Raw genomic sequence first — 115,343 nt, 5'->3', positions numbered from 1 at the left:
TGGTCATTATCCATACCCGCGTGCAGCATCGTTAGATGCGTTGAAGCACGTACAACGCCGTAATGGTTGGGTGGATGATGCGCAAATGAATGCCATTGCACAGCTATTAAGCATGAGTGTTGCGGACTTAGAAGGTGTTGCAACGTTCTATAACCGTATTTACCGTCAGCCTGTTGGTCGCCACGTTATTTTGCTGTGTGACTCAATTGCCTGCTTCTTAATGGGTGCAGAAACTTTGGCGGAAGCATTCCAACGCGAGCTTGGTATTGCCTTTGGACAAACCACTGCTGATGGTCGCTTTACTTTGCTGCCAATTTGCTGCTTAGGTAATTGCGACAAAGGCCCAACTTTGATGATTGATGAAGACACACATGGTTTAGTTGATGTGACTTCAGTCAAACAGTTATTGGAGAAGTATCTATGAATACCGAACCAAAACCAATTTATGGCGACGGCAACCCCGACACGCATCCACTCACTTGGCGTTTAAGCAAACAAGAACATGTGCGTAATGCAGATGATTTTGAAGCTTTAGAAGGCTATGCTGGCTTTAAAAAAGCATTAAGCATGCCACCGAAAGATGTGCTTGAAGTGATTAAAGCCGCAACGGTAAAAGGTCGTGGTGGTGCAGGTTTCCCAGCAGGGATTAAATGGTCACTTATGGCACCGAATGATGGCGGTCCACGCTATCTCATCTGTAATGCAGATGAAATGGAGCCGGGTACATTTAAAGACCGCTTGTTGATGGAAAAATTGCCGCATCAGCTAATCGAAGGGATGTTGATTGCAGGTTATACGCTTGAAGCAACCCAAGGCTACATTTTTATTCGCGGTGAATATATTGAAGCTGCGCAATATTTAAATGAAGCCTTAGATCAAATTCGTGCCAAAGGTTACTTGGGTGAAAACATCCTTGGAACAGGCTGGAACTTTGAAATGCATGTGCATACGGGCGCAGGGCGTTATATTTGCGGTGAAGAAACTGCATTGATTAACTCGCTTGAAGGTCGCCGTGCCAATCCACGGACTAAACCGCCATTCCCGCAAGTTGCAGGGGCATGGGGTCGTCCAACCATTGTCAACAACGTTGAAACCTATAACAACTTGCCAGCGATTATGCTTCGTGGGCCTGAGTGGTATATTGGCTTATCTGCGGGTAAATCGAAAGATCCAGGTACCAAAATTTATGGTGCATCGGGCAAGGTGAAATTCCCGGGTCTTTGGGAATTGCCATTTGGTACCACAGCACGTGAAGTGATTGAAGACCATGCAGGTGGTATGCGTGACGGTTTAACCTTAAAAGCATGGTTACCGGGCGGCGCATCGACCGACTTCTTGGCAGCAGAACACATCGATTTGCCAATGGATTCTGAAACCATTATGAAAGCAGGTTCACGTTTAGGAACATGTTTGCTCATGGTGGTGGATGAAACCCAATGTATGGTGTCTGCAACGCGTAATTTAGAAGAATTCTTTGCGCGCGAGTCTTGTGGTTTCTGTACGCCATGCCGTGATGGTTTACCATGGGCAGTAAAAGCTTTAAAAACGCTTGAAAATGGTCAAGGGAAGATGGAAGACATTCAGCATCTGACCGAGCTTACCCGTAAGTTATGGATTGGTAAGACCTTCTGTGCGCACGCACCGGGTGCGATGGAACCATTAATGGGCGCATTAAAATATTTCCGTCACGAGTTTGAAGCAAAGGTTAAAACCCATGCTGCAACTGTTGACGTAGAACAAGCTTAAGGAATTCGACTATGGCTACCATTCATGTCGATGGAAAATCTTACGAAGTCAATGGCTCTGAAAACTTGCTACAAGCGTGTTTAAGCCTTGGCATCGACATTCCATATTTTTGTTGGCATCCGTCCTTAGGTTCTGTCGGTTCTTGCCGTCAATGTGCTGTGACTCAATACGCGAATCCTGAAGATACGCGTGGTCGTTTGGTCATGTCATGTATGACACCGGCATCTGACAATACCTATATTTCGGTTGAAGACAAAGAAGCGACCGATTTTCGTGCTTCGATTGTTGAATTTTTAATGACCAACCACCCACACGACTGCCCAGTCTGTGAAGAAGGTGGACATTGTCATTTACAAGATATGACTGTAATGACTGGTCACGACCGTCGTCGTTATCGCTTTACCAAACGTACCCATCATAACCAAGAACTCGGTTCGTTCATTGCACATGAAATGAACCGCTGTATCGCGTGTTACCGTTGTGTGCGTTATTACAAAGACTACGCAGGCGGCACTGACTTTGGTGTTTATGCCAGTGCTTCGCGAGTGTACTTTGGTCGACCTGAGTCGGGCACGTTAGAGTCTGAATTTTCAGGTAACTTAACCGAAGTTTGCCCAACAGGTGTATTTACCGATAAAACCCACTCGGCACGTTATAACCGTAAATGGGACATGCAGTATGCGCCAAGTGTCTGCCAAGGCTGTTCTTCAGGTTGTAATATTTCTCCGGGTGAGCGTTATGGCGAATTACGCCGTATCGAAAACCGTTTTAATGGTTCAGTAAACCAATACTTCCTTTGCGATAAAGGTCGTTTTGGCGGTGGTTATGTCAACCGTGAAGATCGTCCACGTCAGCCACAATTCCGTCAAGGTCAAACGGTTACCACCGTTTCAGTCGATCAAGCACTTGACCGTGTAATTGCCAATATCCAAGGGCAAAAAGTACTTGGGATTGGTTCACCACGTGCAAGTTTAGAATCGAACTTTGCCTTACGTGAATTGGTTGGACAAGAACATTATTCAACAGGGATGACGCAAAAAGAGCAGTCATTGGTTGAATTGGCCGCTTCAATTTTACAAACAGACGGAATTTATAACCCAACGTTACGTGAAGTTGAAAGTTACGATGCTGTGCTGATTTTAGGTGAAGACTTAACCCAAACTGCGCCACGTATGGCGTTGTCGGTTCGTCAAGCATCTAAAAACAAAGCCAAACAAATGGCGGCAGATCGTCGTACCCCAGATTGGTTGGCTGAACCTGTACAACGTATTGGTCAAGATGAAAAATCACCGATTTACATTTTGGCAGCCACGCAAACCCGCCTTGCCGATGTCGCAACAGGTGAAGTGGTTGCATCGCCAAACGACATTGCACGTTTAGGTTTTGCGGTTGCAGCAGCGGTTAAAGGCGAAGTCATGCTAGGTTTAGCAGACGAGGCCAAAGCCTTTGCACAAACCATTGCAGACACCTTAAAAGCTGCGAAAAAACCGCTAATTATTGCAGGGACAAGCTTGCAATATGCGGCAATTATGGAAGCGGCGGCAGAGCTTACCCAAAGCTTAGGTGCTAATGCGGGTTTAACTTTGGTTGTACCTGAAGTGAACTCGATGGGTCTAGCCTTGTTTGGTGGTTTAAGCCTAGAACAAGCATTTGCTCAAGACTACGACACCTTGGTTGTGGTAGAAAACGATTTGTTCCGCCGGTTACCTGCAGTACAAGTGCAAGCGGCGTTAGACAAAGCTAAAAATGTGATTGTGTTAGATCACAGCGAAACTGAAACCGTGAAAAAAGCCGACGTGGTGTTATCTGCGGCAAGTTTTGCAGAAGGTGACGGTACGGTGGTCAGCCAAGAAGGACGCGCACAGCGTTTTTATCAGGTTTACGACCCAAGCTATTACAAACCAGACTATGCCATTAAAGAATCTTGGCGCTGGTTACACGCGCTTGAAACAGGGCTGAATGGCAAAGCAATTCAGTGGACTGTACTTGACGATGTGATTGAGTCGGTGGTGAAAAATGTACCTGTGCTTGAAGCAATTCAAGATGTTGCACCTGATGCAGGCTACCGCGTACACGGCTTAAAAATTGCTCGTGAACCGCGCCGTTATTCAGGTCGTACTGCACAGCGCGCACAAATTTCAGTACACGAACCAAAACAACCTGTCGATGTTGACTCTGCATTAACGTTCTCGATGGAAGGTTATGTTGGGCCGCAAAAATCGGCGTCATTGGTTCCATTTGCATGGGCACCGGGTTGGAACTCGCCGCAATCTTGGAACAAATACCAAGACGAAGTAGGCGGTCACTTAAAAGGTGGTGATGCAGGTATTCGCTTGTTCGATCGTTTGGCAAAACGTCCTGCGCGTAGTTATGTTGCACCATCGGTTGTGGTTGCCAATACCGACAGCTTCCGTTTAGTGCCAATGCATCACATTTTTGCATCGGGTGAATTTACCGTGAAAACGCCAGCCATGGAATCGCGTATTCCTGAAGCGGTGTTTGCTGTGGGTGAAACGGATGCTTCGCGTTTGAACTTGCAAGATGGTCAAACAATTACAGTAACCGCAGGCGACACGCAAGTGCGTTTACCTGTGCAAGTAATTGAATATTTACCTACAGGTTATATTGGTTATCCAATTGGTTTAGCACCAACGGTATCGTTGGCTGAACCTGTCGCTGTTTCGGTGGGAGTGTAATCATGACTGAACATTTACGCGCACTACCGACTTGGGCAACCGATTGGCCAATCGCTTATAGCGTGGTGCAAGCGATTGTCATCATGTTAGTGGTGGTGATCTTTGCTGCTTTAATGTCGTTTATTGAACGCCGTTTATTGGGCTTATGGCAAGACCGTTACGGTCCGAACCGTGTAGGTCCGGGTGGTATTTTCCAGATTGTTGCCGACATGCTTAAAATCATGTTTAAAGAAGACTGGACACCAACATTTGCCGACAAATTAACTTTCCGTTTAGCACCAGCAGTTGCCATGGCAACTGCGGTACTGTCGTACATGGTCATTCCTGTGAGCCCGTACTTAGGTGCAGCAGACATGAACATTGGCCTGTTGTTCTTTATGGCAATGGCCGGCATTGCAGTCTACGCGGTGTTATTTGGTGGTTGGTCATCAAATAACAAATATGCCTTACTTGGTGCGCTACGTTCATCTGCACAGACCATTTCTTATGAAGTGTTCTTGGGTATCTCTTTAATGGGCGTTGTCGCGATTGCAGGTTCTTTTAGCTTGCGTGATATCGTTGAATCACAACGTGATATTTGGAACATTGTGCCGCAGTTCATTGGCTTTATGGTTTTTGTGGTGGCAGGTGTTGCGGTCACGCATCGTCATCCATTTGACCAACCAGAAGCTGAGCAAGAATTGTCTGAAGGTTACCATGTCGAATATGGCGGCATGAAATGGGGAATGTTCTTTGTTGCCGAATACGTCAACATCGTCTTAATTTCATCACTCATTGTGACGCTGTTTTTTGGCGGCTGGCTTGCACCATTTAACTTAGAAGTGTCATTTATTCCACCTGCATTTTGGTTCATTACCAAAACAGCATTCTTTGTAATGATGTTTATTTTGGCGCGTGGTGCACTCATGCGCCCTCGTTATGACCAAGTCATGAATTTTGGTTGGAAAGTGTGCTTACCGTTGGCGTTGGTTAACCTGTTGGTGACCGGTGCTGTCATTTTAATTAAGCATTCGGTTTAAGGCAGCAGGGAGAATAAAATGATTAAAATTCTAGCTGGTGTCGGGTCTGTTGTACGAACTTTGTGGATGGTTTTTTCACATGCCACACGTAAACGTGACACGATTTTATATCCAGAAGTACCTGCCGAGCAGATTGTGCCACCACGTTACCGTGGACGTATTGTCTTAACGCGTGACCCAGATGGCGAAGAGCGTTGTGTTGCATGTAACCTTTGTGCTGTTGCTTGTCCTGTCGGTTGTATTTCGCTGCAAAAAGCAGAAAAAGAAGATGGACGTTGGTATCCTGAATTTTTCCGTATCAACTTCTCACGCTGCATTTTCTGCGGCATGTGTGAAGAAGCGTGTCCAACCACAGCCATTCAGTTAACACCTGATTTCGAATTAGGTGAATACGTGCGCCAAGACTTGGTTTATGAAAAAGAAAACTTACTGATTTCAGGTCCAGGTAAATACCCAGATTACAACTTCTACCGTGTAACGGGTATGGCAGTTAGCGGTAAAGAAAAAGGGCAAGCGCAAAAAGAAAGCGCACCTGTCGATGTACGGAGCTTATTACCATGATGTGGCCATTTTATTTAATGGCTCTCGTGGCCATTGTATCGACAGTCCGCGTTGTGACTAACGCCAATCCTGTTCATGCTTTACTTAACTTAATTGTGTCTTTACTGGCAGTTGCAGGTATTTTCATGATGGTAGGCGCGCCGTTTGCAGGTGCGCTTGAAGTCATCGTTTATGCTGGCGCAATTATGGTGTTGTTTGTGTTTGTGGTGATGATGCTGAACCTAGGTCAGCATACCGTTGCACAAGAACGCCAATGGTTGACGTCTGATGCATGGGCTGTGCCTGCGTTAATGAGCTTTTTGCTTGGTTTAACGTTGGTGTGGATGTTGGGCAGTGATTACACCCCAACCCAAGCTGCTTTAGGTCATACCGTCATTGAGCCAAAAGCAGTGGGTGAAGCCTTATTTACCCAATATGTATTACTGGTTGAAATTGCAGGGATGCTATTGCTTGCCGCATTGGTTGCAGCGTTCCATTTAGGTAAAAGAGAACCAAGCGAGGAGCAAGACTAATGGGGAATATTCCTTTAGAACACGGCTTGATCGTTGCATCTGTTCTGTTCGCACTCGGTTTTTACGGTGTGATGGTGCGTCGCAATTTTCTATTTATTCTGATGAGCCTTGAAATCATGATGAACGCTGCTGCATTGGCCTTTGTGCTAGCAGGCAGCGTTTGGGGACAGGCTGATGGTCAGATTATGTTTATCTTTGTATTGACCTTGGCTGCTGCTGAAGCATGTATTGGTTTAGCAATCGTTCTTCAGTTTTATCATCGCTTCCATCATTTGGATGTGGATGCTGCAAGTGAGATGCGCGGATGAGTTATTTATTTCTAACCATATTATTTCCGCTAATTGGGTTTTTAATCTTAGCGGCAGGGCAAGACAAGCTTTCTGAAAACGTTGCAGCCATTGTAGGTGTCGGTTCAGTTGGTTTATCTGCTTTATTTGCATTCATTGCAGGCTCGACTTTTTTAGCAAGCGGTGAACATGTATATGTTCAACATTTGTGGACATGGTTTAACGTGGCGGGTTTTGCACCTGAGTTTAGCTTACATTTAGATGGCTTATCGTTGCTGATGTTAGGCATGATCACAGGCGTTGGCTTCTTAATTCATATCTTCGCTTCGTGGTATATGCGCGGTGAAGACGGTTATGCACGTTTCTTCTCTTACTTTAACCTGTTCGTTGCGAGCATGGTGATTTTGGTATTAGGCGATAACCTTGCAGTACTGTTCTTGGGTTGGGAAGGCGTAGGTCTATGTTCTTACCTGTTAATTGGCTTCTACTATTCAAACCCAGACAACGGTTGGGCTGCAATTAAAGCTTTTACCGTAACCCGTATTGGTGACGTCTTCTTACTGATTGCATTGTTCTTAATTTACCAACAGTTTGGTACTTTGCACATTGCAACGATTGTCGACAATGCACACACGGTATTGGCACAAAACCATAGCTTAACCATTTGGACAGCGTTAATGTTGTTCTTAGGTGCAGCAGGTAAGTCAGCGCAAATTCCACTACAAACGTGGTTGGCAGATGCAATGGCAGGTCCAACGCCAGTTTCTGCGTTAATTCACGCGGCAACCATGGTGACCGCGGGCGTGTATTTAACATGCCGTACCCATACTGTGTTTGAAATGGCACCTGAAGTGATGCAGTTTATTTCTGTAACAGGTGCAATCACATTATTGGTGGCAGGTTTTGCAGCCTTGGTACAAACCGACATCAAACGTGTCTTGGCTTACTCAACCATGAGTCAGTTAGGATATATGTTTATGGCGGTGGGTGCAGAAGCGTATCAAGCGGGTTTATTCCACATGCTTGCCCACGCATTCTTCAAAGCCTTATTGTTCTTGTCGTCTGGTGCAGTAATTTTGGCGTGTCATCACGAACAAAATATTATGAAGATGGGCGGACTTTGGAAAAAAATTCCATTCGTTTTTGCATGTTTTGTGGTCGGTGGCGGTGCGCTTGCAGCGATTCCATTCTTAACCGTGGGCTTCTTCTCTAAAGATGCAATTTTAGGTGAAGTTTACGCACATGGCGTGTTGGCAAATCTTCCATTGTACAACTGCTTATATTGGGCAGGGGTAGCAGGGGCATTCTTAACCTCAATTTATACCTTCCGTTTAATTTGGTTGGTATTCTTTGGTGAAGAAAAAACCCATGCACACGAAATTAAAGGTGTGACTTATTGGGGGCCACTTTCAATTTTACTTGTCCTCTCAACAGCAGTCGGTGCATTGCTAAAAGCACCTGTTACAAACTTGCTTACAGCAGCAAAAATTCCTGCTTTTGACATTCCTGAAAACTTAGAAGCAATGGTACACGGTGCAGAACATACGGCTGTGGGCATTGCCTTGGTTGGTTTGGCGATTGGCGTGGTGTTATTTGCCTTTGCTTATGGTGCAGTGAAAGCATTTGCTCAAACTTCATTCGGTGCAGGTGTTGCCAATATTTGGCGCAATGCATTTGGTTTTGATGCCTTATATAACCTCATTTTTGTACAACCTTATTTACTAATTGCGAAAATTTTAGGTCGTGATCCAATTGATGGCATGTGGCTGGTATTACCTGCGCTCGTAAAAGGCGGTAACAGTTTTACAAGTTCACGCCAAACAGGTTTATTACGTGAATATGCATCAAGCATGTCACTTGGCATTGTGGTATTGCTGATGATCTTGATTGTGATGCAGGTCGTGGGGAAATAAAATGGAAAACAATTTAATTCTACCCGCGTTGATCCTTGTTCCGTTCATTGCAGGTTTCTTATGCTGGTTGGTCGATAAAGTCGATCAACACCTTCCACGTTGGATTGCCTTGATTGGCATGGTCGTAACATTGGCTTTAAGCTTAGTGCTTTGGAGCCATGGTAACTACCAATTTGAACTGGGCGCACAAGCACCGACTTTTGCCAGTGAATTTTATTTGCCGTGGATTGATTCTTTAGGCATTAGCATTCATTTAGCAGTCGATGGTTTATCTTTAATGATGGTGGCTTTGACCGCATTATTAGGTATTTTAGCGGTTGGCTGTTCTTGGGGTGAAATCCAAAAGAATGTTGGCTTCTTCCACTTAAACTTACTTTGGAGTTTAGGTGGGGTGATTGGGGTGTTTTTATCAATCGATTTGTTCTTGTTCTTCTTCTTCTGGGAGATGATGCTGGTTCCAATCTATTTCTTAATTGCGCTTTGGGGTCACAAAGGCTCGAATGGCCGCTCACGCGTTTACGCTGCTACTAAATTCTTTATCTACACTCAAGTTTCAGGCTTGATCATGTTGATCGGGATTTTAGGACTAGTGGTGTGGGGTTACTTACTGACCAATCGTACCGTATTAAGTTTTGACTACAACTTCTTAATGCAAGTGGCGCATCACATTCCACCACAATTTGCCTATGCCTTCATGGTCTGTATGTTTATTGGTTTTGCAGTGAAACTTCCTGTATTTCCATTGCATGGTTGGTTGCCTGATGCGCATGCACAAGCACCAACAGCAGGTTCGGTCGACTTAGCTGGTATTTTGATTAAAACAGCGGCTTACGGTTTGCTTCGTTTTGTCATTCCATTCTTCCCACAAGCTTCAGCGCAATTTGCTGATATTGCAATTGTGCTTGGTTTAATTGGCATTTTCTATGGCGCATGGTGTGCATTCCATCAAACCGATATGAAGCGTTTGTTGGCTTATACTTCAATTTCGCACATGGGCTTTATTTTACTTGCCATTTATGCAGGTAACATTTTGACGTATCAAGGTTTAATGATCATGATGTTGGCACACGGCTTATCGTCTGCTGCACTGTTCATTATGTGTGGTCAGATTTATGAGCGTACCCATACTCGTGATTTACGTTTGATGGGTGGTATGCGTGGTCAATTCCGTTATTTACCAATTTTTCTGATGTTCTTTGTTGCAGCCTTGGTCGGTTTACCAGGTTTGGGTAACTTTGTGGGTGAATTCCTCATTTTAATGGGCTCATTTGGCAAATATCCAACCTTTACCATTCTTGCAGCAGTGAGCTTAGTGTTTGCAGGCTTATACGGATTAATCTTGATTCACCGTACTTTGTTTGGTGAACCCAACAAAGAACAACAGCAACATTATGCACAACCGTTGAAAGATTTATCGGCACGTGAAATTATGCTACTGATGATTTGTGTGATTGGTTTAGTGTGGCTAGGTGTTTATCCACAAACCTTCCTTGATATTTCAAATTCAAGCATGCATTGGTTAGCGAATAGTTATATCCCTGTTCAAAATGGTGCAGATTTGATGCAACATGCTATCAGCCAACTTGATAATGTGGAGATGCAATAACATGAACTTCACACTCCATTTTTCAGATTTATTGCCATTAGCACCGACTATTATTGTGTCGTTAACAGTCGTTGTACTGCTAATTTTAACCGCAATTAAACGTAACCATGCTGTCATTGCGACAGCATCGGTGGTTGGACTGAATTTAGCGGCATTTTATATTCTGCTAGAAATGTTTGCGGGAAATTCTCAGCCTGCAAGTATTATGGGTATGTTCGTCATTGACCCATTTACCATGCTCTATCAGCTCATGATTTTGATTGCAGCATTGGCATGTTGTACCTTGTCACATGCGTATATCGAAAACTATAAAGACAACCGTGAAGAACTTTATATCTTAATGCTGCTCTCGACTGCGGGTGCATTATTAATGGTAGCAAGTACGCACTATGCATCGTTCTTTATTAGCTTAGAACTCATGTCTGTACCAATGTATGGCTTATTGGCCTATACCCATGAACGTGGTAAGTCGCTAGAAGCGGGTATGAAATACTTGGTGTTGTCTGCAACAGCATCGGCAATGTTACTGATGGGTATTGCATATGTTTATGCCTATACAGGATCATTGTCATTCTATACAGGCTTTATGCCATTGTTAGAAGCAATCAAAGCAGGCAATCCAATGGTGGTATTGGGGCTTGGTCTGATTATTTTTGCGATGGCATTTAAATTGTCACTTGCACCATTCCACAAATGGACACCTGACGTTTACCAAGGTGCGCCTGCACCAATTGCAACCTTCTTAGCAACTGCTGCAAAAGTGGCAACAATTGGTTTGTTTGTACGTTATGTATTGGCTGCGGGTACGCTGATTCCATCGATTAGTGTGGTGCTAAGTATTATTGCAGTCTTGTCAATTTTGGCAGGTAACTTACTTGCAGTACGTCAAGTCAATTTAAAACGTGTTTTGGCATATTCATCGATTGCACATTTTGGTTATTTGCTCATTGCTTTAGTCAGCAAAAACTATTTCAGTTTAGACAGCGTTAACCTATACATGGTGGTGTATGTCTTAACGACAATTGGTGCATTTGGTGTGGTGACATTAATGTCAAGTCCATATCAAAATAGTGATGAAGCAGAAAGCGTAGCTGATTACCGTGGTTTGTTTTGGCGTCGTCCTGTTTTAACGGCAACTCTTACAGTGATGTTATTGTCGTTGGCTGGTATTCCGTTAACGGCAGGCTTTATTGGTAAGTTCATGATTGTGAAAGCGACAATTGAAACAGGTCATTGGTTCTTAGCCGCGATGATTATTGTGGGTAGTGGTATTGGTTTGTATTACTATTTGCGTGTGATGATTGTAATGTATATGACACCACCTGAAACCCCACGTATTGATGCCGAAAAGCATTGGGGGCAAAAAGCAGGCGGGGTTATGGTACTTGCTGTAACGGTATTGGTGATTTTCTTCGGTGTGTATCCAGACCTACTGATTAAAGTTGCAACCGCAGCACAATTGCTTGCACCAATTCAAAATTTACTTTTTGGTCACTAAGTTCACCACTTAATCCAAATAAAAAGCCCTCATGATGAGGGCTTTTTTATTTTTTGTTAAAAAAGCGATATACTAGGCAGAATATTTATTATTAGGTCATTCTCCCGTGTCTATTCAAGAAATACGTCATCCGTTAATCCGTCATAAATTAGGCTTATTACGCCGTGCCGACATTAGCACGAAAAACTTCCGTGAACTTTCACAAGAAGTAACGATGTTGTTGACCTATGAAGCGACCAAAGATTTACCTGTAGTTGACCATGAAATTGATGGTTGGGCAGGCGAGGTGACCACACAGCGTATTGCGGGTAAAAAAATTACTGTTGTGCCAATTTTACGTGCAGGTATTGGCATGTTAGATGGCGTACTTAATTTAATTCCGAGTGCAAAAGTGAGTGTACTTGGTCTTGAACGTGACGAAGAAACCCTTGAAGTACGGACTTACTATAAAAAATTAGTACCTGATGTTGCAAACCGTATTGCCATGATTATTGATCCAATGCTTGCAACAGGTAATTCACTGATTGCTGCAATTGATGTGTTAAAAGCCAGTGGTTGTAAAGACATTCGCGTGATGGTTTTGGTTGCTGCCCCTGAAGGCGTTGCCAAAGTTGAAGCCTTGCATCCTGATGTGCGTATCTTCACTGCATCGGTTGATGATGGTTTAAATGAGCAAGGTTATATTGTGCCGGGTCTGGGCGATGCGGGCGATAAAATTTTTGGTAGCGTGCAAAAAGACTAAGCAGATTAAATCCGTGAAAAAGCGTGCCTTCTATCCGATAAATGATTTATTGTAAAAGTGCGCTTTTTCTTTTGATCGCCTGTTAGGGCGGTATTCACCGTATAGAGTATCTGTTATGAAGCAAGAGTTTTATCACGGCAAAGTGAAACAATATAATCCCGATAAAGGATTTGGTTTTATTGGCACCAGTGAAGGTGACGTGTTTTTTCATATTTCAGAATATCCTGCTGAGTATGAACCGAAGCGCAATGAAAAAGTAAAATTTTTGGTGCAAGAAAATGGTGGAAAATTTAAAGCCATCAAAATTGAACGGATTGATCCAAATCCTGCTAAAACCAAGAAAAATAAAATTATGGATCACAACAAATCCATTACCAATGCACTACTCAATAATTTTCGTAGCGAATAAAAGCTCAAATAAAAACCCATCTATCATTGATGGGTTTTTATTTGAATGAGTTACTTCTTGCTTAACTGTAATGGTGGTCACGATGCTTTTTTTGTACCACATTTTGGGCAAAACAGCATACTCTCACTAAGTTGATAACCACAGCCAGTACAAAACATAGGTACTTGTGCTTCAGATGTACCTGTATTTGTTGTCGTTGGATTGAGATTGAAGGTAGCTTCAGCCATCGTAATTCCAATTTCTGCCGCATTTGCAGCCTGAGTTGGATGTTGCATGGCATGGTTAATTTGGTTAATGCTCGCGATACGGCTTAAATCGGTGTTGGCCGTTGGCGCAACAATCATGCTTTGGTCTTGAATAAAAGTCGCCAAATGCTCCTTAAGTTCAAGTGCTGCATCTTTACGTGCCACCATATTTAAAATGCTGCGCTGCTGATACTTACCAAAAGTTGTGGTACTAATTTCGGCATACCATACGCGCAAAGTCATGGTTTCAACATTAATCACATTTTTTTGCGTTTTAATGGTGTCTTCTAAATAGCGTCCAAAATCTACGCGCGATAACTGATAATTGCCTTTAACTTCGACCCAAATTAAAGTTGAAACAAAGTCGAAACGGCTCCATAAATAATTGCCGTGATCGAAACAAAATTTGCCTAGAATCCACATCGACAAGCCAAAAAAGCCCAAGCCAAAATAAGAAAAATCGACAAAACGACCATTGTAAAGGCTTGTTGCAAATAGCCCGAGCAGTACCACCGCAACCAAGAAGCACAGTATCCCAAAGCTATTTAATACACCTAACCAGCGGTATTGAGCTTCTTTAAAACACGATGATAAGGTCATGTCTTTACGTGTATTGACAGGAACAGGTTGAGTTTCTTCTAAAATTTCGCCCTCAAAGCTACCACGTTCTTGATTAAGTTCTAAATTAGGAAGTAAACGTGAGTAGATGCGATTCGGAATGGCACTGACCCATTGATTTTGTAAATGGCGTTCTAACTCATCAAACAGTTGTGCTGGTTGGCAGTTCATACTCAAACTGTCTTGTACCATGCCTGTACTGGCTTGAGGCGGTTTTTTTACAATTTGGGCAAGCACAGCCAAGAAAAATAATCCAATTGCAATTAATGCTGCAATTAAGGTGAAAATGGCTTTATCCATCCCTGGTAACCATGTGGGAGCAACTGCATTTTGGGTGAAAAATGGCAAGACAACAGGCCCTAAAATTGCAATCACCACCAAAATAATAACCTTAGACACTCCTAAATCTTGGCTCACATTTTTGGGGCTTGCCATTGGTCGAAGTAATATAGCTAAAGCGAGTATGTTATAAAAAATGCCTAACCATTCCGCTACATTGGGTGCTGCGCCTAATTTTGCGACTAAAGCGCTCAGTAGCGTAATAATAAAAACAATCGCATTTTGAAATTGAACTTCAGCTGCATGGCGAATGAACAGCGGAGAGAAAATCAGATGAGGAAATATGCTATATAAGATTCCATTGACTGAACCATGTGGCTCTTTATAGCTTAGGGCGTTTTGCCTTAGCATTTCCTTAATACTTTGTGCACCTTGGGTGCTACCTAATTGTTGAGCAGAAAATTCTTGTGCTAAGCCAATAGGTTGATTGCGACCAAAATAAAATTTTAAGTTGGCGAGTCCTTTTGCAAGGAGTAAGCCACCATAGCCTAGCATACCTATGCCAAGGAGTAATGGAATGGCGGCTGCCAACAAATTGTTATGTAAGACAGATTTGGCATGAAACAATAACCACATACCTGCCATCATAAAGATGACAGCACCTAAAATTTTAAAGAAGTTTTCTATTTTATATGGGTTTGGAAACTCAAAGCGTTGATCTTGTGAGTTGTATTCATACGCCATATTGTGTGCTCCTGATAGCGTGTGATGTGCGCGTTTTGTCGTAAATTTTAGCAAAAGATATAAAAAAATTTTTCATAAATTGTTTCGTATTTTCAATTTTACTCTTCAAAGAAGTATCAATTTTGTCGCTTTTTTTTGAGAAATATAGCAAATTAACTCATTGATGCGTCCCATGATGGGTTAAGAAAATCAGAAAATATCTGAATATTTTTACTACGTTTAATTCTGTTTTGCTTTGTTACAGGATCTACGGTTTGCAAATTTTAAAAAAAGCTTCTCATGTTAAGAAGCTTTTTGGGGATAGAATTTTATATTTAAGTGATGAGCTTTTAAGTTTCACAAAATTGCATAAAGGCTTTGAGTCCAGGCCCTTGGTATTTATGACGGTGTACTAACATATAAAGTGGACGTTTAAGCTCCCAAAAAGGGGTATTCAAAATGACTAATTTCCCTTTTTCAAGCAATGGTTCAATTGCAAGCCGAGAAATACAAGACATGCCTAAACCACCTGCGACAATTTTTAAAATAGCCTCATTGTGTCCGAGCGTTAAACGGATATTGGCATCTGGAACATCTTTTAAAATGGCATTATCAAAGACTTCACGCGTGCCTGAGCCTTCTTCACGTAAAATCCATTCAACCTCCAAGAAATCTTGCGCGGTGAGTGGACGATCTAATTGTGCAAGTGGATGACTGGGTGCACAGCAAACAGCAAGTTCATCATTACGCCAATGAATACACTGTAATTGTGGCAGATGGCATGAACCTTCAATTAACGCTAAATCAAGCTGAAACTGATTGACGGCTTCAATCATTTGACGGGTATTACCCACCTGTAGTTGTAAATGTGCTTGAGGTTGTTGCTGTAGGAAGTTAGCCATTAAGTCTGGCATTAAATAGTCACTAATGGTGAGTGTTGCACCTAAGCGTAAATCGATACTTTGCAACTCTCCCTTGGCAATTTGCTCAAAGCTTTCACAGCGACCTAAAATTTCTAAGGCTTGTGGCAGTAAAAAACGTCCTAATTCGTTGAGCTGTAAGCGTTTACCTAAACGGTCAAATAACGGAGCGCCTAAGCCATCTTCAAGGTCTGCTAAGGCCATACTTGCGGCACTTTGGGTGAGTCGGACAGCATCGCTGGCTTTGGTGACCGTTCCTTCTTGGGCTACGGCAACAAATACAGCCAATTGTCGTAAAGTCATGCGCATAATAAAAGCCTTAACTGAGGGAAATATCAATATTTGTTGTGTCATGCTAACATGAGCCGACAATTTCTTGCACCTTGAAATCATGACATCTGAAAAATTTACTGTAGAAAAAGTATTGTCGATTCAACGTTGGACAGACAATTTATTCAGTTTTACCATGACTCGACCTGCACATTTTAAATTTAGCGCAGGTCAGTTTGCTCGTATTGGGATAATGGTCGATGGCGAGCTGATTGTACGTGCATATTCGTTGGTGTCATCGCCTTATGATGAAGTGCTTGAGTTTTTCTCAATTGTAGTACCCGATGGGGCATTTACTTCACGTTTACAGCACTTAAAAGTAGATGATGAACTATATTTAGAAAAAATTCCGTATGGTTTTTTAACCCTTGCACGTTTTCAGCAACCTGCACCACAAGATTTATGGTTATTGGCCACAGGCACAGGACTTGCGCCATTTTTATCGATGTTGCAAGATTTTGATACATGGAAGAATTATCAACAAATCTTCTTGGTTTATAGTGTAAGAACTGCTGCGGAATTGGCTTATGTCGATAAAATTCAAGACATTCATGCAAGCTTTGGAGAAAACACTCCTGATTTTCACTTTATCCCTGTAATTACGCGTGATTCAAATGCAATTTTACATGAGCGATTACCAGTATTGATTCAAAATGGCCAACTTGAAAAAATTGCAGGGCATGCTTTTAATCTAGAAACAACGCATATTATGTTATGTGGTAATCCACAAATGGTAGATGACACCAAAGAAGCCTTAAAACAACGTGGTTTAGTGATGAATCGCCGTGGGGTAGGCAATATTGCGGTCGAAAATTATTGGTGATGAGCCATGATAACGCTAAGTAATTAGAATTAAACGAACATAGACTGACATGGTATAAACATACAATAACAAGGGTAGGCGTATGTCTGTGCGTGAATAAAATATTAATGCACAAACATATCCATAAAATCACGAATTTCGCTAATTGCACTAGACAAGTCTGTGGTTAACCATGTCGGTTCAAAAATACCAATGTAATAATCCAAACGCTCTTGTGGCACTACAATCCGAATCGGACATTCTTCTTCAATTAAGCGCCATGGCAGAATAGGCGTTTCTTGATCTAAAAAGACTTGAACATCCCGAATATCAATAATCATGGCATTAATACAGTCAGGTAAAGGAATGACTGACAGTTCCTCAGTTCTACGACGGAAATATTCTAAATCTGCCCATTTCAACACATGACTTGATTTTTGAAATGCAATAATCCCGATCAAGTGTTGATCTCGGGTGTGATGAAGTGAACATTGATGACGAACATCGGTTTCTAAATCGAGTGTTACGTGCTGACATTGATATGACATAAGTATCATGGTTGATAAAGGCGGCGCACAGTATAGCTTATTTTTTAGCATGAAAATGGATAAACAAACGATACGATGTTGTGGTGTTTTTTCACACAATTTTACAATAAATCATGTTAGATTGAAATTTAGCCAATAACGGTGTGGTGTGGGAGACTCAGATGATGGCAACTTCTTCTAAGCAAGCGCTACGCATTCGTGAGCAACAAGAAAAAACGCGCATTGTACGCTTTATTTTTTTACTTGTTGTTCTATTTATGGTCTCTGTTAGCCTATATATGTTACGTCACAGTCAAGCCATTTAGAATTTAAGCTAGACCTTTCGGTCTAGCTTTTTTGTAATGCTGTGATGTACATCAATTAATTATTTTATCTAGCTGTGTAGATGAATAAAGATAATTTTTAGAATAGAAAATGTCGTTATAACAACAAAGAGGAAAATCAATGAATCATGATATTTATACACGAGGTTGGAATACAGGAAGCTTTCAATATTATTGGGAGCAATTCCAGCCAATTCTAGCGGCAATTGCCGTTTTTATTGTGGGTTGGATCATTGCTTTGGTGGTTGCAGCAGGCATTAAAAAGGTACTGCAATTGCTTAAGACCAATCAGCATCTATCTTCTGCAACAGGGCATAATCCTGATTATGAACGTATTATTGCCCGTTTTGTATTTTGGTTTGTATTAACGATAGCGATTATTGCCGCGCTAAACGTTTTAAATATTAGTAGTGTAAGTGGCCCGTTAAGCGCAATGATCGCACAAGTCTTGGTGTTTATTCCAAACTTAATTGCCGCTGTAGTGGTGGGTTTTATTGGTTGGATTTTAGCAAAGTTTGCCAGAACAGCGATTAACAGCGCTTTGGCAAAAACCAACTTGGATGAAAAATTAAGTGATCAAGTTGGCGTTCAGCCTGTGAGCAGCCATATTTCGGAAATTGTATATTGGTTGATTTTATTACTTTTCTTACCGATCATCCTGTCAATTCTAGGGTTGTCTGGTCTACTTGCACCCGTACAAAGTATGATTAATCAAGCGATTGGTTATATTCCAAATATCTTTATTGCAGGTGTGATTGCCTTTGTAGGTTACATTCTTGCAAAAATTGTGCGAGGAATTGTTGAAGGGTTGGTCAACAGCTTGGGCTTACAAGCGCAAGTTCAAAAAATTGGTATGTTTAAAAATGGTAATGTTGGACAAGTACTTGGTTCTTTTGTATTTGCCATTATTTTAATCACCACATTTATTATTGCCTTTGAAGCCTTAGGAATTGAAGCAATTTCACAACCTGCAACTGCAATGTTGAATGAAATCATGTCTGCAATTCCAAATATTATTGCAGCAGGTTTAATCTTAATTTTGGCTTATGTGGTTTCACGCTTTGTTGCCAATTTAATTCAAGATATTTTGTCTGGCACAGGACTTGATGATTTACCTGCAAAAGCAGATTTGCAACGCTTTTTGGGCAATACCAAACTTTCACAAGTTGTGGGTTGTTTAATCGTATTTTTTACGATGTTATTTGCAGTTTCAGAGGCAGCAAATCGTTTAGGGTTTGAACAAATTAGCCATTTAATTGCAATCTTTATTCAATTTGGCGGCAATATCCTACTTGGTGCATTCATCTTAGTTATTGGGTTTTGGCTTGCGAACTTGGTTGGTAATGTGGTACAGCGTGGTGAATATAACAGTTCACGTTGGTTAGGTAGTTTGGTCAAAGTTTTAATTATGGGATTGGTTCTTGCCATGGGCTTACGCGCCATGGGGATTGCCGACTCGATCGTTAATTTAGCCTTTGGTTTAACACTGGGCGCGGTTGCGGTGGCATTTGCCTTGGCCTTTGGACTTGGTGGGCGTAAACCTGCTGAAACTTTATTAACAGATTTAGTTGAAAAGGCAAAAAAAGAGGGCTGTCAAACCCAAGTTAAACAGGATGTTATGAGTCGTGATAATGATGTTGAGGTGAATCCATATGATCCTAAAAATCAGAATCCGAATGCTTAGTTAATTGGTTTTTTATGGTTCAATCTTTCTTTAAAAGATTGAACCCTTTTATTTTAAGCAAAGACTTTTAGACCAATGCCTTGATATGTTCTGCACAGATGATTTGGGTTATGGGCTAAGAGGTCGTACTAGGAAACAAGATGAAACAAATGAAGAAACCTAATCGCTATGCCGCTCCTTTAGTAATAACAGGCATTACTGTGGCTGTGTTAGCAAAAGCGTATCAGCTTATTTTTAAAAAAGCAGCGAAAGCACCCACACCTCGTGATCATGCTCATCAGTCTGATACAGACAAAGCCGAATCAACTTAAACATATTCTGCTGCTGCATAAGCTGACGCCCATGCCCATTGGAAATTATAACCACCTAAATGGCCTGTTACGTCTAGTACTTCACCAATGAAGAACAAGCCTTTTTGTTTTTTACTTTCCATCGTTTTTGACGAAACTTCGCGGGTATCAACCCCGCCTAAAGTAACTTCTGCTGTGCGATAACCTTCGGTGCCAGATGGTTTAACGTTAAAACCGTGTAATTGCCTGCAAATGGCTTCGAGTTTCTGATCGCTAAATTGTCCGAGTGCAAGCTCTGTATCGGCAGGCCAAATCAGTTGTTGTAATTCAAGGACAATACTTTTGGCAGCCAATTCGCTTAAAATGGTGCGGAGTAATGTTTTTGGATGACTTTGTTTTTTCTGTTTTAAAAGTTGCACTAAATCGTGTTGTGGAAAGAAATCAATATTAAAGGCTTCACCTGCTTGCCAATAGTTCGAAAGTTGTAGTGAGCTTGGGCCACTTAAGCCACGGTGGGTAAATAAAAGTGCCTCGGTAAACGCAGTTTTTTCATTGCTTAAGGTCACATCTAAGGCATTACCACTTAGGCGTGTGGTAACTTCTTTGAATTGATCGGAAAAGGTAAAAGGAACTAATCCTGCACGTGTTGGGTATACATAATGCCCAAATTTCTGCGCGAGTTCATAACCAAAGCCTGAACCACCTAAACTTGGAATAGATAAGCCACCTGTTGCAACTACCACCGACTCACAGTTAAATTTAGCTTGATTAGTCTGTACCATAAAGCCACCTTGGTCGAGCGTCTTTACATTCTGAACGTCATGTTGGGTTCGAAGATCGACAAGTGTACTTTTTTCACATTCAGCTAAGAGCATATTCAAAATATCTTTTGAGCCATTAAGTGTAAATAATTGCCCATGCTTGCGTTCTTCGTAGGCAATTTTATAATCGGCAACCATCCCAATAAAATCCCAATTGCTATAGCGCGACAATGCTGAAATGACAAAATGTGGATTATGAGAAAGATAGTGTCCAGTTTCGACATCAAGATTAGTAAAATTACATTTACCACCGCCTGACATTAAGATTTTTTTGCCGACTTTATTGGCTTTTTCAAGGACCAAGACCGAACGGCCACGTTTTGCCGCACAGGCTGCCAACATTAAGCCCGATGCGCCTGCACCTAGCACGATGACATCATAATCTGTTGCGGACATCTCGTTTCTCTTTACTGTAAAAAGGGCGCATTATACAAAAATTACCCTTACCGTGCAGTTAAATCTGACGACCTTGTAAGCCACCTGTATGAATTGCTAAAATTTTTGTGCCCGATGCAAAATAATCTTTTTGAATTAAATCAAACAGTCCCATTAACATTTTAGCGGTATAAATTTGTTCGAGTGGAATGTGATATTTTGCTTCGAACTGATACATAAATTGGATCAGTTCGGGTGTGGTTTTGGCATAACCACCACAGCAATAATCATCAAGAATTTGCCAATTGCATTTTTGTGTGAGCTGACGCACTTCTGTTGTTAAAAAATCGCCTTTTAATGCGGAAAATCCTAATAACTGGTGTTGTGCTTGACTCGATTCAATTAACCCCGCAAGCGTTCCACCTGTGCCGACAGCACAGCAAAATAGATCATAATTCGCTAAGTCTTGTGGGCTTAAAATTTCGCTACAGCCCTGAATAGCGAGTGAATTGGTTCCACCTTCAGGAATAATGGCAAAATCAGGGTATTTAGCGACTAGATTTTGCAAAAATTCAGGTGCATGCCGCTGTAGATATTGTTGTCGTGAAATAAACTGTAATTGCATGCCAAATTTTTGCGCCGTTTTGAGAGTCGGATTCAGTGGGCGCTGTGCTAACTCATCCCCTCGAATGATACCAATACTTTGTAAACCTAAAGCATGTGCTGCATATGCTGTTGCTGCAATATGATTGGAATAGGCACCACCAAAAGTCAAAACACCCATTTTTTGCTGTTGCTGTGCCTGTTGCAGATTATATTTGAGTTTAAAAAACTTATTGCCTGATATGTTTGGATGAACCAAATCTAGCCGTTTTAAGTCAAGTTGAATGTGTGCATTTTGAATCAGCCGTTGATTTGGCAGATCAATTTTGGAAAATAGCATGGACATGTTTAGTTCGCCTGACTTTGACTTGCAGTATCAACTGAGCTAATGACGGACATACCCGGTCTTAAACGATTTATTTCAGGTTGATTAGGGTCAATGCTAATTTTAACTGCAATTCGTTGTACCACTTTAGTAAAGTTACCTGTCGCATTATCTGTTTTAAGTACACTAAACTCTGAACCCGCAGCAGGGGAAATTTCACTAACGTGCCCCGTAAATTTTTTGTGATCTAGAGCATCAACCGTGAAAAAAGCTTTTTGCCCAATTTTCATTTGTGCAATTTGAGTTTCTTTAAAGTTGGCAATCACCCAAGTGGTTTGTGGAATCAAATATAAAAGCTGAGAACCTGCACCAACATATTGTCCTAAACGTGGGGTGACTTCACCTAACTGACCATCCATCGGGGCAGTAATAACGCTGTAATTTCGGGTGGTATTGGCTTGATCAAGCTGTGCATCGGCACTGTTGACTTGTGCTTCGAGTCCCACTGTTGCAACTTGAGCTGTTTTGAGGGCGGCTTGTGCCACACGAACGTTGGCTTTGGCTTCATTCAATAATGCTAAATTGTTGGCAACATTGCTACGGTTTTGATCAAAATCGGTCTGAGAAACCGCACCAGTATTGGCTAATGCTTGATAGCGTTTGAGTTGTTGCAATGACAGTTGATACTGAGATTCAACTTGAGCAACTTTGGCTTGTGCAGCAACAATGTCAGCTTGGCGCTGTGCAATGGCTTGTTTCTGATTGTTTAAGCTATTTGATGCTTGTTCTACGCTAGATTTAGCTTGCGAGACCTTTTGATCATACGTGGTCGGGTCAATGTGCATTAAGATTTGCCCTTTTCTGACATGGTCAAAATCGCTGACTAAAACTTCTTTTACATAACCATTAATTTGTGAAGATAAAACCGTGGTTTTACCTTTAATATAACTATTGTCTGTTTGTTGGATTGGGCTATTAAATGGGCCAATTTGCCATGCCCACATAATTAATCCAATCCCACAAAGCAAGATAAAAAACATGATCACTAAAGTAGATTTATTGGTTTGAATAATTTTACTGACCTTTGGCACACTCTTTAAGTGCGGTTGCACAGTGGTTCCCGCGTCAGGTTCTGCGGTTATTTTTGGCTCTTGTTGTTCATTCATGGCAATGCTCAATTTGAAGAGGAGAGTTGTTGGTGATGTTGGTATCGCGTCCAAGCAATATTGCTTAAGCCCCAAATCAGTAAAATTAGGGCGAAAATACCATTGAGATAAATCACATCATTGTAGGCACGGACTTGGGCTTCACGGGTACTGACTTGTGCAAGCGTGGCTCGTGCTTGTAACTGGACTTTTGTAGGGTCGCTAACGCTGTTATATTTGGCCTGATATTGTTGTAAACGTTGATTAACAATGCTATTGGTGCTGTCTAAGCTATTTTTAATGGTCATTTGATAGACCTGTACGCGTTCTTTTTGATAAGTTGAAAAAAAGGATGAACCAATTAAACCACCAAAATTTTGCGTGGCAGAAAATAGCACCAAATAAGTCACAATATGACTTGCACCTTGCTGTAAGGCACGTCCAAAACCTGTTAATAATAATGGCCCAATAAATAAACCACCTGCAAAAGCAACTAAGGATTGGCTGAGATAAAAATTGGCAGGGCGGACATCACTGGTTAAATTTCGGTCTAGGCCACAAGCGATAAAAATAAGGATCACAGCAAATAATAATTGAGAGGTCATGTGCTCACGAGAAAAGGTGATGGCACTAAAAATTACCCCAAACAGCATGGCGAAAAAAATGATGGTGTATAGTGGCACAAATTGATCAGGCCCCATTCCCATAGTTTTTAAGAAATTAACCGCAGCATAGCTTTGTTCAGACATTAATAACCGTATGGCAAAGGCAGCAAAAAGAAAGCGCAATGTTGAACTTGCACCTAACCAGCGGGTCATGATTAGAGGGTTTTCTCTGAAATGTTCGAAACCAAAACCAAGAACCAACAGGCATAATCCTGCAATGAGCATATAGGCCAGCCATGGTGAATCGAACCACCAAAGCAAAGGCCCTTGTACGAGTACTGCACATAAACAGGCAAATCCTGGTGCAAGTAAAGCAAAAGTTAGAAAATCTTTTTTTTCAAAGACAGCTATTCGAATACTTCTAGGAAGTTTAAGTGCGACCACCATTGCATAACAACAAATCGCAAGTCCAAGCTCAAAGCGATAAAGCACTTGCCAATTATTCACACTAACCAATAAGGGAGAAATCACCCAAGCTAAGGGCACACCAAGTTGTCCAAATCCCATACCAATATACAAGCCTTTAATTCGGTGTGCTTTGGTAAATGCTTGCATAATGTAATACATGCCTAAAGAACTTAATGGTGCGGCGACTAATCCACTAAAAAAACGCACAAACAATGCTGAATGATAGCTATGCACAAACATATGCAGCAGCATCACCCCAATAAATGCGAGTAATGCAATTTCACTGAATAAACGAAGCCCATATTGTTGCCGTGTTTTAAATAAAATGAGGTTGGCACTGACATTCGCCATGACATAAGACGCAGGCAACCATGCAGCTTCTACAGGTGTTAAAGCGTACTCACCTTGTAACTGTGGCAAGTTAGCGGTAATAAAGCCATTACTTAAACCTGCCGAAAGGGCAATAAATGTTCCAATGATAAAATACAAATAGCGTTTAGTACGTGAGTGTGCGATTGACGGAGGAGAGCCTGGTAAGATTGGACGTTCATCATCTGTCCAATCGGGAGGTGGTTCAAGATAACGCGGTGCTTTATCCATAGATCACATCCTGTGATGGTTGAATGCCCACAAATAAAAGGTCAAGAGCACGTGTTGCTAAACGTTTTTGCTCTTGTTCGGTGTGTCCTCGAAAAGAGGAGGCAAGAATAGAAACAATAGTACGATAATCTTCAAAATTTAGATCGGGGCGGCACTTTTGAGTCGCAATTGCACGATCAATTAAGGGTTGGATGATACTTTGATGTGTTGTAGTGAGTTGTTTTAAAACTGGATCATCAATTTCTAAAACTTTCCAATATTCTTTTAAAGCACTTAAATAGTTTAAGTGTTGAATATGGCTTTCAATGAGTTGGAATAAGCCATCATCATGATTTTCAAAAGATGCAACACGTGGGCGTAAATTCTCAATTGTATCTGCTAATAAAGCATAAACAAGCGCTTTGCGGTCGGAAAAATTACGATAAAACGTAGCTCTGCCGACACCTGCATGGTTAATAATAAGTTGTAAGGGCACATGAATGCCATGAGTTTTAATCATTTCTGCTGCGGCTTGCAGTAATTCTTCTCGGTTCTGACTTGCGCGTGTGACATGCTTGTTCATGCAATAGCAGCTAAAATAAAAGAAGATGTTATTTTACGGACAAAAATGTCCGAATTTATTTTGGATATGTTACTTCTTTGTAATTATAACTGTTAGTTATATATTTTTATAAAATTCATCATTATTATTTTTGTTTCTTGCAGCTTATGCTTGGCTTATCTTCTTCTGAGAATAGTTAATATGAAAAGCCAACAACAAATTTCTAAAGCACAATATCAAGATAAATCAGATGCTTATTTAAATAGCCAAGTTCATGCTCAAGGCATCGAATTTGAGAAAATGAGAGATTGTATTCAACAACATCAATTCAAACATATCTTAGACTTAGGTTGTGGTGGTGGACATGTCAGTTATCAGGTTGCAGATTTAACTGAAACTACAATTGCTTACGATGTCACGCCTGAAATGTTAATTACGGTTGAAAAAACAGCACAGAAAAAAGGATTAACCCAAATTCAAACCCAATTGGGCGTTGCCGAAAAACTCCCTTTTGCTGATCAGGCTTTTGATTGTGTCATTAGCCGTTATTCTGCACATCATTGGCAACATGTAGGATATGCAATGCAAGAAATTTATCGCGTATTAACCACAACAGGAAAAGTCATTCTTGTAGATATTTTAGGCAATGCTCAGCCTGCTTTAGATACCTTTTTACAAACGATTGAGATGATTCGTGATCCAAGTCATGTGAGAAATTATAGCTTGGCTGAATGGATGCATTTTGCAGAATATGCTAGTTTTCGAGTCGAGCAAATACAGAAACAGACTTTAAACTTAGATTTTGCAAGTTGGGTGAGTCGGATGAAAACACCTGAAAATCATGTGAAAACCATTCGTGCTTTACAAATGCAAGTTGCAGGTAACGTCAAAGCGTATTTCCAAATTCAGCATGATGGTTCGTTTCAAACGGATGTGATGTATTTAGTTTTATCTAAAGCAGCTTAAGTCTGCTAGAATATTGCGTTTAAATTTTGCATAAATAGGGTTCCCTTTGGACAGTTTATTGCCGCTTGTTTCAATTACTGCCGCATTGATGCTTGGTGCGATGAGTCCTGGCCCAACCTTTATTTATGTGGCGAAAAATTCCATCGCGATCTCACGCAAACATGGGCTATATACCGCATTAGGAACAGGAACTGGTGCTGCATTTTTCGGTTTACTTGCGGTGATGGGCTTACAAGCGATTTTGTTGGCCGTGCCTTCTGCTTATTTGGTCTTAAAAATTTGTGGTGGTCTATATTTGCTATGGTTGGCTTTTAAAATTATTCGTCATGCTAAAGAGCCAATGCATACCGAACAAGACTTAACTCAAAAAATGAGTCATCAGCAAGCTTACCGTTTAGGCTTTATTACCCAATTAAGTAATCCTAAAATTGCGATTGTGCTTGCGAGTATTTTTACTGCGCTGTTACCTAAAGATATTCCAACCTATTATTACATTGTATTGCCTGTTTTATGCTTTTTTATTGATGCAGGATGGTATTCATTAGTGGCAGTTATTTTATCGGCTGAAGGGCCGCGTAAAGTATATTTAAAATCTAAAGCGATTTTCGACCGCCTTGCTGGAGGCGTTATGACTTTATTAGGTCTAAAACTAATTTTTGGATTAAAATAGGTTTGATTTAAATGAAAGGGCGCAAGTGTTTTAAACTTGCGCCCTTTTTTTGTTTAGATTTTAGAGAATGATCAAATTGAAATACAAATTGAAATAATTTTTTAATTTCCTTCGATTTAAAAAGTGCTAATTTAAAAGAAAATAACAACAAAGCGGGAGGATCGGCGAATGAAAAAAATCTCCATACTCATTTGCTGCACGGTTGTACTTGTTGGTTGCGAAGCAGTTAAAACAGATCAACATTACTATACCAAAAGTATTGCAGGCGTCCCTGTCCATGAACAAGATTATCAACTAAAGATTGCAAAGCATTAAACACCAAGAATCCTAAAGATTAACCATGATTTTTAGGATTCTTCATTAACCAACTTGATTAAGATATAGTTTTTTCCATTTATTATTTAATGTGAGATTGTTTTTAGCATCTCTTTGTGATTAAAGCCTAGTTCTCAGCATAATACCTTGATTACGCTTGCTTGATTTTTAAGATAAAACGACGAAATAGATTGGTATTGAATTTTGGAAATGCAGTTTATTGTGCAGATAAAATAAGTCTAACGCTTGTGATGAGTATTCAGCAAGTCAACAATACGAATGTGATTCATTTGAACTATAGCATGATTCTTATTTTTAGAAAGAATAGACATAAAAAAAGAGAACCGTAAGGTTCTCTTTTTCTACTAAATCGAGTAATCGATTAGTGAGCAGCTTCAGATGCAGCTGGAGCAGCATCAGATGCAGCAGCAGTAGCGTCAGATGCAGCAGCAGTAGCGTCAGATGCAGCAGCAGTAGCTTCAGATGCAGCAGCAGTAGCGTCAGATGCAGCAGCAACAGCTTCAGATGCTGGAGCAGAAGCAGCAGCAGCTTCTTCAGTTTTCTTTGCACAACCAACGAAAGCTAAAGTTGTAGCTACAGCAGCTACGATAGCGAATTTTTTGAATAACATGGCATCACTCTCAAATTAAGTCATAAGACATAAAAAAACCAAAGCTAACCTGTTTGTGCTTTAATTATCCCTACACGTTCGATAGGTAACAACGCTTGGAGCAGATTAACTGGTATGCCGATATGCTATCATTGCCTATATTGAATTACTACTAGCGAATGAAAAAAAAACGAAAAAAAATCGAATTTGAGTCTTGTTTTTAACAGGAAATAACAATTAAAAATGATTTTGCATTTGGATAAATGATGGACTAAACACTTAAAAATAAAAAAAGTTTTTATTTTTAGTCTAAATGGAAAGTTGATGGTTGTGGGTAAAAAAACAGCTAAATATAAATCTTTGTTATTTTCATGTAAGTTATGTCAACCCGCAGACCAAGACTAAACATGATCTGCGGGATATGTGCTTATTGTTTACGTTTCATTTGCTCGAAGAAATCATCATTGGTTTTGGTTTCTTTCATACGATCAAGTAAGAATTCCATTGCAGCAAGTTCATCCATTGGATGAAGTAGCTTACGCAAAATCCATACTTTACGTAGATTGTCTTCGCTCATGAGGCGTTCTTCACGGCGTGTACCTGATTTTTTCAAGTTCATTGACGGGAATACACGTTTTTCAGCAATACGGCGATCAAGTGTAATTTCTTGGTTACCTGTACCTTTGAATTCCTCATAAATCACTTCATCCATTTTACTGCCTGTTTCAATTAAAGCAGTTGAAATGATGGTGAGTGATCCACCTTCTTCAATATTACGTGCTGCACCAAAGAAGCGTTTTGGGCGTTCTAAGGCGTGTGCATCGACACCACCTGTCAAGACTTTACCTGATGATGGAATTACGGTGTTATAAGCACGCGCTAAACGTGTAATCGAGTCAAGCAAGATCACGACATCTTTTTTGTGTTCAACCAAGCGTTTGGCTTTTTCAATCACCATTTCGGCAACTTGTACGTGACGAGCAGGCGCTTCATCAAAAGTAGAAGCGATAACTTCACCACGAACAGTACGTTCCATTTCAGTCACTTCTTCAGGGCGTTCGTCAATAAGAAGAACGATTAAGAAGACTTCTGGATTGTTGCGGACAATTGATTGTGCAATATTTTGTAGCAACATGGTCTTACCCGCTTTTGGCGGTGCAACAATAATAGAGCGTTGACCTTTACCAATAGGAGCAATTAAGTCCACTACACGTGCGGTTAAATCTTCAGATGAACCATTACCAAGCTCCATCACCAATTGCTCGGTTGGAAAGAGTGGGGTTAAGTTTTCAAATAGAATTTTATTACGCGAGTTTTCTGGTGTGTCGTAGTTAATTTGATTCACTTTTAAAAGTGCAAAATAACGTTCACCTTCTTTTGGTGGGCGAATCGTGCCTGTAATTGTGTCGCCTGTGCGTAAATTAAAGCGACGAATTTGGGAAGGGCTTACGTAAATATCGTCTGGGCCAGCAAGATAAGATCCTGCTGCCGAACGTAAGAAACCGAAACCATCAGAAAGAATTTCTAAAACACCATCACCAAAAATTTCTTCGCCATTCATGGCATGGCGTTTTAAAATTGCGAAGATGATATCTTGTTTACGGTTACGTGCCATCCCCTCAAGGCCCATAAACTCAGCAATTTTAATGAGTTCGCCAATCGGTTTTTTCTTGAGTTCAGTTAAATTCATAGGAGGTCAGTTACTATAAGAACGTCTGGAGAGTCGATTCTGGAAAATAAAAAAAGTAAAAGTCAGCCGCGTGCTGTTAGGACCGAGCAAAATCAATTGCACAATACAAAAACAGAGATCTGTTTAATTGTTTCGAAGGTATAAGATAACAATTGCAGTGCCGAGCGGCGGTCTTATGTGTTGTGTGTTCTAAGAAAGCGTGTGCGCAAAGCTTCATCTCTCTTGAATTTGGAATATAAGCGACCTAGTCGTAATTGTCAATTTAAGATTAGGCAAAATTCAGCAAAAAAAGCGGTGAATTTTGCCTATTTTTTATCTTTTAACGAAAATTAGATATTTTCATCAATAAAAGAAACAAGTTTTGAACGTGGAACTGCACCGATTTGTTGTGCAACCACTTCGCCATTTTTAAATAATAACAATGCAGGAATGTTGCGAATGTTGTAGTTCACAGATGTTTGCTCACAAGCAGTCACATCTACTTTTACAATTTTCACTTTACCTTCGTATTCACGAGATAAATCTTCAAGTACTGGCGCAATTGCTTTACAAGGCCCACACCAAGCTGCCCAAAAGTCAACTAGAACAGGAACGTCTGAACCTAGGACATCAGTTTGAAAGTCGGTATCGGTGGTATTAATAAGGTTTGACATAAAAACTCCAAGAAATATGAAACATGCTTGTTTTGAATATAAGTATTACATAGCAAATTTCAATGTCATAGTTGAATTGTATGATTATCTCGAATGCAGGCCATTTTGTCTAATAGAGGATTACGATATGCTAAATCGATTAATGCTATATGCCATAATGCTTGATTTGTCTATTGGTTTGGACAAAGAGGGAGAATTTGAATAACAGTGAGTTTAGACACAAAGTTGACATAAAATCTTAATGTTTGTAGGGAAAAGCACTTTCCAATTACGGGGCAGTGAATTACTCTAGGAAGCAATTCAATTTACTTCGTTTGCGCACCATGTCTGATTTTTTGATTGATGAAGAGTTACTCGCGGCCATTGATATGGGGTCAAATAGCTTTCACCTTGCGATTGCCCGTGTGGATCATGGTGAAGTGAAAAAAGTGGTTTCGATGTCGGAAAAAGTACAACTTGCTGCGGGTTTAGATGAAAATAAAAATTTAACAGAGGTTGCACAGCAACGAGGTTTGTCTTGTTTAGCTCGTTTTGTTGGGCGCTTAAGTTCAGTACAACCAACACGACTTCGAATTGTCGCAACCAATGCCTTGCGTCAAGCCAAAAATGGCCATGAATTTATTCAAAAAGCGGCTGAAATTTTACCAAAACCGATTGAGATTATTGCTGGACGTGAAGAAGCACGGCTCATTTATTTAGGTGTTTCACATACGATGGCCAATGGTGGGCGTCGTTTAGTGGTTGATATTGGTGGTGGATCAACTGAACTGATTATTGGCGAAGAATTTGAGCCAATTCATACCGAATCGTTACAAATGGGATGCGTTTCTTTTACAAAAGCCTATTTTTCTGACGGTGAAGTCAGCCAGAAAAACTTCAATAAAGCTTTTGTTGCAGCTTGCAAAGAACTCTCTGGAATTGCTAACACTTATAAGTCTGCAGGTTGGGACACTGTTGTCGGTTCAAGCGGAACTATCAAAGCTTGTCGTCAAATTATGGTCAATATGGGCTTAAGTGATGAACAAGAAAGTGTGACCCGTGAAGGTTTGGAAAAACTCAAAGACAAATTGCTTAAGTTTAAGCATATTTCTGATATTGACTTTGATGGTTTAAAAGAAGATCGCCGAGCAGTTCTGCCAGCTGGATTGGCGATTTTGTATGCTGTGTTTGAGGTATTGGAAATTGACCGATTAATGTATTCAGACGGCGCTTTAAGAGAAGGCGTGATGTATGATTTACTGGGTCGTTTTAAGCATGAAGATATTCGAGATCGTAGTGTTCAGGCATTAATTGGACGTTACAATGCCGATGCAAAACAAGCAGAAAGGGTGGTCGCAACTGCACAGAAATTATTTGATTTTGTTTCACGAGACTTGAAATTAACCAATGAAGACAGTGACTTAATTCGTCGTGCAGCTTATTTGCATGAAATTGGCTTAGCGATTAGTCATGCTGGATATCACCGTCATGGTGCGTATTTATTACAGCATTCGGATATTCCTGGTTTTTCACAAATTGATCAGAATCATCTTTCGCATTTGGTTGCACATCATCGTCGTAAACTGAGAATTGAAAGCAAAAATGATGTTTTTAAAGTGGGTGGGCAAACACTTATCTACCTAAGTTTATTGTTAAGATTGGCCGTTTTGCTCAATCATAGTAGGAGTGATCAGATGCTTCCTGCCATTGAATTAAAGGTAGTGAATGCGCAACAATGGCAGTTAACAGTTTCTGGTGATGCGAAACAATGGCCGTTATTGGTTGCCGACTTGCACGATGAGCGAGAGCAATTTAAACATTGGGACATTGATTTGATCATTCAGTCGGAACAATTTATTGATTAACGCCGCGTTGATTCATTTAAGGATAATACTCGACCTATGAAAAATAAAGCTGCTCAGTCTAAAGCGTGGAAGACGGTACAAATTGCGCGTCATCCTCAGCGTCCGCAATTTTTAGATTATGCAAATGAATTATTTGATGACTTAGATGTTCTGCATGGTGACCGTGTTTTTGGTGACGATGGTGCGATGATTGGTGGTCTTGCTCGTTTCGAAGGCCAACCTGTAATGATCGTTGGTCAACACCGCGGTCGTACAACGCGTGAACGTTTACAACATAACTTTGGGATGGCAAATCCTGAAGGTTATCGTAAATCACAGCGTTTGCTTGACTTAGCTGAGCGCTTTAATTTACCTGTTTTAACTTTTATTGATACGATGGGTGCATACCCAGGTGTGGGTGCAGAAGAGCGTGGTCAAGCAGAAGCAATTGCGACCAGTCTTGCGCAGCTTTCACGTTTAAAAGTTCCTGTGATTGCAACGGTATTAGGTGAAGGTGGTTCAGGTGGTGCGCTTGGGATTGGGGTCGCTGATCGTGTGATTATGTTGTCACACAGTATTTACTCGGTGATTTCGCCTGAAGGTTGTGCTTCTATTTTATGGAAAACTGCCGAAAAAGCTGAACAAGCCAGTGAAGCATTGGCACTTACCGCAGAAAAATTACAGTCTATGGGGATTGTAGAAACGGTAATTGACGAAGGCGAAGGTGCTCATTTACAGCCTGAAAACGTGATGAATAAACTACGTGAAGTGTTAAAAACCACGTTAGCTGAATTAGAAACCATGGACGCAGACACACGATGCGAAGCACGTTATCAACGTTTAATGAAATTTGGCAGCAGCAATTTAGGTCTAGCGTCTTAAATGACGCTGAGCTGCACTATCCGCAACAAAAGTTCTTAATTGGTTGTAGTGGTGGCATGGATTCCATGCTACTGCTACAGCTGATGAATTTACTCTTTCCACAGCGCATTCGCGCAGTTTATATTGATCATCAACTTCAAGCACCAAGTGCTGCTTGGGGCGAAGTCGTGCGTGAATTTTGCTTTGAACGACAGATTTTGTGTGAAATTGTGGCTGTGCAAGTGCAAAATGGCAATCTTGAACAGCAAGCTCGACAAGCGCGTTATGCGGCATTTTCACAACATATTCACAAGAATGAAGTGCTGGTTTTGGCACATCATCAACAAGATCAGGCTGAAACACTGTTATTACGCTTGCTTTCGGGCAGTGGAGTTGCTGGACTTTCGGCAATGCGTGAGCATGATGTACGTGATGGTCTGCATATTTGGCGGCCGATGCTAAATTTAAGCCGTGAGCAAATTGAAAAGTGGACGGAGACCTTACATCTAGGCTATGTGATCGATCCAACCAATGCCGATCAGCATTACGATCGGGCATGGTGTCGTGAAACGGTTTGGCCATTGTTGCAACAGCGTTTTCCACAAATGCAAATGGCATTGGCTCGAACCACATGGTTGATGCAAGATGCCAATGAAATTTTAGATAGTGTGCTGGAACAAGATTGGCAACTTTGTTGCACGCCGAATCAGCTTAATTTAGCTCAATTTAAATTATTGTCTGTGCCACGGCAGCGCCAACTTTTATCGGTTTGGTTAAAAGGTGACGGTATTTATCGGCCAAGTCTTGATGCTGTGCAACGTTTGCAACGAGAAGTGATTGATGCGAAAGCTGATGCACAGGCCGTTTTATTTTTAAAGCCCTATTATTTTGTTCGGTATCAAAATCAGATCCATCGTTTAACTGAAAAGCAGTATTTGGCTGTGAAGAAGGTAGTAATAGTTGATGAAATTTTGAACTGCAAATTGCAACAAATTATTACGACTGCTTCGGGAATATACATCATTGAACAGACCAATCAAATGGGATTGTGCTTCGAATTATTGACCCAAACTTTAAACTTAAAAGTGAGGCAGGGCGGTGAAAAAGTTCATCTTTATGGACGTGTTGGATCGTGGCCACTGAAAAAAGCCATTCAAGCGGCACAAATTTTTCCGTGGTTACGTTATCAAGTGCAAATTTTGGCGAAAGATGATGTTATTCTAGGGGTATTTACCCCTCAAGGATTTTGGTTGGCACAGTCGCCGTATTGTCAGTTAGGTGGCTGGAAACCAACACAAAAAGTTGAGTGATGACTGCATTGCCGAGTGTGAATATGAATGTTGCTTTAAATTGTAATATTAGTTTTATTGGTGGTGGAAATATGGCCCAAGCCTTAATTGGCGGGTTAATTTCAAGAGGTTTCCCTCAAACACAACTGCGCGTTGCCGACCCTGTTGAGCAAATTCGTCATGTGTTACAAGCGCGTCAAATTGCAGTTTTCACTGAAAATTTAGATGCGATTGTTGAGGCGGATGTGGTGGTCTTAGCGGTCAAACCACAAGTACTCGCGAGTGTATTAACGCCATTAAAGGGACATTTAAAAGATAAATTGATTATTTCAATTGTGGCAGGTGTAACAATTGACTTAATTGAAGGTTTAACGGGTGCAACACGTATTGTACGTGTAATGCCGAATACGCCAGCATTGGTACAAACGGGCGCGCATGGCATGTATGCCAAAAGCATTGTCTCTGAGGCCGATCGTCAACTTGCAACCCAAATTTTGGCAGCGACAGGGCTTGGTTTATGGGTCGATCAAGAATCACAGATTGATGCAGTAACGGCGGTTTCGGGTTCAGGGCCTGCATACTTTTTTTATTTAATGGAAAGTATGATCCGTGCAGGTAAAAATTTAGGTTTAGATGAAAAAGTTGCTACAGCACTTACTTTGCAAACCGCCTTGGGTGCAGCCCAAATGGCGATTAGTAGTGATGTATCACCTTCGACCTTACGTCAAAATGTGACTTCTCCAAATGGAACCACGCAAGCTGCATTAGAAGTGTTTGATCGCGCACAGATTTCACAAAGTATCCAAAGCGCATTGGCTGCTGCACAAAAGCGTAGTCAAGAATTGGCTCAGGAATTGAGCGATCAAGTTCAGCAATTTAAAAAGTAAAGGAAGCGAGTAGATGGGTGCAAATATTGCGCTAATTTTTAATATTTTGATGAATGTCGCAATATTATTAGTGTTTTTTCGCTTTTTAATTCAATTGGCGGCCGTTTCTCCATATAACCCGGTGGTGTTATCCACCGTTAAGGCCACAAAAGTTGTGGATATGTTTAGTCGAATTTTTCCGACATTGGCTAAAGGGCGAGTGAACTTAGCAGCATTGGTTTTATTGGTCGTGCTGTGTTTATTTAAAAATTTTGGCGCTATGTATTTGGCGGGAAGTCCACCAAATAGTGCGGTTTTTCTACTGATTTATACCTTTGTGGATATGATTCAGGATTTAATCCGTATTTGTCGTTATTTAATTTTTGCAACGATTATTTTAGGATGGGTGGTGATGTTTACCCAAACGCGTTCGCCTTATATTGAAGTTATTCAAGAGTTGGCAGAACCATTATTAGCACCATTTCGGCGTTTGTTGCCTAATATGGGCATGATCGATTTATCTCCAATTTTGGCCTTTTTGGCGCTATATATTGCACAAGTGTTGATGAATGAAGTTGCACGGGTGTTGTTGATTGGTTGGTAAGCATAAGTTTAATAAAAAACCAGCTTAAAGCTGGTTTTTTATTGGCTGGTTTTTCCAGAAACCTCTTTAATTGGATGTATATATGGCAAGAAAGTGTGCCCCTGCACCAAGCAATACAAAGATATGCCAAATTGCATGGCTATATTTTACGCTTTTTAAGGCATAAAAAACTGCACCAAGGGTATAAGCGAGTCCACCAATGACCAATAATTTCAAGCAAGCAGAACTTAAATAGCGTTGCATATCATCGATCATTAAAATGGCAAACCAACCCATAATTAAATAGGCAATTAACGATAATTTTTCAAAACGATGAACCAATCCAAGTTTAAATATTGTACCGATTGCAGCAATTGCCCATAGTGCAATTAACAAATAATGCGCTTTTGTGGTTGGAATTTGTATGACCAAGAGTGGTGTATATGTACCTGCTATTAAATAATAAATCGCAATATGATCGAGTTTTTTATACCAGTGTCGTTTCTTTTCGGTTTTGGCGGCATGATATAAAGTTGAACTTGCAAGCATGAGAATCAGACTCGCACTGTAGATCCATAGGCTTAACCATGTGAATGTTGGAAATTGTGCTGTTTTTACCAAGAGCATGATGCTGGCAATCACTGCGATGATTGCACCTAAGCCATGGGTGAAGACATTCAGTTTTTCCTCTGTTGCATCATAAGAAATTGGCAATGCGTGATTTTCCATCTAAGGCTTCATATTAAAAATACACTTGTATATTAATTTAATTTTGCTTTTAAGGTAAGAGCATTTACAATTGATTTGTAAATATAGATAGGTCAGTGTTTTTATGTCGGCAAGACAATATGCTTCTGAGCAAGAGCAACAATGGTTTTTGGCCCTAACCCAAGCTTGGAACACACAGTGTTTTGAGCGGCTGATTTTAAGTCAGTATCAGGGGAAAGTGGCTGAACTTGATAAAATCATTTTTCAGATCGTTGAATTACAGCAGCAGAGCATGCTCAAAGTCACTTATCGATATAAAACCCAAGATGTGACCAAAAATTACAACTTTGAGAATGCTTTGAATGAAATTCAGCAGTTGTTGTTAGATTGTAAGCAGGCGAATTTGTTTTTAAGCGATGCGGAATTGCAGCTCAAAAAAAACAAGAAAAAAGTGCAACTTATTCAAACTAAGAAAAAGCCAATCAATACCAATGCAGCGCAAACACATAACCGTGAAAAGCAGCGCTATCTTGCATTGAGCCAACCTTATTTGCAAGATTTAGGTATTAGCGATCAGCATGCGAAACTTGTGCCGAGCATGGCAAAAAAATGGAAGCAAATTAATAAATTTACTGAAATTTTTTCGAATGCAATTGCAGATATTACGGTTGAGCAAAAGCAACTCGATATTGTTGATTTTGGTTCAGGCAAAGGCTATCTAACCTTTGCGATGTATGATTATTTGCAGCAACAAGGATTACAACCACATATTACTGGGGTTGAGTTACGCCATAATTTGGTGGAATTTTGTCAAGATGTTGCTCAGAAAAATCAGTTTAAACATTTAAACTTTTTTGAAGGCGATGTTCGTAGTTATCAGCCTGAAAAATTAGATGTGATGGTGGCACTGCATGCGTGTGATATCGCAACTGATTTTGCCATTCATTGTGGCATTCGACTGGGCGCGAATATGATTATGTGTGCGCCATGTTGTCATAAAGAGTTACGCCCGCAGTTGACGAGTCCGGATGTATTAAAGCCAATGCTGCAATTTGGTATTCACCAAGCCCAGCAAGCTGAAATGCTCACCGACAGTTTGCGTGCCTTGTTGTTAAATGCTTATGGTTATGAGACCAAAGTGTTTGAGTTTATTGGGCTTGAGCACACCAGTAAAAATAAAATGATTTTGGCAATCAAACGTAAAGATGTAACTGTGCCTGATGCAAAAATCATGCAGCAAATTGAAGCATTAAAAGCCATGTATGGCATTCATCAGCAAAGTTTGCAACGCTTACTTGAGGATGAGTTGGTTGATCAAGACCGAGTCGGTTGTCGTTGTTAATACAAAAAAGCTCAAGGTTCAACTTGAGCTTTTCTTTTTGCATATATTTTACAGTTACAGCGTGCCATGTAATTGGCGATAAAGCCCAGGTGTAACCCCTGTCCACTTTTTAAAGGCGCGGTGGAAGGTACTGGTTTCGCTAAAGCCGACTTGCTGCGCGACATCTTCTAAAGTAAGTTTAGGTTGTAAAAGTAAATGAATGGCGGCATCACGGCGCAATGCATCTTTAACCCCTTGGTAGCTTTTCCCTTCAGACGCTAAACGGCGACGTAATGTTTGTGGTGATAAATACAACATGGATGCCACATCATTTAGCGTTGGCATTTCTTCGCCAATATGACTTTTTAACACGTCACGAATACGTGAAGTTAACGAGTTGGTATTTTTAAATTTCACTAAAAGCTGTGCAGGTGCTGCTTTTAAAAATTCTTGTAAGGTTTCTTCATTTTGACGAAGAGGTAAGTCTAAATAATCAGCGGCAAAGGTAATTTCGGTACGGGCTGCATCAAATTGCATTAAGGGCGCAAAGAACAGGGCATCGTATTCGTCAGCTTGTTCTGGGCGAGCATAATCAAAGTTAACGCGTTCCAGTGAAATGCGACGGTCAATTAACCATGATGCTAAACCATGCCAAATCATCAGCATGCTTTCTGTCATGAAGTGATCTGGGTCTTGAGATTTAGGAATCAGTGAAATTAACCGTGCTTCGTGCTTGTCGCGTTCAATGGTAATAAACCAATCATCACTAAATAAACGGTAAAATTGTTCAGAAAGTGCTAAAGCTTGCCCAAGAGTTTTGGCATGAATGATCAATTGGCACATCATGGCAAAACTGCCTAAGCGCCTTACTTGTGTTGAAAAACCTGCATGTTCATCTTGAGTAACCATCCACAACATTTGAATGAAGCGTGTATATTGCTCAGGCGAAACCCGCGCTTTGGGTTGCTTTAATAGTTCGGCTTCAATTCCAACGTGTGAAAGTAAGGATTCGACATCCATGCCCATTTTTTTTACGCCAGTTAACGCAGCATTGACAAAATGAATGCTAATGGTGTCACGGCTGACATTGATTCCTTCAATCGTTTTGATATTCACAAATAATTGACCTAAATGATAATGAAGAATGATTCAGAAAATTTACAGCGCTGTAAAGCTAAAAATATTGTAAATGTAGAAAAATGTGACCAAAATGGCGGAATATGACATTATTTTGCCAATATCTTGAAATATTTAATCTATTTGAATGATGTTGTGTTTGAACAATAATGAAGAAATTGAGTATGGTGTTTCGGAATCTACTTTATAAAATAGATGGAAAATGTCATATTTATTACAAAAATTCACGTTAAATTGAAAAGGAATCAGTGGATTAACAAATAGATAAACATTTTTTACAAAAATAATAGTATCCTACGCTTGTTCGCAAGCTCAAAGGATTATAATTGTGACTAAGTTTTCTCCAATTTTTCGTTTATCTCTATGTGCATTAGCATTTGCAATGGCTGCTCAAACTCATGCTGCAACTGCTTTTGATGCCAATAGTCCTTACATGCTAGGTGATTGGAACGGACAACGTACAGCACTTAAAGACCAAGGCTATGATTTCTCATTGGGTTATACTGGCGAAGCCGCTAATGTACTCGATTCTAAAGATACCTCAAATCATGGTACAGCATATTCTGGTCAAGTGGCTTTGGGTGCGCATTTTGATTTACAAAAAATCTTAGGTTGGCAAGATACTGAAGCACAAATTACCATCACCAACCGTGATGGACATGATGTTAAACATAAAGCAGATGCTTTAGATGGACAATTGAGTTCAACTCAAGAAGTTTATGGCCGTGGTCAAACCACACGTTTAACTGATTTGTGGATCAAGAAAAAATTCTTAGATCAGAAATTAGATGTGAAAGTCGGTCGTTTTGGTGAAGGTGAAGACTTTAACCAAGCAGCTTGTGATTTCCAAAACCTTGGTTTGTGTGGTGGTCAAATTGGTAACTGGGATGCCGGTGATCAAATTCACAACTGGCCAGTGAGCCAATGGGCTGCGCGGGTAAAATATAACTTTACCCCTGAAGTCTTCGCACAAGTGGGTGTGTATGAATATAACCCAGAAAATGTAAAACGTAGCAAAGGCTTTAATTTAAGCACAGACGGTTCAAAAGGTGCGGTACTTCCTATTGAGCTTGTGTGGCAGCCAAAATCTACAGTAAATGGTTTACCGGGCGAATATCGCGTTGGTTATTACTACAGTACTGCGGATGCGCTTGTAGCAAATGATACAACTAAAACCAAAACTGACCATGGTCAAGGTGGTTGGGTGTCATTCACGCAACAATTGACCAGTGTAAATGGCGATGCATCACGCGGTTTAAGTGTTACTGGTCAAGCTGCATTCTTTGATGCAGATACAAGTGCTATGAAAAATATGCAGAGTATTTCTGTAGCGTATAAAGGCTTATTTGATGCACGTCCGAAAGATGAGTTAGCAATTGGCTTTTCTCAACTTAATGTGAATAAAGATGCGATTAAATACGATCGTAAAAATGTAGATACAGAGTATAACTCTGAAATTTACTATGGTATTGCTGCAACCAATTGGTTAACAGTACGTCCAAACGTGCAATATGTTCGTCATGTTGGTGCGTTGAAAGATGGAAATAATGCTTGGGTTGGTGGTGTGAAATTTATTACAGCATTCTAAGCTGATTATATTTGTCTTTAAAATGGATTAGCAGGTCTAATTTAAGCATCACCACTGTGGTTTATTTTTGAAATAAAAAATAAACAAATGAGGGTTCTCTCATCAGTGGTGATGTGTTTTTTTAAAGACAAAATCATTGGTTCTATCGATGTAGCACAAAAAAACAGCTGTTTTTTTGTGCTAAATTGTTTGTACTTAATTTGGAAAATATAGAGGTGTTTTTATGACTCAACCCTCACAGAGTTCGGGCATAAGAACCTTTACTGCTATTGTTTTAGCAGTGATTGGTTTGATACTTTTGGGTGGTGGCCTATATTTAGGTACACTTGGAGGCTCGATCTACTATGTAATTACTGGCCTTGTACTTCTAATTACAGCAATATTATTGGTACGTCGCTCGGCAAATGCACTTTGGATGTATGCAGCTTTAATGCTTGGTACAACCATTTGGGGTATTTGGGAAGTCGGTACTGATTTTTGGGGATTAACCCCACGTTTAGGCATCTTGGGTGTTTTAGGCGTATGGCTGTGTTTTCCTATTGCGACGCGTGGTGTACAAGCCGTTGCAACAGCACGTAAAGGCTTAGCGGCAACTTTAGTGTTCGCAATTTTGGTGATGGTCTATTCAATTTTTAATGACCCTCAAGAAATTAACGGCACAATTACCACAAAACAACCTGAAAAAGCACAAGCGGTGGATGGTGTTGCGGCGGGCGATTGGCCAGCATATGGTCGTACCCAAGGCGGTGTTCGTTACTCGCCACTGACACAGATTAATGACCAAAATGTCAAAGATTTGAAAGTTGCTTGGACATTCCGTACTGGCGATTTAAAAACTGCAAACGATTCGGGTGAAACCACCAACCAAGTTACGCCAATTAAAATTGGTAATAACATGTTTATGTGTACAACACACCAACAATTGGTGGCGCTTGATCCTGCAACAGGTAAGCAAAAATGGCGTTTTGATCCAAAATTAAAAACAGATCCAAGCTTCCAACATTTAACTTGTCGTGGCGTGTCTTATTATGATGCGAATAACACGGCTGAATTCGCAGCAAGTTTGCAGCATAAGCAATCAAGCTCGACTCAATGTCCACGTAAAGTTATTTTACCTGTAAACGATGGTCGTTTAGTGGCAATCAATGCAGACAATGGCCAGCGTTGTACCGATTTTGGTCACAACGGTGAAGTAGATCTGCAAAAAGATATGCCGTATGCCTATGCAGGCGGTTATAACCCAACGTCTCCACCAGTGGTAACGGGTACAACGATTGTTATTGCAGGTTCAACAACCGATAACTATTCAACCAAAGAACCATCGGGTGTTATCCGTGGTTATGATGTGAATACTGGTAAGTTGTTGTGGGTATTTGATACAGGTGCACAAGATCCAAATGCGATTCCGGCTCCTGGTCAAAAATTTGTTCACAACTCTCCAAACGCTTGGGCACCATTGGCATACGATGCAAAATTAGACATCGTTTATGTTCCAACAGGTGTAGGTACGCCTGATATTTGGGGTGGTAACCGTGACAATCTGAAAGAACGTTATGCAAACTCAATGTTGGCATTAAACGGTACAACTGGTAAATTGGTGTGGCACTTCCAAACTACACATCACGATTTGTGGGATATGGATGTACCTTCTCAGCCATCTTTAGCCGATGTTAAAGATAAATCAGGTCAAACTGTTCCTGCAATTTATGTGTTAACTAAAACAGGTAATGTCTTTGTTCTTGATCGTCGTAATGGTAAAGCCATTGTGCCAATTACAGAACGTCCAGTACCGCAAACTGTTGAACGTGGTCCACAAACCAAAGGTGAGTGGTATTCAAAAACTCAACCGTTCTCTGACCTTGATTTAGCACCAAAAGACAAATTAACCGACAAACAAATGTGGGGCGCCACAATGTTTGACCAGTTAGCATGTCGTATCTACTTCAAGAAATTGAACTACAATGGTATTTATACACCACCATCTGAAAACGGTACTTTGGTATTCCCAGGAAACCTTGGTGTTTTTGAATGGGGCGGTATGTCTGTCAACGTAGACCGTCAGGTTGCGGTGATGAACCCAATTGGCTTGCCATTTGTAAGTCGTTTGATTCCTGAAAAAGCAGACCGTGCTGAAACTGCAAAAGGTGCAGGCACAGAACAAGGCATTCAACCAATGTATGGCGTGCCATATGGTGTTGAAATCAAACCGTTCTTGTCACCAATTGGTTTACCTTGTAAGCAACCATCTTGGGGCTTTGTTGCGGGTGTTGATTTAAATACGCATCAAGTGGTTTGGAAAAAGCGTATCGGTACCATCCGTGACAGCTTACCAAACTTATTCCAATTGCCAGCATTGAAAATTGGTGTCCCTGGTTTAGGTGGTTCAATTTCAACTGCGGGTAACGTGATGTTCGTTGCAGGTACGCAAGATAACTATATCCGTGCCTATAACGTCAGCAATGGTGCAAAACTTTGGGAAGCACGTTTACCTGCCGGTGGACAAGCAACACCAATGACCTATGAAATTAATGGTAAGCAGTATCTTGTACTTATGGCGGGTGGTCATGGTTCATTCGGTACCAAAATGGGTGACTATTTAGTTGCTTATGCTTTACCTGATTTAAAATAAGTTTACATCTTAAAAATTAGAAAAGGCTCAGCTTCGGCTGGGCTTTTTTATTATCTTTAAAAGTGCTTTATCAATAAAACCGCTATTAAATATGTAAAAAAAGCATTTTGTTGATGAATTAAAGCCCTTTATGCTATAGCTGTCATATTGAACTTACTAGCTGAAAGCCATGTATTTGTATACTGATTACGATCAACAACTGGTGAATGAACGAGTTGCACAATTCCGTGACCAAACCGAACGCTACCTTGCGGGAACTTTAACCGAGGATGAGTATCGTCCGTTACGTTTGCAAAATGGGCTTTATGTACAGCGTTATGCGCCAATGCTAAGAATTGCTGTGCCATATGGTTTAATGAATACCAAGCAGTTACGTAAAATTGCAGATATTGCAACGGAATATGACCGTGGTTATGTCCATGTTTCAACTCGTCAAAATATTCAGCTCAATTGGCCGGCGCTAGAAGATGTGCCTGAAATTTTAGCTGAACTGGCAACAGTGCAGATGCATGCCATTCAGACATCAGGAAACTGTATTCGTAATACCACTACCGACCAATATGCAGGTGTGGTTGCAGGTGAAATTGCCGATCCACGTCCAACCTGTGAGTTGATTCGTCAATGGAGTACCTTTCATCCTGAATTTGCTTTCTTGCCGCGTAAGTTCAAAATTGCGGTTTCTGCTTTAGAAGAAACAGACCGCGCTGCGACTTCTTTTCATGATATTGGTGTGTATATCGTCAAAAATGAACAAGGCGAAGTGGGTTATAAAATTAAAGTGGGGGGCGGTTTAGGTCGTACTCCTGTTATTGGTAGCATTATTCGTGAGTTTTTGCCGCGTGAAGACTTAATTGCTTATTTAGAAGCAGTATTGCGTGTGTATAACTTGCATGGTCGTCGTGACAATAAATACAAAGCGCGAATTAAGATTTTAGTTAAAGCTATGACACCTGCGGTATTTGCTGAGAAAGTCGAAGCTGAATTTGCATATACACGCCAAAATTTACAAGTGCAGCCTGAACTGTTACAAAAAATGGATTATGTGTTTACGCCATTTGAATACCAAAATTTGGCTGATGAAGATTTCACTGCATTGTTCCAACAGCATCCAAAATTCAAGCAATGGTTTAATGTAAATACACATGCGCATAAAGTATCAGGCTATCGCATTGTTACGATTAGCTTAAAGCGTGCTGGTGTTGCACCGGGCGATATGACCACCAAAGAAATGCACTTTATTGCAGACTTGGCGGACAAATACACTTTTGGTGAATTACGTACCACACACGAGCAAAATATCTCTCTTGCAGATGTTCCACAAAAAGATTTGTTTAGCTTGTGGCAAGCTTTAGAGCAAGAAAATATGGCACGTGCGCATATTGGTTTTCTTACCGATATTATTTGCTGCCCAGGTGGTGATTACTGCTCGCTTGCCAATGCAAAGTCGATTCCAATTTCAGAAGCAATTTCTCGCCGTTTTGATGATCTCGACACAATTTATAATTTAGGTCGTCTAGATTTAAATATTTCAGGCTGTATGAATGCGTGTGGGCATCATCATGTTGGGAATATTGGGATTTTAGGAGTTGATAAAAAAGGCGCAGAATTCTACCAAATTACTTTGGGCGGAAATGCCAACCATGATGCTTCAATTGGCGATATTTTAGGACCATCTTTTGCTGCCGATGCTGTGCCAGATGTAGTAGATGAAATTTTGAATACCTATCTTGATTTGCGTCAAGAAGGTGAAGAATTCATTGAAACCTATCGCCGTGTTGGGATTACCCCATTTAAGGAGCGTGCATATGCTTAATACATCTTTGGCCGTACTTTATAAAGATGGCACGATCGCAGACAATAGCTATCAGATGATTGCTGAAGATGGTAGCGTGCCAAATGGTGATGTTGTGCTCCAAGCCGATCAACTTGAACATCTTACAAAAATTTCAGGTAAAAAAGCTTTATTGGTTACGGTAGATAGCTCACCTGAAGTGAATGAGTTTCCATTGACTGAACTTGACACCATTTTGATTGAGTTTGCAGGCTTTAACGATGGTCGTGGCTATTCGTTTGCAGCATTATTACGTCGTCAAGGTTTTAAGGGTGAATTACGTGCGGTGGGGGATATCTTCAAGGATGTCTTGAATTATCTAAAACGTTCAGGCTTTGATAGTTTTGTGATTAAAGAGGGTAAGGATATTCATGAAGCTGCAGCAGGCTTGAATGATTTTGTTAATCCATATCAAATTTCGACAGCCAATCCAATCGCCGGTTATCAAACGAGTCGATAAGCAGTTTCAAGTTTTTTATCGAATAAAGACCTTGCTTTAAGCGAGGTTTTTATTTTGAAATCTAGCATTTATTGTTTTGACTCTCTGTTCGGATTGTGCCGACCATATTCAAAACAATACGATGTTGAAGGTCAAGTTGGGACGAGCAATAATAAAAACTACCAATCGAACCACGAGGTAACCCTGTATCTCCCTGAAATGTAACTGCTTGAAAGTTCAGGCTTCCTTTCCATAGTAACGTGCCATATTTAAGATTAGTTTGATAGGTATTTAAAATTACTTCATTTGAATCACGTTTTTTGTTCTGATTCTGGTCTAAAAATAGAATAAAGCCTGAATGCCATTGATCGGTTGTGCAATGCTCTAAATCTAAGCTTGGACAAATGACTAGGTTATTGCGATGGATGAATGCCAGTTGTTTGGCTTGGATTAGGTGCTGATGCAAGATATGTGGAATAGCTTGGGCTTCTTTTTTGGCTTTAAAATTATGATAATGTGGAATAGCGATAAAATACACAATAGCCAATAGAGCTGTGTAAACGGTTAACTCAACTAATGTTAAGCCTTTCTGTTTTTTTATTATCATGGGGGATTATCTTTTTTGGGTGTTTTTTAAGCATTATAGATGGGTCAATTGAAATTTTAAATAAGCAAAATTACAAAAAAGACTAGTTTGTTATTAAACAATCAGTGAATATATAAATAGGCCATTGTTCTGTACAAATTGAGTGAAAAATTACCAAATTACAACGGAATTTGTAAGAATTTTTGTCAATAATTCGCTTACTTAGATTTATCAGTGACTTGAGTTGTTGTTTCTTGTGATTGATTCAGGCAAAATGATGAGCTGAAAAGAACAAACTGAGATAGATTAATTATCTCAGTAAACTGACAAAAATTTTAAGCGCCGCTTAAAAACAAATTGTTATCTTTGGAGGATATCCATGAAATTAAGTCGTATTGCTCTTGCTACAGTACTTGCAGCATCTCCATTTGTTGCAAATGCAGGTGTTACCGTAACTCCATTGTTGCTTGGTTACACTTTCCAAGACAGCAAACATAATAATGGCCAAACACACCTTTTGTCTTCTCAGTTAGGCCAAGGTGAAGCTCAAAACGATTTAGCTGTTGGTGCAGCACTTGGTGTTGAATTAACACCTTGGTTGGGTTTTGAAGCTGAATATCTTCAAGTGAAGGGTGATGTTGATGCAAAAGGTGGTAATCAAGTTACTGGTGGTGCTGAATACAAGCAACAACAAATCAATGGTAACTTCTATGTTACTTCTGACTTGATCACTAAAAATTATGACAGCAAAATCAAGCCTTATATCTTAGGTGGTGCTGGTCACTACAAATATAAATTTGATGGTGTAGATCGTGGTTACCGTGGTAACACTGAGCAAGGTACATTAGCGAATGCTGGTGTTGGTGTATTCTGGCGCTTAAACGATGCTTTGTCTCTTCGTACAGAAGCGCGTGGTACATATAACTTTGATGAGCAATTTTGGAATTATACAGCACTTGCAGGCTTAAACGTTGTCATCGGTGGTCACTTAAAACCTGCTGCACCGGTTGTTGATGTTCAGCCAGTTGAACCTGCACCAGTAGTTCAACCTCAGCCTCAACCACAAGAGTTGACTGAAGATTTGAACATGGAACTTCGTGTGTTCTTTGATACTAACAAATCAAACATCAAAGCACAGTACAAGCCTGAAATTGCAAAAGTTGCTGAGAAATTAGCTGAATATCCAAATGCAACAGCACGTATTGAAGGTCACACAGATAACACTGGTCCACGTAAGTTAAACGAACGTTTATCTTTGGCTCGTGCTAACTCTGTTAAATCTGCACTTGTAAGTGAGTACAATGTTGATGCATCACGTTTGTCTACTCAAGGCTTCGCGTGGGATCAACCAATTGCTGACAACAAAACTAAAGAAGGTCGTGCAATGAACCGTCGCGTATTTGCTACAATTTCTGGTAGCCGCACAGTTCTAGCTCAACCAGCAGCAGCGCAATAATGATTGATCGCTGATGTGTAAAAAGCGGCTCATAAGAGCCGCTTTTTTACATCTATTAAAAATTTTGTGGAAAATGAGGTGTATTGGCAAACAAAAGAAATTCTAATCTAGCGGTTTTCTGAGTTAGGTTTCTTAGAGTCCTGCTTTGGATCGTAATTCTATTGTGCATAAATCTAGGAATGCTTCACCTATAGATTCAGGAACGATAGGTGAAAAAGATGGGGTGTTGCTCGATTCAGATTCTTTGACCATTCCATTGGTTTGATAAGTTACATAAGATTTTGTTGCGATTGTTTTATCATGGCAATTAAGTGTTTGATAAGATAAACCGTAATCTCCTGTATATGTTTTTTCTTCAATGATATTTTTACGTGCTGTAAATTTATACCAGAAATCTAAGGTGCTAGAATCTAGGTGAGCTTTGATTGATGTCTTATCTACATAAATGAAGTAGTCATCATTATAAGTTAGCAACTTCCATTCTGCTGCAAAAGTATTATTATAAATAATGAAACCCGTGAAGCAAGTTACTAATTTTTTGAACATTTTTACCCCCTTTTTTTGGCTGTTTAATTATAGCAGCCGTAGTCATGAAACGACATAGGAATAAATGATGTTGTGCTACCCAAGATAGCATTAAAAAGTCTAGGGCTGGTTGTCGTGAAATTTAAGATTGTATTTTAGGTATGAGATATAAAAAAGCGCAATTGAAATTGCGCTTTAATGATTGAGTTTTTTAGTCATCTTTTAAAGGGCTAACATCCATTTTTTCATATGGAATGAGCTTGGTTTTATATTTCCATTTATAACCGAGCCAAATGATTAAAAAGAGTGGCAGGGTGATATAGGTTGCCAATAAACCTAGCCAATCGATTTTGGGGCCAAGTAAGGCTTGGTAATTTTGTCCCAACATAATGATGGTACATAAAATAAAAGCAAACCATGGTGCAAAAGGGAAAAATTTAGCACGATAAGATAAATCTTCTAGCTTATGACCCTGAGTAATATAGCCTTTGCGGAAACGATAATGTGAAATTGCAATGCCGAGCCATACAATAAAGCCACACATGCCTGACATGTTGAGTAACCAGTTATAAATTTCCTGTTTTCCAACAAAACTTGTGAGTAAGGATAAAGCCGCAATCGCTGTAGTTGCATAAAGCGCGCGCATGGGTACGCCACGTTTGTCGAGTTGTGAGAACCAGCGTGGTGCGCGTCCTTCTTTGGCCATATCCCAAAGCATGCGGGTAGAAGAATACATGCCTGAGTTACCCGCAGATAAAATTGCAGTTAAAATCACCACATTCATTAAGCTTGCAGCAAAAGCTAAGCCAACTTTTTCATACAGCAAAGTGAATGGAGATAAAGCAATGTTATTGCTCGTCGAGGCTTGAATGAGATGTGGATCGTCATAGCTAACCAATGTGCCAATGATGAAGATACATACGATATAAAACAGTAAGATGCGCCAAAAAATTTGTTTAATTGCCAAAGGAATGGTTTTTTTGGGATCTTTAGATTCACCCGCTGCAACGCCAACCATTTCAGTGCCTTGAAACGAGAAACCTGCAATCATTGCAACGCCAATCATCGCTTGGAAGCCGCCCACGAATGGTGCATCTTTATAGGTCCAGTTGGCAAAAGCATGCACATTCGGTGTGAGCATGATTTTTACAATACTTGCAAGACCAATCACAATAAAGGTAATAATCGCAAGAACTTTAATCAGTGAAAATAAAAACTCACTTTCACCAAAGCCTTTGACCGACATCGAGTTAATTGCAAAAATGATAACGAGGAATAAACCACTCCACCAAAATCCAGGGATTTCTGGGAACCAAAAGCCCATAATCCACTGTGCGGCGACTAATTCAAACGCGACCGTAATCGCCCAGTTGTACCAGTAGTTCCAACCTAAAGCAAAACCAAAACCTTCTTCGACATATTTATTACCATAAGTAAAAAATGCACCTGAAGTTGGATTATGTGTGGCAAGCTCGCCCAAACTGGTCATTAAGAAATAAATCATAATGCCAATTAAAGCGTAGGCAAGCAGCGCACCACCAGGGCCAGCGGTGGCAATGGTTGAGCCGGATGCTAAAAATAAGCCTGTGCCAATTGAGCCGCCAATGGCAATCATATTTAGATGGCGAGCACCTAGCCTTCGTTGTAAATGCTCTGTTTGATTTGAGTCACTCATCTAGATTCCTTTTTGTTACTGTTTTGCACAGGCATGTAACACTTTAAAGCCTTGTTGATCTGCTTTGACGGTACAGTGTCCGAAATGCTGTTCAATTAAAGTGGGATAATTTAAAAAACGGTTTGCCACAATCCAAAGTTCACCTGAGGCAGCTAAATATTGTTTGCTGCTGCGACATAAATTTTCACTGACCTGATAATCGGTATGAATGCCTTGATGAAATGGTGGATTGCTGATCAGGGCATCGAGTGCAGTCGGTGCATCATTAATCCCTGTTACAGCTAAAGTTTGGATTTGAGCAGTGAGTCCATTACGTTGACTGCTAATTTCAGTTGATTGAAGCGCAAAGGCATCCACATCTAGCGCATAGATGGTATTGTTTGGATTGGCTTTTGCTAAAGCACAACTGATAATTCCTGCACCGCAACCAAAGTCGGCGAGTTTACCTGATTTTACCTGTGACAGGTAGGGGAGAAGTACGGCTGTGCCAATATCGAGTCGTTCTTGGCTAAATACGCCAGGTAATGCAAAGATTTCTAATTGAAGATTTTGGCTTTGTAATGAATAAGATTTTAACCAAGATTCTAATGGTTTAACAGGCATTGTTGCTTCTAAACGATAGCACCACAATTGGCAATGTCGAGCACTGTCTAATTTCATGGCTTTACCGTACTTCAGCGTTTGCTTAGCCGCGCCTTCAATGCCGCCTTTTTTCTCACCCACCAGTAATACCAGTGTACCTATTGGAAGATGGCTTGCAATTTGGTACAGAACATAATTGAGTAATTCTTTGGATTTCGGAATGTAAATGACGACTTGATCGAACTCGCCCGTTGGTAACATTGTACCGAAGTGGCTATTCAAATTTTGTTGCTGTTGGATTTTATGAGTTGCAAAATTCCATGTCCAAATTGTCGTACCTTGAACGGTTGTAGGGAATTCTGCAATTAAGCCATCAGCAGGGGCATTGATCAGTAAAACTTGCCCCTTTAAATAGTCTTGTTGGCGTAGAATAACTTCACTTCGAGGATCCATAAGCGACCTTTAAAAACAACAATGCCCAGTGCAGCACTGGGCAAAAATAAAAATAAGGATTAGTCTTGCTGTTCAGGTAAGACAATATTTAAAATTAAAGCGCTAATGCCGCCTGTTGCTACACCTGAGCTTAAAATATGTTGAAGTAATTCAGGCATATGCTTCAAAAATTCAGGGACCTGTGCAATACCTAAGCCTAAAGCCAAAGAAATAGCAATAATGAGTAGTGCACGGCGGTCAAGTTTAATTCCTGCTAAGATATTAATGCCTGATGCTGCAACCGCACCAAACATCACCATCACTGCACCACCCAACACTGCTTGTGGAACGGCTTGAATGAGTCCTGCAATTTTAGGAAATAAGCCGAATAAGACCAGTAATGCTGCAATCCACATCCCGACATAACGGCTTGCCACACCGGTCAGTTGAATAATACCGTTATTTTGGGCGAAAACTGAACTTGGGAACGTGTTGAATAAACCTGCAAGTAAAGAATTGGCACCGTTTACCAACACGCCACCTTTAATGCGTTGCATCCAAATTGGGCCAGAAACAGGCTGTTTAGAAATTTTACTGGTTGCGGTAATGTCACCAATTGCTTCTAACGATGTCACCAAATAAATAAACGCCAGTGGTAAAAATAGTGACCAATTAAAGCTAATGCCAAAATGTAATGGGGTTGGAAGCTGAAAAATAGGCGCTTGTTGATAGGCGCTGAAATTTAAGTGTCCCATCAGCCCTGCAACAATGTATCCAATCACTAGGGCAATTAAAATCGCGGAACTTTTAATCCATATAATTGAGATACGATTGAGTAAAATAATTAAGCCCAACACCAACCCAGACAGAATTAAATTATCGGTACTGGCAAAGCTACCATCTGCCATTGCACCATAACCGCCGCCCATGCTAATCAGTCCTTCTTTAATTAAAGTTAGACCAATCATCAGTACCACAATGCCAGTGACCAACGGAGTAATCAGTTTTTTCACCCATGGTAAAATGCGTGATACGCCCATTTCAATGAATGCACCGGCAATGACTACACCAAAAATAGCTGCCATGACTTGTTGATATGGCGTGCCTTGTGCAATCATCAAACTGCCAATGGTCATAATTGGGGCAATAAAGTTAAAACTTGTGCCTTGTACAATCAGTAAGCCTGCACCCAAAGGGCCAATCTTTTTACTTTGAATAAAAGTTGCAATCCCTGAAATCACCAAAGACATGGAAAGAATCATGGTGGTTTCATGTGCAGGGACTTTTAGTGCACCACAAATGAGTAAACCTGGGGTTAAAATGGGAACTAAAATGGCGAGCAAATGTTGAAATGCCGCAAGTAAAGCATGCAGCGGTTGGGGTTTATCATCTAAACCAAGGACTAAATCTGAATTTGTTTCTGATTTGTTGGTGGTGGGAGATAAATTCGACATGTCGGCAGGAAAATCGGCAAAGGTGGCGGTATTCTAATCGAGTTATTTGGCTTTATAAAACAAAAAGCAGTGTAGTTTTAAAAAAAAGCATGCACTCTGACAAGTGTCACTACTCTTTGAGGAGTTTTTTTAGTATAATTTGCCCTCAAATTTAAAGCGTATCGAATTTACATGTCAGATATTAAAACTCTCCGCAACATTGCCATCATTGCGCACGTTGACCACGGTAAAACCACTCTTGTAGACAAACTTTTACAACAATCAGGTGCACTTGGCGATCGTGCAGGCGAGATTGAGCGTGTCATGGACTCGAATGCGCTTGAAAGCGAACGTGGTATTACCATTCTTGCAAAGAACACTGCAATTAAATGGTTAGATGCACGTACCAATACAGAATACCGTATTAACATCGTCGACACCCCAGGACACGCCGACTTTGGTGGTGAAGTTGAACGTGTAATGTCGATGGTTGACTGTGTACTTCTTCTTGTAGACTCACAAGAAGGTCCAATGCCACAAACACGTTTCGTAACGCAAAAAGCGTTCGCACGTGGTTTGAAGCCAATCGTTATTATTAACAAAGTTGACAAGCCTAGCGCGCGTCCAGACTGGGTAATTGACCAAGTATTCGATTTGTTCGATAACCTTGGTGGTACTGACGAACAGTTAGACTTCCCAGTGGTTTATGCTTCAGGCTTACGTGGTGTTGCGGGTCCTTCTCCAGAAGAATTAGCAGAAGACATGACGCCATTGTTCCAAACAATTGTAGACATCGTTGAACCACCAGCAGTTGACGTTGATGGTCCATTCCAAATGCAAATTTCATCACTTGACTATAATAGTTTCGTGGGTGTAATCGGTGTTGGTCGTATTCAACGTGGTTCAGTTGGCTTAAACACACCTGTTACTGTGATTGATAAAGAAGGTAAAACCCGTAACGGTCGTATCTTAAAAATTATGGGTTACCACGGTTTAGAGCGTGTAGATGTTGATTCAGCATCTGCGGGTGATATCGTATGTATTACAGGTATCGATGCACTGAATATTTCTGACACGATTTGTGATCCGAAAAATGTTGAAGCGTTGCCGCCATTGTCTGTAGATGAACCTACAGTTTCGATGACATTCCAAGTCAACAACTCACCGTTTGCGGGTAAAGAAGGTAAATTCGTGACTTCACGTAACATTCGTGAACGTCTTGACCGTGAATTGATTCACAATGTTGCATTACGTGTTGAAGATACTGATAGTCCAGACCGTTTCAAAGTGTCTGGTCGTGGTGAACTTCACCTTTCAGTGTTAATTGAAAACATGCGCCGTGAAGGCTTCGAAATGGGCGTTTCACGTCCACAAGTAATCATCAAAGAAATTGATGGTGAAAAACAAGAGCCATACGAAAACGTAACTTTTGACGTTGAAGAACAACATCAAGGTGCGGTAATGGAACAAATGGGTCACCGTAAAGGCGACATGACCAATATGGAAGTTGACGGTAAAGGCCGTATCCGTATTGAAGCAACTGTTCCTTCACGTGGTTTGATTGGTTTCCGTTCAGAGTTCTTAACCATGACTTCTGGTACAGGGATTATGACATCAAGCTTCTCGCATTACGGTCCTGTGAAACAAGGTACTGTTGCGAAGCGTCAAAACGGTGTATTAATTTCAATGGTTCAAGGGACTTGCTTGGGCTATGCATTGTTCAGCTTACAAGACCGTGGTCGTTTGTTTGCTAAACCACAGTTAGAAGTCTATGAAGGCATGATCGTGGGGATTAACTCACGTTCTGACGACATGGTGGTTAACCCAACTAAAGCAAAACAGTTAACCAACGTTCGTGCGTCTGGTACAGATGATGCTTTAACTTTAACACCTGCAATTGAATATACGCTTGAACAAGCGCTTGAATTCATTGAAGATGATGAGTTGGTTGAAGTAACACCTAAATCAATCCGTATTCGTAAGCGTTATTTAACTGAAAATGAACGTAAACGTAACCGCGATAAATAATTCACTGTTATCAGTTGAATTGAAAAAAACCGCTAAATTTATTTAGCGGTTTTTTATTGGAAACTTTTAATGTGATGTATGGGTTTTTGGTAATATTTTCATATTTATGTTGTTTAAGTGTGATATATCTTTCTTTTTCTAGAGAAAATATTAAATTAAAAGGTAAAATTATTTCAGAAAGCCTTCATATTTATTATGTAATTAACAATATCACAGATCCAGTTGGAGTATTGATATGAGTATCTTAAAAGAGTTTCGTGAATTCGCAGTTAAAGGCAATATGATTGACTTGGCTGTTGGTGTCATTATTGGCGGTGCATTTGGTAAAATTGTAGACTCATTGGTTAAAGACGTTATTATGCCTTTAATTACCGCCATTACAGGCGGTGGCGTTGACTTTACCCAAAAATTTATTGTCCTTGGGCAGAATCCGAATAATTTACAGTCGCTAAGTGAACTGCAAAAAGCAGGGGTGAATGTTTTAACTTATGGTAACTTCCTAACCATTTTAATTAATTTTATTATTTTGGCTTGGGTAGTCTTTATTATGGTGAAATTGATTAATCGTATGCGCCGTAAACAAGAAGAAGCACCTGCTGCTCCAGCACCAACGCCAGAAGATATTGCGTTATTACGTGAAATTCGTGATGAATTAAAGAAACGCCCACAAGCGTAAATTTTGCTTTTAAACTTAGAGCGGTACGCATGACGTGCCGTTTTTTATGTGTTGTCTTTTATATATTGTCTGATGCTATAAATTTTGAGTTGCAAAATGTACACTCATGAAACTTAAAAGGGGAACGGTAATATGAACCGATTATTTGCTTATGGCACATTACGCCCACATCAGCCGAATGCACATGTTTTAGAAAAAGTGGAAGGGACGTGGCAAACAGGTTATGTGAATGGGGTGGTGCATACACTAGATTGGGGGCCTGATGTCGGCTTACCTGCATTGGTTTTAGATTCTTTGTCACCAAAAATTGAAGGTATGGTCTTGAGTAGCGATGCTTTGGCTGAAAATTTGGAAATGTTAGATGAGTTCGAGGGGTTTCAATATCAACGTGTGAAAACTGTAGTTGAACTTGAAACAGGTGAGAGCATCCAAGCTTGGGTATATGTCATGAACCCAAATGCAAAGCAGTCAGAAGGTTAATAAGCTGTTTTGCATTTTAAAGATATACGTTTGAATAAGTGAAGTCGAAGCACAAATTAGTGCATCATCCGAAATTTAATTTCAATTAAATGAAAACCAAATTGGCTTTTAATTGGTCCATGTAAGACACGTTCGGCTGCACTAAACACCAATTTATCAATCACGCTGACCAATTGCCCTTTTTTGACTTCACCAAGCTCACCACCACGTTTTGCTGAGTTACAGGTGGAGTGCTGTTTGGCAATTTTAGTGAAATCTGCACCGTCATGAATCTTTTTTTTCAGTTGTTCGGCTAGCTCTTTATTTTTGACTAAAATATGTCGCACAATTGCAGTTTGCATGATTTATTCCTTGATAATTTTGAGCGGTTGACAGTGTGGGCAAAAGACACTGGCACGTTGTCCCAATTTAATGTTTTCTAAGATTGTTTCGCAGTTGACACACATTTCACCCGCGCGCCCATACGCCAATAATGTTTGTTGGAAATAACCATTTTCTCCCATCGCATTACTATAGTCACGAAGCGTAGAGCCACCAAGTGTAATGGCTTGTTGTAAGATGCGTTTAATCTCAATTACCAATCGTTGAACTTGTTTAAGGTTGAGCGTATTTGCTGGTTGCGCAGGGTGAATGCGTAAATTAAACAGGCTTTCAGTTGCATAGATATTGCCTACACCTACCACTACATGATTATCCATAAGGGCAATTTTTATGCCAACTTTTTTATTTTTAAGGGTTTGGTATAAATAGTTGGCATCGAAATTCGCAGTTAAAGGCTCAGGCCCAAGAGGATCTAGTAGTTTTTGTTGAGTGGTATCATTTAGCCAAACAATACAGCCGAAACGTCGTGGATCGTGATAACGGAGTTCGAGACTAGTATTAAATCGAATCATTAAATGATCATGTTTACGTAGTTCATCTTCAGGCTTACACAGCCGAAAGCTGCCAGACATTCCCAAGTGCCATAACATGCTGTGCTGTTCAAATTCGGCAATAATATATTTGGAACGCCGCGTAAGCCCTAAAAGTTTTTGCCCTTTTAGTATTGAAATATCCGCAGGAATTGGCCATCTTAGGCGGTCGTTTCTAACGCAGACCGCTTGCACCGTTTGTTCTAATAACGGCGCTAAGCTGGCTTTGGTTGTTTCAACTTCAGGTAATTCAGGCATAAAATCGAACAATTGGGGAAAAGGCTATTGTAAGGCAAATACAACACAATGAAATAGCCTGATTTTTAGATGTAACAATGCTTGAGTTAATTTTTTAGCATCTTACAATGGTTAAATCCTTTTATTGATATTTTGAGTTCAGGTTTATTTTTGAATGATGTTGATATCACATAATGAATGAAAAATATTTCTTTTTCCTAATCTTAGGTAGCCAAAATAATGTATCCGTATACAAGTTTACAATTTCCTAAAACTACCATTTTATTGTTGTCTTGTTGTGTGATGCAGCAATTGTATGCCCAAGATGAGACGCAATTAAATACCGCACAATTGGCGGTTATTAAAGTTGAAGCAACACATACCGACACGTCATATTTACAAACACCTGCATCGGTTTTTCGGGTAGATGCTCCTAAGCAACAAAATAATCTAGGCGTAAATTTAACTGAGGTTCTACAGGGTGTACCGAGTATTCAGTTAAATAATCGTGAAAATTATGCCCAAGATTTACAATTATCGATGCGTGGTTTCGGTGCACGTTCGACCTTTGGCGTGCGCGGTATTCGGTTATATGTGGATGGTATTCCTGCCACTATGCCAGATGGTCAAGGACAAACGTCAAATATTGACTTACAAAGTTTAGATCACTTAGAAGTGCTGACAGGGCCATTTTCGACGTTGTATGGTAATTCATCGGGCGGGGTTGTGCTGGCAAGCACTAAAGAAGGACAAGGCCCTGATTCAATCACATTACGTTATGGCGGTGGTAGTGATCAACGCAGCAGCAGTTCACTTATTTTGCAAGGTGGTGCGAAGCAAGATAATGAGCCGAGTTATGTTGTGAGTTCATCTTATTTTGACACCAATGGTTATCGTGACCATAGTGCAGCCAATAAAGTGTTGAATAATGCCAAATTGACATGGAACTTAACGGATGGTTCTAAAATTAATTGGGTAACCAATTATGTGAAAATCAATGCGGATGATCCGCAAGGTTTAAGTAAGCAAGAATATTTACAAAATCCAAAGCAAGTCCAAGCTAATGTCAATCTTTACCGTGTACGTAAAGAAATACAACAAACCCAAACTGGTGTCACTTGGTCAAAACCAATGAATGACCAAAATGAACTGTATGCGATGGCGTATGTTGGGAATCGTCAAGTCACACAGTATCAAGGGATACCTTTTGTAACACAAAAAAATCCAAATAATGCAGGCGGTGTAATCGATTTTGATCGTAACTATTATGGCTTAGATTTACGTTGGACAGGAAAAGAATTCTTACCAAACACAACAATTAGTGCAGGGCTTGCACTTGATAGAATGAATGAAGATCGCAAAGGTTATTTGAATGTAGATAGTTTAAACAATCCAACGGCTTACGGTATAAAAGGTGATTTACGCCGTGATGAAAACAATACCTTATGGAGTGTTGATCCATATTTACAAGCCTCATGGCAATTTTTACCAACGTGGCGAATTGATACAGGTATCCGTTATAGTAATGTGCATTATCAGTCAGAAAACCATTTGAATGCGAATGTACAAACTAAAAAGAGTGCAGATAAAGTATTACCTTCTATTGCAATGAGTTGGCAGATTCAGCCTAAACTTTTAGCATATATGAGTTATAGTAAAGGTTTTGAAACACCAACATTTACTGAAACTTCATATAGCTTAGATACAGGTTTAGGTAGTCCACAAATTACTAATGGCATCAATCAAAGCTTAAAGCCTGCAACAAGTGATAATTATGAGATTGGTTTGAAGTCACAAAACGTATATGGTGTATTTACCGTTGCGGTTTTTAATAGTCAAACACAAAATGATATTGTTAGTTTCTATAGTGATGCTGGGCGTAGTGTATTTCATAATATAGATAAAACAACACGTAATGGCGTAGAACTGTCTTGGAATAAAAAGTTGTGGAGAGATTTAACGGCCCAAGCCAGTTATAGTTTCTTAGATGCGAAATTTGCTTCAGATGTACAAGACTATAACAAGAATGTGATTCGAAGTGGCAATAAAATTCCTGGAGTTGCACAAAATCAAGCCTATGTAGGTTTAAATTGGCAGTCTGAACAAGGTCTGTTCGGTGGTGTAGATGTGCATTATATGGATAAAGTTTATGTTAATGATGCTAACTCCGAAGCTGCGCCAAGTTATACCGTCACTGCTTTAAATATTGGATACAGTTGGAAATTAAAGGACTGGGCATTAAGCACTTATGCGAGAGTCGATAATTTATTTGATAAGCAATATGTTGGTTCAACCATTATAAATGTTGCACCTGTTCCAGTGAATGGTGTACAGGTTGGGCGCTATTACGAACCTGCCGAAGGACGTAATTGGAGTGCAGGTTTGAGTCTAACCAAGCAATTTTAATTGAGGTGATGAATGTCAAAATTATTTCAGTCAATACAATTTGGCGAGCTGGAACTAAACAATAAAATTATTATTGCCCCAATGTGTCAATATTCTGCAACCAAACAGGGTGAAATCAGTTATTGGCATGAGCAACAATGGGCAAGTTATGCGCTTTCAGGTGCGGGTTTGTGTATTGTTGAAGCCGCGGCTGTTCAAGCAGAAGGTCGAATTTCTGCTGCCGATTTAGGGCTGTGGAATGATACGCAGCGCGATCAAATGAAAGCATTACTGTCTAAAGTAAAAGTATTATCACCTATGCCTTTTGCCGTGCAGTTGGCACATGCGGGACGTAAAGCTTCAACCCACAAACCTTGGGATGGTGGTGGTCAAATGACTGATGCAGCCAAAGGCTGGCAAACGGTTGCGCCGAGTGCTTTAGCATTTCACGAAAAAGACCGACTACCGCAAGCTTTAAGTCTTGATGAAATTGAACACATTAAACAAGATTTTGTATCTGCTGCTCTTCGTGCGGTAGATGCAGGCTTTGATCTGATTGAAATTCATGCTGCACATGGCTATTTACTGCATCAGTTTTTATCGCCTTTAAGTAATTTGCGTGAAGATGAGTATGGCGGCAGTTTTGACAATCGGATCCGTCTCACACTAGAAATTACCCAAGCAATTCAACAAGCCGTGCCACAAGGTTACCCTATAGGTGTTCGAATTTCGGCAACTGATTGGATGGAATATCAAGCTGAGCCAAGTTGGGATCTTGCATCGAGTATTTTGTTGGCACAGCAATTAGAAAAATTGGGCGTGGCCTATATTCATGTTTCAAGTGGTGGTTTACACACCAAACAAAATATTGAGATTGAACCCAATTATCAAGTAAGGTTTGCTGAAGCGATAAAAGCCAAAGTGAAAACTCCTGTGATTGCTGTTGGTTTAATTACCGATGCACAGCAAGCTGAAATGATTGTGCGTGGTGAACACGCCGATGCGATTGCGATTGCACGTGCTATTTTGTATGACCCACGTTGGCCGTGGCATGCTGCTGCGACTTTAGGGGCTTCAATTAAAGTTGCGCCGCAGTATTTGCGTTGTCAGCCGCATGGCTATTCACAACTCTTACAACCGTTTTAATTGATTAATAAAAGCATTTAAATTTTTTAAATGCTTTTTTTCTGAGGTGATTTTGCTACTTAGTATCTTGGTGCCGATTTTACTGTGCATGTTATTGGGATATATCTGTGTTCGGCTTGAACTTTTGACGGCGGAACAAATCAAGACGCTTGGTGTTTTTGTTATTAGAATTGCCTTGCCCGCATATATTCTACATGCACTTGCGGATAAAAGTTTCAACGATATTTGGTTGCCAAGTTATGTGATTGCTTATATGGGTGGTTCTTTGCTGCTCTTTGGTTCCGCTTATTTGCTGCATCGCTATTATTTTAAAAATAATTTGACCCAATCTGCGGTTTTAGCAATGGGTGCATCGATGTCAAATACAGGACTAATTGGCTCTGCTATTTTACCTTTGCTTATTGCAGGTCATGCGGTTGTTTATTTGTCTTTAACACTCATGATTGAAAATTTAGTGATGATTACCATGGTGCTGCTCTTGGCAGAAGCAGGACTACACGGGCAACAAAATACTGTGTTAATGTTGAAAAAAACCGTACTTAATTTAATTAAAACACCATTGGTGGTTGCAATTTTGGCCGCATTTCTCTGTATTTTATTTGGCATTAAATTACCTGTATTCATCGATCAGGTTTTGAAAAATATAGGTCAAACTGCTTCACCTTTGGCATTGTTCGTAATTGGTGGTAGTTTAGTGGGACTAGGCTTTAAAACCATTAATTTTCAAGTGACGTTGATTGTACTATCGAATGTTGTGCTGATGCCTTTACTGATGTTTGGTTTATTTAGCCTATTACCTAATGTGCCTGATGAAATGAAACATGCAGGTACATTGATTGCAGCATTACCAATGCCGATTGTTTTTGGTATTTTAGGGCAAATATATGGCTTAGAAAAACAAGCATTGACTGCCTTAATGCTAAGCACAATTTTAGGGTTTATCGGGACAAGTTTACTGATTGTTTTGTGGTGGTAAATTCATCACAATGCTGATCTGACTAGGGTGTGTTGACATTATTAGGTGGTAATTTAACCACATGTGAATATACATGAATTTCCACCTAATGATGTCCATATAGCGGTAGCCAAATGTAAATACAAGCCAAGAAAACTGCACTTTCATAATTGCGCTTGAGCTTATCAAAACGAGTCGCAATGCCCCTAAATTGCTTCAATCGACAAAACATATTTTCAACTAAGTGTCTGATTTTATATAAATGCCAGTTCATGTGATCATTATTGGATTGTGTGTTGGATCTTCTGGGTATATTCGCCTTCGTCTCAGTGGTTCTAATCTGTTCACGTATAGATTCAGAATCATATCCTTTATCCGCACATACAACCTCTGTTTCTGCTAAATCTAATTTGGAAATCAGATCAGGAGCAATCTTAGCGTCATGAGTCGTTCCATCTGAAATAATGATTTCGATGGGATTGCCATGTGCATCAACAGCTAAGTGAATTTTAGAACTATTTCCTCCAATACTTTTAGAAATAGCTTGATGCTTAATTCCCGCTGAATGTTGATGTGCACGAACATGACTTCCATCAATAAAAATCCATTCTGTATCAGAATCATAGCGAATTAACTCAAATATTTGCATGAATTTCTTATTTTTAGACCATCGACTATATTTTTTAAATACTGAGTTGGAATTTCCGAATTCTTTAGGCAAGTCTCTCCATGGACATCCTGTCCGAATCCGATAAAGAATTGCTTCCATGAAATTTCTCAAATTTTGTTTGAGATAAATCCTAAAATTGCGGAAAATAGCGACTAACTTAGACCAGTGTTGATCTTTCAGCATGGTACGAGGCATAGCGAATAGTAAAATTGGGTTTGGCGATTTGATTTTACGACTTCGCTATTTTTTTGAACAGAAATTGTCAACAGACTCTACTCTTTACCTTAAATGGATTAAACTGAAAATATGCGGGAGAGTTTATGTCTTGCCCTCATTTTCGCTAAATGATCATGATATTCTTCGCTAAATTTTCAGCTACAGGGTCAAATTTTAATAATTTTACCAAAGGCATAATTGCATATTATTTCTTCTATATAGTGCAAAGTTGTTTTTATTTTGGTGGTTTTTGCTCAAAAAAATGCCACGAGTTTACGTGGCATTTCATTTATGCTGTATTACTTAGCGGCATCATCCAATAATTGATTAATTTCACTGACCGAACGTGCCCCTGAAATACGATGGCCATTTTGTAAGAAGAATGTTGGTGTACTATCAATTTGTAATTGTTTGCCCAAATTTAAATTCTTTTGAATTGGGGTGGTACAGGTGGTGCTGGCATTTGGTTGTTTGCCATGTAAAACATAATTTTCCCAAGCTTGATATGGTTTTTTCGAGCACCATACTTGGGTAGCAATATTTTGTGCATTTGGGTGTAAGCTTGTGAGTGGGAATAAGAACAAATAAATCGTTACATTATCGACCTGTTGTAATTCCTTTTCGAGTTCATGGCAATACGGACAATCGGGGTCGCTAAATAAATAGATTACCCGCTTACCATTGCCTTTTACCTGTTTAATCGCTTGCTGTAGTGGCAAAGTTTTAACATCAATTTTACTGAGTTCTTGTTGGCGTTCTGCGGTTAAATTGGTTTTATTTTTAAGATCAACCAAATTGCCTAAAAAGAAATAGCGTGCATCATCATTGGTATAGACAATTTCACCATCCATATACACTTCATAGATATTGGGAATAGGCGTGTTATTCACTGACTGAACTTGTATATCGGGAAAATTCTTTTTGATGTTTTGCGTAACTGTATTGGTGTCGGCATGGGCAAGGCTGATACTACAGAGACTGAAACTTAAGGCGCTTAAGCATGCTTTTAGTGTCATGTTCATTGGTTAAATCGTCATTTTGTTAACGTGATGATTTCTTATAGAGCATAAACTTAAGCTTGTCCTTAAAATTTGTTTAACGGACTGTAATTTTTATCGAATCTAATGGTTTTAAGAGAGAAATCATCCAATGTATGGATGATTTCAGTATTCTAATCTACTTTGGTCGTGCAACATCGCCATTTAAAGCTTCAGGCAATGCCAATACGTTTAAAGCGAATGCTGTGAGGGCGTCAGGTTTGGCAACCACCAATGCTTTGTAGCCATCTGCAATGCCAATACTATTGACCACTTGCACATCAGAACTTAATTTTTCACCCATTGCAGGGGCAGAACCTTGTGCCTGTACCAAGTGCAACCAATGTTTAGGCTTGGCTTTAAACCACAGTCGCGCCACAATTTCTTGACCCAAATAACAACCTTTGTCGTAATGAATACCTTCACGTTGATGTAGGCGTAATTCTTGTGGTTGAAACTCATGTGCTGTGCTTTGGTCAATAAAGGCTTGACCTTGTTCAATCGCATGCAATTGCCATGCTGCTACATCAGTTTCTTGTTCAATAAAAACGGTGGCTTCTGCCTCAAATTGCGGATATACCGCAACAGCATCAGATAAGGTCATTTTAGAAAATGCACCATATTTTTTAATATGTTTGGCAAATGCTTCACTTTGATTTTGTGTGACGACAATTTCAAAATGTTCGCTGTTGTGTTGGCGTAGCCAAAGTCCAAATTGAATTCGGCCTTTTAAATCACAAATGGCAGTGTAGCAGGGTGCTTTAGATGGAACACGTTCTACATGTACCGTGACTTGTCCTTGTAAAAATTTGAGTGCATCGACACCCTGTAACTGATAACGAATAAATGCAAGGTCGCTCATATAAGTTTTTAGTCAAAATAAAAGATAAAGCTATTGTGGCCGAATTTTAAAAAAAATTCAGCGTTGTCTTGAGCGAAAATAAACAATTTATCCATCTATCTAAAACCTAATCGTGAATAGATGAATCGATACTTATGATTACAAAATCAGCACTTTTTTTGATTTTGGATTATTTTATATTGAAAGCATCACAATTGTGACGACATATTCATTAATAAGGAACAAAAAAGAGGTTGTTATGAGTGGATGGTATGAGGTTTCGTTAGCATCAGATGGGCAGTTTCGCTTTGTGCTAAAAGCAGGCAATGGCGAAAAAATTTTAACCAGTGAGTTATATAAAGCCAAAGCTTCTGCGCTCAATGGCATTGAATCGGTACAGAAAAATAGTTCTGAAGATACGCATTATGAACGATTAGAAGCAAAAAATGGCAAAGCTTATTTTAATTTAAAAGCAGTCAACCATCAGGTGATTGGAACGAGCCAACTTTATAGTGGTGAGCAAGCACGAGAAAAGGGCATTGAGTCGGTTAAACACAATGGCATTACAGAAATCATAAAAGACCTCACCCAAGCTTAAAGTAAACTTAGTTAAAATCAGCATGTTTCGACATGCTGTTTTTGTTGTAATGCGTAATAGGAAATAAAAAGATGAAAAAGTGGCTTTATGGTACTGCTACAGGTGTAATTTTAATAGCAGGGACTTGGGTTGCATCACCGTATTGGATGATGTATCAACTCAAACAAGCCTATCAGCAACAACAGTTTGAAAGAGTTTCAACTTATATTGATTATGCTCAGGTTCGTCAAAGTCTAGAACCACAAATTGAGAGCGTTGTCGTGTCTCAGCTGCCACAAAATCAAAGTCGTTGGCATGCGATTGTTCGTAAAATGATTGAGAGCAAAATGAGTCAAAGTGTTTTAGATCATTTGGTGTCAGATCGTACTTTACAACTTTTGATGCAAGGAAAGCAGCTATCGGACATCATTCCACATTTTAATTTAACCGAGCAACGCCGTTCAGCCTATAACGTTTTACAAGCCAATACCGCAGTTTATGAAGATCCTAGCAAAAAGCCACAAGGGACAAATTACCATACTGCTTATGTATCGCCCAATCGCTTCGCTATTTCATTACAAACCCAAGATGGAAAGCAAACGCAGTTTATATTTAGTCGCTATGCAGGTTGGTATTGGAAAATGACGGCAGTTGATTTAGGACTGGATTGATTATGGCATTTTAAGACCTGTATAGGATCAGTTCATATGCGGTCATTAGCAATCATCACAATAAAATTTTGCTGTTAAAAGCCACTTATGCCGACTGTGCATGGGGATTACCTAGTGGTGGTTATGAACGATTTCAAGTTCAAGATCTAACAGCGGTTCAGAAAACTCGAGTGCAAGATTGTTTTTGCATTCAATGGTAAAGTGATTAGCCGAAGTTTTTAAAATAAAAAAGATCAGTCTCATGATGAATACTGATCTTCCGCTTGCGCATTATTCATCTAAAAAAACCGCAAAATTTTCTACAGCTTCGCGCGGAGTAATAAATGTATTCACCTTGGCATCGGGGTCTGCGTAACCTATCGCCACGGTACATACCAATTCTTCATCGTCCGACGCATTGAGCACATCAAGTACAATCGGGTGGAAATGATTCCATGCTGCTTGCGGACAAGTATCTAAGCCACGCGCTTTGGCGGCTACCATCACGTTTTGAATCATCATGGCAATGTCCATTTTCGAGCCAATGCCCATGGCTTTATTGACAGTAAAAAATAATCCGACAGGTGCATCAAACAGCTTGAAGTTGCGCAGCTGCTGTGCGGCCATTTTTTCTTTTTCGCCACGTTGAATATTCAGCAAGCCATACAAGCCCCAACCATTTTCACGGCGGCGGTCAATAAACGGTGAGATCCATGTTTGTGGATAGTAGGCGAAAGTTTCTTTGTATTGCTGTGCCAGTTCAGGATTTGCATTGACTTCAAGTTGTGCTGAACAGACACGGTTCACCATCTCATCGCGTTTTTTCCCTGACACGATATAAACTTTCCAAGGTTGGGTATTGGTGCCTGAAGGCGCTCGGCTTGCAACGGCAAGAATGTCTTGAATAATTTGCGCTGCAACGGGTGTATCTAAAAAGGCGCGTACCGAATGGCGTGAGCGAATGGCATCATCAACAGCTTGAACACGATTTAAATCCATAAAAATTCCTTGCTCTAATTTTGTCGTTTTGGCGAATATAAACGATCTATTCATCGGTTGACTAGCACGAACAGAAAAAAAGCCCAGTTTTTAAAAATAGGCGTTAGTCCACAGCAGTTAAAACGTGATGCGCGAGCGGATATTGCAGTTTGTTTGCTCTATTCTTGCGCTATTTTGCTGTGGTTTTTTAGAATAACGCACTCAAAATGGTGCACAAAACAATAAAAAAAGTTGGAATGTAGGGTTGAATGCGTATAATTGCACTTTTTTGAACGAAAAGTGAATTTTTGATCATTTTTAGTGCAAAAAATAGACGGTAAATTTGCTGCTAAATTTTTGAAAGATACATGAATTGGGCTGATCATTTGCATAAAAGATTAACATTTCTATCTTCGGGGTGTATTGCAATGCAATGTTGGACAAAAACTTTTATTAGAGGGAGACTTGAGTGGATCACGGGTTAACTGAGCGTTTAATATCATGGATTGATATTTTAAATACACCTTTATGGAATTTTTTAGTTATTTTTTTATTGGCAACGGGCTTTATTTATACCTTTGTCACTAGAGCTGTGCAGATTCAGATGTTTGTACAAAGTATTCGTGTCATGTATTCAAGCCGTCAAAGCGCAGAAGACAAGCACGGTATTACCTCATTCCAAGCGTTTGTTACAGGTTTAGCAAGCCGTGTAGGCGTGGGTAATATTGGTGGTGTGGCCATGGCAATTGCCATTGGTGGCCCAGGTGCAGTATTTTGGATGTGGGTGACGGCATTACTTGGTATGAGTTCTGCTTTTGTCGAGTCAACGCTTGCTCAGTTGTTTAAAATTCGTGATCATGAAAGTAAACAATTTCGTGGTGGCCCTGCGTACTACATTATTAAAGGCATTAAAAGTAAACCTTTAGCGCTCGCGTTTGCGGTTGCGATGATCATTACTTATGGTTTGGCATTTAACTCAGTTCAAGCCAATGCCATTATTGGTTCAAGTTCACATGCTTGGGGATGGGACAAAGCCAATATCATTTTACCATTAGGTGGTTTAAACCTCACCATTTCATGGGTGGGCTTAGTACTTGTTGCACTTACAGGTATGGCGATTTTTGGTGGTATTAAGCGTATTGCCCATTTTGCCGAGATGTTTGTACCTTTAAAAGCAGGTCTTTATTTAGCAACTGCATTTTATATTTGTATTAGCAATTATGAAGTTGTGCCACACGTTTTTGGCTTGATTTTCTCTAAAGCATTCCAGTTTGACGCAGCCGCAGGTGGTTTTTTTGGCAGCATGTTCTCTATGGCAATGATGCAGGGGATTAAACGTGGTTTATTCGCCAATGAGGCGGGGATGGGTTCAGCGCCGAATGCCGCAGCAGCATCGGATGTAAAGCATCCTGCCAACCAAGGTTTAGTACAAATGCTAGGTGTTTTTGTTGACACCTTTATTATTTGTACCAGTACCGCACTCATCATTTTAATTTCAGGTGTGTATACGCATACAGGTGGTTTGCAGGGGATTGAATTGACGCAATATGCGCTTCAAACGCAAATTGGTGAATATGGAGATGATTTCCTTGCGATCTTATTATTCTTGTTCTGCTATTCAGCAATTTTAGGTAACTATGCTTATGCTGAAAGTAATATGCAGTTCTTGCACAATAGTCCAAAATCGATGTTGGTGTTCCGTATTGCGGTATTACTCATGGTGTACTTTGGCGCAATTACTAGCGTACCGTTGGTTTGGGCATTTGCCGACTTATCAATGGGTGTAATGACTACCATCAACCTTGTTGCAATTTTACTATTGATGCCATATTTAAAAGTTTTATTGACCGATTATCGTCGTCAATTAAAACAAGGAATCAAAGATCCAGTATTTAAATTAAATGACCATCCTGAATTAAAGAAAAAAGTCGATTCAGATATTTGGTAATTTAAATTAGCTTAAAAAACCAGTCATAAGACTGGTTTTTTTAAATTTAAAATTCTGATTTTTATATCAAAAAATAAATTTTTAACTATTTAAGCAAAAAAACAAAGCGATTGATTGTTTGCTGAGCACTTGAGTCGGCGCAGCTCTTGACCTGTCATGCATAACTATAGATAATGCACCCACAGTTTACGGCTATGTAGCTCAGTTGGTTAGAGCACCGCACTCATAATGCGGGGGTCACAAGTTCAAGTCTCGTCATAGCCACCATTTTAAAAACCATGCACCTAGCATGGTTTCTTTTTTTGTGCATTTTGTATATTTAAATAAAAAAGCCTAGACATGATGTCTAGGCTTTGAAATCAGAAATAAGCTTAAATGCCTGCTTTCCAACCGTTTACAATCGGGTAGCGACGTTCACGGCTAAATGCACGTGAACTAATACGTGGGCCAATTACACCTTGTTTGCGTTTATATTCGTTTGTATCGACTAAACGAATTACTTTTTCCACAACTTTTGCATCAAAGCCACGCGCAATAATTTCATTTTGACTTAAATCCTCTTCGATATAAGCATATAAAATCGCATCAAGTACATCATATGCAGGTAGTGAATCTTGGTCTTTTTGATCTGGGCGTAATTCTGCCGAAGGTGGGCGAGTAATCACACGTTCAGGAATCACAGGCGTTTCGCTAATGCTATTGCGGTATTTTGCCAACTCAAACACAATAGTTTTATAGACATCTTTGAGTACCGCAAAACCACCGACCATGTCGCCATAAAGCGTGCAGTAACCCACAGCAAGCTCAGATTTATTGCCCGTAGAGAGCACTAGATTACCAAATTTATTTGATAATGCCATCAGTAGCATACCACGCGAGCGTGCTTGTAAATTTTCTTCGGTGGCATCCGCAGGGGCGTTACCAAAGAATGGATACAAGGTTTGCATGAAACTATTCACGACATTGTGAATTTCTGCCACGCCAAATGCAACGCCTAAGTTTTTCGCTTGTTCTGCGGCATCTTCAATGCTGATTTGTGCGGTATAAGTATAAGGCATCATTACGGCTTGGACTTTGTCTGCACCTAAAGCATCTACAGCAATCGCAAGGGTGAGCGCAGAGTCGATTCCACCCGAGAGTCCTAAAATCACACCAGGGAAGCCTGAGCGTTGTACATAATCACGCGTTGCCATGACTAAGCCTTGATAAATCTCCGCCATGGTTTCAAGTTCAGGTTTTGCTGCTTGTATTTTAAAGCTTGCTGGTTCGGCATCAAATTCGGCATAGCCCAACTGTTCTTGGAAGCTGTCTAAGCGGAAAATCAATTGACCTTCGCGGTCAAGTGCAAAGCTTGAACCATCAAAAATCAAATCATCTTGGCCACCCACTTGGTTGGTATACATCAAATTAATACGGAACTGTTTTGCCAATGCTGCCATTGTTGCAACACGATGCTGTGGTTTGCCAACCTCATAAGGTGATGCATTCAAAACTAAGATGCTATCAACATTGAGCTGTGCTAATTGTTGAACTGTATTGATATTCCAAATATCTTCACAAATCAGTACGCCAAATTTATGTTCTAAATACTCAAAAACTAAATGTTGGTGCCCTTCGTTAAAATAACGTTTTTCATCAAATACGCTGTAATTTGGTAGGTTTTGCTTATTGTAAATGCCGAGTACTTCGCCATCTTTCATAACCGCGGCTGAATTTAAACGCTGACCATCTTCTGTGTGATGGACAAAACCAAAAACCATGACAATATCTTTTACTTGTGCAAGTTCGGCAAACGCATTTTGGGTGCGTGCTTTGACACTTGCGCGCAGTAACAAATCTTCGGCTGGATAGCCAATTGTGCTTAATTCTGGAAAGATAATAATATCGGCTTTTTCGGCTTTGGCTTGGTTCGCCTGCTCAATCATCTTAAGCGTGTTTTTTTCAATATTGCCAATGTGTGGAGAGAATTGAGCAAGGGCAATTTTAAAGTTTTTCATTTAAATCAGTCCTATTCCTATAGGGTGGTTACATATTGCTGATTTATAAAATTTAGTTATTCAGCGCAATGTAATAACAGCAGAAAATAAATAGTATGTCGCTAGCTGATACTATATACGAAACTGAGCTGAGATTAAGCTTAAAAATAAAAAAAACTACATGAAATTGATCAAAAAGATGCTTTTTCTTGATGTGATAAAAATATCAAAAGGTATCAATGTTTGTTTGCTATTTTGATGAAAAGATTGAATGTAAATTTGAGCATGCGAACGTAAAATTATTTTGAGATAGATACAATAATATTTGGGATTTTGCCCAAAAAAATATCTTTAGCGATCTCGGCTTGTTGTTCGATATTATAATGATGAAACGGGCGTTTATGCTTAAATTGATAGTGGTAAGGGTTGTAATGTTTAAAACTTAAATAATAGCCTATTTGTAATACTGCGCCGTGAAGAAGAACATTAATATGATGCTGATGTTGATAAATATGTGCAAGTTCATGAATAAAAATACTTTGGTAGGCACGACTTTCTAAGCTGTAGTCGGTTTTATAATTTTTAGGATGAACAAATAATGCACCTGTAGGAGCCATAAATAACCCTACGGGTTGCCAAGGTAAATAAGGCGTATTGAAAATTAACACCTGTGTATAATCGAGTTGATCTGCAAAAACACGCTGTGCAAGCTGGATTTCATTTGCTGTTAAATGTCGATATTGAAAGGTATGAAGCTTAAAAAACCGAATGCATTGCATGAAAATAATGCTTTTAAGCCACATCCAAATGGAATTGTTTATATTCATTATGATCTCAGTCAATTAAAAAAGACCGCACATGCGGTCTTTTTTAGGACTTATTCGCTTAACGCTTGATATCGCGTTGAGTTTCACCTGTGTAAAGCTGACGAGGGCGACCAATTTTGTATGGACCGCTGTGCATTTCTAACCAGTGGCTGATCCAACCAACAGTACGTGCTAATGCAAAGATAACGGTAAACATTTCGGTTGGAATGCCAATCGCTTTTAAGATAATACCTGAATAGAAATCGACATTCGGGTACAAATTACGCTCGATAAAGTATGGGTCAGAAAGCGCAATACGCTCAAGTTCCATTGCTAAAGCAAGCTGTGGATCATTGATACCTAATGCTTCAAGCACTTCGTCACACGTTTGTTTCATGACTTTAGCGCGTGGGTCGAAGTTTTTATACACACGGTGACCGAAGCCCATGAGTTTAACTTCTTTACGTTTCACTTTTTCCATGAATTCAGCAACGTTTTCAACGCTACCAATTTCATCTAACATTTTTAACACAGCTTCGTTTGCACCGCCGTGTGCAGGGCCCCAAAGTGCAGAAATACCCGCTGCGATACATGCATAAGGGTTTGCACCAGTTGAACCTGCTAAACGAACAGTTGATGTTGACGCATTTTGTTCATGGTCAGCATGCAATGTGAAAATACGATCCATTGCTTTTGCAAGAATTGGATTTACTTTGTAATCACGATCTGCTGGAGTTGCAAACATCATGTGCAAGAAGTTTTCTGCGTAGCTTAGGTCATTACGTGGGTAAATGAACGGTTGACCTACGGTGTATTTGTAGCTCCACGCAGCAAGGGTTGGAATTTTTGCAATTAAACGAATTGCAGTAATTTCACGGTGATTCACATCTTCAATGTTAAGATTGTTGTGATAGAACGCAGATAATGCACCTACAACACCAACCATAATCGCCATAGGATGCGCATCGCGGCGGAAGCCATTAAAGAAACGGCTAACTTGGTCGTGAACCATGGTGTGGTTACGCACTTTTGCATCAAATTCTTGTTTTTGCTCAGCTGTTGGTAGTTCACCATTGAGCAATAAATAACAGGTTTCTAAATAATCTGCTTGAGTTGCAAGTTGATCGATTGGATAACCACGGTGTAATAAAATTCCTTTATTTCCATCGATAAACGTAATTTTTGATTCACACGAAGCGGTTGCCATGAAACCAGGATCGAACGTAAAATGACCAGCAGCTAATACATCCTTAACGTCAATGACATCAGGGCCTAAAGTGCCACTATAAATTGGTAATTCAATTTCTTTGCCATCAAGTTTTAATACGGCTTTCTTGCCAGTTACTTCAGACATTCAATAGATCTCCTGTCCAGGTGAATGTAATGCCGATGCGTATTATATAGTCTTTTCATGAACGTCATCAGCGGGATAAAAACCAACCAAGCTTATTCTGTGCTCAAAAATTGTCAATCATACTTATGGATAAATGCGTTTAGCCGTTTCAATGTTGTTGACTGCTTCCGTGCTTGTATCCATACAAATTTGAACGTGGAAGGCTCGTTGCGCTATTAATTTACAGCAAGATACGAAAAAAAACATGCAACTCTTTTTTTAATTTTTAAAACGATGCCAAAAAAAGTGAATATTTTTGTATATAAAACAAGCATGATTTTGATGAAATCCTTTATATTTATGGCTTTAAAGATAGAAATATTTAGTAAAACTTTTATTTTCAAAAACTCATTATTTAAACTACTTGACTGATGTTTAATTGATTTTTCTTTTCTTTTAATTGGAAAAAACTTTTAGATATTAAAAATCAATGATAAAAAACATCAAAATATTACAGGGTTGATTTGGCATTTTATGTTGTTTTGATTTGAATTTGGGTGAGTTTTCATCTGTATCGCGATTGAAAGCTACACAATCTATCTTCGGCTTTAGTCTAATTTTGTATAATTGGTCTAATTTAATTCAGTTGGTTATATTTTTACATAGCGTCGTGATAAATGAAGGAGTTATGAGGGAATTTCTATAGCTGAGATCCCGCTAAAGGGTATATACTTGATAATGATTATTATTTATATGGGTTTTATTGCAATCGAATGAATTTTAGTTGTTTGAATTTTGACATTTTGCGATTTATAATTCATTGTCGTTTAAAAGTTTAGGCAAGGGTTTGCCTAAAAATGCCAGCTTTCCTTCGAATTAATCTACAAACTCCAGACGGAGTTTTAACTACAGGATGCCCGCTGTGAAAAGCAACAGACCTGTCAATTTGTCCATGGGGCAGGTGTTAGCGGTAAATTTACGCTCGCCCGTGGCTATTGCATCAATTTTACACCGTCTATCAGGTGTCATCGTATTTTTGTTGGTTCCAGTACTATTATGGATATTAGATAAGTCTTTGTCTTCGCCAGAAGGCTTTACTTATGTAAAAGAACAAATATTTGGGAATTTCTTTGTACGATTCGTGGTTTGGGTTTTTGTCGCAGGTTTAATTTATCACCTCATTGGTGGAATTAAACATCTGCTTGCAGACCTTGGCTTTAATGAAGAACTACAAAGTGGTCGAGTTGCAGCTACAATTTCATTGGTCTTGTCAGCGATAGCAATTATCGCGGCATTTGTATGGATTGTGATCTAATGAAAAGTGCTACAGGTTTAACGGGTTCAGGTGCTCGTGATTGGTATGTGCAACGTTTAAGCGCAGTCATTTTGGCTGTTTATACTGTTGTGATCTTTGGTTGGATTCTATGTCATAGCGGCTTTAGCTTTGATCAATGGACAGGGTTTATGAAAACCTTGCCAATGAAGGTTTTTTCTTTGTTGGCTGTTTTTTCATTGGTTGCGCACGCATGGATTGGCATGTGGCAAGTCTTTACAGACTACGTTACAACACGTCAAATGGGTCCATCTGCTAAAGGTTTGCGCCTTGTGTTAACCACTGCGGTTATTGTTGCCGTATTTGTTTATGCAATTTGGGCATGCCAGATTTTTTGGGCAAATTGATAGGAAAAGATCATGGGCACACTCCCTAAAGAAGATTATTCAAATATTCAAAACCTCACTTTCGACACCGTAATTGTTGGTGGTGGTGGTTCAGGCATGCGTGCTGCCTATCAAATGGCACAAGCAGGTTTAAAAGTTGCAGTATTAACCAAAGTGTTCCCAACCCGTTCGCATACCGTTGCGGCACAGGGCGGTATTGGCGCATCACTTGGCAACATGCAAGAAGACAATTGGCATTACCATTTTTATGATACGGTAAAAGGTGGTGACTGGTTAAGCGATCAAGACGCATGTGAATTCATGACACGCGAAGCACCAAAAGTGGTGTATGAGCTTGAGCACATGGGTATGCCATTTGACCGTAACAAAGATGGTACGATTTATCAGCGTCCATTTGGTGGTCACTCTGCCAATTATGGTGAAAAAGCAGTACCGCGTGCCTGTGCGGCAGCTGACCGTACAGGGCATGCCTTATTGCATACCTTGTATCAAAGCAACGTGAAAATGGGGACTCAATTTTTCGTTGAATGGATTGCATTAGACTTAATCCGCAATGAAGCAGGTGATGTACTTGGTGTAACTGCTTACGACCAAGAAACTGGTAATATCGCGGTATTTCAAGCTAAAGCAACGTTGTTTGCAACAGGTGGTGCGGGTCGTGTCTATCGTGCATCAACCAACGCTTATATCAATACAGGCGATGGCTTGGGCATGGCGGCACGTGCAGGAATTCCATTACAAGATATGGAATTCTGGCAGTTCCACCCAACAGGTGTTGCTGGCGCAGGCGTATTGCTAACCGAAGGTTGTCGTGGTGAAGGTGCAATTTTACGTAATAGAGATGGCGAACCATTTATGGAGCGCTATGCACCTACTTTAAAAGACTTGGCGCCACGTGACTTCGTTTCACGTTCAATGGACCAAGAAATTAAAGAAGGTCGTGGTTGTGGCCCTAAAAATGACTATATCTTGTTAGATATGACGCATTTGGGTGCTGAAACCATCATGAAGCGTTTACCTTCGGTATTTGAGATTGGTAAGAAATTCGCCAACGTCGACATTACCAAAGAGCCAATTCCTGTTGTGCCAACCATTCATTATCAAATGGGCGGTATTCCAACCAATATCCATGGTCAAGTGGTTGTGCCAGTCGGTACTGAGCAAGGTGAATTTTCTGCACATTACGACAAGGCGACCAAAACGTATTCTTACCAAGGTAGCCGTGATTATACTCAGCCAATCAAAGGTTTTTATGCCATTGGTGAATGTTCTTGTGTGTCGGTACATGGTGCCAACCGTTTAGGTACTAACTCATTGCTTGACCTTGTGGTGTTTGGTAAAGCTGCGGGCGAGCATATTATCGATTACGTGACTAAGCATCATGGCGATGAATATCAGCCATTACCAAATAATGTGCTTGAGCAAACTTTGCAACGCGTACGTCATTTAGATGAGACGACAGCGGGCGAAAATGCACAAGACGTAGCAGATGCAATTCGTGACATTGTTCAAGACCATGCAGGCGTGTTCCGTACTCAAGCATTGCTTGACGAAGGCGTGAAGCAAATTTTGGCAATTGAGCCGCGCGTTCGCAATATTCATTTAAAAGATAAATCTAAAGTCTTTAACACTGCACGTGTTGAAGCGTTAGAGGTTGAAAACTTATATGAAGTGGCGAAAGCAACCTTAATTTCTGCTGCTGCACGTAAAGAATGCCGTGGTGCGCATACGGTTGTAGATTACGAATTGGCACCTGATCATCAAGACTACCCATACGGCCGTCGTGATGATGAGTGGATGAAACATACTTTATGGTATTCATCAGACAATCGTTTAGAGTATAAACCTGTTCGTTATCAACCATTAACGGTTGAAGCCATTGAACCTAAACCACGTACATTCTAATCGGGAGAATAAAGATGAGTAGAGGCACACGTACCTTTGAAATCTACCGCTACGATCCTGATAAGGATAAAGCGCCGTACATGCAAACGTTTAAACTTGAGTTAACCGATAAGCATCGTATGTTGCTTGATGCGTTACTTGCGTTAAAAGTTCAAGATGAAACCTTAACATTCCGCCGTTCTTGCCGTGAAGGTATTTGTGGTTCAGATGGTGTGAATATTAATGGTAAAAATGGTTTGGCGTGTTTGTGGAACTTAAACGATTTACCTGAAAAAATCGTGATTCGTCCACTACCAGGTTTGCCTGTGATTAAAGATTTGGTTGTGGATATGAACCAATTCTATGATCAGTACAATAAAATCCATCCGTTCTTAATTAATAATCAGCCTGCGCCTGCCAAAGAGCGTTTGCAGTCGCCTGAAGAACGTGAGCATTTAGATGGATTGTATGAATGTATCTTGTGTGCATGTTGCTCAACATCATGCCCATCATTTTGGTGGAATCCAGATAAATTCCTTGGGCCGTCGGCATTGTTGAATGCGTATCGTTTTATCATCGATTCGCGTGATACAGATACTGCTGAACGTTTAGCGCGTTTAGACGATCCATTTAGTTTGTTCCGTTGTAAAGGTATTATGAACTGTGTATCAGTTTGTCCGAAGGGCTTAAACCCAACCAAGGCAATTGGTCACATTCGTAGCATGTTGCTTGATCAAGCCGGTTAAGTCGATTTGATTGTAAAAAACGCACATCTTTGGATGTGCGTTTTTTTTATTTGTAGCAGCTGTGTTAATTGTAGTGAAGTTTGAATTGCAAGTTTTTATGAGATAGCTCACCATATATCTGCACGAAGATGTCGCTAAATATTTTTATTTTTTATAAAGGGTATAGGTTAAAAAAATTTATGTGAAATAGAGAATATGCTAGCATTGCACAAGTCATTATATTGAAAAAAAAGCGGATTAAAATAACACTTGATTTTCAAAATATGAGAAAATAGATCTACCGCTAAAATAAGTCGCATTAGACAAGCTAAATCGCTGATTTATCTTTTCTAAGACGATTTGCAAAAAATTGCTCGGCAGTGTGTCGGGTATAAAAAATGAGTAATGATGCCAGGTATGGGCGTGATCATTCATTAGACTTAGTAGGAATTCTACCTGCTAAGTAAACTCACGATCCTGATAGTAAGCGCTATTAGGCATAATGTCATGTTTAGCAATCTGACATTATGAATCATGGATTGCTTTTTATAGCAGTCTGTAATGTTTTTGCAATAGGAAATGGGTCCACAAATGCAAGAAGTTGCTGACGCATTGCGTCTTGATACTGAACTTTCTGGTGATAGTGCAGCGTATATTGAAGAATTATACGAGCAATACTTAACTTCTCCATCATCTGTCAGTGAAGACTGGCGTCAATATTTTGATAAATTCCCTAAAGGCGACCAACCACACGGAACTGTGCGTGAACAATTTTTATTACTTGGTCGTAATTCAAACCGTATTCAACCAGTTGTGCAAAGTGCTGTTAGCACTGAGCATGAAAAACGCCAAATCGGTGTTTTACAACTGATTGCTGCATATCGTAATCGCGGGCATCAAAAAGCCAAGCTTGATCCTTTAGGTCTTGCAAAGCGTGAAGATGTGCCAGATCTAGAATTGGCAGCACATGGCTTAACCAAGTCTGATCTTGATACAGTATTCAACACCAGTAATCTTGCGATTGGTAAAGATGAAGCAACGCTTGGCGAAATGGTAGAAACCATGCAAGCGATTTATTGCCAATCGATTGGTGCTGAATATATGCACATTGTTGATACCGTGGAAAAGCGTTGGATTCAACAACGTTTAGAAAGCGCACGTGGCCAATTTGCTTTTAGTGCAGAACAGAAAAAACACTTCTTAGAGCGTTTGACTGCGGCAGAAGGTTTAGAAAAATTCTTAGGCAATAAGTTTGTTGGTGCAAAACGCTTTGGTATTGAAGGTGGTGAAGCCTTCATTCCAATGGTGAATGAGCTAATCCAACGCGCAGGTGCAGTTGGCTGTAAAGAAGTTGTAATTGGGATGCCACACCGTGGTCGTCTTAACTTACTTGTGAATATCATGGGTAAAAATCCTGCGGATTTGTTCGGTGAGTTTGAAGGTAAGTCACTGCATAAAAAAGGTTCTGGCGACGTTAAATATCACCAAGGTTTTTCATCGAATGTGATGACCCCAGGTGGTGAAGTTCATTTGGCGTTGGCATTTAACCCATCGCATTTAGAAATTGTTGGACCTGTTGTTGAAGGTTCTGTTCGTGCGCGCCAAGTTCGTCGTAAAGACATTGGTGGTGATGATGTATTGCCTGTGATTGTGCATGGTGATGCTGCATTTGCGGGTCAAGGTGTTAACCAAGAAACTTTCCAAATGTCACAAACTCGTGGTTATACCGTGGGTGGTACAGTACATATCGTGGTAAATAACCAAGTTGGTTTTACAACGTCAGACCCACGTGATGCACGTTCGACTGAATACTGTACTGACATTGCAAAAATGGTTCAGGCGCCAATTTTCCATGTCAATGGGGATGATCCTGAAGCTGTTGTTTTCATTGCACAGCTTGCGCATGACTTCCGTCATACTTTCCGTAAAGATGTTGTGATTGATTTGTTCTGCTACCGTCGTCGTGGTCATAACGAAGCGGATGAGCCGTCTGCAACACAGCCAATGATGTATAAAATCATTAACAAAAAGCCAACCACACGTACGCTTTATGCAGATGTTTTAGTCCAAGAGAAAGTACTTGATCGTGCTGAAGCGGACAAAATGATTGAAGATTACCGTGCTGATTTAGAAGCAGGTAAGCACGTTGCAAATGCGTTAGTACTTGAGCCAAACACCAAAATGTTTGTCGATTGGAAACCATATTTAGGTCATGACTATACCGATAATTGGGATACTTCATTTGATCTTGAGCGTTTAAAAGAACTTGGTCGTAAAATGCGTGAATTGCCTGAAGGCTTTGAAATGCAGCGCCAAGTTTCAAAAGTGATTGATGATCGCTTAAAAATGCAAACAGGTGAAATGCCACTGAACTGGGGTGCAGCTGAAACATTGGCATACGCAACCTTATTAGACCAAGGTTATTTGGTTCGTATTAGTGGTGAAGATGTTGGACGTGGTACGTTCTCACATCGTCATGCTAAATTGCACAACCAAGCAGATGGTTCGGTTTATATTCCACTTTGCAACGTTAAAGAAAACCAACCGCGTTTTGCGCTTTGGGATTCGTTATTGTCTGAAATGGCAGTATTGGCCTACGAATACGGTTACGCTACCACATTGCCAAATAGCTTAATTGTTTGGGAAGCTCAATTTGGTGACTTCGCCAACTGTGCGCAAGTGGTGATTGACCAGTTCATTGCCTCAGGTGAAACCAAGTGGGAGCGTGTGTGTGGTTTAACCATGTTGTTACCACACGGTTTTGAAGGTCAAGGGCCTGAGCACTCATCTGCGCGTTTAGAGCGTTTCTTACAGCTGTGTGCAGAAGACAACATGCAAGTGGTTACTCCAACTACACCTGCACAGATTTTCCATGCATTACGTCGTCAAGCGGTACGTCCAATCCGTAAACCAATGATTGTCATGTCACCTAAGTCATTGTTGCGTCATAAATTAGCAACATCGACTTTAGATGAATTAGCAGTGGGTCAATTCCAAACAGTAATTGACGAGATTGATGCAATTAACGCTGCTGATGTTACACGCTTAGTGCTATGTGGCGGTAAGGTGTATTACGACTTGCTTGAAAAACGTCGTGAATTGGGTCTGAATCATATTGCGATTGTGCGTGTTGAACAGTTGTATCCATATCCAGAGCAACGTTTAGCTGAGGTGTTGAAACAATATCCAAATATGACGGATCTTGTGTGGTGTCAAGAAGAACCACAGAACCAAGGCGCATGGTTGTTCATTGCACCGCGTTTATATGATGATGTTTTGAAATCTGGTCAATCGGTTCGTATTCGCTATGCAGGACGTGCTGCGTCAGCTGCGCCAGCATGTGGTTCACCATATTTGCATGCAAAACAACAAGCTCAATTAATTCAAGACGCGCTTGCGTTTGATGCTGAATAATCAGGAGAGATGAAAAAAATGGCAACCGAAATTAAGGCACCTGTATTTCCAGAGTCTGTAGCAGATGGAACAATTGCGACCTGGCATAAAAAAGTTGGGGAAGCAGTATCACGTGATGAAGTGATCTGTGATATTGAAACAGACAAAGTTGTATTAGAAGTTGTTGCCCCTGCGGATGGTAGCTTAAGTGCTATTTTCAAAAATGAAGGCGACACCGTATTATCTGCGGAAGTAATTGCACAATTCGTTGAAGGTGCTGTGTCGGGTGCAGCTGCAACTGAAGCTGTTCAAAGTGCTGAACAGGTTGAGCAAGCATCGGCAAATACACAAGCAGGTGCTGCACCTGTGGTAGAGCGTGCGCAAGTTGCTGACCAAGCACCAGCGGTGCGCAAGGCATTAAGCGAAACTGGTATTAGTGCAGGTGATGTACAAGGTACAGGCCGTGGCGGACGTATTACCAAAGAAGACGTTACCAATCATCAAACTAAACCTGCTGCAAGCGTAACGCCATTAAGCGTAGCGGTAGGTGAGCGCATTGAAAAACGCGTTCCAATGACGCGTTTACGTAAACGTGTTGCTGAACGTTTGCTTTCTGCAACCCAAGAAACAGCAATGTTGACGACGTTTAACGAAGTGAACATGAAGCCTGTGATGGAAATGCGCAAGCAGTACAAAGACGTTTTTGAAAAACGTCACGGTGCACGTTTAGGCTTTATGTCTTTCTTTGTTAAAGCCGTAACTGAAGCGCTTAAACGCTATCCTGCGGTAAATGCTTCTATCGATGGTGATGACATTGTGTATCACGGTTATTATGACATCGGTGTTGCAGTATCGAGCGAGCGTGGTTTGGTTGTTCCTGTATTACGTGATACAGACCGTATGAGCTATGCTGAAGTTGAAAATGGCATTCGTGATTTTGCTTATAAAGCACGTGATGGCAAATTAGCAATTGAAGATATGACTGGCGGTACATTCACCATTACTAATGGTGGTACTTTCGGTTCATTACTTTCTACGCCAATTTTAAACCAACCGCAAACGGGTATTTTGGGTATGCACAAAATCCAAGAGCGTCCAATGGCGGTGAATGGTCAAGTTGAAATTTTACCAATGATGTACCTTGCATTGTCTTATGACCATCGCATGATTGATGGTAAAGAAGCAGTTGGTTTCTTGGTTACCATCAAAGAATTGCTTGAAGAACCAGCAAGACTGATTTTAGACCTTTAATTTTTACGGATAATACTAGACCAAAGCAGAGTATTGCTGTGTTTTGGTCTTTTGGAGATAAATATGTCTCAGCAATTTGATCTTGTTGTGATTGGTGGTGGTCCAGGCGGTTATGAAGCAGCAATTCGTGCAGCTCAGCTTGGTTTTAAAGTTGCGTGTATTGAAAAACGTATTCATAAAGGCAAGCCATCTTTAGGTGGTACTTGCTTGAACGTGGGCTGTATCCCATCAAAAGCTTTGCTTGATTCTTCGCATCGTTATGAAGATACCGTACATCACTTAGCAGATCATGGTATTACGACTGGCGAAGTAAATTTTGACTTAGCAAAATTACTGGCACGTAAAGACAAAATCGTTGACCAATTAACGGGTGGTATTGACCAACTCCTTAAAGGTAATGGTATTGAGTGGTTAAAAGGTACGGGTAAACTGCTTGCAGGCAAAAAAGTTGAGTTTGTATCGCATGAAGGCGAAACTCAAGTTTTAGAGCCAAAATATGTGATTCTTGCGACAGGTTCTGTGCCTGTAAATATTCCTGTTGCCCCTGTTGATCAAGACATTATTGTTGATTCAACTGGCGCACTTGAGTTCCAAGAAGTACCAAAACGTTTAGGCGTGATTGGTGCAGGCGTGATTGGTTTAGAGTTGGGTTCTGTTTGGCGTCGTTTAGGTGCTGAAGTTGTTGTTTTTGAAGCAATGGATGCGTTCTTGCCAATGGCAGATAAAGCTTTGGCAAAAGATTACCAAAAGCTTTTGACTAAACAAGGCTTAGATATTCGCGTCGGTGCAAAAGTTGCTGGCTCTGAAATTAACGGTCGTGAAGTGACTGTTAAATACACCCAAGGCGGCGAAGAAAAAACCCAAACGTTTGACAAGTTAATCGTATGTGTGGGCCGTCGTGCCTATGCTGAAGGTTTATTGGCAGATGATTGTGGCATTAAATTGACTGAACGTGGTTTGGTTGAAGTAAACGATTGGTGTGCAACTTCAGTTGAAGGCGTATACGCAATTGGTGACTTAGTCCGTGGTCCAATGCTTGCACATAAAGCAATGGAAGAAGGCGTGATGGCAGTTGAGCGTATTCACGGTCATGCGGCACAAGTGAACTATGACACCATTATTTCAGTCATTTACACACACCCAGAAGCGGCGTGGGTAGGTTTAACTGAAGAACAAGCTGTTGCTAAAGGTCATGAAGTAAAAACAGGTCAATTTGGTTTTGCTGTGAATGGTCGTGCTTTGGCTGCTGGCGAAGGTGCAGGTTTTGTGAAGTTTGTAGCTGACGCAAAAACTGATCGTTTATTGGGTATGCACGTGATTGGGCCTGCTGCGTCTGATATCGTACATCAAGGGATGATCGCACTTGAATTTGTATCTTCAGTTGAAGATTTACAATTAATGACCTTTGGTCATCCAACATTCTCTGAAGTCGTACATGAAGCTGCTTTAGCGGTAGATGGTCGTGCGATTCATGCAATTCAACGTAAACGTAAATAAGTTCCAAATAATATAAAAGAGCAGCTCCGGCTGCTCTTTTTTTTTGACAAAAAATCATCAATTTAGTTCTGCTGAGTGATTGAACTTTTAACCAAAATCTTCTACAACAAAAGAAAGCAAATGTATTTAAAAGAGCATTTGTAAGCGTAATGATTATGTGAAACGACAATAAAAGGGAAAACAATGAATTTGCATGAATATCAGGCTAAAGCCTTGTTAAAACAATATGGATTACCCGTACAAGAAGGAATTTTAATTACAAGTGCAGACGAAGCTGCCATAGCATATAAAAAGTTGGCTGGAAAATGTGCGGTGCTGAAAGCCCAAGTGCATGCAGGCGGGCGTGGTAAGGCCGGAGGGGTAAAGGTTGTTAAGTCAAAAGATGAGGCGATTGAGGTTGCACAAAAACTACTTGGGCAGCAATTGGTGACCTATCAAACGGATGCATTGGGACAACCCATTCATAGTATTCTCGTTTGCGAAGATGTTTATCCTGTCGCGCGTGAGTTGTATTTAGGTGCAGTGATTGACCGTTCTTCTCGGCGAGTTGTTTTCATGGCATCTACCGAAGGTGGGGTTGAAATTGAAAAAGTCGCGGAAGAAACACCTGAAAAAATTTTTAAAATAGAGATTGATCCTTTGGTTGGATTATTGCCATTTCAAGCCAAAGAGATGGCTTATGCCTTGGTGTTAGATGAATCTCAAGTACAACAATTTAGCCAATTGTTACATGGTGCATATCGTGCATTGATTGAAAATGATTTTGCACTGTTTGAAATTAATCCACTTTCGATTCGTGAAAATGGCGACATTTTATGTGTCGATGCCAAAATTAATATTGATGCAAACGCATTATATCGCTTGCCTGAAATTGCAGCATTACGTGATAAAAGCCAAGAAAATGAGCGAGAACTTAAAGCATCTGAGCATGATTTAAATTATGTAGCATTAGATGGAAATATTGGTTGTATGGTCAATGGCGCAGGGCTTGCGATGGCTACTATGGATATTATTCAGCTTTATGGTGGGCGACCTGCTAACTTTTTAGATGTAGGCGGCGGTGCAACCAAAGAGCGCGTGATTGAAGCCTTCAAAATTATTTTGGATGACTGTGCGGTTGAAGCAGTACTGATTAATATTTTTGGTGGGATTGTGCGTTGTGACATGATTGCAGAGGCCATTATTGCGGCCATTCAAGAAATTAAAGTGAGTATTCCTGTTGTGGTACGTTTAGAGGGTAATAATGCAGAACTCGGTGCAAAACTTTTAGATGAGTCAGATTTAGACTTAATTTCTGCCAATGGGCTTGCAGATGCTGCGGAAAAAGTTGTTTTAGCAGCCCAACAACAAAATACAGCACACGGAGCAGTATCATGAGCGTCCTGATTAATAAAGAAACCAAAGTGTTAGTACAAGGATTTACGGGTAAAAACGGGACATTTCATGCAGCACAGGCTTTAGATTACGGCACTAAAGTAGTTGGTGGTGTGACACCGGGCAAAGGGGGCACAGTCCATTTAGATTTACCCGTTTTTAATACAATGAAACAGGCAGTGAAAGAAACAGGCGCTGATGCCTCTGTGATTTTTGTTCCCGCACCTTATGTGCTTGATTCAATTGTCGAGGCGCTAGATAGTGGAATTGAATTGGTCGTGGTGATTACCGAGGGTGTGCCAACATTGGATATGCTCAAAGCCAAACGCTATCTCGAAACTTATGGTGGCCACGCGCGTTTAATTGGCCCAAATTGTCCGGGCATTATTACGCCGGGTGAATGTAAAATTGGCATTATGCCGGGGCATATTCACAGTTCAGGTAAAATTGGCATTATCTCTAGATCCGGTACGCTCACCTATGAGGCTGTGGCACAAACCACAAAACTAGGTTTGGGGCAATCGACCTGTATTGGAATTGGTGGAGATCCAATTTCAGGCATGAATCAAATAGACGCATTGCGTTTATTTCAAGATGACCCAGATACTGATGCAATTATTATGATTGGGGAGATTGGAGGCACAGCCGAAGAAGAGGCGGCTGAATTTATTCAGTCTGAACTGACCAAACCTGTTGTCGGTTATATTGCGGGTGTGACTGCGCCGAAAGGAAAACGAATGGGGCATGCAGGTGCGATTATTTCTGGTGGCAAGGGAACAGCCGAGGAAAAATTTCAAGCATTTGAAAAAGCAGGCATTGCTTATACCCGTAGCCCTGCTGAAATTGGAAAAACGATGTTCGATCTACTTCAAGCGAAGTTATCAAGCTAAATAAAAGTAGAACCTTCTGATGTATTTGGAAGGTTTTAGTGCTTACTCAAATTTGGATAAAAAAAACGTAGCGGTTGGGGTGACCACTACGTTGGAAAACGAAAAACTGTACTAACAGTGTCGTAAAATGGAGAAATGACATTTTGGATTATTCAATAGAATAAACCAAATGGTCTAAAATGATATTAATCCAAATTCGACTGAAACACTAGGTTTTAGTGTAGGGCTAATGCAGGTTATATGTAATAAAATGCTATTTTTTTGTTAAAAAAGCCAACTAAACTGTCTATTAGTTGGCTTTTTATTTGAATTTAATGACTTTTTAGAAGTGAAACATGCCTAAACCATGTTTAATTTCATCTAAAGTTGCTTGAGTAATAATTTTACAACGGTCTGTTCCTGCCTTAAGTACATCCATAATATAGTCAGGGTCTTTCGCAAGTTCGTTACGACGGTCACGGATTGGAGAAATTAACTCTTTTAAAACGCCTTCTAGGCGTTTCTTCACCGTACCATCACCTAAACCACCACGACGATAATGGGCTTTGAGTTCTTCAAGTTCTTCTTTATTTGGGTCAAATGCATCTAAATAAGTAAATACAACATTGCCTTCAACTTGACCTGGATCTTCAACACGTAAATGATTTGGGTCGGTATACATGGCATTTACGGCTTTTTTAATGTCTTTGTCAGATGCATTGAGCACAATAGTATTGCCAAGGGATTTTGACATTTTGGCTTTGCCATCAAAGCCCGGTAAACGTCCTGTATTTGAAAGTAAGGCTTTACATTCAGGTAAAATTGCTTGATTGGTTTGACGATTGAGGCGACGCACAATTTCGTTGGTCTGTTCAATCATTGGAATTTGGTCTTCGCCTACAGGTACAACTGTGGCTTTAAATGCTGTAATGTCGGCAGCTTGTGCCACAGGGTAGCATAAGAAGCCCGCAGGAATATCACGTTCGAAACCGCGCATCTGAATTTCAGACTTAATGGTTGGATTACGCTCTAAACGTGCCACTGTTACAAAGTTCAAATACAGCATGGTCAGTTCATTGAGTGCAGGTAAATGAGATTGCACACAAATGGTGGTTTTGGTTGGATCAATTCCAACAGCCAAATAATCAAGCGCCACTTCTAAAATATTGCGACGTACTTTTTCGAAATTATCGGCATTGTCGGTCAGTGCTTGTGCATCTGCCAATAAAATATGTTGATGATGTGAGTCTTGTAACCCTACACGCGAACGTAAAGAACCGACAAAATGCCCCAAATGTAATTGTCCTGTTGGGCGATCTCCGGTCAAAATAATGGGGCGCTGATCTGCTGTTGTCATGCAAAATATCCTGAAATTTAATCAATGATCATCTAAGTGAATGCAGTTATTGTACGGTATATCATAAAAAAAATTCTATGCTTATTCTGCTGAGTCTAGGAATTTGCTCAAATAACATAAACACCTTTAAGTTGATGCATACCTAGCTTAAAAATACCTTTACAATAACAACTAAAATAAAACAATTTGGGTATCTTATGGCTAGTAGCTTGTTGGTCTTACTGGATGATATTGCGACTGTACTTGATGATATTGCGTTAATGAGCAAAACGGCAGCCAAAAAAACAGCAGGGGTTTTGGGGGATGATTTGGCTTTAAATGCACAGCAAGTGACAGGTGTGCGCGCCGATCGTGAGCTTGTTGTGGTTGCGAAAGTTGCGAAAGGTTCATTACTGAATAAATGTATTTTAGTGCCACTTGCACTGCTGATTAGTGTGATTGCACCATGGTTAATTAATCCTTTATTGGTGATTGGTGGTTTATTTTTATGCTATGAAGGTGTAGAAAAAGTATTACATAATTTGATGCATAAAAAGCACTCAAAATCTGATGAAATGGAACATGTACAGCAACAAGTTACTGATACTGAAAGTTATGAAAAAGACAAAGTGAAAGGCGCGATTCGTACTGATTTTATTTTGTCTGCTGAAATTGTCGTGATTACTTTGGGTACAGTGGCTGCGACATCATTAATGAATAAAGTGATTGTGATGAGTTTAATTGCCGTTGTCATGACCATTGGGGTATATGGTTTTGTGGCATTAATTGTCAAAATTGATGATGTTGGTTTGTTTTTAACAAAAACGCAGCAACAGTGGAAAAAGGGGCTTGGACAATGTTTATTAAGTTTTGCACCAAAATTAATGAAAGCATTGTCGATTGTTGGAACGATTGCGATGTTTTTAGTTGGGGGTGGGATTATTAATCATGCTGTCCCATTCGTGCATCATTTTACTGAACATACTGCCGATCAAGCACAAGTCATTCCAAATGTTGGTCAAATCTTAGGGAGCATTGTGCCGACCAGTCTAAACCTATTGATTGGTTTTATTGCAGGGCTTATTGTTTTAGGTGTAATCGGTTTGATTCAAAAAGTGATCAAAAAAGCTTAACTGTTTGCAACTTTGTATATCAAGAGGTGGTGCAATGCGTTGGAAAGGACGTAGAGAAAGCGATAATTTAGAAGATCGACGTGGCAGTGGTGGTGCAAAAGCGGGTGGTATTAGCATCATTGGGTTAGTGGTGGCTTTTGTGGCATGGAAATTTTTTGGTGTTGACCCGCAGCAAGCTTATCAGGTTACTAAACAAGTGACACAACAACAGCCTGCAACCAATACACCTTTGTCACAACCAACAGCTGAGCAGCAAGAAGCCAAACAGTTTGTCTCGACCATATTAGCAGACACTGAAGACACTTGGAGCGAAATTTTTAAAGCTCATCAAATGCAATATAAAGCACCGAAATTGGTGTTATACAGTGGTGCAACAGCTACGGATTGTGGAACAGGGCAATCAGCGATGGGGCCATTTTATTGTCCATCAGACCAAACGGTTTATTTAGATACGCAATTTTTTATGGAAATGCGTCAAGAGCTTGGTATTGTCGGTAATAAAAATAAAACTGAGCTATCTAGAAATGATCAAGCGGGCGATTTTGCTTTGGCTTATGTGATTTCCCATGAAGTTGGGCATCATGTGCAAAATTTGTTAGGCATTTCTAATCAAGTGCAGAATCAACGTCGTAAGCTTAGTCAAGCACAAGGTAATCAATTATCGGTGCGTTTAGAATTACAAGCAGACTGCTTTGCAGGCATGTGGGCAAAGTCGAATGATCAACGGACGCACTTTTTAGATGAAGGCGACATAGACGAAGCGATGGATGCAGCACAAAAAATTGGTGATGACTATTTGCAGAAACGTAGTACGGGACAAATTGTGCCAGATAGCTTTACCCATGGTAGTAGTCAGCAACGAATGACATGGTTTAAGCGTGGTTTTGAGTCAGGAAGTTTGGATAGTTGTAATACCTTTAGCCAAGGTGCAGTGTAATTGCTATAAGACTTACGTTTTTTTATCTTAGACATTCTTTTTATTGATGGTAAAAAATAAAAAGAATGGATGAAGTGTATTTGTCTGTTGATGCTTAGCATCAGCATTATTTTTATTTTAATTTGGTCAGGGAGATTATGGGAAATTATTTTATTTTACAGCTTTTTACAGTCGTGTTTGCCTTATCTATTATTACGACCACATTTAATCGTCGTATTTTAGGTTTTCCGCAAGCGATTGGTGTTCCAATTGTTTCTGCTGTATTGGTTTTTATTTTACAGTGGGCTGCAAGTTTATTAAGTGGTAATCCTTTTATTACCATTAATCTCTCGAATATTGAAAGTGCGGTACGTCATATTGATTTTTATGACTTTTTAATTAATGGGGTCATTTGTTTTATCTTAACCTCTTCAGCCTTAAAATTTAAACTTTCTGACCTGCGGAATCATTGGAAACCGATTAGTATTTTAGCCAGTATTTCTTTGTTGTTATGTGCAGTTTTATTTGGTGGCATGCTTTATGGATTTCAATTTTTAATTGGTAATCCTGTACCTATTATTGTATTGCTTCTATTAGGCTCGGCTTTGGGTGCGACAGATCCGATTGGGATTAAAGGCGTACTTAGTTCAGTACGTGCACCACATCATTTAATGGTAAAACTTGAAGGTGAGTCATTATTTAATGATGCGATGTGTATCGCTGTTTTTATGACCTTATTAAGCGTGATTCAAGGTAAAAACTTTAATTTGTCTGGCACGCTTGAAACATTACTGTATGAGATTGTGGTTGCAGTGGTGATTGGTTGGGCTTTCGGTCAGGGAATCTTACGGATTTTACGTGGTAAGCATGAACCAGAATCCCTTATTTTAACTACAGCTTTGTTGGCTTGTGGCTCATATTTAGTTGCCTTATTTGCACATGCTTCTGCACCAATTGCTTGTGTAATTGGTGGTTTGGTTGTGGGAAATAAATGGAATGACATTTTAAATGATCATGCTGTTCGTGAGATTAATCATTTTTGGCATACTGTAGAAGGGATTATTAACTCATTCTTATTCACGTTGATTGGTTTGGAATTATTTATTTTAGACTTAAATTTCAGCATGATTTTAGGTGGTATGGTTGCCTTTATTATTCTGCATGTATCACGTTTTGCAGCAAACTTTTTATCTTTTGTCTTTTTCCCAAGTTTCCGCCGAAAAAGTTATAACGGTAGTTTGACTATTTTGAGTTGGGGTGGTGTTCGTGGTGGAATCTCCTTGGCATTAATTTTAGCCGTGGCAAACCATCCTGCATTGAGTCCTTATAGCAGTATTTTAATTGGCTATACCTTTATTAGTGTGTTGATGTCTGGTTTAGTCTGCGGTTTAGGATTACCTGCGGTGATGAATGCGTTTTATTATAATCCAAATGAAGAAACTACGGGATTTAAAGGTTGGTATCAACGCTTATGCCATAAAATGAATCGTAAGGGTTTTCAGTATATTGTCGGCGAAGATGCACAGGGTAATGAAACCATTACCATTTATAATCCTGAACAATTATCTGATGTGAAAACAGAAGATGGAATTGCGACATTGCATGATCCAAGTAAAATTACGGAAATGAAACAATTAGAAAATCCTAATAATTTCTAATTCAATGACCACCCTAAACGGGTGGTTTTGTTTATTGGAGATGGGAATATGTCCTCTGAGCTTTATGCGTATATTTTAACCGTGGTTGCGCAAATTCCACGCGGAAAAGTGGCAAGTTATGGACAAATTGCCAAAATGGCAGGTTTTCCAAAACATGCCCGACTGGTAGGTCGTGTTTTAAAACAGATCGCAGATGATGCTCAGATTCCGTGGCATCGTGTAGTGGATGCTAAAGGACACATTCGGCTGACCAAACAAAATCAACAGGGCGAGAACCTTCAACAGCTTAAATTAATTGATGAAGGTGTGTTGGTTGTAAATGGAAAAATTTGTTTAAGTGATTATCAGTGGTTTATAGATTAATGCACAATAAGCACAGGAAGAGCAGTTTTGTTGAGTACTTTTTGGGAAATACTACCTAAAATGAGTTTGGATAATCCTGTGTAGCCATGTGAACCAATTACCATTAAGTCGGCATTTAAATCTGTTGCTGCTTGTGTGATGGTATCTGCAATCGAAAAACCTTCAAGTAATAAAATTTCAATGGGTAATTCGCTTGAAACATAATGGTTTTGAATTTCTGATAGTGTCGCTAAAATTTCTTGTCGTGCACGATCGATAAATAAGTTACTTTCACCAGTTTGGACATATTCTCGTGCTGTAATGGGGTCAAGTTTTAAAACTTGCGCAACGGTAATTTTACTGTGTAGGGAAGTTGCAATCCCTTTAATATGGTCAAGCAATTGATGTGCAGTTGCTGTGCTATCAATTGCAACTAAAATATGCTGATAATTCATCGGAATGCCTTTTGCTCATGGAGAATAGCATCGACTATAACACTTTGAATGATCGTGTAATATTACAAAATGATGAATTAAAAAAGCCTCCTATTTAGGAGGCTTCTTGCATGAGATTAAAGATATTCAACGCTCACGACTTCATATTCGACTTCACCTTGAGGGGTGGTAATCTTGGCTTCATCTCCTTCATGTTTCCCTAACAAACCTCGTGCAATTGGAGAATTCACCGAGATTTTATTAATTTTAAAATCAGCTTCATCATCGCCTACAATTTTATAGGTCTTACGTTCTTCGGTGTCTAAGTTTTCGATGGTGACAGTCACCCCAAAAACCACACGACCATTTTTTTCAAGCTCTTGAACGTCTATGACTTGCACTGCACCAAGCTTGCCTTCGATGTCTTGAATGCGACCTTCGCAGAAACCTTGTTGTTCACGCGCTGCGTGATATTCTGCATTTTCCTTTAAGTCGCCGTGTTCACGTGCTTCTGCAATTGCTTGAATAATACGTGGACGTTCAACAGTTTTTAACTGCTGCAATTCAGCTTCTAAGGCAATTTTGCCTTCGGGAGTCATTGGATAACGTTGCATTTTAGTCCCTCTAAATTGAATGGGAAAATAGCGTATAAAAAATAAAAATCCCGCCACCGATTAGGTGACGGGACCTATCGCTAAAGAATTAACCTGCGTTGTGTAAGTCTTGCAAGCGATATACATCCATTGGCAATTGAATTGCAAATGCTTGGCAAACTGCTTCAGCACCATTAATGGTGGTGGTGTAATACACTTTGCCTTGTAATGCTGCACGACGAATCATTGCAGAGTCATATTGCGCTTGTTTGCCTTCAGTGGTGTTGACAATAAGGTGTATTTCACCATTTTTCAAGCGGTCAACAATATGCGGACGACCTTCTGTTACTTTATTGACACGTTCACATGCCAAACCAGCTTCATGGATCACTTTATATGTACCACCTGTTGCAACCAATTTAAAGCCAAAAGCAACTAAGCGTTTTGCAATATCAACCACATGCGGTTTGTCTGAATCACGTACCGATAAGAATGCGTGTTTCAATTCGCCTTCGGTTGGTAAGCCCGGTAAGCGTTCGTTAGAGCCGAGTACAGCTTTATAGAATGCTTCACCAAAGGTTTTACCTACGCCCATGACTTCACCTGTAGATTTCATCTCAGGCCCAAGCATTGGGTCTACGCCTTGGAATTTAGCAAATGGGAACACTGCTTCTTTTACAGAGAAGTAGGTTGGGATAATTTCTTGCATGAATCCTTGAGATTCAAGAGATTGTCCCGCCATACAACGTGCTGCAACTTTTGCTAAAGACTCGCCAATACATTTTGAAACGAAAGGCACAGTACGCGAGGCACGTGGATTCACTTCTAAAACGTAAACGTCGTTGCCTTTTACTGCAAACTGTACGTTCATTAAGCCCACAACGCCTAACTCTTTTGCCATAGCAATGGTTTGGCGACGCATTTCATCTTGGATTTCATCCGACAATGAATACGGTGGAATTGAACACGCTGAGTCACCTGAGTGAATGCCTGCTTGTTCAATGTGCTGCATAATGCCGCCAATCACCACATTTTTACCGTCAGATACACAGTCAACGTCCACTTCAATTGCTGAGTCTAAGAAGTGGTCAAGCAGTACTGGCGATTCATTTGATGCTTGAACCGCATCACGTAAATAGCGTTTAAGTTCGTCATCGTTATATACGATTTCCATCGCACGACCACCCAATACATAAGATGGACGTACAACCAATGGATAACCCACTTTCGCAGCTTCTGCCATGCCTTCTTCAGCAGATTTTACAATGCTGTTGTTTGGTTGGCGAAGTTGTAAACGCTGAATCATCTGTTGGAAACGTTCGCGGTCTTCAGCACGGTCAATGGCATCTGGCGATGTACCAATAATTGGCGCGCCTGCTTCTTCTAAAGCACGTGCCAATTTTAATGGGGTTTGACCGCCGTACTGAACAATAATGCCTTTTGGCTTTTCAGTACGAACAATTTCTAACACATCTTCAAGGGTAATCGGTTCGAAGTACAAACGATCTGAAGTGTCGTAGTCGGTTGAAACTGTTTCAGGGTTACAGTTGACCATAATGGTTTCGTAGCCGTCATCACGCATTGCAAGCGCCGCGTGTACACAGCAATAGTCAAACTCAATGCCTTGACCGATACGGTTTGGACCACCACCAATCACCATAATTTTGTCTTTGGTAGATGGATTGGCTTCACATTCTTCATCGTAAGTTGAATACATGTACGCAGTGTCAGATTCAAACTCAGCTGCACAGGTATCAACACGTTTGTAAACTGGATAAACACCCAAGTTCCAACGTTGTTTACGGAATTGTTTTTGTGAAATACCCATTAAGTTGGCAATACGTAAGTCAGATAAACCTTTACGTTTAAAGCCACGGATATTGTCAGCGTTTAAGTCGCCAAAACCTAAGGCTTTAATTTGCTCTTCAGTTTTGATGATGTCTTCAATTTGAATGAGGAACCAACGGTCAATTTTGGTTGCTTCAAATACTTCATCTAAGCTAAAGCCATGACGGAAAGCATCGGCAACATACCAAATACGCTCAGGGCCTGGAACTTTAAGTTCTTTAAGAATGGTATCTTTCGCATTTTCAGCGCCAACTTCAACTTTTTCATCGAAGCCACATACACCAACTTCTAAGCCACGCAGCGCTTTGTGCATTGACTCTTGGAAGTTACGACCAATTGCCATCACTTCACCCACAGATTTCATCTGTGTGGTTAATACTGGTTCTGCTTGTGGGAATTTCTCGAAGTTAAAACGAGGAATTTTTGTTACCACATAGTCAATTGCAGGTTCGAATGATGCAGGAGTTACGCCGCCTGTGATGTCATTTTTCAATTCATCAAGGGTGTAACCGACTGCAAGTTTTGCTGCAATTTTAGCAATTGGGAAGCCGGTTGCTTTCGATGCAAGGGCAGATGAGCGTGATACACGTGGGTTCATCTCAATGATGACCATACGGCCAGTATTTGGACAAATACCAAACTGTACGTTTGAACCACCGGTTTCAACGCCAATTTCACGAAGTACCGCAACCGATGCATTACGCATTAACTGATATTCTTTATCGGTTAATGTTTGTGCAGGTGCAACGGTGATAGAGTCACCAGTGTGAACGCCCATTGGGTCGAAGTTTTCGATTGAGCAGACAATGATACAGTTGTCGTTTTTGTCACGCACAACTTCCATTTCATACTCTTTCCAACCAATTAATGATTCATCAATCAGTAATTGTTTGGTTGGAGAAAGATCGAAACCGCGTTCACAAATTTCAATAAATTCTTCTTTGTTATAGGCAATACCGCCACCTGAACCACCCATCGTGAATGATGGACGAATGATCACAGGGAAGCCAAAACGTGCTTGAATTGCTAAAGCTTCTTCCATTGACTCGGCAATGTCTGCTTTTGGACATTCAAGCCCAATTTTACGCATCGCGATATCGAAAAGTTTACGATCTTCGGCTTTTTCAATCGCTTCTTTTGATGCACCAATCAATTCTACATTGTACTTTTCAAGTACGCCGTTGGCATCTAGCGCAAGTGCGCAGTTCAATGCGGTTTGTCCGCCCATAGTCGGTAAAACCGCATCTGGACGTTCTTTTTCAATGATTTGTGCAACGGTTTGCCAAGTAATTGGTTCGATATACGTTGCGTCCGCCATTGAAGGGTCGGTCATAATGGTGGCAGGATTTGAGTTCACCAAAATAACGCGGTAGCCTTCTTCACGAAGCGCTTTACACGCTTGTGCGCCAGAGTAGTCAAACTCGCAGGCTTGACCAATCACAATAGGGCCAGCACCAATAATTAAGATGCTTTTTATGTCCGTACGTTTAGGCATTATTCGCTCCTTAATTACTTCTTAGCTGCTTCGATGAGTTCGATGAAATGATCAAATAGTGGGGCACAGTCGTGTGGGCCTGGGCTTGCTTCAGGGTGACCTTGGAAGCTAAACGCAGGTTTATCGGTACGATGAATGCCTTGTAAGGTTTGATCAAACAATGATTTATGCGTTGCAGTTAAGTTTGCAGGCAAGGTATCGGCATCGACTGCGAAACCATGGTTTTGCGAGGTGATCATCACTGTACCATCTTGGATGTTTTGTACAGGATGGTTGGCACCGTGGTGACCATGACCCATTTTGATGGTTTTAGCGCCTGATGCGAGTGCTAAAATTTGGTGACCTAAACAAATACCAAATACAGGAATATTGGTTGTTTCAACAATGGTTTTTACAGCTTCAATGGCATAGTCACATGCAGCTGGATCGCCAGGGCCATTCGACAAAAATACGCCATCTGGATTTAAGGCAAGCACTTTTTCTGCTGGTGTTTGAGCAGGAACAACAGTCAATTTGCAGCCGCGATCTGCAAGCATACGCAAGATGTTGGTTTTGACACCGTAGTCATATGCTACAACGTGAAATTTAAATTCAGGTTGGCTAAAGCCTTGACCTAATGTCCAAGAACCTTCAGTCCATTCAAAACCTGTCGGGTCACAGCATTCTTTGGCAAGGTCTAAGCCATTTAAACCGCCAAATGCACGTGCCTTTGCAATCGCATCTGCTTCGGTAATATTTTCGCCCGCCAAAATGCAGCCATTTTGCGCACCTTTAGCACGTAAAATACGTGTTAATTTACGGGTATCAATATCGGCAATAGCCACAACATTATGCTGTTTTAGATAATCACCTAAAGATTGCTCAGCACGAAAATTGCTGTGCAATAAAGGTAGATCTCGAATAATTAAACCATTCGCCCACACTTTATGAATACGACCAGACTCAGCATCTTCTGAGTTACAGCCTGTATTACCAATGTGTGGATAAGTTAATGTGACAAGTTGTTGTGCATAACTTGGGTCAGTCAAGATTTCTTGATAACCAGTCATAGCGGTATTAAAAACGACTTCACCAGTCGTTGATCCCGTAGCGCCGATCGAAATACCTTTAAAGATAGTTCCGTCTGCGAGGGCTAAAATGGCGGGGGTGCTCAAACCAAAGCTCCTGAATTTTTAAGCTGTAAAAAAACGAGTAGACAAAAAAAAAGGCGGCTGTCTAAAAAACATGCACTCCCTTCGTCTGCTCGCTCGTAACTTAAAAACGTATTGTACGCATGAGACTGCTAAAAGTCCACGTAATTTATTAAGATTTAATAGATATCATCAATTGATAATTTTGCAAAAAAACTTGTGCTGTATTTGTGAGAAAAAATTAAATCTTCTTTAAAAATGCTGGTGATTAAAACAGCGATTTGTTAGAGTGAATTTTTATCCTTTCATCATTTTTAATAGAAGGAATATTGCTATGGTTACGAAGAATAATCTTGAAGAAAAAGCGAAACAAATTTCTGAAAAAATTGAAGAAAAATCAACACAGGTAAAAGCCGAAGTGGCTGCTGCTGTTGCAACTACACAGGAGAAAATGAGAGATTTAAAAGACAAAGTAACGGATGTGGTTAATGATACGAAAGAAAAAACAGATGATTTAAAAGATCAAGTTGCTGAAACCGTGAATGAATTTAAAGCTCAAGTCGCAGATGGCGCAGCACAGGCTGAATCTGATGTAGAAAAAGCCAACGCATCATTTCAAGCACATTTAAAGCAATTTAAAGAAGATGTTGTAGCGCGTTTTAATGACATTCGTGAAAAATTTACATTTTCTCAAGATGATTTAATTGAGTTAAAAGAAGTGGCAAAAATTGAATTTGCTTCGATTGTGGATGAACTCGCAAAATTATCGAAAGAAGTGAAAGATGATGTGTCGCAATTTTCTGCCAAGCATAAGGAGCATGTGTCTGAAACTTTGCAAAAAACCAAAGCCAGTGCAGTAGAGGCGTGGCATAAAGTCACTGAAAGTGATGAAAAAAAGGATGCATCTGAAAAAGAAAAGGCTGAATAAAGGCTGTAAAAAAGCGGATCAAGATGATCCGCTTTTTCTTTAAAAGAAATGTAACCAATCTCTTTTATTGTGAAAATCTGCTTGGTGACCACTATGTTGCATAGCATAAAGCTGTTGCCCTTGAGGCGTGTCTAGTACAGCAGAAAGACCAATAAATAAATCATGCCATTTTAATTGGTTTTTTTGCATAAACTCACTTAAATCAAGCGTGACGTTTAGTCCATAATGGGTGCGTTTGAGCTCAACCAAATCAATATCATTTGCCATTTGTGGTGGCATTTGTTCTGGATAACGATACTCTTCAAATTGATAGCTTTGCCATGCCTCAGAAGGAGATAGGTTTATTTCACGATAATAATCTTCATCTTTTACCCCAATAAACACTTCAAAACAGGTTTTTTCCCATAAAAAATCTTGTCTTGGGTGGTTTTTGGTCAGGCTTGGCCATTGAACTAATTGTAAAGGGTCGCGAATCCAAAAGCCAATATTTAAAATAGCAGGCAATTGTTGCTCAATTGCACCGACTAAAAAAATATCGTGAAACCGATGATACGGTTGAAGTTCGTAACTTGCCATAATGTGTGTCTAAATTAGTTCGCTAAATGTGCGTGACGTACAAGGTTTGACAGTTTTGGATTTTGTTTGGCTGCTTTTTTATAAACCAGCGCAATTTTACCAATTTTTTGCACTACTTGTGCTTGAGTTGCTTGAGCGAGTTCTTCAATTAACGCTGCGCGTTGCTCACGATCTTCACCTGCAAATTTAATTTTAATTAGTTCGTGGTCATTTAATGCACGTACTGTTTCTTCAATTACGCTTTCAGTTAAACCTTGTCCGCCTAACATCACCACTGGATTTAATGCGTGACCAATTTGGCGTAAGCGTTTGCGTTCCTGAATAGATAAAGTTGCCATTGTGAATAAACCTGAATTTTAAAAAGCCTATTAGTATAGCAAATATTCGTTAGAAACGCAGGCTTATAAATAGTTTTAAGATGAAAAATCACATGTTGTCGTATTTTACTTACTTTTAAATTGCAATTGAGTATTGTATCGATCGAAAAATACAAAGCTCTCTGTTTTAAAATTAAAACATGATTGGCATGTGGTGAATTGGCATTCCGATGTAAATCATCAAAAAACTCATGTTTTTATCTACAAGTGTATACTGCAAGCATTTACTTTTTTGCGTACAATAGTTGATTGATGTTTAGATACTATAGAAGATTATGGCAACACGCATTACCAACCAAAAACTGTCTAAAAGTAGTCGAGAATGGATGCGAGAGCATTTAGATGACTTCTATGTGAAAAAAGCACAAAAAGAAGGTTATCGTGCACGTGCTGCATACAAACTACTTGAAATTCAAGAAAAATATAAATTGATTAAACCAGGTATGACGGTTGTCGACCTTGGTGCAGCACCAGGCAGTTGGTCACAAATTGCAGGAAAACTTGTGGGTAGCAAGGGTTTAGTGATTGCATCTGACATTTTGGAAATGGATGCTTTACCTGACGTAACCTTTTTACAAGGTGACTTCCGTGAAGAAGAAGTTTTTGAAAAATTGTTAAATATTTTAAATGGACGCCAAGTTGACGTTGTAATTTCAGATATGGCCCCCAATACATCAGGTAATAGGGCTGTTGATCAACCTCGACAAATCTATTTGTGTGAGCTTGCGGTGGATTTTGCACAGAAGGTTTTAGGACCGAATGGGCAATTCGTGGTCAAGGTGTTCCAAGGAACAGGCTTTGATGAATTCCGTAAACAGGTCGTCGATAGTTTTGATGTTTTAAAAACGATTAAGCCTGCTGCATCTCGTGCACGTTCGAAAGAAGTTTTTCTGATTGGACAAGGTCGGAAAAAAGCATTGCGGTAAAAAGTTGACTTGCCAATGCATTAAAAATTGTGCATTTTGTACAATTTGGGTACATTGAGTACTAACTTGTAGTTAAATAATAGATCATGCTAAAAAAGTATGATGACATTAGATTGATATGGGAATAAAGCTTTGAGCGATCTCTTCAAAAACGCCGTGTTATGGCTTGTGATTCTTGGAGTACTGATTTTAATTTTCAGTAATATCAGCGATCACAATAAACCATCTCAGATGAACTATTCCGAGTTTGTTGCAGCGGTGAATGCGGGCCAAATTAAACAAGTCACGATTGATGGCGAAAGAATTCTTGGCGAGAAAAAGAACGGTTCAGATTTTGAAAGTATTCGCCCTGCGGTGCAAGACCCTGAATTAATGCCGAATTTAATCAAAAACAATGTTGTTGTGGAAGGTACAGCACCACAGCGTCAGGGTGTTTTGATGCAACTACTTATTGCAAGCTTCCCAGTATTGCTGATCATTTTATTGTTCATGTTCTTTATGCGTAACATGGGTGGTGGTGCAGGTGGTAAAAGTGGTCCAATGAGCTTTGGTAAGTCAAAAGCCAAAATGCTTGCAGAAGACCAAATCAAGGTAACCTTTGCAGATGTTGCAGGTTGTGATGAAGCTAAACAAGAAGTTGTAGAAATTGTTGATTTCTTAAAAGATCCTGCCAAATTTAAACGTTTAGGTGCATCAATTCCTAAAGGTGTGTTAATGGTTGGGCCTCCAGGTACAGGTAAAACCTTGTTGGCTAAAGCAATTGCAGGTGAAGCCAAAGTTCCTTTCTTTAGCATTTCAGGTTCTGATTTTGTTGAAATGTTTGTCGGTGTGGGTGCTTCGCGTGTCCGTGATATGTTTGAACAAGCTAAACGTCATGCACCTTGTATCATTTTTATTGATGAGATTGATGCAGTGGGTCGTCACCGTGGTTCAGGTACAGGTGGTGGGCATGATGAACGTGAGCAAACCTTAAACCAAATGTTGGTTGAAATGGATGGTTTTGAAGGCAATGAAGGTATTATTGTCATTGCTGCAACCAACCGTGCCGATGTGTTGGATAAAGCTTTATTACGTCCAGGACGTTTTGACCGCCAAGTTATGGTTGGTTTGGCTGATATTAATGGTCGTGAGCAAATTTTAAGTGTGCATTTGAAAAAATTACCATCGGTAACGGGTGTGGATGTAAAAGTTCTTGCACGTGGTACACCGGGTTTCTCAGGTGCGCAATTGGCGAATCTTGTGAACGAAGCGGCATTGTTTGCTGCACGTCGTAATAAAAATACAGTCGATATGCATGACTTTGAAGATGCAAAAGACAAGATTTATATGGGCCCTGAACGTAAATCGATGATTATTCGTGATGAAGAACGTCGTGCAACGGCTTATCATGAATCGGGTCATGCCATTGTTGCGGAAATCTTGCCAGGCACAGATCCAGTCCATAAAGTGACGATTATGCCACGTGGTTGGGCTTTGGGTGTCACTTGGCAGTTGCCTGAACAAGACCAAATTAGCAACTATAAGCACAAAATGCTAAATGAAATTTCGATTTTGTTTGGTGGCCGAATTGCAGAAGAAATTTTCATTAACCAGCAGTCAACAGGTGCATCGAATGACTTCGAACGCGCAACCAAAATTGCCCGTGCGATGGTGACTAAATACGGTATGTCTGACCGTATGGGTGTTATGGTTTATGAAGATGAAAATCAAAATGGTTTCTTTGGTAATGTGGGTAGTCGTACCATTTCTGAGGCGACTCAGCAGCAGGTCGACCAAGAAGTACGTCGCATCTTAGATGCACAATACAAAGTTGCATGGGATATTCTTGAAAACAATAAAGATAAAGCCCATGTGATGGTCAAAGCATTGATGGATTGGGAAACGATTGATCGTGAGCAAGTCTTAGACATTATGGAAGGTCGTGAACCACGTCCACCAAAAGTTTATGTTGCTGAAAATCCTGTGGCAGATTTAGAGCCACCAAAAGATGGTCCATCTACACCACCACCATTGCCAGCAATGAGTTAATATAAAGAGTCACCATTTGGTGGCTCTTTTTTTGGCGTGTCGTTTAGGAATTGATTATGCAATTAATGTCATTACCCCAACATCAACTTAGTTGTGGAAATCAGACTTTAGATCTTTCTGTGCCACAGGTGATGGGGATTTTAAATGTCACGCCTGATTCTTTTAGTGATGGTGGTCAACATCAGCAACTGAACCAAGCGATTCAACATGCAGAGCGTATGATTGCAGATGGTGCGACTATTATTGATATTGGTGGTGAATCAACTCGTCCGGGTGCAAGTATTGTAACTTTGGCGCAAGAGCTTGAACGCGTGATTCCTGTGGTTGAAGCCTTGTCTAAATATAATGTTGTACTTTCAATTGATACTAGCCAGCCAAAGGTGATGCAACAAGCCAAGCAGGCAGGTGCGCATATTTGGAATGATGTGCGTGCACTTAGCCGTGAAGGTGCACTAGAAATGGCAGCAGAATTAGCTGTACCTGTTGTGTTGATGCATATGCGTGGTGAACCTACAACAATGAATCAATTGGCACAATATCAACATGTGACGAATGAAGTATTACTTGAATTAAAACAACGAATAGAGTCTGCCTTACAGCAAGGTGTATTGGCTGAAAATATTATTATTGATCCAGGTTTTGGATTTGCAAAAGACACGGCACATAATTTAAAGCTGTTAAATGAGCTATGGCAATTACAACAGCTTGGTTTTCCAGTTTTATCGGGGCTTTCAAGAAAACGTTTTATTGGTGCTGTGACAGAGCAAGCAGATGCTACACATCGTGTGATTGGTAGTGTAACAGGGCATTTACTTTCGATTCAACAAGGTGCAAGTATTGTGCGTACGCACGATGTTCGTGAAACTGTGGATGCGATTCGAGTTTGGCAAGCAATGCGTAATGCTTAAATACCAATGATCTGGAAAGTTTAACTCACTGATTATTTAACATGATCAGTGAGTTAATAAAGAAATGCTTAGAAATTAATAAACATTGTAAGCCAGTTTGAGTCTTGCTCTGAATTATCACTTGTTGATGCAAAAGTATGTTCTGCCATTATTTTAAATTTCTTGTTAATGGCAAAGCTCATACCAATATTTTGATGATTTGAGCGAAAGTTTTCACTGCCTTGTAAACGTAAGCTATCAACGGCAACATATGGCTGAATGGATTTTAAGTAAGGTTGGTTAAGATGAAATGTATAACCCATAAATCCTTCTAAACCATAGCCATCACCTGCGAAATAATCGTTGTAAACAGTGGAATTTCTTCTTGGTATAAAATCATGGTAGTAGCTTGCTGTACCTACAACATACCAGTCATCGGTTTCATAGGTTAGTGCTGAACCTATAATATCTTGGTGGTATGCTTTACTTTCTTGTGAAAGTGAATGATACAGGTCTGCATTGGTGCGACTATAAGTTAAGCTGGCAGTCGTATTTTTATTAATTTGATAATCAGCACCTAGGCCGTACCCATTATTACGGCGATATTCATTATCGCCTGATACGGCAATACTATGTTCTGAAAATAAATAGTTTGCATATAATTTGGTTGTATCAAAGCTTTTTGTATACATCAACGAGCGAGTCGGGCGATTGGCACCGTCATAGGTTCCATTGATACCATTTCCCATAGCACCTGCATGACCATCATTATCCCACACATCACTCTTCATACCGATAACGCTATAATACATGCCAAACTGGCGGCCATAAGTGAGCGTGCCGAATTGATTGTTTTTAATTCCAATATAAGCTTCACGTTCATAAGTGGTATTCGAATTTTCATTATAATGATTTTGCCAACCTAAGAACTTAGGGACATTAATACCACGCTCATAATAACCAATTAAGGCTGTATCTGAGCTTAAATCATAATTTGCAGTGAATCGAAAACGACTCAGACCATCATGTCCATTTTTTAGATAGCCTGCTTCAGGCCCCATATAATCGACCCATTGAGGGCGTATTTGTCCACCAAATTGTAGATGTAAAGGTGCTAATATGGGTGAGTCAAATTGATTTTTTTTGACAAGGTCGAATTCTGCATGTGTTTGGCTATTCAATGTGATTAGAAGTAGCGGTAATGCAACATAAAAAGGTTTTTTCATAACAATAACTTTACTTTTGAAGTGATAGCATGCAATAAAATAAATAAACTTAAGCAGCAGTTTTAAATAGATGGTAAAAATAGATATTACAATAGCCAAGAATTTTCTTATATAGATTAATAGCGGATATATTGTTTATTTCTATAATTTTTTTTTAAATAAAATGAGAAAATATGTTTATTTGAGCATCAATTGTTTAAATTGAACTAGACTATTTAAATCATAAAATAAAAACTATATGCAGTAAGATTTAGAAGATTGGTTAGTCATGTTATTTTCTAAGTAGATGTAAAATTTTATTTGCAGGATGGTTAGATTTCTTATTTTAGATGAAATAAACGATTAGATATGATGGTTTTAATATAAAATTGCTCCGAAGATGCCGCTGCATGTCCTTACCCTTGAACCCTTAAAGTTCAAGGTGGACACGACGTATACTTGCTGGGTTTCCTACTCAGGGTAGGCATACACTCTAAATATACAGAACGTAATCCTAAAGTGATGATATCGGCTCAGGGGAATTAGACCGGCTGGCGAACATCTCAGAGCTATATTTAGTATAACCAATCATACCGTGAATGCAAATCGTCAAAGCTTGGCTATGTTGCATAAGTGTTGATGATTTATGCAAAAGAATTAAATTCTATAAAGATTATGTTACAAATTACACAATTTCTTCAACTTGTTCCAAAATGCTACTCAGAATACGTTCGCAATGTGCATATTCTTGCAATGACTTATTCAGTGAGAGTACTTCTTGCATAAGTTCTAAGGCCACCATAATCACCAATTTATTGTGCTCGGCACGCGGTGCATTACGACGAAACTCTTGAAACTTTTCATTGAGTAAATCGGCAGCTTTTTCAAGGTCAGCTTTTTTTTCGGTTGTGGTCGATACCCGAAAAACCTGTTCAATCAAGCGTAATTCAACGGTGATAACGTCACTCATTGTGATTCATCCTCATGGTTATCTGTTGGGTGTGCCAACTGCTGAATTTCTTGGGCATGATGATCTTGTTCTGTCCCTAAACTAGACAGGCGTTGAATAATTGCTTCAACTTTCGACTTTGCATGTTCATTTTTTTGCAGCAAACGCTCATGTTCTTGTTTAAGCTCAGTAATCTCTTGTTGATTATGCCGTTGATCATTTAATAGCTTTTCTTTTGTAACTCGCAATTCATTGCGTTCGTTTAAAATTTCTTGAAAACGATTTTTAAGCTCGGTGCAGCTTTTTTCTAAACGATTATAACGATCAGCAAGAGAGGTTGCATCTTGATTCAACTGTTGATGTTTGCCTTGCAATTGACTTAAATTTTCTTGCACACGGCTCATTTCAGTCTGTTTTGTTTGCAAAAGGCTATTTTTTTGCTCAATTTGAGCAACATGAGCCGCTTCGGATTGCGTTTGAGTGGCAACCAAAGAGCGATTTTCGCTTTCAAGATCAGTCAAGCGTGTTTTTAAGGTGGCGATATGCGCTTGAAGGCGCTTTAATTCTTCTAACATAACAAGGTCGCACAGTATTGCAAACAAAGGTAATATATAGAGCAGTATAGAGATTGGATAAACGAATGCAAGACGATATTTCAGGTTGGTTGGAATGGGAACAACAATTTTCACAGATTGAGGAAATTTCAAGCCCGAGTGAGTTACATGGCTTGCTTACAGGTATTATTTGTGTGACTGAGCCACCAAGCAATCACGAATGGCAACACATTTTAAATACATTAGGTGTGCCTTATTTAGCCGATGAAGCCTTAGAAATTTTGGTGACAGAAACTGAAGATGTGGCACATGCGTTATCTGAGGATGAACTCGATTATTTACCGATGTTACCCGATGACGAACATCCACTGCGTGAACGGGTGCAAGCCTTAGCGGATTGGTGTGCAGGTGTAGTGCTTGGTTTTGGTTTGGCATCAGGGCATATTCGTCAGGATGAAGTTGAACAAATTAATCATTTGCAAGACGTTGCGGCAGTTGAATTTGATGATTCAGATGATGATGAAGAAGGTGAAATGGGTTACCACGAACTGTATGAGTTTGTGCGCTTAATTCCTGTAAGTTTGGCAGTTGGACGTAAAAAAATTACCGTTGCCGAAAGTTCATTGTTAAAAAATTATCAAGAAAACACTGAAATTGATTCGGAACATGATGCTTCTACCATTGTAGAAATGTTTACTCCAAATCGCCCAAGTTAAGTTTTAAGCACATCCTTCAATACGTTGGAGGGTGTGCTGCATTGCAGTTTACGCATTGATATTAAAAAGAAGCAGATCATGACCTTAACTCAAATTGATTTTCAGCAACGCCGCACCGAACTTGCCCAAAAAATGGGGCCAAATAGCATTATGTTGATTGCTACAAGTCCTGTGGTATATCGCAACCGTGATGCAGACTATAAATTTCGTGCAGATAGTAGCTTTTATTATCTGACAGGATTTGCAGAACCTGAAGCTGTGGCAGTGATTGAAACTTTTGAGTCGGCAGATGAGTATAGCTACAGTTTATTTTGCCGTGAGCGCGACCGTGAAATGGAAATTTGGCATGGTTATCGCGCGGGTGTCGATGGTGCGATTGAAGACTATGATGCCGATGAAGCGTATGCAATTGATTTGTTAGATGAAGAAATAATTGAAAAATTACAGCATAAACAACAACTCTATTATCGAATTGGACACGATGCTGCATTTGATACTCGCGTGAATGCATGGCTAAAAGGGGCTGAAAATGCACAGCGCAAAGGTGCAGACTCACCATCCACAGTGCTTCAGCTTGATCGTATTTTAGATGAAATGCGTGTCATTAAATCTGAACAAGAACTTGAATTGATGCAAATTGCGGCCAATATTAGTGCCGATGCGCATATGCGTGCAATGCAAAAAGTACGTCCAAATATGATGGAATATGTTTTGGATGCCGAACTGAATTATATTTTTGGCCAACATGGATGTGTGCCTGCCTATAACAGTATTGTAGGTGGTGGTAAAAATGGCTGTATTTTGCATTATGTCGAAAATAATCAAATGCTTAAGTCGGGTGATTTGGTGTTGATTGATGCTGCGTGTGAATATCAACATTATGCGTCTGACATTACCCGTACGTTTCCTGTGAATGGTAAATTTTCAGCGCAGCAAAAAGCCTTATATACCGTGGTATTGGATGCACAATATGCAGCGATTGAAGCAGTGAAGTTGGGCAATCGTTATAACGAACCGCATAAAGTTGCAGTTAAAATTTTAACGCAAGGTTTAATTGATTTAGGCTTGTTACAAGGCGAGCGAGATGCCTTAATTGAAGCCGAAGCGTATCAACAATTTTATATGCATGGTACGGGGCATTGGTTGGGCATGGATGTGCATGATGTGGGGGTATATAAACTAGCGGGCGAATCACGCATGTTGGAAGAAGGCATGGTGGTCACCATTGAGCCAGGTTTGTATATTGCTCCTGACGATGAAAGTGTGGATGAAAAATGGCGTGGCATTGGCATTCGGATTGAAGATGATGTGGTGGTCACAAAAAATGGTCCACGTGTTCTAACGGCCAATGTGGTGAAAAATATTGAAGATATTGAAGCTTTAATGGCACAGCCAAGCCTTTAGGAGACATGAATATGCAACAACCTGTGATTATTGTCGGTGGTGGTATGGTGGGTTTGAGCTTAGCATTAATGCTCGCCAAAGCCAAAATCTCAGTGAAACTATTAGAAGCAATTCGCTATCCACAATATCAAGACGCAGAGAATATTCCCTATCACTCGAGCTTTGATGCACGAAATAGTGCTTTGTCACGCCGTAGTGTGCAAATTTATCAGCAATTGGGGCTTTGGGATGCTTTGCAGCAACATGCAACGCCAATTTTACAAGTTCACATTACCGAACAAGGCAGTTTCGGTAAAGCCCGATTGATTGCCGAACAAGAAAAAGTCGAAAGCTTTGGGCAAGTGATTGAAAATGCATGGCTTGGACGGGTATTGCTTAGCCAAGTGCAGCAGCAGCCCTTAATTGAATTAATTGATGGGGTAAAAGTCACTGCACTACGTCAAGATACCGAACAGGTCTTTATTGAAGCCGTACGTGGCGAAGAACAATTATCCTTAAATAGTGCGTTGTTAATTGCTGCCGATGGTCGCGATTCATTTTGTCGTAAAGCGTTGGGCGTGGGTGTGGATGAACACGATTACGAGCAAGTGGCCATTGTGACCACGGTGCAAACCTCAAAACCGCATCAGCAGGTGGGTTTTGAGCGCTTTAGCCCGCTTGGGCCATTGGCTTTGTTGCCATTGCCGGGGGAGTATCGCCGTTCGGTGGTGTGGCCTGTGAAAAAAGGCACCGAGCAGGAATGGTTAGGTGAGCAAAATGATCAGCACTTTTTAGATGCTCTGCAACACACCTATGGCGACCGTGCAGGGCGTTTTGAAAAAACAGGGCAGCGTTTTTGTTTTCCATTGGCGCAAGTGTTGGCGCATCGGCAAGCCGTTGGGCGGGTCGTGCTGATGGGAAATGCTGCACATACCTTGCATCCTGTAGCAGGGCAAGGTTTTAATTTGTGCTTGCGTGATGCAGATGTGTTGCTACGTTTCTTAACCCAGCAGCAGCTTGTATCGGATGATTTAGGTCAGCCTGACATTCTAAAAGCCTATGAAACAGCTCGTTTGCAGGATCAACAACGGGTGATTAAATTTTGTGATGGCGTGGTGCGTGGTTTTAGCAATAATAATCCCATCTTAAAATTTGTACGTAACACAGGCTTGCTTGCATTTGACTTCATTCCAGGGGTAAAACCCTTCATTGCCAATTATGCCATGGGGTTAAAAGCATGAGTAAACTGTATGATGTGGTGATTGTTGGCGGTGGTTTGGTGGGGGGGCTGACGGCACTTTTGTTGGCCAAAGGTGGTGTGCAAGCCGTTGTTTTAGACGCAGCCCCAATTTTAGATGCAGAAAAAGTACTGGCAGTGCCAAACCCACGGGTATTGGCACTGAGTCAAGCCACAATTCATTTGCTAGAGCAGGTTGGTGTTTGGGCTAAGCTGGCACGACATATGCCGTATACGGGTATGCAAGTGTATAACCAAAATGGCTATGGCGAGATTGTGTTTGGGCAAGCTTGTGAGCGCACGCCGATTCGTGAACAATGGCTAGGTTCAATGGTTGAACCGAGTATTTTAAACTTGGCAATTCAGCAACAATTGCAGCGCCAAGTCCATGATTATCGTACCCAAGCCAAAGTCACCCATATTGAACAAATGCCACAAGGTTGGCGGATTTGTTTGGCCGATGGTGAGATTTTACAGACTAAATTAGTAATTGGGGCCGATGGTGCAAATTCTTTTGTGCGTACTCAAGCTATGATTGATTTAGATGTGCTCGATTATCATCAAACAGCCATGAGCTGTGCCATTCGAACTACACAGCCACATCAACATGTAGCTCGGCAAATCTTTTTACCCACAGGGCCTTTAGCTTATTTACCTATGGTGAGTTTAGATGAAGCAAGCCAAGGGTATTGGCAGTCGATTGTGTGGAGTTTACCTAGCGACTTTGCCGAAGAATATGCAGCATTAGATGATGCAGCTTTTATGCAGTTATTGACGCAGTCAAGCTTACATATGTTAGGTGAAGTGACTGCGGTGGCATCACGGGCACATTTTCCATTAAAAGCCCGTGCAGCGGTACATTATGTAAAAGATGGTTTGGCTTTGGTGGGGGATGCGGCACATGTGATTCATCCTTTGGCGGGGCAAGGTGTAAATATTGGCTGTTTGGATGCGGCTATGTTATGCGATGTATTATTACGTGATTTAGCCCGTGGCAGTTGGGCACATATACAAACCTTGCGCCGTTATGAGCATTTACGTAAAGGGCAAAATGAAGCCATGATGCATAGCATGTCGATTATTGGTTGGTTGGAAAAAGCTAAATTGACGCCATTGGTTTGGGCACGGAATCAGGGCTTAAAGTGGGTGGAACAAACGCCATTATTTAAAGCCCTTTTTATGCAGCAAGCCGATGGTTTGGCGCAGTTAAAATCGACCCGTTATGCAAAAGGGCGTACAGTTGATTAAAAAGCGATGAAATGCAGCAGAAATTGTAAAAAAATGATGTAAGCCCCCTTTGCGAAAACACAATTGATTGGTAAATTTCATCCTAATTGTTGCAAGATGAAAACTGCACCTCGCAGAAATAAAATAGGGGAATAAACAATGAGCGATATTGATCATTATGAAGATGCCGATGACAATGGCGTAGATGAAGACGAAGCGAAAGCGGCCGAAAAAGGCGCAGCTGATAGTGATGCTTCATCATCAGATACCGATGTTTCTGAAGCAGAAGGTTTGACTGTAACCGCAAAGTTAAAACAGCGCCAAGCATTAGAAGATGAAGTGGCGGCATTCTTGGCACGTGGCGGGCGTATTACTGAAGTGCCACCTGACGAATCTGCACAAGATTAACAAAAAACCAGTTGGTACTATTTTCGTTTAGGCGGAACAATAAAAAAGCACTGTTTAAACAGTGCTTTTTTATTGTTTGGTTTTTAGTCTTGGTTGGTTAGCTCTAAAGCACGCTGATAGGCAATTTTCTTTTTAATGCCAGTGAGATCGGCTGCAAGTTGCGATGCTGCTTTGACCGATAAATCTTGTAATAAGCGCTTAAGCAACGCATCTAATTTATCCTGTTCAAGGTCTTTTTCTTGGCTTGCACCACCAACGATCACCACAATTTCACCTTTTTGTTGATTATGGTCTTTTTCAACAAATTCAGCCAATTCGGCTAGGGTCATTTTTTTAATGGTTTCAAATGTTTTGGTGATTTCACGAGCAAAACCCACAGGGCGGTCTGCACCAAATACTGCTTGCATATCTTGTACAGACGCTAAAATACGATGTGGTGCTTCGTAAAAAATTAAGGTTTGTGTTTCATCTTTTAATTTTTCAAGCTGTGCTAAGCGTTGTGATGATTTAGACGGTAGAAAACCTTCAAAACTAAAACGGTCACTTGGTAAACCAACGGCACTTAAAGCAGCAATTGCTGCACATGCACCCGGCACAGGGATTACACGAATGCCTTGTTCTTGTACGGCACGTACCAATTTAAAACCGGGATCGCTAATGAGTGGAGTGCCTGCATCGCTAATTAAGGCAAGGTTTTCACCTGCTTTTAACTTGTCAATTAATTGGTTGATTTTGTTTGATTCATTATGATCGTGACAGGCAGTAAGTGGCGTGCTAATGTTAAAATGTTTCAGTAGTTGAGCCGACTCTCGGGTGTCTTCTGCGGCAATCAGTGATACTGATTTCAATACCTCAATGGCACGAAAGGTCATGTCATCTAAGTGCCCAATCGGGGTTGCAACAACAAATAATTGGGCAGTCATGTGTGCTCACCAAAAACCAAAACGCCTAGTTTACTGCATTTGCCGTATTTGGTGCAGTGCTTTTCGTATAAACTCATGAGGTCTGTCAAACAGATGTCACAAAAATTAAAACAGCAAACTTCATCATCACAGCTTGGGCAATGGGCAGAGCAGCAGGCGTTAGACTACTTGCAGCAACGTGGTTTTGAGTTGTTTCAGCGTAATTTTCATTCGCGCTTTGGCGAAATTGATTTAATTCTACAGCGTGGTGAAGAATTAATCTTTGTTGAGGTGAAAGCGCGATCTAACACTCAGTTTGGACACGCGCTTGAAATGATTACCAGCGCAAAACAACAACGTATGATTAAAACAGCGCTGTATTTCTTGGCTTGTTATCCTCAATATCAGGCTTTTTCCTGTCGTTTTGATGCAGTTTGTATTCAATTTAAACAGCCCGTTGCAAAAATGCTACAGCAAGATTTTTCACAGCTCCCGTATGATTTAGTTTGGGTTGAAAGCGCATTTACTTTAGATTGAGCGTTCGGTAAGCTGTGAGCAGAATCTAAACAAATATTTGAAACATTGAAAAAATTGCCATGTTAAAGGAGTTTTTCTGAGTGTCTAAACGTATCATGTTGGCATTGTTATGTGCCGCGAGTTTATCGGGCTGTGCAAGTTTTGTAGCAGGTGGAACAGGAACAACACCTGTAGGTACAGCAAGTGGTGATCGCTCATTAGGGCAAATCTTGATTGATAAGTCGATTGAGCGCACGGCAAATATTAATTTATATAAACTTGATGCACGTTTTAAGCAATCTCGTGTCAATATTAAGAGCTTTCATAGCAATGTGTTACTCACAGGACAAGTGCCTGATGCCGCATTAAAACAATTGGCTGAAGATAATGTAAAAGCCATGAGTGATGTCAAAGCGGTACATAATTATATTACTGTGGGTAATCAAATTAGTTATAGCACCATTATGCAAGATGCTACGGTTACAGCTAATACGCGTGGCTTAATTGCCCGTGCGCCAGTGGTGTCAGATAGTAAAGTGCTTATCCATACCGAAGATGGCATACTGTATGTGATGGGGCGTTTAACTACAGCTGAAATTAACGATTTAAATACGGTATTGTCTCAGGTTGGGAATGTTACTAAAATTGTGACGCTGATTGATAATATCGACCAAACGGGTAGTAATACCTTGTTAAATACTCCAACAGTACAAACACCTGTTGCAGTCGACTCAAATCAAGCGACAGCCACGACAACACCGTATGCAGATGCAACACCTTTAACACCTGTGAATGAGCAGAAGAATGCCACTCAATAATCGTGTTGTTTTATATTTAAAAGATATACAAGAACAAGCAAAGACCAAAATTGCAGATTTTCGCGTCTATGATTTGGCTAGCCGTTCTTTGAATCGGCTAACCTCACGCCAATATTTTGAGTTAACTGAAAATATTGCCTATGGTCAAGCTGAGCGGCAGCAGTTAGATCTGTATCGTAGTGTCAAACCACGCACGGGACAGCCGTTGATTGTGTTTGTGCATGGCGGCACATGGTCGCATGGTGATAAGCGTGATTATTTATTTTTAGCTGAAAGTTTCGCTAAAGAAGGCTTCGATGTTGCAATTATTAATTATCGCTTAGCCCCTGAGCATATTTTTCCAAGTTATATCGATGATTTGGTTTTGGCGATCAATTATCTAGATCAGCAGCAAGCTAGCCTCAATATTTCTACTGAAAACTTGGTTTTGATGGGGCATTCTGCTGGTGGTTTTAATGTTATGTCAGCGCTTTATCATCCGCATGCCAATCAATTGCAATGTAAGGGAAAAGTAAAGGCAATTGTGGGATTAGCAGGGCCGTATCATTTTGATTATTTGGGTGATATTTACTTAGAGCAGGCATTTAATCCACAGGTGTCGTATCAGCAGGTGATGCCTTATTATTTTGTAGAAACCAATCAGGTTGAGCATATTTTAATTTTGGCAGAAAAAGATCGTTTGGTTGCCAATAGTAATACTTTGGATATGCATCAAAAGCTACTCGATGTAGGCAATAAAAGCCAAATTTATACAATCCCTAAAACAGGGCACATTAGTTTAATTGGCAGTGTGTCGGGTTTTTTTAGTCCGTACTTTAGAACCAAACAGGTGATTCTAGCCCAGCTTGATCAAATTTTTGTGCCATCCACTGCAGCATAGTTGAATGTACTTTTGGATGCATTGAATTGGCCGATAGCATACTGATGCACTACTTTTGGCGAGGTATTAAAGTGCTTTTTGTTGTGTGATGTGCATAATCATTTTATAAGCAATGCTCCCTGAACTTGGGAGTTCTGGCAGTTGGTCATAACTGAAGAAGGCCGCAGCACGAATTTCTTCTTCTTGGAGTGTGATTTCACCACCTGCATACTCGGCATGAAAAGCTAGCATTAAATTACTTGGAAAAGGCCAAGGTTGACTGCCCAAATAGCGAATATTTTTGAGTTGTAGTCCAATTTCTTCAAAAGCTTCACGTGCAACAGCTTGTTCAAGTGTTTCACCGACTTCAACAAAGCCTGCAATTAGGCTAAACATATTGCCTTGATGGCGTGCAGATTGTGCTAGAAGCACTTCCTGATTGTCGTTGGTGATGATCGTAATGATACACGGATTAATACGTGGATATTGTTGGTAGTTACACTGTGGACATACCATACAATATTCAGTTGGATGAATATTGGTTTTCGTACCGCAATGGCTACAAAATTTATGGTTGCGCCGCCATGCAAGTAATTGCATGGCGCGACTCGCTTGTTCGAACTGCTCGTTATTCCACTGGATAATGAGTTGTCGAATTGGAACAAAACTAAAGCCTATGGGCACAGATTCATTTGGCTTTAAATCACGTGCAATGATTTTATCGCCTGCTTGTATGCTTAAGTCATCTTCAAGTTTTTCAACTTGAGGAAGGTTAAAGTGATCATCGACCAGCAATTGTTGTTCGTGAAATATATAAGCAAGCGAGTATTGAGTCATTTAAGCAGCACTTTGTAATTTTTGGCTATGGGTAAGCGCAACGTCAAACATCTTATGCATAACAGGATGTTGGTTGGCACGGCTTTCTAATAACATATCGGCACTGGCACAGACATCCAATAAATATTGAACATTTTGGGTTGTGGTTTGTTGTTGCTGTGCTAGCTGCTGCTCGATAAATGCTGAACAATTTAAAAAAGCTTGCGCTGCTTTTGGATTATCGAGCATAAATAACAGCGCACCAGACATTTCTTTAAATAAGTTAGGTAAGTTTTCTAACAAGTCTAGGCTTTGTGTCTGCGCATAGCTCATCAATGTTTGGTGGGTTAAATCAAGTACTGCTTTTAATTCAAGTGCCAATGTTTCATGTGCATTGTCTAAGCGGTCTAATGCAATCTCAGTATTATGCACTGGGTATTTTAATAAATCAGACAGGACTTGTCGGTTAAGTAAGCCTAAATCATTCAATGCTTGCATTAAGCTATTCATCAGCGATTGAATAAACGAGGCATCTTGTAGGGTTTGAAGATTACGTAGTTGAGACAACGGTTGCTGGATTTGTTCCGCTGTTTTAGTCATGTTTAAAACATTTAATACATGAATAATCGTTTGCAACTGTTGTTTAACCGCATCGAAACGTTCATCGCTTAAGGTTAAATAATTAAATTCAATTTCTTTACGTAGCGTCGTAATATCTTCGCTGAGTAAATTGCAAATGGTTTGAATGGTGAGCTGTGCAGGGCCAAACAATTTTTTATAATAAAAATGCAGTTGATTGTCTGATAATACATCATCATTTAAATTGAGCTGAGCACGTAATTGTTCTGCCTCATTGTGGTCTTGAGACAGGCACAGCGTAATAATATCGGCTAAATCAGCACTGTTATAGTTCAATTCTGAGGGTACTTGGAATAACTGCTTAATTTGACTTTCAAGTTGAATTAACACGCGTAGACGAGGCTGTGTTAAACGACTTTCATTTAAGTGCTGCAAAGCAATGTTGACTAAGCCCCAATATTGGGTATGTGCTGTGTTTTGTGCAACGAATGCGACATGTTGCCCAATCAGTTTAAAGCCAACTTCATCAAGCGGAGTGATTTTTCCAGTGCAAGCATGTAATAAACAAAGTTTATATAAAGCATGTACATGCTGACTTGGTTCTGGTGCGATGATTGAGTCGAAGCTAAGCGTTGGTTCAACACATTCAAGTAAGGCACTCACTTGATGTCCTTCACGCGTGAGTGGTTTTTTTAGAGCACGTTCTAAATGGTTGAGGGCTTCGAGTAAAAATTGTGGAATCATCACTTGCTGTAAGCAACTGAATTCTACATAACGTTTTAGAATCGCTAAACCCTCACTGAGTGCTTCGACATCAGCAGCGGCGATTTGAGTTGGATGTTGCATAATATTATGCATAATTTCTGCACTATAGCTTGTGATGCGTGCCAGAATAGGTAAGTCAATCAGTTGTAGGATTTTTGCACATTGTTGTAGCTGTAAAAGTGCATCATCAATACCAAAAGGTAATTGTTGTTCTTCTACTAAAGTTGCCACAGTTGCTTCTGCATGTGCAATTGAGTTGTCGATCTCATTTTTTATAATCAGTAATGCGGTTGGATCGAAATGAATCGCTGATTGATAAGACATTAATCTACCCCTGTTTTTTGATTAAGTCATGTATTGCCAAAGAATACAAAAAAATTGCCTTTGGATTTACAATCATATAACTAAATACAGCGGTAGTTAAGCCTTTTCATGGGAATTTATTGGGCGAACAAACAGGGTTGACCTTGTTTGTCTTGATATTGTTTCATCCATTGTTCATGCGCACTGAGTTCTTCTGCCGAAGGCTCAATCACTACAAGCTTTAAATCTGTGGCAATATTTTGGTTTGCCGTGTTGCTGTGTTGCTCATGTTGTGACAACGCATCAATATCAAAAGCGACTTGTCCACCGGTCATAGCTAAATAAACGTCAGCCAAAATTTCTGCATCGAGCAGTGCGCCGTGATAAGTACGGTCACGGGCAGGAACCTCATAACGACGGACTAAGGCATCGAGTGAGTTTTTTTGCCCAGGATGCTTACGTTTGGCAAGCGCTAAGGTATCGGTAACCGTGCAAACTGATGATAATGTTGGTAGTCCTGCACGTTGAAACTCCATATTTAAGAAGTTCATATCGAAGGTTGCATTATGGGCAATAATTTCCGCACCCTGTAAGTAGCTAAACAGCGTATCTGCAATTTCTGCATACACAGGTTTATCTGCTAAGAATTCATCGGTAATACCGTGGACGGTAACTGAATCACCCACAGGTTTTTCAGGGCGAATATAAATGTGAATTGAGCTGCCTGTTAATTTACGATTGATCATTTCAATCGCACCAACCTCAATAATGCGGTCGTCATTTTGATAGTAGAAACCCGTGGTTTCGGTATCGAGAATAAGTTGGCGTGGTCCCTGTAATTTAAGAGTTGCAGGCGTAATGTGAATGTGTGAATGTTCAACGGCTTCAACGGCTTCAACGGCTTCAACGGCTTCAACGGCTTCAACGGCTTCAACGGCTTCAACGGCTTCAACGGCTTCAACGGCTTCAACGGCTTCAACGGCTTCAACGGCTTCAACGGCTTCAACGGCTTCAACGGCTTCAACGGCTTCAACGGCTTCAACGGCTTCAACGGCTTCAACGGCTTCAACGGCT

The 115,343-nt window shown here is 40.2% G+C and carries 105 protein-coding genes, 1 tRNA gene and 1 other RNA gene (1 of these 107 running past the window's edge); 65 read left to right on the top strand and 42 right to left on the bottom strand.

The window, feature by feature from the left end; all coding sequences use genetic code 11:
- The 12 genes from nuoE to FXN70_RS09795 all read left to right on the top strand — a co-directional run.
- Positions 1-424, top strand: the 3' portion of a protein-coding gene (nuoE, locus tag FXN70_RS09850; protein ID WP_324626924.1) for an NADH-quinone oxidoreductase subunit NuoE. The gene continues 86 nt to the left of window position 1, outside the view; only the last 424 of its 510 coding nucleotides appear in the window; its start codon lies off the left edge, out of view; the stop codon is at positions 422-424.
- Positions 421-1,746: an NADH-quinone oxidoreductase subunit NuoF gene (gene nuoF / locus FXN70_RS09845; RefSeq protein ID WP_324647287.1), complete on the top strand. Its 1,326-nt coding sequence runs from the start codon at positions 421-423 to the stop codon at positions 1,744-1,746. The genes nuoE and nuoF overlap by 4 nt, the downstream gene beginning before the upstream one ends.
- 11 nt (positions 1,747-1,757) lie before the next feature.
- Positions 1,758-4,442, top strand: a complete 2,685-nt coding sequence (gene nuoG / locus FXN70_RS09840) for an NADH-quinone oxidoreductase subunit NuoG (protein WP_324647286.1) — start codon at positions 1,758-1,760, stop codon at positions 4,440-4,442.
- Between the two features lie 2 nt (positions 4,443-4,444).
- Complete coding sequence (gene nuoH / locus FXN70_RS09835; RefSeq protein WP_324647285.1) at positions 4,445-5,461, top strand: NADH-quinone oxidoreductase subunit NuoH; 1,017 nt, start codon at positions 4,445-4,447, stop codon at positions 5,459-5,461.
- A gap of 18 nt (positions 5,462-5,479) precedes the next feature.
- On the top strand, positions 5,480-6,022 hold the full coding sequence (gene nuoI / locus FXN70_RS09830; protein WP_324627332.1) for an NADH-quinone oxidoreductase subunit NuoI: 543 nt from the start codon (positions 5,480-5,482) through the stop codon (positions 6,020-6,022).
- Entirely contained in the window at positions 6,022-6,534 is a 513-nt protein-coding gene (gene nuoJ, locus FXN70_RS09825) for an NADH-quinone oxidoreductase subunit J (RefSeq protein ID WP_324627334.1), read from the top strand. The genes nuoI and nuoJ overlap by 1 nt, the downstream gene beginning before the upstream one ends.
- On the top strand, positions 6,534-6,842 hold the full coding sequence (nuoK, locus tag FXN70_RS09820; RefSeq protein ID WP_324627331.1) for an NADH-quinone oxidoreductase subunit NuoK: 309 nt from the start codon (positions 6,534-6,536) through the stop codon (positions 6,840-6,842). Before nuoJ ends, nuoK begins: the two co-directional genes overlap by 1 nt.
- The gene (nuoL, locus tag FXN70_RS09815; protein ID WP_324647284.1) at positions 6,839-8,734 is read left to right on the top strand and encodes an NADH-quinone oxidoreductase subunit L; all 1,896 of its coding nucleotides are present in this window, start codon (positions 6,839-6,841) and stop codon (positions 8,732-8,734) included. The genes nuoK and nuoL overlap by 4 nt, the downstream gene beginning before the upstream one ends.
- A gap of 1 nt (position 8,735) precedes the next feature.
- Positions 8,736-10,340 (top strand): NADH-quinone oxidoreductase subunit M, encoded by a 1,605-nt coding sequence (nuoM, locus tag FXN70_RS09810; RefSeq protein WP_324647283.1) that lies wholly within the window; start codon positions 8,736-8,738, stop codon positions 10,338-10,340.
- Between the two features lies 1 nt (position 10,341).
- The gene (nuoN, locus tag FXN70_RS09805) at positions 10,342-11,838 is read left to right on the top strand and encodes an NADH-quinone oxidoreductase subunit NuoN (protein WP_324647282.1); all 1,497 of its coding nucleotides are present in this window, start codon (positions 10,342-10,344) and stop codon (positions 11,836-11,838) included.
- A gap of 106 nt (positions 11,839-11,944) precedes the next feature.
- Positions 11,945-12,580 (top strand): uracil phosphoribosyltransferase, encoded by a 636-nt coding sequence (gene upp / locus FXN70_RS09800; RefSeq protein ID WP_324647281.1) that lies wholly within the window; start codon positions 11,945-11,947, stop codon positions 12,578-12,580.
- Positions 12,581-12,695: 115 nt separating this feature from the next.
- Complete coding sequence (locus tag FXN70_RS09795; RefSeq protein ID WP_324647280.1) at positions 12,696-12,989, top strand: cold shock domain-containing protein; 294 nt, start codon at positions 12,696-12,698, stop codon at positions 12,987-12,989.
- A gap of 77 nt (positions 12,990-13,066) precedes the next feature.
- On the opposite strand, the gene FXN70_RS09790 is transcribed toward FXN70_RS09795, so the two are convergent.
- Both FXN70_RS09790 and gigC read right to left on the bottom strand, forming a co-directional pair.
- Positions 13,067-14,875 (bottom strand): zinc ribbon domain-containing protein, encoded by a 1,809-nt coding sequence (locus FXN70_RS09790; protein ID WP_324647279.1) that lies wholly within the window; start codon positions 14,873-14,875, stop codon positions 13,067-13,069.
- A gap of 329 nt (positions 14,876-15,204) precedes the next feature.
- A complete protein-coding gene (gigC, locus tag FXN70_RS09785; RefSeq protein ID WP_324647278.1) occupies positions 15,205-16,083 on the bottom strand; it encodes a LysR family transcriptional regulator GigC in 879 nt (292 codons plus the stop codon).
- A gap of 82 nt (positions 16,084-16,165) precedes the next feature.
- On the opposite strand from gigC, the gene FXN70_RS09780 reads away from it, so the two are divergent.
- On the top strand, positions 16,166-16,927 hold the full coding sequence (locus FXN70_RS09780) for a ferredoxin--NADP reductase (RefSeq protein ID WP_324647277.1): 762 nt from the start codon (positions 16,166-16,168) through the stop codon (positions 16,925-16,927).
- A 104-nt stretch (positions 16,928-17,031) separates the two neighbouring features.
- On the opposite strand, the gene FXN70_RS09775 is transcribed toward FXN70_RS09780, so the two are convergent.
- Positions 17,032-17,454, bottom strand: coding sequence for a hypothetical protein (locus FXN70_RS09775; RefSeq protein WP_324647276.1), 423 nt, complete (start codon positions 17,452-17,454; stop codon positions 17,032-17,034).
- Positions 17,455-17,615: 161 nt separating this feature from the next.
- Between FXN70_RS09775 and FXN70_RS09770 the strand changes: the two genes are divergently transcribed.
- The 3 genes from FXN70_RS09770 to FXN70_RS09760 all read left to right on the top strand — a co-directional run bounded on the left by FXN70_RS09770 (position 17,616) and on the right by FXN70_RS09760 (position 19,772).
- Positions 17,616-17,759 (top strand): hypothetical protein, encoded by a 144-nt coding sequence (locus tag FXN70_RS09770; protein ID WP_324647275.1) that lies wholly within the window; start codon positions 17,616-17,618, stop codon positions 17,757-17,759.
- 139 nt (positions 17,760-17,898) lie between these two features.
- The gene (locus FXN70_RS09765) at positions 17,899-19,461 is read left to right on the top strand and encodes a mechanosensitive ion channel (protein ID WP_324647274.1); all 1,563 of its coding nucleotides are present in this window, start codon (positions 17,899-17,901) and stop codon (positions 19,459-19,461) included.
- Positions 19,462-19,601: 140 nt separating this feature from the next.
- On the top strand, positions 19,602-19,772 hold the full coding sequence (locus tag FXN70_RS09760; protein WP_324647273.1) for a hypothetical protein: 171 nt from the start codon (positions 19,602-19,604) through the stop codon (positions 19,770-19,772).
- On the opposite strand, the gene FXN70_RS09755 is transcribed toward FXN70_RS09760, so the two are convergent.
- The 5 genes from FXN70_RS09755 to FXN70_RS09735 are packed head-to-tail and all read right to left on the bottom strand — an operon-like array spanning position 19,769 to position 25,255.
- Positions 19,769-20,968 carry an NAD(P)/FAD-dependent oxidoreductase gene (locus tag FXN70_RS09755; RefSeq protein WP_324647272.1) on the bottom strand — a complete coding sequence of 400 codons (1,200 nt, stop codon included), beginning with the start codon at positions 20,966-20,968 and terminating at the stop codon, positions 19,769-19,771. The two genes, FXN70_RS09760 and FXN70_RS09755, sit on opposite strands and share 4 nt — an antisense overlap.
- 58 nt (positions 20,969-21,026) lie before the next feature.
- On the bottom strand, positions 21,027-21,890 hold the full coding sequence (locus tag FXN70_RS09750; protein ID WP_324647364.1) for a 1-aminocyclopropane-1-carboxylate deaminase/D-cysteine desulfhydrase: 864 nt from the start codon (positions 21,888-21,890) through the stop codon (positions 21,027-21,029).
- Between the two features lie 8 nt (positions 21,891-21,898).
- Entirely contained in the window at positions 21,899-23,041 is a 1,143-nt protein-coding gene (locus tag FXN70_RS09745; RefSeq protein ID WP_324647271.1) for an HlyD family secretion protein, read from the bottom strand.
- Between the two features lie 8 nt (positions 23,042-23,049).
- Positions 23,050-24,693: an MFS transporter gene (locus tag FXN70_RS09740; protein ID WP_324647270.1), complete on the bottom strand. Its 1,644-nt coding sequence runs from the start codon at positions 24,691-24,693 to the stop codon at positions 23,050-23,052.
- The gene (locus FXN70_RS09735; RefSeq protein ID WP_324647269.1) at positions 24,686-25,255 is read right to left on the bottom strand and encodes a TetR/AcrR family transcriptional regulator; all 570 of its coding nucleotides are present in this window, start codon (positions 25,253-25,255) and stop codon (positions 24,686-24,688) included. The genes FXN70_RS09740 and FXN70_RS09735 overlap by 8 nt, the downstream gene beginning before the upstream one ends.
- Positions 25,256-25,435: 180 nt before the next feature.
- Between FXN70_RS09735 and FXN70_RS09730 the strand changes: the two genes are divergently transcribed.
- The 3 genes from FXN70_RS09730 (at position 25,436) to FXN70_RS09720 (ending at position 27,185) form a co-directional block, all read left to right on the top strand.
- Positions 25,436-26,200: a class I SAM-dependent methyltransferase gene (locus FXN70_RS09730; RefSeq protein WP_324647268.1), complete on the top strand. Its 765-nt coding sequence runs from the start codon at positions 25,436-25,438 to the stop codon at positions 26,198-26,200.
- A 46-nt stretch (positions 26,201-26,246) separates the two neighbouring features.
- On the top strand, positions 26,247-26,870 hold the full coding sequence (locus tag FXN70_RS09725) for a LysE family translocator (RefSeq protein WP_324647267.1): 624 nt from the start codon (positions 26,247-26,249) through the stop codon (positions 26,868-26,870).
- A gap of 168 nt (positions 26,871-27,038) precedes the next feature.
- Positions 27,039-27,185, top strand: a complete 147-nt coding sequence (locus FXN70_RS09720; RefSeq protein WP_324647266.1) for an NF038215 family lipoprotein — start codon at positions 27,039-27,041, stop codon at positions 27,183-27,185.
- A 382-nt stretch (positions 27,186-27,567) separates the two neighbouring features.
- Here FXN70_RS09720 and FXN70_RS09715 read toward each other — a convergent pair whose 3' ends face one another.
- The 3 genes from FXN70_RS09715 to trxA all read right to left on the bottom strand — a co-directional run bounded on the left by FXN70_RS09715 (position 27,568) and on the right by trxA (position 30,138).
- Positions 27,568-27,816, bottom strand: coding sequence for a hypothetical protein (locus tag FXN70_RS09715; RefSeq protein ID WP_324647265.1), 249 nt, complete (start codon positions 27,814-27,816; stop codon positions 27,568-27,570).
- A 406-nt stretch (positions 27,817-28,222) separates the two neighbouring features.
- Positions 28,223-29,485, bottom strand: a complete 1,263-nt coding sequence (rho, locus tag FXN70_RS09710) for a transcription termination factor Rho (protein WP_324647264.1) — start codon at positions 29,483-29,485, stop codon at positions 28,223-28,225.
- A gap of 329 nt (positions 29,486-29,814) precedes the next feature.
- The gene (trxA, locus tag FXN70_RS09705; protein WP_324647263.1) at positions 29,815-30,138 is read right to left on the bottom strand and encodes a thioredoxin; all 324 of its coding nucleotides are present in this window, start codon (positions 30,136-30,138) and stop codon (positions 29,815-29,817) included.
- Positions 30,139-30,461: 323 nt separating this feature from the next.
- Here trxA and ppx point away from each other — a divergent pair, with 323 nt between their 5' ends.
- The 5 genes from ppx to FXN70_RS09680 are packed head-to-tail and all read left to right on the top strand — an operon-like array spanning position 30,462 to position 35,581.
- On the top strand, positions 30,462-31,982 hold the full coding sequence (gene ppx / locus FXN70_RS09700) for an exopolyphosphatase (RefSeq protein WP_324647262.1): 1,521 nt from the start codon (positions 30,462-30,464) through the stop codon (positions 31,980-31,982).
- A 36-nt stretch (positions 31,983-32,018) separates the two neighbouring features.
- On the top strand, positions 32,019-32,843 hold the full coding sequence (locus FXN70_RS09695) for an acetyl-CoA carboxylase carboxyltransferase subunit alpha (protein ID WP_420714403.1): 825 nt from the start codon (positions 32,019-32,021) through the stop codon (positions 32,841-32,843).
- Complete coding sequence (tilS, locus tag FXN70_RS09690) at positions 32,780-34,132, top strand: tRNA lysidine(34) synthetase TilS (protein WP_324647261.1); 1,353 nt, start codon at positions 32,780-32,782, stop codon at positions 34,130-34,132. Before FXN70_RS09695 ends, tilS begins: the two co-directional genes overlap by 64 nt.
- Before the next feature lie 23 nt (positions 34,133-34,155).
- Positions 34,156-34,998 (top strand): pyrroline-5-carboxylate reductase, encoded by an 843-nt coding sequence (proC, locus tag FXN70_RS09685; protein WP_420714406.1) that lies wholly within the window; start codon positions 34,156-34,158, stop codon positions 34,996-34,998.
- A gap of 13 nt (positions 34,999-35,011) precedes the next feature.
- Positions 35,012-35,581: a YggT family protein gene (locus FXN70_RS09680; RefSeq protein ID WP_324647260.1), complete on the top strand. Its 570-nt coding sequence runs from the start codon at positions 35,012-35,014 to the stop codon at positions 35,579-35,581.
- Positions 35,582-35,647: 66 nt separating this feature from the next.
- On the opposite strand, the gene trhA is transcribed toward FXN70_RS09680, so the two are convergent.
- A complete protein-coding gene (gene trhA / locus FXN70_RS09675; protein ID WP_324647259.1) occupies positions 35,648-36,289 on the bottom strand; it encodes a PAQR family membrane homeostasis protein TrhA in 642 nt (213 codons plus the stop codon).
- A gap of 103 nt (positions 36,290-36,392) precedes the next feature.
- On the opposite strand from trhA, the gene FXN70_RS09670 reads away from it, so the two are divergent.
- A complete protein-coding gene (locus FXN70_RS09670; protein ID WP_324647258.1) occupies positions 36,393-37,610 on the top strand; it encodes an SAM-dependent methyltransferase in 1,218 nt (405 codons plus the stop codon).
- Between the two features lie 54 nt (positions 37,611-37,664).
- Here FXN70_RS09670 and FXN70_RS09665 read toward each other — a convergent pair whose 3' ends face one another.
- Positions 37,665-38,615: an AraC family transcriptional regulator gene (locus tag FXN70_RS09665; RefSeq protein WP_324647362.1), complete on the bottom strand. Its 951-nt coding sequence runs from the start codon at positions 38,613-38,615 to the stop codon at positions 37,665-37,667.
- A 493-nt stretch (positions 38,616-39,108) separates the two neighbouring features.
- Between FXN70_RS09665 and FXN70_RS09660 the strand changes: the two genes are divergently transcribed.
- The 4 genes from FXN70_RS09660 (at position 39,109) to FXN70_RS09645 (ending at position 45,234) form a co-directional block, all read left to right on the top strand.
- Positions 39,109-40,314, top strand: coding sequence for a carbohydrate porin (locus tag FXN70_RS09660; protein ID WP_324647361.1), 1,206 nt, complete (start codon positions 39,109-39,111; stop codon positions 40,312-40,314).
- Between the two features lie 223 nt (positions 40,315-40,537).
- Positions 40,538-42,943 carry a glucose/quinate/shikimate family membrane-bound PQQ-dependent dehydrogenase gene (locus FXN70_RS09655; protein WP_324647257.1) on the top strand — a complete coding sequence of 802 codons (2,406 nt, stop codon included), beginning with the start codon at positions 40,538-40,540 and terminating at the stop codon, positions 42,941-42,943.
- A gap of 169 nt (positions 42,944-43,112) precedes the next feature.
- Entirely contained in the window at positions 43,113-44,756 is a 1,644-nt protein-coding gene (locus FXN70_RS09650; protein ID WP_324647256.1) for a nitrite/sulfite reductase, read from the top strand.
- Positions 44,749-45,234, top strand: coding sequence for a DUF934 domain-containing protein (locus tag FXN70_RS09645; RefSeq protein ID WP_324647255.1), 486 nt, complete (start codon positions 44,749-44,751; stop codon positions 45,232-45,234). Before FXN70_RS09650 ends, FXN70_RS09645 begins: the two co-directional genes overlap by 8 nt.
- A 61-nt stretch (positions 45,235-45,295) precedes the next feature.
- On the opposite strand, the gene FXN70_RS09640 is transcribed toward FXN70_RS09645, so the two are convergent.
- Positions 45,296-45,820: a GspH/FimT family pseudopilin gene (locus FXN70_RS09640; RefSeq protein WP_324647254.1), complete on the bottom strand. Its 525-nt coding sequence runs from the start codon at positions 45,818-45,820 to the stop codon at positions 45,296-45,298.
- Positions 45,821-46,178: 358 nt separating this feature from the next.
- Between FXN70_RS09640 and omp38 the strand changes: the two genes are divergently transcribed.
- The gene (gene omp38, locus FXN70_RS09635; protein WP_324647253.1) at positions 46,179-47,255 is read left to right on the top strand and encodes an outer membrane protein Omp38; all 1,077 of its coding nucleotides are present in this window, start codon (positions 46,179-46,181) and stop codon (positions 47,253-47,255) included.
- A gap of 132 nt (positions 47,256-47,387) precedes the next feature.
- Here the strand turns inward: omp38 and FXN70_RS09630 are convergent, their stop codons facing one another.
- The 4 genes from FXN70_RS09630 to FXN70_RS09615 form a co-directional block, all read right to left on the bottom strand.
- Positions 47,388-47,801, bottom strand: a complete 414-nt coding sequence (locus tag FXN70_RS09630) for a surface-adhesin E family protein (RefSeq protein ID WP_324647252.1) — start codon at positions 47,799-47,801, stop codon at positions 47,388-47,390.
- Positions 47,802-47,991: 190 nt separating this feature from the next.
- Positions 47,992-49,455 carry an amino acid permease gene (locus FXN70_RS09625; protein WP_324647251.1) on the bottom strand — a complete coding sequence of 488 codons (1,464 nt, stop codon included), beginning with the start codon at positions 49,453-49,455 and terminating at the stop codon, positions 47,992-47,994.
- 15 nt (positions 49,456-49,470) lie between these two features.
- A complete protein-coding gene (locus FXN70_RS09620) occupies positions 49,471-50,490 on the bottom strand; it encodes a class I SAM-dependent methyltransferase (protein ID WP_324647250.1) in 1,020 nt (339 codons plus the stop codon).
- A gap of 59 nt (positions 50,491-50,549) precedes the next feature.
- Complete coding sequence (locus FXN70_RS09615; RefSeq protein WP_324647249.1) at positions 50,550-51,923, bottom strand: nucleobase:cation symporter-2 family protein; 1,374 nt, start codon at positions 51,921-51,923, stop codon at positions 50,550-50,552.
- A gap of 171 nt (positions 51,924-52,094) precedes the next feature.
- Here FXN70_RS09615 and typA point away from each other — a divergent pair, with 171 nt between their 5' ends.
- The 3 genes from typA (at position 52,095) to FXN70_RS09600 (ending at position 55,086) form a co-directional block, all read left to right on the top strand.
- Positions 52,095-53,930 (top strand): translational GTPase TypA, encoded by a 1,836-nt coding sequence (gene typA / locus FXN70_RS09610; protein ID WP_324647248.1) that lies wholly within the window; start codon positions 52,095-52,097, stop codon positions 53,928-53,930.
- Positions 53,931-54,165: 235 nt separating this feature from the next.
- The gene (gene mscL / locus FXN70_RS09605; RefSeq protein WP_324647247.1) at positions 54,166-54,606 is read left to right on the top strand and encodes a large conductance mechanosensitive channel protein MscL; all 441 of its coding nucleotides are present in this window, start codon (positions 54,166-54,168) and stop codon (positions 54,604-54,606) included.
- Between the two features lie 132 nt (positions 54,607-54,738).
- Positions 54,739-55,086 (top strand): gamma-glutamylcyclotransferase family protein, encoded by a 348-nt coding sequence (locus FXN70_RS09600; protein ID WP_324647246.1) that lies wholly within the window; start codon positions 54,739-54,741, stop codon positions 55,084-55,086.
- Positions 55,087-55,142: 56 nt separating this feature from the next.
- Here FXN70_RS09600 and FXN70_RS09595 read toward each other — a convergent pair whose 3' ends face one another.
- Together FXN70_RS09595 and mutM are read right to left on the bottom strand one after the other, a co-directional pair.
- Entirely contained in the window at positions 55,143-55,427 is a 285-nt protein-coding gene (locus tag FXN70_RS09595) for a peptidylprolyl isomerase (RefSeq protein ID WP_324647245.1), read from the bottom strand.
- Positions 55,428-55,430: 3 nt separating this feature from the next.
- A complete protein-coding gene (mutM, locus tag FXN70_RS09590) occupies positions 55,431-56,255 on the bottom strand; it encodes a bifunctional DNA-formamidopyrimidine glycosylase/DNA-(apurinic or apyrimidinic site) lyase (protein ID WP_324647244.1) in 825 nt (274 codons plus the stop codon).
- Positions 56,256-56,474: 219 nt separating this feature from the next.
- Between mutM and FXN70_RS09585 the strand changes: the two genes are divergently transcribed.
- The 3 genes from FXN70_RS09585 to FXN70_RS09575 are packed head-to-tail and all read left to right on the top strand — an operon-like array spanning position 56,475 to position 60,741.
- Complete coding sequence (locus FXN70_RS09585) at positions 56,475-58,640, top strand: TonB-dependent receptor family protein (RefSeq protein WP_420714401.1); 2,166 nt, start codon at positions 56,475-56,477, stop codon at positions 58,638-58,640.
- Between the two features lie 12 nt (positions 58,641-58,652).
- Entirely contained in the window at positions 58,653-59,765 is a 1,113-nt protein-coding gene (locus FXN70_RS09580) for an NADH:flavin oxidoreductase/NADH oxidase (RefSeq protein ID WP_324647243.1), read from the top strand.
- A 52-nt stretch (positions 59,766-59,817) separates the two neighbouring features.
- Positions 59,818-60,741 carry an AEC family transporter gene (locus FXN70_RS09575; RefSeq protein WP_324647242.1) on the top strand — a complete coding sequence of 308 codons (924 nt, stop codon included), beginning with the start codon at positions 59,818-59,820 and terminating at the stop codon, positions 60,739-60,741.
- 85 nt (positions 60,742-60,826) lie between these two features.
- Here FXN70_RS09575 and FXN70_RS09570 read toward each other — a convergent pair whose 3' ends face one another.
- From FXN70_RS09570 to FXN70_RS09560, 3 genes are all read right to left on the bottom strand, one after another.
- On the bottom strand, positions 60,827-61,585 hold the full coding sequence (locus FXN70_RS09570; protein ID WP_324647241.1) for an IS5 family transposase: 759 nt from the start codon (positions 61,583-61,585) through the stop codon (positions 60,827-60,829).
- 320 nt (positions 61,586-61,905) lie between these two features.
- Positions 61,906-62,628, bottom strand: coding sequence for a DsbC family protein (locus FXN70_RS09565; protein WP_324647240.1), 723 nt, complete (start codon positions 62,626-62,628; stop codon positions 61,906-61,908).
- Between the two features lie 154 nt (positions 62,629-62,782).
- Entirely contained in the window at positions 62,783-63,505 is a 723-nt protein-coding gene (locus tag FXN70_RS09560) for a folate-binding Fe/S cluster repair protein (protein WP_324647239.1), read from the bottom strand.
- 238 nt (positions 63,506-63,743) lie between these two features.
- On the opposite strand from FXN70_RS09560, the gene FXN70_RS09555 reads away from it, so the two are divergent.
- Together FXN70_RS09555 and FXN70_RS09550 are read left to right on the top strand one after the other, a co-directional pair.
- On the top strand, positions 63,744-64,082 hold the full coding sequence (locus FXN70_RS09555; RefSeq protein WP_324647238.1) for a YegP family protein: 339 nt from the start codon (positions 63,744-63,746) through the stop codon (positions 64,080-64,082).
- Positions 64,083-64,153: 71 nt separating this feature from the next.
- Positions 64,154-64,732 (top strand): DUF2939 domain-containing protein, encoded by a 579-nt coding sequence (locus tag FXN70_RS09550; protein WP_324647237.1) that lies wholly within the window; start codon positions 64,154-64,156, stop codon positions 64,730-64,732.
- Positions 64,733-65,002: 270 nt separating this feature from the next.
- On the opposite strand, the gene FXN70_RS09540 is transcribed toward FXN70_RS09550, so the two are convergent.
- Positions 65,003-65,710, bottom strand: coding sequence for a nitroreductase (locus tag FXN70_RS09540; protein ID WP_324647236.1), 708 nt, complete (start codon positions 65,708-65,710; stop codon positions 65,003-65,005).
- A gap of 448 nt (positions 65,711-66,158) precedes the next feature.
- Here FXN70_RS09540 and FXN70_RS09535 point away from each other — a divergent pair, with 448 nt between their 5' ends.
- Positions 66,159-67,637 carry a sodium:alanine symporter family protein gene (locus FXN70_RS09535; RefSeq protein WP_324647235.1) on the top strand — a complete coding sequence of 493 codons (1,479 nt, stop codon included), beginning with the start codon at positions 66,159-66,161 and terminating at the stop codon, positions 67,635-67,637.
- A gap of 190 nt (positions 67,638-67,827) precedes the next feature.
- Positions 67,828-67,904 (top strand) — tRNA-Met (locus tag FXN70_RS09530).
- 104 nt (positions 67,905-68,008) lie between these two features.
- On the opposite strand, the gene FXN70_RS09525 is transcribed toward FXN70_RS09530, so the two are convergent.
- The 3 genes from FXN70_RS09525 to gltA all read right to left on the bottom strand — a co-directional run bounded on the left by FXN70_RS09525 (position 68,009) and on the right by gltA (position 71,773).
- Positions 68,009-69,634, bottom strand: a complete 1,626-nt coding sequence (locus FXN70_RS09525; RefSeq protein WP_324647234.1) for an NAD+ synthase — start codon at positions 69,632-69,634, stop codon at positions 68,009-68,011.
- Positions 69,635-69,912: 278 nt separating this feature from the next.
- The gene (locus FXN70_RS09520; RefSeq protein ID WP_324647233.1) at positions 69,913-70,392 is read right to left on the bottom strand and encodes a hypothetical protein; all 480 of its coding nucleotides are present in this window, start codon (positions 70,390-70,392) and stop codon (positions 69,913-69,915) included.
- Positions 70,393-70,498: 106 nt separating this feature from the next.
- Positions 70,499-71,773, bottom strand: a complete 1,275-nt coding sequence (gene gltA, locus FXN70_RS09515; protein ID WP_324647232.1) for a citrate synthase — start codon at positions 71,771-71,773, stop codon at positions 70,499-70,501.
- A gap of 892 nt (positions 71,774-72,665) precedes the next feature.
- Between gltA and sdhC the strand changes: the two genes are divergently transcribed.
- From sdhC to sucD, 9 genes are all read left to right on the top strand, one after another.
- Positions 72,666-73,067 (top strand): succinate dehydrogenase, cytochrome b556 subunit, encoded by a 402-nt coding sequence (gene sdhC / locus FXN70_RS09510; RefSeq protein ID WP_324647231.1) that lies wholly within the window; start codon positions 72,666-72,668, stop codon positions 73,065-73,067.
- On the top strand, positions 73,067-73,432 hold the full coding sequence (sdhD, locus tag FXN70_RS09505) for a succinate dehydrogenase, hydrophobic membrane anchor protein (protein WP_324647230.1): 366 nt from the start codon (positions 73,067-73,069) through the stop codon (positions 73,430-73,432). The genes sdhC and sdhD overlap by 1 nt, the downstream gene beginning before the upstream one ends.
- 12 nt (positions 73,433-73,444) lie before the next feature.
- Positions 73,445-75,337 (top strand): FAD-dependent oxidoreductase, encoded by a 1,893-nt coding sequence (locus tag FXN70_RS09500; protein ID WP_324647229.1) that lies wholly within the window; start codon positions 73,445-73,447, stop codon positions 75,335-75,337.
- 14 nt (positions 75,338-75,351) lie between these two features.
- Positions 75,352-76,062, top strand: coding sequence for a succinate dehydrogenase iron-sulfur subunit (locus FXN70_RS09495; RefSeq protein WP_324647228.1), 711 nt, complete (start codon positions 75,352-75,354; stop codon positions 76,060-76,062).
- 570 nt (positions 76,063-76,632) lie between these two features.
- Positions 76,633-79,455: a 2-oxoglutarate dehydrogenase E1 component gene (locus FXN70_RS09490; protein ID WP_324647359.1), complete on the top strand. Its 2,823-nt coding sequence runs from the start codon at positions 76,633-76,635 to the stop codon at positions 79,453-79,455.
- 18 nt (positions 79,456-79,473) lie between these two features.
- Positions 79,474-80,685, top strand: coding sequence for a 2-oxoglutarate dehydrogenase complex dihydrolipoyllysine-residue succinyltransferase (gene odhB, locus FXN70_RS09485; protein WP_324647227.1), 1,212 nt, complete (start codon positions 79,474-79,476; stop codon positions 80,683-80,685).
- 63 nt (positions 80,686-80,748) lie between these two features.
- Positions 80,749-82,182 (top strand): dihydrolipoyl dehydrogenase, encoded by a 1,434-nt coding sequence (gene lpdA, locus FXN70_RS09480; RefSeq protein WP_324647226.1) that lies wholly within the window; start codon positions 80,749-80,751, stop codon positions 82,180-82,182.
- A 183-nt stretch (positions 82,183-82,365) separates the two neighbouring features.
- A complete protein-coding gene (sucC, locus tag FXN70_RS09475; protein ID WP_324647225.1) occupies positions 82,366-83,559 on the top strand; it encodes an ADP-forming succinate--CoA ligase subunit beta in 1,194 nt (397 codons plus the stop codon).
- Complete coding sequence (gene sucD / locus FXN70_RS09470) at positions 83,556-84,446, top strand: succinate--CoA ligase subunit alpha (protein WP_324647224.1); 891 nt, start codon at positions 83,556-83,558, stop codon at positions 84,444-84,446. The genes sucC and sucD overlap by 4 nt, the downstream gene beginning before the upstream one ends.
- Before the next feature lie 322 nt (positions 84,447-84,768).
- On the opposite strand, the gene trpS is transcribed toward sucD, so the two are convergent.
- A complete protein-coding gene (gene trpS, locus FXN70_RS09465; protein WP_324647223.1) occupies positions 84,769-85,782 on the bottom strand; it encodes a tryptophan--tRNA ligase in 1,014 nt (337 codons plus the stop codon).
- Positions 85,783-85,979: 197 nt separating this feature from the next.
- Here trpS and FXN70_RS09460 point away from each other — a divergent pair, with 197 nt between their 5' ends.
- From FXN70_RS09460 to FXN70_RS09445, 4 genes are all read left to right on the top strand, one after another.
- Complete coding sequence (locus tag FXN70_RS09460) at positions 85,980-86,894, top strand: DUF808 domain-containing protein (RefSeq protein WP_324647222.1); 915 nt, start codon at positions 85,980-85,982, stop codon at positions 86,892-86,894.
- Positions 86,895-86,928: 34 nt separating this feature from the next.
- Positions 86,929-87,831, top strand: a complete 903-nt coding sequence (locus tag FXN70_RS09455) for a neutral zinc metallopeptidase (RefSeq protein WP_324647221.1) — start codon at positions 86,929-86,931, stop codon at positions 87,829-87,831.
- A 137-nt stretch (positions 87,832-87,968) separates the two neighbouring features.
- Positions 87,969-89,468: a sodium:proton antiporter gene (locus FXN70_RS09450; protein WP_324647220.1), complete on the top strand. Its 1,500-nt coding sequence runs from the start codon at positions 87,969-87,971 to the stop codon at positions 89,466-89,468.
- Positions 89,469-89,516: 48 nt separating this feature from the next.
- Complete coding sequence (locus FXN70_RS09445; RefSeq protein WP_324647219.1) at positions 89,517-89,831, top strand: MGMT family protein; 315 nt, start codon at positions 89,517-89,519, stop codon at positions 89,829-89,831.
- On the opposite strand, the gene FXN70_RS09440 is transcribed toward FXN70_RS09445, so the two are convergent.
- The 4 genes from FXN70_RS09440 to carA form a co-directional block, all read right to left on the bottom strand.
- Positions 89,828-90,265, bottom strand: a complete 438-nt coding sequence (locus FXN70_RS09440) for a universal stress protein (protein ID WP_324647218.1) — start codon at positions 90,263-90,265, stop codon at positions 89,828-89,830. The two genes, FXN70_RS09445 and FXN70_RS09440, sit on opposite strands and share 4 nt — an antisense overlap.
- A 116-nt stretch (positions 90,266-90,381) precedes the next feature.
- Positions 90,382-90,858, bottom strand: a complete 477-nt coding sequence (gene greA / locus FXN70_RS09435; protein WP_324647217.1) for a transcription elongation factor GreA — start codon at positions 90,856-90,858, stop codon at positions 90,382-90,384.
- Between the two features lie 88 nt (positions 90,859-90,946).
- Positions 90,947-94,180, bottom strand: coding sequence for a carbamoyl-phosphate synthase large subunit (gene carB / locus FXN70_RS09430; protein WP_324647216.1), 3,234 nt, complete (start codon positions 94,178-94,180; stop codon positions 90,947-90,949).
- Between the two features lie 14 nt (positions 94,181-94,194).
- A complete protein-coding gene (gene carA, locus FXN70_RS09425) occupies positions 94,195-95,334 on the bottom strand; it encodes a glutamine-hydrolyzing carbamoyl-phosphate synthase small subunit (protein ID WP_324647215.1) in 1,140 nt (379 codons plus the stop codon).
- Positions 95,335-95,599: 265 nt separating this feature from the next.
- Here carA and FXN70_RS09420 point away from each other — a divergent pair, with 265 nt between their 5' ends.
- On the top strand, positions 95,600-96,238 hold the full coding sequence (locus FXN70_RS09420; protein WP_324647214.1) for a YtxH domain-containing protein: 639 nt from the start codon (positions 95,600-95,602) through the stop codon (positions 96,236-96,238).
- A gap of 39 nt (positions 96,239-96,277) precedes the next feature.
- On the opposite strand, the gene FXN70_RS09415 is transcribed toward FXN70_RS09420, so the two are convergent.
- Both FXN70_RS09415 and FXN70_RS09410 read right to left on the bottom strand, forming a co-directional pair.
- Complete coding sequence (locus tag FXN70_RS09415) at positions 96,278-96,814, bottom strand: DOMON-like domain-containing protein (protein ID WP_324647213.1); 537 nt, start codon at positions 96,812-96,814, stop codon at positions 96,278-96,280.
- 14 nt (positions 96,815-96,828) lie between these two features.
- On the bottom strand, positions 96,829-97,152 hold the full coding sequence (locus tag FXN70_RS09410) for a YhbY family RNA-binding protein (protein ID WP_324647212.1): 324 nt from the start codon (positions 97,150-97,152) through the stop codon (positions 96,829-96,831).
- Between the two features lie 314 nt (positions 97,153-97,466).
- Between FXN70_RS09410 and rlmE the strand changes: the two genes are divergently transcribed.
- The 3 genes from rlmE (at position 97,467) to folP (ending at position 101,053) form a co-directional block, all read left to right on the top strand.
- Complete coding sequence (gene rlmE / locus FXN70_RS09405; protein WP_324647211.1) at positions 97,467-98,117, top strand: 23S rRNA (uridine(2552)-2'-O)-methyltransferase RlmE; 651 nt, start codon at positions 97,467-97,469, stop codon at positions 98,115-98,117.
- Positions 98,118-98,249: 132 nt separating this feature from the next.
- Positions 98,250-100,145 (top strand): ATP-dependent zinc metalloprotease FtsH, encoded by a 1,896-nt coding sequence (gene ftsH, locus FXN70_RS09400; RefSeq protein WP_324647210.1) that lies wholly within the window; start codon positions 98,250-98,252, stop codon positions 100,143-100,145.
- Between the two features lie 56 nt (positions 100,146-100,201).
- Positions 100,202-101,053 (top strand): dihydropteroate synthase, encoded by an 852-nt coding sequence (gene folP / locus FXN70_RS09395; protein WP_324647209.1) that lies wholly within the window; start codon positions 100,202-100,204, stop codon positions 101,051-101,053.
- 68 nt (positions 101,054-101,121) lie between these two features.
- Here the strand turns inward: folP and FXN70_RS09390 are convergent, their stop codons facing one another.
- The 4 genes from FXN70_RS09390 to FXN70_RS09375 form a co-directional block, all read right to left on the bottom strand.
- On the bottom strand, positions 101,122-102,357 hold the full coding sequence (locus FXN70_RS09390) for a porin (RefSeq protein ID WP_324647208.1): 1,236 nt from the start codon (positions 102,355-102,357) through the stop codon (positions 101,122-101,124).
- A 267-nt stretch (positions 102,358-102,624) separates the two neighbouring features.
- Positions 102,625-102,810, bottom strand: a non-coding RNA gene (ssrS, locus tag FXN70_RS09385) — 6S RNA.
- A 112-nt stretch (positions 102,811-102,922) separates the two neighbouring features.
- Complete coding sequence (locus FXN70_RS09380) at positions 102,923-103,207, bottom strand: cell division protein ZapA (RefSeq protein WP_324647207.1); 285 nt, start codon at positions 103,205-103,207, stop codon at positions 102,923-102,925.
- A complete protein-coding gene (locus FXN70_RS09375; RefSeq protein ID WP_324647206.1) occupies positions 103,204-103,761 on the bottom strand; it encodes a hypothetical protein in 558 nt (185 codons plus the stop codon). The genes FXN70_RS09380 and FXN70_RS09375 overlap by 4 nt, the downstream gene beginning before the upstream one ends.
- Before the next feature lie 65 nt (positions 103,762-103,826).
- Between FXN70_RS09375 and FXN70_RS09370 the strand changes: the two genes are divergently transcribed.
- The 5 genes from FXN70_RS09370 to FXN70_RS09350 all read left to right on the top strand — a co-directional run bounded on the left by FXN70_RS09370 (position 103,827) and on the right by FXN70_RS09350 (position 108,711).
- A complete protein-coding gene (locus tag FXN70_RS09370) occupies positions 103,827-104,456 on the top strand; it encodes a UPF0149 family protein (protein ID WP_324647205.1) in 630 nt (209 codons plus the stop codon).
- Positions 104,457-104,534: 78 nt separating this feature from the next.
- Positions 104,535-105,860 (top strand): Xaa-Pro aminopeptidase, encoded by a 1,326-nt coding sequence (gene pepP, locus FXN70_RS09365; RefSeq protein WP_324647204.1) that lies wholly within the window; start codon positions 104,535-104,537, stop codon positions 105,858-105,860.
- 11 nt (positions 105,861-105,871) lie between these two features.
- The gene (gene ubiH / locus FXN70_RS09360) at positions 105,872-107,080 is read left to right on the top strand and encodes a 2-octaprenyl-6-methoxyphenyl hydroxylase (protein ID WP_324647203.1); all 1,209 of its coding nucleotides are present in this window, start codon (positions 105,872-105,874) and stop codon (positions 107,078-107,080) included.
- Positions 107,077-108,324, top strand: a complete 1,248-nt coding sequence (locus FXN70_RS09355) for an FAD-dependent monooxygenase (protein ID WP_324647202.1) — start codon at positions 107,077-107,079, stop codon at positions 108,322-108,324. The genes ubiH and FXN70_RS09355 overlap by 4 nt, the downstream gene beginning before the upstream one ends.
- A gap of 138 nt (positions 108,325-108,462) precedes the next feature.
- Positions 108,463-108,711, top strand: a complete 249-nt coding sequence (locus tag FXN70_RS09350; protein ID WP_324647201.1) for a hypothetical protein — start codon at positions 108,463-108,465, stop codon at positions 108,709-108,711.
- 83 nt (positions 108,712-108,794) lie between these two features.
- Here FXN70_RS09350 and rsmI read toward each other — a convergent pair whose 3' ends face one another.
- Positions 108,795-109,634 carry a 16S rRNA (cytidine(1402)-2'-O)-methyltransferase gene (rsmI, locus tag FXN70_RS09345; RefSeq protein ID WP_324647200.1) on the bottom strand — a complete coding sequence of 280 codons (840 nt, stop codon included), beginning with the start codon at positions 109,632-109,634 and terminating at the stop codon, positions 108,795-108,797.
- A 93-nt stretch (positions 109,635-109,727) separates the two neighbouring features.
- On the opposite strand from rsmI, the gene FXN70_RS09340 reads away from it, so the two are divergent.
- The 3 genes from FXN70_RS09340 to FXN70_RS09330 all read left to right on the top strand — a co-directional run bounded on the left by FXN70_RS09340 (position 109,728) and on the right by FXN70_RS09330 (position 111,827).
- Entirely contained in the window at positions 109,728-110,150 is a 423-nt protein-coding gene (locus tag FXN70_RS09340; RefSeq protein WP_324647199.1) for a YraN family protein, read from the top strand.
- 80 nt (positions 110,151-110,230) lie between these two features.
- Entirely contained in the window at positions 110,231-110,947 is a 717-nt protein-coding gene (locus tag FXN70_RS09335) for a BON domain-containing protein (protein ID WP_324647198.1), read from the top strand.
- Entirely contained in the window at positions 110,934-111,827 is an 894-nt protein-coding gene (locus tag FXN70_RS09330; protein WP_324647197.1) for an alpha/beta hydrolase, read from the top strand. The genes FXN70_RS09335 and FXN70_RS09330 overlap by 14 nt, the downstream gene beginning before the upstream one ends.
- A 66-nt stretch (positions 111,828-111,893) precedes the next feature.
- Here the strand turns inward: FXN70_RS09330 and nudC are convergent, their stop codons facing one another.
- The 3 genes from nudC to dnaQ form a co-directional block, all read right to left on the bottom strand.
- On the bottom strand, positions 111,894-112,643 hold the full coding sequence (gene nudC, locus FXN70_RS09325; RefSeq protein ID WP_324647196.1) for an NAD(+) diphosphatase: 750 nt from the start codon (positions 112,641-112,643) through the stop codon (positions 111,894-111,896).
- On the bottom strand, positions 112,644-114,290 hold the full coding sequence (locus FXN70_RS09320) for a chemotaxis protein (protein WP_324647195.1): 1,647 nt from the start codon (positions 114,288-114,290) through the stop codon (positions 112,644-112,646).
- A gap of 116 nt (positions 114,291-114,406) precedes the next feature.
- Positions 114,407-115,343 (bottom strand): DNA polymerase III subunit epsilon (dnaQ, locus tag FXN70_RS09315; protein ID WP_324647194.1); only part of this gene is annotated, 937 nt, incomplete at its 5' end.

Source organism: Acinetobacter sp. MD2, from assembly GCF_035615575.1.
In the GTDB taxonomy this organism is placed as follows: Bacteria; Pseudomonadota; Gammaproteobacteria; order Pseudomonadales; family Moraxellaceae; genus Acinetobacter.
Note: the sequence above shows the minus strand (reverse complement) of the source record. Positions and strands in the feature narration are given on the sequence as shown.

Bases quoted from the DNA above. Each gene is read 5' to 3' on its own strand.
- FXN70_RS09615 (WP_324647249.1), bottom strand. From the start codon at position 51,923: ATGTCGAATTTATCTCCCACCACCAACAAATCAGAAACAAATTCAGAT.
- gltA (WP_324647232.1), bottom strand. From the start codon at position 71,773: ATGTCTGAAGTAACTGGCAAGAAAGCCGTATTAAAACTTGATGGCAAA.
- FXN70_RS09760 (WP_324647273.1), top strand. From the start codon at position 19,602: ATGAAACAAATGAAGAAACCTAATCGCTATGCCGCTCCTTTAGTAATA.
- proC (WP_420714406.1), top strand. From the start codon at position 34,156: ATGAATGTTGCTTTAAATTGTAATATTAGTTTTATTGGTGGTGGAAAT.
- FXN70_RS09765 (WP_324647274.1), top strand. From the start codon at position 17,899: ATGAATCATGATATTTATACACGAGGTTGGAATACAGGAAGCTTTCAA.
- nuoM (WP_324647283.1), top strand. From the start codon at position 8,736: ATGGAAAACAATTTAATTCTACCCGCGTTGATCCTTGTTCCGTTCATT.
- FXN70_RS09750 (WP_324647364.1), bottom strand. From the start codon at position 21,890: ATGCTATTTTCCAAAATTGATCTGCCAAATCAACGGCTGATTCAAAAT.
- FXN70_RS09330 (WP_324647197.1), top strand. From the start codon at position 110,934: ATGCCACTCAATAATCGTGTTGTTTTATATTTAAAAGATATACAAGAA.
- sdhC (WP_324647231.1), top strand. From the start codon at position 72,666: ATGCCCGCTGTGAAAAGCAACAGACCTGTCAATTTGTCCATGGGGCAG.
- FXN70_RS09355 (WP_324647202.1), top strand. From the start codon at position 107,077: ATGAGTAAACTGTATGATGTGGTGATTGTTGGCGGTGGTTTGGTGGGG.
- trpS (WP_324647223.1), bottom strand. From the start codon at position 85,782: ATGACAACAGCAGATCAGCGCCCCATTATTTTGACCGGAGATCGCCCA.
- carB (WP_324647216.1), bottom strand. From the start codon at position 94,180: ATGCCTAAACGTACGGACATAAAAAGCATCTTAATTATTGGTGCTGGC.
- FXN70_RS09370 (WP_324647205.1), top strand. From the start codon at position 103,827: ATGCAAGACGATATTTCAGGTTGGTTGGAATGGGAACAACAATTTTCA.
- nuoG (WP_324647286.1), top strand. From the start codon at position 1,758: ATGGCTACCATTCATGTCGATGGAAAATCTTACGAAGTCAATGGCTCT.
- FXN70_RS09445 (WP_324647219.1), top strand. From the start codon at position 89,517: ATGTCCTCTGAGCTTTATGCGTATATTTTAACCGTGGTTGCGCAAATT.
- FXN70_RS09490 (WP_324647359.1), top strand. From the start codon at position 76,633: ATGCAAGAAGTTGCTGACGCATTGCGTCTTGATACTGAACTTTCTGGT.
- FXN70_RS09620 (WP_324647250.1), bottom strand. From the start codon at position 50,490: ATGGATCCTCGAAGTGAAGTTATTCTACGCCAACAAGACTATTTAAAG.
- trhA (WP_324647259.1), bottom strand. From the start codon at position 36,289: ATGGAAAATCACGCATTGCCAATTTCTTATGATGCAACAGAGGAAAAA.
- FXN70_RS09565 (WP_324647240.1), bottom strand. From the start codon at position 62,628: ATGAACATGACACTAAAAGCATGCTTAAGCGCCTTAAGTTTCAGTCTC.
- FXN70_RS09440 (WP_324647218.1), bottom strand. From the start codon at position 90,265: ATGAATTATCAGCATATTTTAGTTGCAATTGATAGCACAGCAACTGCA.
- FXN70_RS09520 (WP_324647233.1), bottom strand. From the start codon at position 70,392: ATGCAATGCATTCGGTTTTTTAAGCTTCATACCTTTCAATATCGACAT.
- nuoJ (WP_324627334.1), top strand. From the start codon at position 6,022: ATGTGGCCATTTTATTTAATGGCTCTCGTGGCCATTGTATCGACAGTC.
- FXN70_RS09500 (WP_324647229.1), top strand. From the start codon at position 73,445: ATGGGCACACTCCCTAAAGAAGATTATTCAAATATTCAAAACCTCACT.
- FXN70_RS09525 (WP_324647234.1), bottom strand. From the start codon at position 69,634: ATGAAAAACTTTAAAATTGCCCTTGCTCAATTCTCTCCACACATTGGC.
- FXN70_RS09460 (WP_324647222.1), top strand. From the start codon at position 85,980: ATGGCTAGTAGCTTGTTGGTCTTACTGGATGATATTGCGACTGTACTT.
- trxA (WP_324647263.1), bottom strand. From the start codon at position 30,138: ATGTCAAACCTTATTAATACCACCGATACCGACTTTCAAACTGATGTC.
- mutM (WP_324647244.1), bottom strand. From the start codon at position 56,255: ATGCCTGAATTACCTGAAGTTGAAACAACCAAAGCCAGCTTAGCGCCG.
- FXN70_RS09600 (WP_324647246.1), top strand. From the start codon at position 54,739: ATGAACCGATTATTTGCTTATGGCACATTACGCCCACATCAGCCGAAT.
- FXN70_RS09495 (WP_324647228.1), top strand. From the start codon at position 75,352: ATGAGTAGAGGCACACGTACCTTTGAAATCTACCGCTACGATCCTGAT.
- FXN70_RS09680 (WP_324647260.1), top strand. From the start codon at position 35,012: ATGGGTGCAAATATTGCGCTAATTTTTAATATTTTGATGAATGTCGCA.
- FXN70_RS09730 (WP_324647268.1), top strand. From the start codon at position 25,436: ATGAAAAGCCAACAACAAATTTCTAAAGCACAATATCAAGATAAATCA.
- rlmE (WP_324647211.1), top strand. From the start codon at position 97,467: ATGGCAACACGCATTACCAACCAAAAACTGTCTAAAAGTAGTCGAGAA.
- sucD (WP_324647224.1), top strand. From the start codon at position 83,556: ATGAGCGTCCTGATTAATAAAGAAACCAAAGTGTTAGTACAAGGATTT.
- FXN70_RS09410 (WP_324647212.1), bottom strand. From the start codon at position 97,152: ATGGCAACTTTATCTATTCAGGAACGCAAACGCTTACGCCAAATTGGT.
- FXN70_RS09650 (WP_324647256.1), top strand. From the start codon at position 43,113: ATGTATTTGTATACTGATTACGATCAACAACTGGTGAATGAACGAGTT.
- gigC (WP_324647278.1), bottom strand. From the start codon at position 16,083: ATGCGCATGACTTTACGACAATTGGCTGTATTTGTTGCCGTAGCCCAA.
- FXN70_RS09735 (WP_324647269.1), bottom strand. From the start codon at position 25,255: ATGAACAAGCATGTCACACGCGCAAGTCAGAACCGAGAAGAATTACTG.
- nuoL (WP_324647284.1), top strand. From the start codon at position 6,839: ATGAGTTATTTATTTCTAACCATATTATTTCCGCTAATTGGGTTTTTA.
- sdhD (WP_324647230.1), top strand. From the start codon at position 73,067: ATGAAAAGTGCTACAGGTTTAACGGGTTCAGGTGCTCGTGATTGGTAT.
- FXN70_RS09375 (WP_324647206.1), bottom strand. From the start codon at position 103,761: ATGTTAGAAGAATTAAAGCGCCTTCAAGCGCATATCGCCACCTTAAAA.
- FXN70_RS09550 (WP_324647237.1), top strand. From the start codon at position 64,154: ATGAAAAAGTGGCTTTATGGTACTGCTACAGGTGTAATTTTAATAGCA.
- FXN70_RS09770 (WP_324647275.1), top strand. From the start codon at position 17,616: ATGATGGCAACTTCTTCTAAGCAAGCGCTACGCATTCGTGAGCAACAA.
- folP (WP_324647209.1), top strand. From the start codon at position 100,202: ATGCAATTAATGTCATTACCCCAACATCAACTTAGTTGTGGAAATCAG.
- pepP (WP_324647204.1), top strand. From the start codon at position 104,535: ATGACCTTAACTCAAATTGATTTTCAGCAACGCCGCACCGAACTTGCC.
- FXN70_RS09540 (WP_324647236.1), bottom strand. From the start codon at position 65,710: ATGGATTTAAATCGTGTTCAAGCTGTTGATGATGCCATTCGCTCACGC.
- sucC (WP_324647225.1), top strand. From the start codon at position 82,366: ATGAATTTGCATGAATATCAGGCTAAAGCCTTGTTAAAACAATATGGA.
- FXN70_RS09595 (WP_324647245.1), bottom strand. From the start codon at position 55,427: ATGCAAACTGCAATTGTGCGACATATTTTAGTCAAAAATAAAGAGCTA.
- FXN70_RS09790 (WP_324647279.1), bottom strand. From the start codon at position 14,875: ATGGCGTATGAATACAACTCACAAGATCAACGCTTTGAGTTTCCAAAC.
- FXN70_RS09665 (WP_324647362.1), bottom strand. From the start codon at position 38,615: ATGGGCATGGATGTCGAATCCTTACTTTCACACGTTGGAATTGAAGCC.
- FXN70_RS09655 (WP_324647257.1), top strand. From the start codon at position 40,538: ATGACTCAACCCTCACAGAGTTCGGGCATAAGAACCTTTACTGCTATT.
- FXN70_RS09630 (WP_324647252.1), bottom strand. From the start codon at position 47,801: ATGTTCAAAAAATTAGTAACTTGCTTCACGGGTTTCATTATTTATAAT.
- ppx (WP_324647262.1), top strand. From the start codon at position 30,462: ATGTCTGATTTTTTGATTGATGAAGAGTTACTCGCGGCCATTGATATG.
- FXN70_RS09740 (WP_324647270.1), bottom strand. From the start codon at position 24,693: ATGGATAAAGCACCGCGTTATCTTGAACCACCTCCCGATTGGACAGAT.
- FXN70_RS09560 (WP_324647239.1), bottom strand. From the start codon at position 63,505: ATGAGCGACCTTGCATTTATTCGTTATCAGTTACAGGGTGTCGATGCA.
- typA (WP_324647248.1), top strand. From the start codon at position 52,095: ATGTCAGATATTAAAACTCTCCGCAACATTGCCATCATTGCGCACGTT.
- nuoF (WP_324647287.1), top strand. From the start codon at position 421: ATGAATACCGAACCAAAACCAATTTATGGCGACGGCAACCCCGACACG.
- FXN70_RS09455 (WP_324647221.1), top strand. From the start codon at position 86,929: ATGCGTTGGAAAGGACGTAGAGAAAGCGATAATTTAGAAGATCGACGT.
- FXN70_RS09415 (WP_324647213.1), bottom strand. From the start codon at position 96,814: ATGGCAAGTTACGAACTTCAACCGTATCATCGGTTTCACGATATTTTT.
- FXN70_RS09555 (WP_324647238.1), top strand. From the start codon at position 63,744: ATGAGTGGATGGTATGAGGTTTCGTTAGCATCAGATGGGCAGTTTCGC.
- odhB (WP_324647227.1), top strand. From the start codon at position 79,474: ATGGCAACCGAAATTAAGGCACCTGTATTTCCAGAGTCTGTAGCAGAT.
- FXN70_RS09580 (WP_324647243.1), top strand. From the start codon at position 58,653: ATGTCAAAATTATTTCAGTCAATACAATTTGGCGAGCTGGAACTAAAC.
- nudC (WP_324647196.1), bottom strand. From the start codon at position 112,643: ATGACTCAATACTCGCTTGCTTATATATTTCACGAACAACAATTGCTG.
- lpdA (WP_324647226.1), top strand. From the start codon at position 80,749: ATGTCTCAGCAATTTGATCTTGTTGTGATTGGTGGTGGTCCAGGCGGT.
- FXN70_RS09320 (WP_324647195.1), bottom strand. From the start codon at position 114,290: ATGTCTTATCAATCAGCGATTCATTTCGATCCAACCGCATTACTGATT.
- FXN70_RS09585 (WP_420714401.1), top strand. From the start codon at position 56,475: ATGTATCCGTATACAAGTTTACAATTTCCTAAAACTACCATTTTATTG.
- rsmI (WP_324647200.1), bottom strand. From the start codon at position 109,634: ATGACTGCCCAATTATTTGTTGTTGCAACCCCGATTGGGCACTTAGAT.
- FXN70_RS09450 (WP_324647220.1), top strand. From the start codon at position 87,969: ATGGGAAATTATTTTATTTTACAGCTTTTTACAGTCGTGTTTGCCTTA.
- FXN70_RS09640 (WP_324647254.1), bottom strand. From the start codon at position 45,820: ATGATAATAAAAAAACAGAAAGGCTTAACATTAGTTGAGTTAACCGTT.
- FXN70_RS09720 (WP_324647266.1), top strand. From the start codon at position 27,039: ATGAAAAAAATCTCCATACTCATTTGCTGCACGGTTGTACTTGTTGGT.
- ubiH (WP_324647203.1), top strand. From the start codon at position 105,872: ATGCAACAACCTGTGATTATTGTCGGTGGTGGTATGGTGGGTTTGAGC.
- FXN70_RS09795 (WP_324647280.1), top strand. From the start codon at position 12,696: ATGAAGCAAGAGTTTTATCACGGCAAAGTGAAACAATATAATCCCGAT.
- FXN70_RS09380 (WP_324647207.1), bottom strand. From the start codon at position 103,207: ATGAGTGACGTTATCACCGTTGAATTACGCTTGATTGAACAGGTTTTT.
- omp38 (WP_324647253.1), top strand. From the start codon at position 46,179: ATGAAATTAAGTCGTATTGCTCTTGCTACAGTACTTGCAGCATCTCCA.
- nuoH (WP_324647285.1), top strand. From the start codon at position 4,445: ATGACTGAACATTTACGCGCACTACCGACTTGGGCAACCGATTGGCCA.
- nuoK (WP_324627331.1), top strand. From the start codon at position 6,534: ATGGGGAATATTCCTTTAGAACACGGCTTGATCGTTGCATCTGTTCTG.
- FXN70_RS09340 (WP_324647199.1), top strand. From the start codon at position 109,728: ATGTCACAAAAATTAAAACAGCAAACTTCATCATCACAGCTTGGGCAA.
- FXN70_RS09755 (WP_324647272.1), bottom strand. From the start codon at position 20,968: ATGTCCGCAACAGATTATGATGTCATCGTGCTAGGTGCAGGCGCATCG.
- FXN70_RS09780 (WP_324647277.1), top strand. From the start codon at position 16,166: ATGACATCTGAAAAATTTACTGTAGAAAAAGTATTGTCGATTCAACGT.
- tilS (WP_324647261.1), top strand. From the start codon at position 32,780: ATGCGAAGCACGTTATCAACGTTTAATGAAATTTGGCAGCAGCAATTT.
- mscL (WP_324647247.1), top strand. From the start codon at position 54,166: ATGAGTATCTTAAAAGAGTTTCGTGAATTCGCAGTTAAAGGCAATATG.
- FXN70_RS09775 (WP_324647276.1), bottom strand. From the start codon at position 17,454: ATGTCATATCAATGTCAGCACGTAACACTCGATTTAGAAACCGATGTT.
- FXN70_RS09570 (WP_324647241.1), bottom strand. From the start codon at position 61,585: ATGCCTCGTACCATGCTGAAAGATCAACACTGGTCTAAGTTAGTCGCT.
- greA (WP_324647217.1), bottom strand. From the start codon at position 90,858: ATGCAACGTTATCCAATGACTCCCGAAGGCAAAATTGCCTTAGAAGCT.
- FXN70_RS09715 (WP_324647265.1), bottom strand. From the start codon at position 27,816: ATGTTATTCAAAAAATTCGCTATCGTAGCTGCTGTAGCTACAACTTTA.
- FXN70_RS09645 (WP_324647255.1), top strand. From the start codon at position 44,749: ATGCTTAATACATCTTTGGCCGTACTTTATAAAGATGGCACGATCGCA.
- FXN70_RS09660 (WP_324647361.1), top strand. From the start codon at position 39,109: ATGGCTGCTCAAACTCATGCTGCAACTGCTTTTGATGCCAATAGTCCT.
- FXN70_RS09695 (WP_420714403.1), top strand. From the start codon at position 32,019: ATGAAAAATAAAGCTGCTCAGTCTAAAGCGTGGAAGACGGTACAAATT.
- rho (WP_324647264.1), bottom strand. From the start codon at position 29,485: ATGAATTTAACTGAACTCAAGAAAAAACCGATTGGCGAACTCATTAAA.
- FXN70_RS09745 (WP_324647271.1), bottom strand. From the start codon at position 23,041: ATGAATGAACAACAAGAGCCAAAAATAACCGCAGAACCTGACGCGGGA.
- nuoN (WP_324647282.1), top strand. From the start codon at position 10,342: ATGAACTTCACACTCCATTTTTCAGATTTATTGCCATTAGCACCGACT.
- FXN70_RS09625 (WP_324647251.1), bottom strand. From the start codon at position 49,455: ATGAGTGACTCAAATCAAACAGAGCATTTACAACGAAGGCTAGGTGCT.
- FXN70_RS09670 (WP_324647258.1), top strand. From the start codon at position 36,393: ATGTCGGCAAGACAATATGCTTCTGAGCAAGAGCAACAATGGTTTTTG.
- FXN70_RS09350 (WP_324647201.1), top strand. From the start codon at position 108,463: ATGAGCGATATTGATCATTATGAAGATGCCGATGACAATGGCGTAGAT.
- nuoI (WP_324627332.1), top strand. From the start codon at position 5,480: ATGATTAAAATTCTAGCTGGTGTCGGGTCTGTTGTACGAACTTTGTGG.